95 protein-coding genes, 2 tRNA genes and 1 pseudogene are annotated in these 115,343 nt (G+C 50.8%); 49 read left to right on the top strand and 49 right to left on the bottom strand.

Annotated elements, in window-relative coordinates; genetic code table 11:
* Positions 1–102: 102 nt before the first annotated feature.
* A complete protein-coding gene (ansA, locus tag A9165_RS02365) occupies positions 103–1,116 on the bottom strand; it encodes an asparaginase (RefSeq protein ID WP_065954780.1) in 1,014 nt (337 codons plus the stop codon).
* A 60-nt stretch (positions 1,117–1,176) separates the two neighbouring features.
* Positions 1,177–3,057, bottom strand: a complete 1,881-nt coding sequence (sppA, locus tag A9165_RS02360; RefSeq protein WP_008608446.1) for a signal peptide peptidase SppA — start codon at positions 3,055–3,057, stop codon at positions 1,177–1,179.
* A 134-nt stretch (positions 3,058–3,191) separates the two neighbouring features.
* Between sppA and A9165_RS02355 the strand changes: the two genes are divergently transcribed.
* The 4 genes from A9165_RS02355 to A9165_RS02340 all read left to right on the top strand — a co-directional run bounded on the left by A9165_RS02355 (position 3,192) and on the right by A9165_RS02340 (position 8,955).
* Positions 3,192–5,237: an NADPH-dependent 2,4-dienoyl-CoA reductase gene (locus tag A9165_RS02355; RefSeq protein WP_304440041.1), complete on the top strand. Its 2,046-nt coding sequence runs from the start codon at positions 3,192–3,194 to the stop codon at positions 5,235–5,237.
* Positions 5,238–5,592: 355 nt separating this feature from the next.
* Positions 5,593–6,840 carry a glucose-1-phosphate adenylyltransferase gene (gene glgC / locus A9165_RS02350; protein WP_065954779.1) on the top strand — a complete coding sequence of 416 codons (1,248 nt, stop codon included), beginning with the start codon at positions 5,593–5,595 and terminating at the stop codon, positions 6,838–6,840.
* Positions 6,841–6,869: 29 nt separating this feature from the next.
* Positions 6,870–8,300, top strand: coding sequence for a glycogen synthase (locus A9165_RS02345; protein ID WP_065954778.1), 1,431 nt, complete (start codon positions 6,870–6,872; stop codon positions 8,298–8,300).
* Positions 8,301–8,397: 97 nt separating this feature from the next.
* Complete coding sequence (locus A9165_RS02340; RefSeq protein WP_008949274.1) at positions 8,398–8,955, top strand: NAD(P)H nitroreductase; 558 nt, start codon at positions 8,398–8,400, stop codon at positions 8,953–8,955.
* Between the two features lie 158 nt (positions 8,956–9,113).
* Here the strand turns inward: A9165_RS02340 and asnS are convergent, their stop codons facing one another.
* The 4 genes from asnS to bioA all read right to left on the bottom strand — a co-directional run bounded on the left by asnS (position 9,114) and on the right by bioA (position 13,369).
* Entirely contained in the window at positions 9,114–10,514 is a 1,401-nt protein-coding gene (gene asnS, locus A9165_RS02335) for an asparagine--tRNA ligase (RefSeq protein ID WP_065954777.1), read from the bottom strand.
* A 149-nt stretch (positions 10,515–10,663) separates the two neighbouring features.
* Positions 10,664–11,164 (bottom strand): hypothetical protein, encoded by a 501-nt coding sequence (locus A9165_RS02330; RefSeq protein WP_065954776.1) that lies wholly within the window; start codon positions 11,162–11,164, stop codon positions 10,664–10,666.
* On the bottom strand, positions 11,164–12,027 hold the full coding sequence (locus tag A9165_RS02325; protein ID WP_065954775.1) for an MBL fold metallo-hydrolase: 864 nt from the start codon (positions 12,025–12,027) through the stop codon (positions 11,164–11,166). Before A9165_RS02325 ends, A9165_RS02330 begins: the two co-directional genes overlap by 1 nt.
* A 67-nt stretch (positions 12,028–12,094) precedes the next feature.
* A complete protein-coding gene (gene bioA / locus A9165_RS02320; RefSeq protein ID WP_065954774.1) occupies positions 12,095–13,369 on the bottom strand; it encodes an adenosylmethionine--8-amino-7-oxononanoate transaminase in 1,275 nt (424 codons plus the stop codon).
* Between the two features lie 117 nt (positions 13,370–13,486).
* Here bioA and bioB point away from each other — a divergent pair, with 117 nt between their 5' ends.
* From bioB to htpX, 5 genes are all read left to right on the top strand, one after another.
* On the top strand, positions 13,487–14,545 hold the full coding sequence (bioB, locus tag A9165_RS02315) for a biotin synthase BioB (protein ID WP_065954773.1): 1,059 nt from the start codon (positions 13,487–13,489) through the stop codon (positions 14,543–14,545).
* A gap of 5 nt (positions 14,546–14,550) precedes the next feature.
* Positions 14,551–15,756 carry an 8-amino-7-oxononanoate synthase gene (locus A9165_RS02310; protein ID WP_008608460.1) on the top strand — a complete coding sequence of 402 codons (1,206 nt, stop codon included), beginning with the start codon at positions 14,551–14,553 and terminating at the stop codon, positions 15,754–15,756.
* Positions 15,756–16,556, top strand: a complete 801-nt coding sequence (locus A9165_RS02305) for a methyltransferase domain-containing protein (RefSeq protein WP_065954772.1) — start codon at positions 15,756–15,758, stop codon at positions 16,554–16,556. Before A9165_RS02310 ends, A9165_RS02305 begins: the two co-directional genes overlap by 1 nt.
* 2 nt (positions 16,557–16,558) lie before the next feature.
* Positions 16,559–17,251: a dethiobiotin synthase gene (gene bioD, locus A9165_RS02300; protein ID WP_065954771.1), complete on the top strand. Its 693-nt coding sequence runs from the start codon at positions 16,559–16,561 to the stop codon at positions 17,249–17,251.
* Between the two features lie 137 nt (positions 17,252–17,388).
* A complete protein-coding gene (htpX, locus tag A9165_RS02295) occupies positions 17,389–18,249 on the top strand; it encodes a protease HtpX (RefSeq protein WP_008608463.1) in 861 nt (286 codons plus the stop codon).
* Between the two features lie 84 nt (positions 18,250–18,333).
* Here the strand turns inward: htpX and A9165_RS02290 are convergent, their stop codons facing one another.
* Positions 18,334–18,672, bottom strand: coding sequence for a zinc ribbon domain-containing protein YjdM (locus A9165_RS02290; RefSeq protein ID WP_008608465.1), 339 nt, complete (start codon positions 18,670–18,672; stop codon positions 18,334–18,336).
* 204 nt (positions 18,673–18,876) lie between these two features.
* Here A9165_RS02290 and A9165_RS02285 point away from each other — a divergent pair, with 204 nt between their 5' ends.
* The 3 genes from A9165_RS02285 (at position 18,877) to A9165_RS02275 (ending at position 23,752) form a co-directional block, all read left to right on the top strand.
* On the top strand, positions 18,877–20,007 hold the full coding sequence (locus A9165_RS02285) for an alanine--glyoxylate aminotransferase family protein (protein WP_065954785.1): 1,131 nt from the start codon (positions 18,877–18,879) through the stop codon (positions 20,005–20,007).
* A gap of 155 nt (positions 20,008–20,162) precedes the next feature.
* Positions 20,163–23,447, top strand: a complete 3,285-nt coding sequence (locus A9165_RS02280) for a S41 family peptidase (RefSeq protein ID WP_065954770.1) — start codon at positions 20,163–20,165, stop codon at positions 23,445–23,447.
* A 62-nt stretch (positions 23,448–23,509) separates the two neighbouring features.
* The gene (locus A9165_RS02275; protein ID WP_008608470.1) at positions 23,510–23,752 is read left to right on the top strand and encodes a TIGR02647 family protein; all 243 of its coding nucleotides are present in this window, start codon (positions 23,510–23,512) and stop codon (positions 23,750–23,752) included.
* Positions 23,753–23,770: 18 nt separating this feature from the next.
* Here A9165_RS02275 and A9165_RS02270 read toward each other — a convergent pair whose 3' ends face one another.
* From A9165_RS02270 to A9165_RS02255, 4 genes are read right to left on the bottom strand one after another with little or no spacing between them, the layout of a single operon-like run.
* Positions 23,771–25,735, bottom strand: a complete 1,965-nt coding sequence (locus A9165_RS02270; protein WP_065954769.1) for a DUF3488 and transglutaminase-like domain-containing protein — start codon at positions 25,733–25,735, stop codon at positions 23,771–23,773.
* Entirely contained in the window at positions 25,729–26,664 is a 936-nt protein-coding gene (locus tag A9165_RS02265; RefSeq protein WP_065954768.1) for a DUF58 domain-containing protein, read from the bottom strand. The genes A9165_RS02270 and A9165_RS02265 overlap by 7 nt, the downstream gene beginning before the upstream one ends.
* 16 nt (positions 26,665–26,680) lie before the next feature.
* Complete coding sequence (locus A9165_RS02260; protein WP_008608474.1) at positions 26,681–27,589, bottom strand: MoxR family ATPase; 909 nt, start codon at positions 27,587–27,589, stop codon at positions 26,681–26,683.
* Between the two features lie 48 nt (positions 27,590–27,637).
* Entirely contained in the window at positions 27,638–28,273 is a 636-nt protein-coding gene (locus A9165_RS02255) for a response regulator transcription factor (RefSeq protein WP_065954767.1), read from the bottom strand.
* 68 nt (positions 28,274–28,341) lie between these two features.
* Here A9165_RS02255 and A9165_RS02250 point away from each other — a divergent pair, with 68 nt between their 5' ends.
* Positions 28,342–28,833, top strand: a complete 492-nt coding sequence (locus tag A9165_RS02250; protein WP_065954766.1) for a low molecular weight protein-tyrosine-phosphatase — start codon at positions 28,342–28,344, stop codon at positions 28,831–28,833.
* A gap of 99 nt (positions 28,834–28,932) precedes the next feature.
* Entirely contained in the window at positions 28,933–30,282 is a 1,350-nt protein-coding gene (locus tag A9165_RS02245) for a class II 3-deoxy-7-phosphoheptulonate synthase (RefSeq protein WP_008608477.1), read from the top strand.
* Positions 30,283–30,346: 64 nt separating this feature from the next.
* On the opposite strand, the gene A9165_RS02240 is transcribed toward A9165_RS02245, so the two are convergent.
* The gene (locus tag A9165_RS02240; protein WP_065954765.1) at positions 30,347–31,156 is read right to left on the bottom strand and encodes a pyruvate, water dikinase regulatory protein; all 810 of its coding nucleotides are present in this window, start codon (positions 31,154–31,156) and stop codon (positions 30,347–30,349) included.
* 133 nt (positions 31,157–31,289) lie between these two features.
* Here A9165_RS02240 and ppsA point away from each other — a divergent pair, with 133 nt between their 5' ends.
* The 3 genes from ppsA to A9165_RS02225 all read left to right on the top strand — a co-directional run bounded on the left by ppsA (position 31,290) and on the right by A9165_RS02225 (position 36,232).
* The gene (gene ppsA / locus A9165_RS02235; protein WP_065954784.1) at positions 31,290–33,671 is read left to right on the top strand and encodes a phosphoenolpyruvate synthase; all 2,382 of its coding nucleotides are present in this window, start codon (positions 31,290–31,292) and stop codon (positions 33,669–33,671) included.
* Positions 33,672–33,848: 177 nt separating this feature from the next.
* The gene (locus A9165_RS02230; protein ID WP_065954764.1) at positions 33,849–35,360 is read left to right on the top strand and encodes a sodium:alanine symporter family protein; all 1,512 of its coding nucleotides are present in this window, start codon (positions 33,849–33,851) and stop codon (positions 35,358–35,360) included.
* Between the two features lie 161 nt (positions 35,361–35,521).
* On the top strand, positions 35,522–36,232 hold the full coding sequence (locus A9165_RS02225) for a glutathione S-transferase family protein (protein WP_255365622.1): 711 nt from the start codon (positions 35,522–35,524) through the stop codon (positions 36,230–36,232).
* On the opposite strand, the gene A9165_RS02220 is transcribed toward A9165_RS02225, so the two are convergent.
* Positions 36,216–38,060 (bottom strand): ABC transporter ATP-binding protein, encoded by a 1,845-nt coding sequence (locus A9165_RS02220; RefSeq protein ID WP_065954763.1) that lies wholly within the window; start codon positions 38,058–38,060, stop codon positions 36,216–36,218. The two genes, A9165_RS02225 and A9165_RS02220, sit on opposite strands and share 17 nt — an antisense overlap.
* 262 nt (positions 38,061–38,322) lie before the next feature.
* Between A9165_RS02220 and ribA the strand changes: the two genes are divergently transcribed.
* Together ribA and A9165_RS02210 are read left to right on the top strand one after the other, a co-directional pair.
* On the top strand, positions 38,323–38,904 hold the full coding sequence (ribA, locus tag A9165_RS02215) for a GTP cyclohydrolase II (protein WP_065954762.1): 582 nt from the start codon (positions 38,323–38,325) through the stop codon (positions 38,902–38,904).
* 83 nt (positions 38,905–38,987) lie between these two features.
* Positions 38,988–42,029 carry an FAD-binding and (Fe-S)-binding domain-containing protein gene (locus A9165_RS02210; RefSeq protein WP_065954761.1) on the top strand — a complete coding sequence of 1,014 codons (3,042 nt, stop codon included), beginning with the start codon at positions 38,988–38,990 and terminating at the stop codon, positions 42,027–42,029.
* Between the two features lie 58 nt (positions 42,030–42,087).
* On the opposite strand, the gene A9165_RS02205 is transcribed toward A9165_RS02210, so the two are convergent.
* Positions 42,088–44,652: a TonB-dependent siderophore receptor gene (locus tag A9165_RS02205; RefSeq protein ID WP_065954760.1), complete on the bottom strand. Its 2,565-nt coding sequence runs from the start codon at positions 44,650–44,652 to the stop codon at positions 42,088–42,090.
* Positions 44,653–44,818: 166 nt separating this feature from the next.
* Between A9165_RS02205 and A9165_RS02200 the strand changes: the two genes are divergently transcribed.
* The 5 genes from A9165_RS02200 (at position 44,819) to A9165_RS02180 (ending at position 49,280) form a co-directional block, all read left to right on the top strand.
* A complete protein-coding gene (locus A9165_RS02200; protein WP_255365621.1) occupies positions 44,819–45,403 on the top strand; it encodes a GNAT family N-acetyltransferase in 585 nt (194 codons plus the stop codon).
* Positions 45,403–46,746, top strand: a complete 1,344-nt coding sequence (locus A9165_RS02195) for an FAD-binding oxidoreductase (protein ID WP_065954759.1) — start codon at positions 45,403–45,405, stop codon at positions 46,744–46,746. The genes A9165_RS02200 and A9165_RS02195 overlap by 1 nt, the downstream gene beginning before the upstream one ends.
* 42 nt (positions 46,747–46,788) lie before the next feature.
* Positions 46,789–47,430 carry a LysE family translocator gene (locus A9165_RS02190; protein WP_065954758.1) on the top strand — a complete coding sequence of 214 codons (642 nt, stop codon included), beginning with the start codon at positions 46,789–46,791 and terminating at the stop codon, positions 47,428–47,430.
* Between the two features lie 125 nt (positions 47,431–47,555).
* A complete protein-coding gene (locus A9165_RS02185; RefSeq protein WP_065954757.1) occupies positions 47,556–48,473 on the top strand; it encodes a rhodanese-related sulfurtransferase in 918 nt (305 codons plus the stop codon).
* Between the two features lie 237 nt (positions 48,474–48,710).
* Positions 48,711–49,280, top strand: coding sequence for a YceI family protein (locus A9165_RS02180; protein WP_008949242.1), 570 nt, complete (start codon positions 48,711–48,713; stop codon positions 49,278–49,280).
* Positions 49,281–49,336: 56 nt separating this feature from the next.
* Here A9165_RS02180 and A9165_RS02175 read toward each other — a convergent pair whose 3' ends face one another.
* From A9165_RS02175 to ubiG, 5 genes are all read right to left on the bottom strand, one after another.
* Entirely contained in the window at positions 49,337–50,311 is a 975-nt protein-coding gene (locus tag A9165_RS02175) for a tetratricopeptide repeat protein (protein WP_255365620.1), read from the bottom strand.
* A gap of 65 nt (positions 50,312–50,376) precedes the next feature.
* Positions 50,377–50,634 (bottom strand): class I ribonucleotide reductase maintenance protein YfaE, encoded by a 258-nt coding sequence (gene yfaE, locus A9165_RS02170; RefSeq protein WP_065954756.1) that lies wholly within the window; start codon positions 50,632–50,634, stop codon positions 50,377–50,379.
* Between the two features lie 5 nt (positions 50,635–50,639).
* Entirely contained in the window at positions 50,640–51,770 is a 1,131-nt protein-coding gene (gene nrdB, locus A9165_RS02165) for a class Ia ribonucleoside-diphosphate reductase subunit beta (protein WP_065954755.1), read from the bottom strand.
* Between the two features lie 69 nt (positions 51,771–51,839).
* A complete protein-coding gene (gene nrdA / locus A9165_RS02160) occupies positions 51,840–54,125 on the bottom strand; it encodes a class 1a ribonucleoside-diphosphate reductase subunit alpha (RefSeq protein ID WP_065954754.1) in 2,286 nt (761 codons plus the stop codon).
* A gap of 352 nt (positions 54,126–54,477) precedes the next feature.
* Positions 54,478–55,206, bottom strand: a complete 729-nt coding sequence (gene ubiG / locus A9165_RS02155; protein WP_065954781.1) for a bifunctional 2-polyprenyl-6-hydroxyphenol methylase/3-demethylubiquinol 3-O-methyltransferase UbiG — start codon at positions 55,204–55,206, stop codon at positions 54,478–54,480.
* 188 nt (positions 55,207–55,394) lie between these two features.
* On the opposite strand from ubiG, the gene gyrA reads away from it, so the two are divergent.
* From gyrA to A9165_RS02100, 11 genes and pseudogenes are all read left to right on the top strand, one after another.
* The gene (gyrA, locus tag A9165_RS02150) at positions 55,395–58,025 is read left to right on the top strand and encodes a DNA topoisomerase (ATP-hydrolyzing) subunit A (RefSeq protein WP_065954753.1); all 2,631 of its coding nucleotides are present in this window, start codon (positions 55,395–55,397) and stop codon (positions 58,023–58,025) included.
* A 105-nt stretch (positions 58,026–58,130) separates the two neighbouring features.
* The gene (gene serC / locus A9165_RS02145; RefSeq protein ID WP_065954752.1) at positions 58,131–59,213 is read left to right on the top strand and encodes a 3-phosphoserine/phosphohydroxythreonine transaminase; all 1,083 of its coding nucleotides are present in this window, start codon (positions 58,131–58,133) and stop codon (positions 59,211–59,213) included.
* On the top strand, positions 59,210–60,490 hold the full coding sequence (gene aroA, locus A9165_RS02140) for a 3-phosphoshikimate 1-carboxyvinyltransferase (RefSeq protein WP_065954751.1): 1,281 nt from the start codon (positions 59,210–59,212) through the stop codon (positions 60,488–60,490). Before serC ends, aroA begins: the two co-directional genes overlap by 4 nt.
* 143 nt (positions 60,491–60,633) lie before the next feature.
* Positions 60,634–61,326 carry a (d)CMP kinase gene (cmk, locus tag A9165_RS02135; RefSeq protein WP_065954750.1) on the top strand — a complete coding sequence of 231 codons (693 nt, stop codon included), beginning with the start codon at positions 60,634–60,636 and terminating at the stop codon, positions 61,324–61,326.
* Positions 61,327–61,436: 110 nt separating this feature from the next.
* The gene (rpsA, locus tag A9165_RS02130) at positions 61,437–63,116 is read left to right on the top strand and encodes a 30S ribosomal protein S1 (RefSeq protein ID WP_008949235.1); all 1,680 of its coding nucleotides are present in this window, start codon (positions 61,437–61,439) and stop codon (positions 63,114–63,116) included.
* Between the two features lie 41 nt (positions 63,117–63,157).
* A pseudogene (gene ihfB / locus A9165_RS02125) lies at positions 63,158–63,466 on the top strand (integration host factor subunit beta); the annotation flags it as partial.
* A 38-nt stretch (positions 63,467–63,504) separates the two neighbouring features.
* A complete protein-coding gene (locus A9165_RS02120; protein WP_083216210.1) occupies positions 63,505–63,750 on the top strand; it encodes a DUF1049 domain-containing protein in 246 nt (81 codons plus the stop codon).
* A 5-nt stretch (positions 63,751–63,755) separates the two neighbouring features.
* Positions 63,756–64,889, top strand: coding sequence for a tetratricopeptide repeat protein (locus A9165_RS02115; RefSeq protein ID WP_008949233.1), 1,134 nt, complete (start codon positions 63,756–63,758; stop codon positions 64,887–64,889).
* A 21-nt stretch (positions 64,890–64,910) separates the two neighbouring features.
* Positions 64,911–65,609: an orotidine-5'-phosphate decarboxylase gene (gene pyrF / locus A9165_RS02110; protein ID WP_065954749.1), complete on the top strand. Its 699-nt coding sequence runs from the start codon at positions 64,911–64,913 to the stop codon at positions 65,607–65,609.
* A gap of 145 nt (positions 65,610–65,754) precedes the next feature.
* The gene (locus tag A9165_RS02105; protein ID WP_065954748.1) at positions 65,755–67,479 is read left to right on the top strand and encodes a potassium/proton antiporter; all 1,725 of its coding nucleotides are present in this window, start codon (positions 65,755–65,757) and stop codon (positions 67,477–67,479) included.
* A 74-nt stretch (positions 67,480–67,553) separates the two neighbouring features.
* Positions 67,554–67,835, top strand: coding sequence for an HNH endonuclease (locus A9165_RS02100; RefSeq protein WP_065954747.1), 282 nt, complete (start codon positions 67,554–67,556; stop codon positions 67,833–67,835).
* A 26-nt stretch (positions 67,836–67,861) separates the two neighbouring features.
* On the opposite strand, the gene A9165_RS16745 is transcribed toward A9165_RS02100, so the two are convergent.
* Complete coding sequence (locus A9165_RS16745; protein WP_138984171.1) at positions 67,862–68,359, bottom strand: hypothetical protein; 498 nt, start codon at positions 68,357–68,359, stop codon at positions 67,862–67,864.
* 333 nt (positions 68,360–68,692) lie between these two features.
* On the opposite strand from A9165_RS16745, the gene A9165_RS02095 reads away from it, so the two are divergent.
* Complete coding sequence (locus A9165_RS02095) at positions 68,693–69,406, top strand: SGNH/GDSL hydrolase family protein (RefSeq protein WP_255365619.1); 714 nt, start codon at positions 68,693–68,695, stop codon at positions 69,404–69,406.
* 16 nt (positions 69,407–69,422) lie between these two features.
* Positions 69,423–70,022, top strand: a complete 600-nt coding sequence (locus A9165_RS02090) for a DUF938 domain-containing protein (protein WP_008608527.1) — start codon at positions 69,423–69,425, stop codon at positions 70,020–70,022.
* A 35-nt stretch (positions 70,023–70,057) separates the two neighbouring features.
* Here the strand turns inward: A9165_RS02090 and A9165_RS02085 are convergent, their stop codons facing one another.
* The 3 genes from A9165_RS02085 to A9165_RS02075 are packed head-to-tail and all read right to left on the bottom strand — an operon-like array spanning position 70,058 to position 73,458.
* On the bottom strand, positions 70,058–71,218 hold the full coding sequence (locus tag A9165_RS02085) for a GNAT family N-acetyltransferase (protein WP_008608528.1): 1,161 nt from the start codon (positions 71,216–71,218) through the stop codon (positions 70,058–70,060).
* An 8-nt stretch (positions 71,219–71,226) separates the two neighbouring features.
* Positions 71,227–72,312, bottom strand: a complete 1,086-nt coding sequence (locus tag A9165_RS02080) for an AI-2E family transporter (protein WP_008949216.1) — start codon at positions 72,310–72,312, stop codon at positions 71,227–71,229.
* A gap of 60 nt (positions 72,313–72,372) precedes the next feature.
* Positions 72,373–73,458, bottom strand: a complete 1,086-nt coding sequence (locus A9165_RS02075; protein ID WP_008608530.1) for a phospholipase A — start codon at positions 73,456–73,458, stop codon at positions 72,373–72,375.
* A gap of 150 nt (positions 73,459–73,608) precedes the next feature.
* On the opposite strand from A9165_RS02075, the gene yghU reads away from it, so the two are divergent.
* A complete protein-coding gene (gene yghU, locus A9165_RS02070) occupies positions 73,609–74,445 on the top strand; it encodes a glutathione-dependent disulfide-bond oxidoreductase (RefSeq protein ID WP_008608531.1) in 837 nt (278 codons plus the stop codon).
* A gap of 34 nt (positions 74,446–74,479) precedes the next feature.
* Here the strand turns inward: yghU and A9165_RS02065 are convergent, their stop codons facing one another.
* Both A9165_RS02065 and A9165_RS02060 read right to left on the bottom strand, forming a co-directional pair.
* Complete coding sequence (locus A9165_RS02065) at positions 74,480–75,139, bottom strand: tellurite resistance TerB family protein (RefSeq protein WP_008608533.1); 660 nt, start codon at positions 75,137–75,139, stop codon at positions 74,480–74,482.
* Between the two features lie 66 nt (positions 75,140–75,205).
* Complete coding sequence (locus tag A9165_RS02060) at positions 75,206–76,183, bottom strand: endonuclease (RefSeq protein ID WP_039925312.1); 978 nt, start codon at positions 76,181–76,183, stop codon at positions 75,206–75,208.
* A 235-nt stretch (positions 76,184–76,418) separates the two neighbouring features.
* On the opposite strand from A9165_RS02060, the gene A9165_RS02050 reads away from it, so the two are divergent.
* Positions 76,419–79,403 (top strand): ligand-binding sensor domain-containing diguanylate cyclase, encoded by a 2,985-nt coding sequence (locus tag A9165_RS02050; RefSeq protein WP_237709271.1) that lies wholly within the window; start codon positions 76,419–76,421, stop codon positions 79,401–79,403.
* Here A9165_RS02050 and A9165_RS02045 read toward each other — a convergent pair.
* Positions 79,385–79,822 carry an OsmC family protein gene (locus tag A9165_RS02045; protein WP_008949212.1) on the bottom strand — a complete coding sequence of 146 codons (438 nt, stop codon included), beginning with the start codon at positions 79,820–79,822 and terminating at the stop codon, positions 79,385–79,387. The genes A9165_RS02050 and A9165_RS02045 overlap by 19 nt on opposite strands.
* 244 nt (positions 79,823–80,066) lie before the next feature.
* Between A9165_RS02045 and A9165_RS02040 the strand changes: the two genes are divergently transcribed.
* Both A9165_RS02040 and A9165_RS02035 read left to right on the top strand, forming a co-directional pair.
* Entirely contained in the window at positions 80,067–80,273 is a 207-nt protein-coding gene (locus A9165_RS02040) for a hypothetical protein (protein ID WP_008608539.1), read from the top strand.
* Complete coding sequence (locus tag A9165_RS02035; RefSeq protein WP_008949211.1) at positions 80,270–80,527, top strand: cell division protein ZapA; 258 nt, start codon at positions 80,270–80,272, stop codon at positions 80,525–80,527. Before A9165_RS02040 ends, A9165_RS02035 begins: the two co-directional genes overlap by 4 nt.
* A gap of 21 nt (positions 80,528–80,548) precedes the next feature.
* Here the strand turns inward: A9165_RS02035 and A9165_RS02030 are convergent, their stop codons facing one another.
* From A9165_RS02030 to zwf, 10 genes are all read right to left on the bottom strand, one after another.
* On the bottom strand, positions 80,549–82,246 hold the full coding sequence (locus tag A9165_RS02030; RefSeq protein ID WP_008949210.1) for an NAD-dependent malic enzyme: 1,698 nt from the start codon (positions 82,244–82,246) through the stop codon (positions 80,549–80,551).
* A gap of 54 nt (positions 82,247–82,300) precedes the next feature.
* Positions 82,301–83,146, bottom strand: a complete 846-nt coding sequence (locus tag A9165_RS02025; protein WP_008608542.1) for an HDOD domain-containing protein — start codon at positions 83,144–83,146, stop codon at positions 82,301–82,303.
* 233 nt (positions 83,147–83,379) lie between these two features.
* On the bottom strand, positions 83,380–84,825 hold the full coding sequence (nhaD, locus tag A9165_RS02020) for a sodium:proton antiporter NhaD (RefSeq protein WP_008949209.1): 1,446 nt from the start codon (positions 84,823–84,825) through the stop codon (positions 83,380–83,382).
* A gap of 223 nt (positions 84,826–85,048) precedes the next feature.
* Positions 85,049–85,516 carry a Dps family protein gene (locus A9165_RS02015; RefSeq protein WP_008608545.1) on the bottom strand — a complete coding sequence of 156 codons (468 nt, stop codon included), beginning with the start codon at positions 85,514–85,516 and terminating at the stop codon, positions 85,049–85,051.
* A 177-nt stretch (positions 85,517–85,693) separates the two neighbouring features.
* Positions 85,694–87,292 carry an ABC-F family ATPase gene (locus tag A9165_RS02010; RefSeq protein WP_008949208.1) on the bottom strand — a complete coding sequence of 533 codons (1,599 nt, stop codon included), beginning with the start codon at positions 87,290–87,292 and terminating at the stop codon, positions 85,694–85,696.
* A gap of 131 nt (positions 87,293–87,423) precedes the next feature.
* Positions 87,424–88,068, bottom strand: a complete 645-nt coding sequence (locus A9165_RS02005; protein WP_065954746.1) for a bifunctional 4-hydroxy-2-oxoglutarate aldolase/2-dehydro-3-deoxy-phosphogluconate aldolase — start codon at positions 88,066–88,068, stop codon at positions 87,424–87,426.
* 3 nt (positions 88,069–88,071) lie between these two features.
* Positions 88,072–89,040 carry a glucokinase gene (locus tag A9165_RS02000; RefSeq protein WP_065954745.1) on the bottom strand — a complete coding sequence of 323 codons (969 nt, stop codon included), beginning with the start codon at positions 89,038–89,040 and terminating at the stop codon, positions 88,072–88,074.
* Positions 89,033–90,865, bottom strand: a complete 1,833-nt coding sequence (gene edd, locus A9165_RS01995) for a phosphogluconate dehydratase (RefSeq protein ID WP_065954744.1) — start codon at positions 90,863–90,865, stop codon at positions 89,033–89,035. The genes A9165_RS02000 and edd overlap by 8 nt, the downstream gene beginning before the upstream one ends.
* 9 nt (positions 90,866–90,874) lie before the next feature.
* A complete protein-coding gene (gene pgl, locus A9165_RS01990; protein ID WP_008949204.1) occupies positions 90,875–91,573 on the bottom strand; it encodes a 6-phosphogluconolactonase in 699 nt (232 codons plus the stop codon).
* Positions 91,566–93,035 carry a glucose-6-phosphate dehydrogenase gene (gene zwf / locus A9165_RS01985; RefSeq protein WP_008949203.1) on the bottom strand — a complete coding sequence of 490 codons (1,470 nt, stop codon included), beginning with the start codon at positions 93,033–93,035 and terminating at the stop codon, positions 91,566–91,568. Before zwf ends, pgl begins: the two co-directional genes overlap by 8 nt.
* A gap of 302 nt (positions 93,036–93,337) precedes the next feature.
* On the opposite strand from zwf, the gene A9165_RS01980 reads away from it, so the two are divergent.
* Both A9165_RS01980 and pyk read left to right on the top strand, forming a co-directional pair.
* Positions 93,338–94,195: a MurR/RpiR family transcriptional regulator gene (locus tag A9165_RS01980; protein WP_008949202.1), complete on the top strand. Its 858-nt coding sequence runs from the start codon at positions 93,338–93,340 to the stop codon at positions 94,193–94,195.
* A 129-nt stretch (positions 94,196–94,324) separates the two neighbouring features.
* A complete protein-coding gene (pyk, locus tag A9165_RS01975; protein WP_008949201.1) occupies positions 94,325–95,761 on the top strand; it encodes a pyruvate kinase in 1,437 nt (478 codons plus the stop codon).
* A gap of 62 nt (positions 95,762–95,823) precedes the next feature.
* On the opposite strand, the gene A9165_RS01970 is transcribed toward pyk, so the two are convergent.
* Positions 95,824–96,795, bottom strand: a complete 972-nt coding sequence (locus A9165_RS01970) for a DMT family transporter (protein ID WP_008608555.1) — start codon at positions 96,793–96,795, stop codon at positions 95,824–95,826.
* A 157-nt stretch (positions 96,796–96,952) separates the two neighbouring features.
* On the opposite strand from A9165_RS01970, the gene A9165_RS01965 reads away from it, so the two are divergent.
* The gene (locus A9165_RS01965; protein ID WP_065954743.1) at positions 96,953–97,948 is read left to right on the top strand and encodes an ATP-dependent 6-phosphofructokinase; all 996 of its coding nucleotides are present in this window, start codon (positions 96,953–96,955) and stop codon (positions 97,946–97,948) included.
* 61 nt (positions 97,949–98,009) lie between these two features.
* Here A9165_RS01965 and A9165_RS01960 read toward each other — a convergent pair whose 3' ends face one another.
* From A9165_RS01960 to A9165_RS01945, 4 genes are all read right to left on the bottom strand, one after another.
* Complete coding sequence (locus A9165_RS01960; protein WP_008608557.1) at positions 98,010–98,828, bottom strand: LytTR family DNA-binding domain-containing protein; 819 nt, start codon at positions 98,826–98,828, stop codon at positions 98,010–98,012.
* Positions 98,821–99,909: a sensor histidine kinase gene (locus A9165_RS01955; protein ID WP_008608559.1), complete on the bottom strand. Its 1,089-nt coding sequence runs from the start codon at positions 99,907–99,909 to the stop codon at positions 98,821–98,823. Before A9165_RS01955 ends, A9165_RS01960 begins: the two co-directional genes overlap by 8 nt.
* 135 nt (positions 99,910–100,044) lie before the next feature.
* Positions 100,045–100,512, bottom strand: a complete 468-nt coding sequence (locus A9165_RS01950) for a DUF962 domain-containing protein (RefSeq protein WP_008608561.1) — start codon at positions 100,510–100,512, stop codon at positions 100,045–100,047.
* An 87-nt stretch (positions 100,513–100,599) separates the two neighbouring features.
* On the bottom strand, positions 100,600–100,998 hold the full coding sequence (locus A9165_RS01945; protein ID WP_008949198.1) for an acyl-CoA thioesterase: 399 nt from the start codon (positions 100,996–100,998) through the stop codon (positions 100,600–100,602).
* Positions 100,999–101,195: 197 nt separating this feature from the next.
* On the opposite strand from A9165_RS01945, the gene A9165_RS01940 reads away from it, so the two are divergent.
* Positions 101,196–102,968 carry a M61 family metallopeptidase gene (locus A9165_RS01940; protein ID WP_065954742.1) on the top strand — a complete coding sequence of 591 codons (1,773 nt, stop codon included), beginning with the start codon at positions 101,196–101,198 and terminating at the stop codon, positions 102,966–102,968.
* Positions 102,969–103,080: 112 nt separating this feature from the next.
* On the opposite strand, the gene A9165_RS01935 is transcribed toward A9165_RS01940, so the two are convergent.
* The 3 genes from A9165_RS01935 to A9165_RS01925 form a co-directional block, all read right to left on the bottom strand.
* Positions 103,081–103,926 (bottom strand): M23 family metallopeptidase, encoded by an 846-nt coding sequence (locus A9165_RS01935; protein ID WP_065954741.1) that lies wholly within the window; start codon positions 103,924–103,926, stop codon positions 103,081–103,083.
* Positions 103,886–104,746, bottom strand: coding sequence for a 6-carboxytetrahydropterin synthase (locus tag A9165_RS01930; RefSeq protein WP_065954740.1), 861 nt, complete (start codon positions 104,744–104,746; stop codon positions 103,886–103,888). Before A9165_RS01930 ends, A9165_RS01935 begins: the two co-directional genes overlap by 41 nt.
* Positions 104,747–104,838: 92 nt before the next feature.
* Positions 104,839–105,096 (bottom strand): hypothetical protein, encoded by a 258-nt coding sequence (locus A9165_RS01925; RefSeq protein ID WP_065954739.1) that lies wholly within the window; start codon positions 105,094–105,096, stop codon positions 104,839–104,841.
* Positions 105,097–105,295: 199 nt separating this feature from the next.
* On the opposite strand from A9165_RS01925, the gene fabA reads away from it, so the two are divergent.
* A complete protein-coding gene (gene fabA, locus A9165_RS01920; RefSeq protein ID WP_065954738.1) occupies positions 105,296–105,808 on the top strand; it encodes a 3-hydroxyacyl-[acyl-carrier-protein] dehydratase FabA in 513 nt (170 codons plus the stop codon).
* 64 nt (positions 105,809–105,872) lie between these two features.
* Here the strand turns inward: fabA and rmf are convergent, their stop codons facing one another.
* From rmf to rlmKL, 5 genes are all read right to left on the bottom strand, one after another.
* Positions 105,873–106,055, bottom strand: a complete 183-nt coding sequence (rmf, locus tag A9165_RS01915; RefSeq protein ID WP_008949194.1) for a ribosome modulation factor — start codon at positions 106,053–106,055, stop codon at positions 105,873–105,875.
* A gap of 264 nt (positions 106,056–106,319) precedes the next feature.
* Entirely contained in the window at positions 106,320–108,140 is a 1,821-nt protein-coding gene (locus A9165_RS01910) for a DUF3466 family protein (protein ID WP_065954737.1), read from the bottom strand.
* 18 nt (positions 108,141–108,158) lie between these two features.
* Entirely contained in the window at positions 108,159–110,072 is a 1,914-nt protein-coding gene (locus A9165_RS01905; protein WP_065954736.1) for an ATP-binding cassette domain-containing protein, read from the bottom strand.
* A gap of 16 nt (positions 110,073–110,088) precedes the next feature.
* Positions 110,089–110,352, bottom strand: coding sequence for a glutaredoxin family protein (locus A9165_RS01900; protein ID WP_065954735.1), 264 nt, complete (start codon positions 110,350–110,352; stop codon positions 110,089–110,091).
* Positions 110,349–112,466 (bottom strand): bifunctional 23S rRNA (guanine(2069)-N(7))-methyltransferase RlmK/23S rRNA (guanine(2445)-N(2))-methyltransferase RlmL, encoded by a 2,118-nt coding sequence (rlmKL, locus tag A9165_RS01895; RefSeq protein ID WP_065954734.1) that lies wholly within the window; start codon positions 112,464–112,466, stop codon positions 110,349–110,351. The genes A9165_RS01900 and rlmKL overlap by 4 nt, the downstream gene beginning before the upstream one ends.
* A 235-nt stretch (positions 112,467–112,701) precedes the next feature.
* Between rlmKL and A9165_RS01890 the strand changes: the two genes are divergently transcribed.
* The 3 genes from A9165_RS01890 to A9165_RS01880 all read left to right on the top strand — a co-directional run bounded on the left by A9165_RS01890 (position 112,702) and on the right by A9165_RS01880 (position 115,267).
* Positions 112,702–112,778: transfer RNA gene (locus A9165_RS01890), tRNA-Met, on the top strand.
* Positions 112,779–112,929: 151 nt separating this feature from the next.
* Positions 112,930–113,006, top strand: a tRNA-Met gene (locus A9165_RS01885).
* A gap of 434 nt (positions 113,007–113,440) precedes the next feature.
* Positions 113,441–115,267: an N-6 DNA methylase gene (locus A9165_RS01880; RefSeq protein ID WP_065954733.1), complete on the top strand. Its 1,827-nt coding sequence runs from the start codon at positions 113,441–113,443 to the stop codon at positions 115,265–115,267.
* Positions 115,268–115,343 lie beyond the last annotated feature (76 nt).

Below are 115,343 nucleotides of genomic sequence, written 5' to 3'. Positions count from 1 at the left end.
TGTAGCGTTAAGGTAGTTGCTTAGTTTGCTATCGCAGAACCGACTCCGGTACGGCAAGCATACCGGAGTCATGGCGCGGGGAAGCTATGGCAGTTTTTACGCTTACAGGGTTAATTCACCGCGCAGATCTTGCTGCATCTGAGTGCGGATCTGCTCCGGGCTGAGTGGTTTGCTTAGCAGGTAATGCAGCTTGGTCAGGCTGGCTTCCAGCGTCATATCAAAACCGCTGATGACGCCAACGCGGTGCAGGGCGTTGCCGGTGGCGTAGCCATCCATATTCACCTTACCTTTAAAGCATTGAGTGCAGTTAACTAACACCTGACCGCGTGCGGTGGCATCTTCCAGTACCTGTAATAACTCCGGGCGCTGTGGCGCATTACCGACCCCAAAAGATTTAATAATCAGCGCCCGTACCGGGGCGGCCAGCATATTACTGATCACATCAGTAGTAATGCCCGGATAAAGCGTGACGACGCTGATCGGTTGTGGCGTAATATCGGCGACTTGCAGTGGCAATGGCTGATTTGGGTTACTCAGTTTACCGGCCTGTAATTTGATATGGATACCGGCTTCCAGCAGCGGTGGAAAGTTAGGTGAGGCAAAGGCATTAAAGCCATCAGCATCGGCTTTGGTGGCGCGATTGCCGCGGAATAACTGGTTGTTAAAGAACAAGGCGACTTCTGCAATCGGATAATTCGCTGCCAGGTAAAGCGCATTTAGCAGATTAACCTGGCCGTCCGAACGTAACTGCGCCAGTGGAATTTGTGAGCCGGTAATAATTACCGGTTTTTGCAGATTTTCCAGCATAAAAGACAGCGCTGAGGCGGTATAAGCCATGGTATCGGTGCCATGCAGTACCACAAAGCCATCATACTGTTGGTAGTTCGACTGGATATCCTTGGCGATCGCCAGCCAGTGGGCGGGCGTCATATCGGACGAGTCAATCACCGGGTGATACTCATGAATGTCAAACTCCGGCATTTCCGGCCGGTAAAACTCCGGCATCCGTTTTACCGTGTCGGTTAAAAAGCCCGGAACCGGAATAAAGCCACGGGTGGATTGCTGCATACCGATGGTACCGCCGGTATAAGCGACATAGATACGTTTTCTCTGCATGTGAACCTTAAAAAAATGCCCGGTCATTGCCGGGCATTGTAATCGTTATTGGCGGGGCTGTCAGTGGATCTGGCAGCTCAGGCAGTAGGAGTAGATACCATTAGGGTCATTAAACTGGTTCATTAACAGGAAGTCCTGTTGTACCTGCTGGCTTAACTGACGCAGGGCACGGTTTTGCATCGACTGGCCGAAGCTCGGTACCCAACCTTTGGCCTGGGCAGCACCAAACATATCAACAAAGAATTGCTCTGCCGGGCTTAACTCCTGTTGGATCACTTTGACATCGTAGTTATCCAGGCCAGCCATTTCCGCAGCACGGGCAATAGCATCGTCGAAGGTACCCAGTTTATCCACCAGGCCAAACTCCTGCGCCATCCGGCCGGTCCAGACGCGGCCTTGGGCAACCTTATCTACCGCTTCCACGCTCATATTGCGGTTTTTACCCACCATGGTCAGGAATTCGGTATAACCGCGCTCGATCAGCAGCTGCATTAAATCTTTCATTGGGTCATTTAACCCTTTAAACAGCGGAACACCGGCCGATAGGCCTGCCAGCTCAGTGGTACCTACGCCATCCACGTTTAAGCCCAGAGTTTGCATCGCATTTTCCAGCGTGTGCATTAAACCGAAGATACCAATAGAGCCGGTGATCGTAGTCGGGGCAGCCCAAATTTCATTGGCTGGGGCGGCAATCCAGTAACCACCTGAGGCAGCAACTGCGCCCATAGATGCTATAACTGGTTTGCCAGCTTCACGCAGCAGGGTAATTTCCTGACCAATCACTTCTGACGCGAAGGCGCTGCCGCCGCCGCTGTCAATGCGCAGTACTACGGCTTTTACTTTATCGTCATGACGGGCACGACGTAACAGCGCCGCAGTAGAGTCACCACCGATGGTGCCGGCTTTAGCGGTACCATCGATAATCATACCGCGGGCCACGACAACGGCGACTTTTTCGGTCATCGGATTATCAAACTGCTTGGCCGGTAACACCAGCTTGCTGTAATCATCGAAGGTCACATGGTTGTAGGTATTTTTGTCGTTCTTACCGACAACGGCAATTAAGCTGCGACGGAACTCTTCGCGGGTTTGGATACTATCAACCAGCTTGTTTTCCAGCGCGTACTTGCTTAAATCGCCCTCGGCGGCAGCCACCTTGGCATACAGACCGGCAAAGGTTTCGTCAAAGTTATCCAGTGCAAAGCCACGACGGCCGGCAACCTGTTCTTTATATTCCTGCCACAGCGCATTTAACCAGGCGATATTGGCTTCTTTGGCTTCAGCAGACATATCATCGCGGGTGTAGGGCTCTACCGCAGATTTATAGGTACCCACGCGGAACACATGGGTGCTGACCTTCAGTTTTTCCAGTGCGCTCTTGTAGAACATCGGATAGCTGCCGTAACCTTCCAGGATCACAGCACCCATTGGCTCCAGGCTGATTTGATCAGCATAGCTGGCCAGAAAATACTGGTTTTGGGCAAAGAAGGCGCCGTAGGCGAATACTTTTTTACCGCCTTGCTTGAAATTCTCAATCGCGCTGCCAACGGCCAGCATCTTGTCCAGTGAAGCACGACCTAAGCCGGATAAATCCAGCACCATGGCCTGAATGCGGTTATCTTTAGCGGCATGATTAATTACCGCAACCAGATCGCTAACCAGGATCTCCGGCGTTTCTTCCTGGCCACCCAGGCTCTGATTCATAATGGCGGCGATAGGATCAACAAAGCGTTTTTCTTCAACCAGATCGCCTCTCAGATTCAGGTAAAGGGCAGAGGTTTTCGCCACTTTGACTTTGTCGCCGCCACCGAAGATGGCGCTGCCAATTAAGATCACAAATAAAATAAAGATGATATTAAGCACGGTGGAGCGAAAGCCCTTATAGACGGCCCAGATCGCGCCAAAGAAGCGCCGGATGATGCCTTTCTTTTTTTCTGCCATGAGATATTCCTGTGTCTCGAACGATTTTTTGCATTAAGTATGCTAACTGCTTTTGCTGCAAAGTCGAAACCGAATTTGTAAGAAAATGTATATCGCTTGCGAAACGGCGCCAAACTCGCTAGAGTCTGGCATTTATGACAGGTACGACCAGAGAGGTTTATGTGGCTTATCAACAATTATTACAACCGCTCGATCTCGGTTTCACAACATTACGCAACAGAGTGATTATGGGGTCGATGCATACCGGCCTGGAAGAAGAGAAAAATGGTTTTAGTAAACTGGCGGCCTTTTATGCTGAACGCGCGAAAGGCGGTGTCGGGTTAATTATTACCGGCGGTATCAGCCCGAATTTTCGCGGCAATCTGGTACCTTTTGGCTGTCAGTTGAGCTTCTGGTGGCAGGTTGGCAAGCATAAGCAGGTCACTGAAGCTGTACATCAGCACGGCGCCAAGATCTGCCTGCAACTGTTACATGCTGGTCGCTATGGTTATCATCCGTTTAACGTCGCCCCCAGCAAAATTAAATCACCCATTACCCCGTTTAAGCCATCAGAGCTGTCTGGCCGTCAGGTGCGTGCCACCATTAAAGACTTTGCCAATGCCGCCAAACTGGCGAAAAAAGCCGGTTACGATGGTGTGGAAATTATGGGCTCGGAAGGCTACCTGATTAATCAGTTTATTTGTCAGCGCACTAACCAGCGTACCGATGAATGGGGCGGAAGCTTTGATAACCGCAGCCGTTTTGCGCTGGAAACGGTGCGGGCGGTGCGTGAAGCCTGTGGTAAGGACTTTATTATTATTTACCGGCTGTCTATGCTCGATTTGGTAGAAGACGGTAATACCTTTGATGAAGTCGTCGCTTTGGGTAAGGGCGTTGCCAAGGCAGGGGCGACGATGATTAATACCGGCATTGGCTGGCATGAGGCACGGATCCCGACCATTACCACCCGGGTACCGCGGGCTGCCTTTAGCTGGATCACGGAACGGGTGCGCAAAGAGCTGTCCGTGCCGGTGATTGCCACTAACCGCATTAACGATCCACAGGTAGCGGAAGATATTCTGGCTAACGGCCAGGCCGATCTGGTGTGTATGGCGCGACCTTTCCTGGCTGACGCCGACTTTGTGAATAAAGCGGCTGCTGATGAGGCTGATCTGATTAATACCTGTATTGCCTGTAATCAGGCCTGCCTGGATCATATCTTCCAGCAAAAGCGTGCCAGTTGTTTAGTAAATCCGCGCGCCTGTTACGAGACTGAGCTGAATTTTACCCCGGCTACAACCCGTAAAAAGCTGGCGGTAGTGGGTGCCGGCCCGGCTGGCCTGGCCTTTAGTGTTTATGCTGCGCAGCGTGGCCATGAGGTGCACTTATTTGATAAATCGCACCAAATCGGCGGCCAGTTTAACTACGCCAAACAAATTCCGGGCAAAGAAGAGTTCCATGAAACCCTGCGTTATTACGGCCGGATGCTAGAGCTGCATGCCATTAAGCTGCATTTAAATGCCGAGCAAAGCGTGGAGTCGTTAAGCGCTGGTGGCTTTGATGAGATTATTCTGGCCACCGGGATAGTGCCGCGTGATATTGGTTTGCCGGGGCAGGACCATCCGAAAGTACTGAGTTATCTGGATGTGCTGCGCGACCATAAAGCCGTGGGTAAGCATGTGGCTATTATTGGCGCCGGTGGCATTGGCTTTGATGTATCGGAATATCTGACCGAAGAGCATTCACTGACGTTGCAACCGGATGCCTGGTTAAAAGACTGGGGCGTTGATAAGGCCTATCAGGCGCGTGGTGCCTTGCTAAAAGCCGAGCCGGCTGAGCCTGCCAAGCGCAAGATCTATTTGTTGCAGCGCAAGAATACCAAGGTTGGCTCTGGCCTGGGTAAAACCTCGGGCTGGGCACACCGGGCCTCGTTGCAGAAAAAAGGCGTGGAAATGCTGGCCGGCGTAAATTATCTGAAAGTAGATGATGCCGGGCTTTGGATCAGCATTAATAACGAAGAGCGCTGCCTGGCGGTGGATAATGTGGTGATCTGTGCCGGTCAGGAGCCGCTGCGGGCGCTGCAACAAGGTTTAATTGAGCGGGGGCAGAAAGTGCATTTAATAGGCGGTGCGGATGTTGCTGCCGAGCTTGATGCCAAGCGCGCCATTCGTCAGGGCGCGGAGCTGGCGGCACAAATCTAGTCGTTTTTGCCTGGCTCTGGCCGGGTTCCCGACCTTTGATCGACCGGTTGCACCAAAAAAGTGCGACCGGTCATCTCTTTGTCATCTTTTTGTCCTTTACTTGCCCTATTTTTACGCAGTATTAGCTGCTATCTTTATTAGTAGTTTCATTAACACTAATAAAATGCAAAGCCGCCAAGCAGTAGTCAGATATTGGTATTGCTATTGCATAGCAGGTGAAGGCCAAGCAGTGCAGTGAAAAGCCTGCAGCAATCGCCTGAACCCCGCACAACCAAGACCAACCCCGGGGATAACACAGTATCAATTTCATTATATGGAACCACTGTGCCAGGCACAGTGCTAAAGGGGAGAAACTATGTCAGGTGTATTAACGATGATTCTGGCGGGTGGTGAAGGTACCCGTTTGGCGCCTTTAACCGGCGTGCGGGCGAAACCAGCGGTGCCGTTCGGTGGTAACTACCGGATCATTGACTTTGTCTTAAACAACTTTGTGAACTCAGACTTGCTGCAAATTTTTGTGATTACGCAGTTTAAATCGCACTCTCTAATGAAACACCTAAGCCGCGCCTGGCGGGTCGGCGGCATTACCAACCGTTTTATTGATCCTATCCCAGCCCAGATGCAAACCGGTAAGCACTGGTATTTGGGCACGGCTGATGCCATCTATCAAAACCTGCATTTAATTGAAGGCTTGGATCCGGAGCATATCTGTGTTTTTGGTGGCGACCATATTTATAAGATGGATGTGCGGCAAATGCTGGACTTTCATCGCAAAAAGCAGGCTAAGTTGACGGTGGCTGCCATTCCGGTACCGGTGTCGCAGGCGCATGAGTTTGGCATTATTGAAGTCGATGCCGACGGCCGGATGATCGGTTTTCAGGAAAAACCGAAACAGGATCCGAAAACCATCCCCGGCCGGCCCGATATGGTGTTGGCCTCGATGGGTAACTATATTTTTGAAGCCAAATGTCTGGTTAAGGTGTTAAACGACGATGCCGCTAATCCAGACTCCAAACATGATTTTGGCCATAATATTATTCCGGGCCTGGTGCCGGGCGGTGAAGTCTTTGTCTATGATTTCTCGACCAACAAAATCCGTGGTGAATCGGAGAGCAGTTCCGGTTACTGGCGTGATGTTGGTACGCTGGACTCTTATTATGAAGCCAATATGGATCTGATTTCTATTGATCCGCCGTTTGATGTATACAACCGTTACTGGCCACTGCGTAGCTATACGCCACCGATGCCGCCGGCGAAATTTGTGCATGATCAGGCGAACCGTACCGGGCAGGCGATTAGCTCAATGGTCGCAGCGGGTTGTATTGTCAGCGGCTCTATCGTTTATCAGTCGATACTGGGTTACAACGTGCATGTACATAGCCATAGCTATATCGAAAAATGCGTACTGATGGGCAATAACGATATCGGCCGTGGCTGCCGTATTCGCCGTGCCATCATCGACAAAGATGTTAAGATAGCACCCGGCACTGTGATTGGTGAGGATATTGAAGCGGATCGCAAGCGGTTTCATATCTCGCCAGGTGGTGTGGTGGTGATCCCGAAAGGGGCCAAAGTGGGTTTTGATGATGACAGTGGCAGCTAAGGCTGCCCGCTAAAAAAAGGATCTGCCTGGTGCGAGTTCTGTTGTTATGTAGTGAATATGAAGGGCTGATCAAAACCGGTGGGCTGGCAGATGCCTGTCGCGGCATAGCGCAAGGGCTGGTTGATGCTGGCCATCAGGTCACCGTTTTATTGCCGCAATATACCAATCTGTACAGCCGGCCAACCGGGGAGTGGCACTCGGTTTATTTTCATTTAGGCGGCCGGCCACTGGGCTGCGCGGTACGGCAGTTGGCGCAAACCAGTCAGGGGGGGGTGGATATCCGCTTACTGGAGCATCATGATTTTTTTCATCGTGAGCGGCCCTATGATGATGGTGATCAGGGTTATGCCGACAATCCGCTGCGCTTTGGTTTTTTCTGCAAAGCGGCGCTGGAATGGTGCCGGCTGTATTTACCGGATGTCGATCTGATCCATGGCCATGACTGGCAAACCGCAGTGACAGCGGCCTATTTAAAACAGCATTATGCGCAGGACCCGGTACTTGGCAGGGTCCCCTTTGTGTTTACTATCCATAATGGCGCCTATCAGTTAACGGCCGGCGCAGAGTGGTTTGGTAAGCTGGAACTGGCGCAGCAGCAGGATCACTTTCTGAATATGCTGGAGCAGGGCATTCGCTATGCGGCCAAAGTGAATACCGTCAGCCAGGGCTATCGTGACGAGTTGTTATCGGAGCCAGCGGCCAATGGTTTGGCCCGCTTATATCAACAACGGCAAGCTGATTTTGTCGGTATTCTGAATGGCTGCGATTATCAGCAGTGGGATCCGGCCACCGATTTAACCTTGATTAAAAATTTCGATAGCACCGATCTAAGTGGCAAAGCAGCCTGTAAACAACAGCTAAAAGCCCGGTTTCATTTACCGGCGGCGGACGTGCCGTTAATGGTGGCGGTAAGCCGGATCACCGGTCAGAAAGGCTATGACTATCTGATCCCGGCACTGCGCCAGTTTTTGGCGCTAAGTAAGGTGCAGGTGTTTATTGTTGGCAGTGGCGAGCAACATTATTGCCGGCAACTTTACCAATTACAGGAAGATTTTCCGGCGCAGTTCCGTTTTTTTGAGGGCTTTGATGAGACCCTGGCACACCAGACTGAAGCGGCCGGTGACTTCTTTTTAATGCCGTCGTTATTCGAACCCTGTGGCTTAAATCAGCTGTACAGTCTGAAATATGGCGCTGTGCCTTTGGTGCGGTTAACCGGGGGGTTGCAAGATACCGTTGTCCCATGGCCAGACCAGGCCGCAACGGGCATTGGTTTTAGTGATGTCAGTATCGCCGCTTTATTGTCGGCGTTACAGCAAGCCGAGCAACTTTATCTGCAACAGCCAGCCTATCGGGCGGTGCAATTACGCGGTATGCAGCAGAACTTTAGCTGGCAAAGCTCGGTGCAAAGTTATATTCAGCTTTACCAACAGGCGTTGACTGAGCAGTTTTCGCGGAGTTAATCGCCACTTGCGCAGCTTGCTGCAAAATTGCCGTGAGTCAGACGGTTTTTTTTGATAGCCTGCGCAGCAACAGCTCTCGCTATTTACAGGTAAGTTTATGGATGCATTAACTCTTCTGACCAGCCGTTATTCTTCGCCGCGCCTAACCGAGCCGGCTCCCTCAGCTGAGGCTATGGCACTGATTAAACGTGCCGCGGTGCAGGTGCCGGATCATGGCGCCTTACGTCCGTGGCGTTTTGTGGTAGTGCAGGGTAAAGCAGCGCTAACCCGGCTGGGTGATGTCTTTGCCGAAGCCGCCATTGAAGAAGATCCAACCTTGTCACTGGAGCTGCAGGAGCGCGCCCGGCAATTGCCATTGCGGGCACCGATGGTTATCGTCTGTATCGCCAAAGTTACCGAGCATGCCAAGGTGCCGGCAGCCGAGCAGGTGCAATCAACCGCCTGTGCGGTGATGGCAATGCAGCAAATGGCCTTTGCCTTAGGTTATGGTGGCATTTGGCGCACCGGCGCTTACACTCAGTATGATTATGTTAAGCAGGCGTTTGAGCTGGCAGCGGATGATGAAATTGTTGGCTTTTTATATCTCGGCACGCCAAATGGCGGTGCGCCTAATCGTACGCCGCTGGATGCAGACGCTTTCTTTAGCGAGTTTTAGTCGCTGGCATGCGTAGTGGGACAATCCGGTCCAACGGTTTATTCCTCACCAAAAAAGAACCCGCAATTGTTGCGGGTTCTTTTTTGCAAGTACCGGGCTTTCCCCGGCACTGTTGATTTCCCGGCAATGCTGATGCCGAAGCCTTGCCCAGTCAGTGTTTAGAACTCTGCATTACCCGGTGTCCGTGGGAACGCAATTACATCGCGCACGTTACCGACACCGGTTACATAAGATACTAAACGCTCAAAACCCAAGCCAAAACCGGCATGCGGTACAGTACCGTAGCGGCGTAAATCGCGATACCAGCCGTAATCTTCTTTGTTCAGGCCCATCTCATCCATACGCTTATCCAGCATTTCGAGGCGCTCTTCACGCTGACTACCGCCGATAATCTCGCCGATACCCGGTGCCAGGACGTCCATCGCGGCCACGGTTTTACCGTCTTCATTTAAGCGCATATAGAAGGCTTTAATGTCTTTCGGGTAGTTTTGCATAATGATAGGAGCACCAATATGCTCTTCGGCCAGATAGCGCTCGTGTTCAGACTGCAGATCGACACCCCATTCCACCGGGTACTCGAATTTCTTACCGCAGTTTTTCAGAATTTCGATGGCATCGGTGTAGTCCATCCGCACAAAGCTAGAGTTCACCACCTTTTCCAACCGGTTAATTGCATCGGCGTCAATCCGCTCGGCAAAGAAGGCTAAATCATCGGCGCGCTCGGTCAGTACCGCTTTAAACACGTATTTCAGCATATCTTCGGCCAGCTGGGCGATATCTTTTAGCTCAGCAAAGGCGACTTCCGGTTCAATCATCCAGAATTCAGCCAGATGGCGGCTGGTGTTAGAGTTCTCGGCACGGAAGGTTGGGCCAAAGGTATAGATCTTAGACAGCGCACAGGCATAGGCTTCGCCATTCAGCTGACCTGATACCGTTAAGAAGGTCTCTTTACCAAAGAAGTCCTGGCTAAAATCGATTTTACCCTGGTCGTTACGTGGCAGGTTGTGAATATCCAGCGTACTGACGCGGAACATCTCACCGGCACCTTCGGTATCAGAGCCGGTAATAATTGGCGTACTGATCCAGTAATAACCCTGCTCATGAAAAAAGCGGTGAATGGCCTGTGCCAGACAATGCCGCACCCGGGTGACGGCGCCCATAATATTGGTACGTGGCCGCAGGTGTGCCTGCTCGCGCAAATATTCCATGCTGTGGCGTTTGGGGGCCATAGGGTAAGTATCCGGGTTCTCTACCCAGCCTAATACCTCAACAACATCGGCCTGAATTTCATACGCCTGGCCCTGACCTTCAGAGCGGGCGATAACACCTGAAACCGCCACAGAGCACGAGGTGGTCAGACGCTTTACTTCTGTTTCGTAATTGGCCAGATTGGCAGGAACCACGGCCTGTACCGCATCAAAACAGCTGCCGTCATGCACGGCTAAAAAGGAAATACCGGCTTTTGAATCGCGGCGGGTGCGGATCCAGCCTTTTACCGTGATCTTTTCGCCAACCGCATAGCGACCGGCCAGAACATCTTTAATAACAGCATGCGTCATGCAAACAACTCCAAAGGGACAAGCAGGGGCGGCATCAGCTCTAGCGCCCGGATTGAATTAAAGCAGTAATGATACTTGGCGCAAGGCTGAATACAAGCAAAAAGTTGCGCCAGCAGAAAAGAGTTGGCTTGCCGGAAGAAAGTTGCGTACTAGGGTGCTGCGACCTGACGGACCTGCACCTTTTTCAAATTAGGTAAATAAATAAGCTGCTGACCATCGGCACTTAGGATCACCTCAGCTGTACCCCGAAAGTGCCGGCTTTCGAGTCGATCCGCATCCAGCACCCAAAGCCGGATATTATTTTCCAGCAGCAGTTGCTTGCCATCCTGCTGACTGGCTATCAATTGCAGCTTATAACCTTGTTGCGCCGGCAGCTGACCATCCTGATAACTCAGGTCAAACTGAAAGCCGCCACTTAATGCCTGTACGTTGCCAGTACGTAAGTTACGGCCGCTAATAAGAATAGCGCTACCACGGGCTAAAGCCCGCGGTGCCGTTAAACGCCAGAGACTGCCATCTGTCAGCGCCAGTTGGTTCGCGCTGCTGCCATTTATTTGCGACAACAGATACTGCACTGGCTCACCCGGGGTTTGTGACAAGATAGCGGCGCTGAAAAACAGTGCGCCAAGCAGGCTCAGGCGTTTTAGCATCAGGGTACCGCCTGATACAGGGTTTTGATCCAGCGCTCTTCGGTAATAAAGTTCCAGTGCCAGGCTTTGAACTCGTCGCCAAGGCCCTTGGCAATCAGTTCGGCTTCAGAGACGCCTTGCTGTTTGGCGGCAGTCACCAGCGTCAGCGTTTGCTCCATCATAGCCAGTTCTCGCTGTAAGCCGGCTTTATTAGTCAGCTCACCATGGCCCGGAATCACCTGCGTTTGGTCATCAATTTGGCTAATCACATAGCGGGTATTTTCAATATATTGCTGCACATTACCGCCGTTATTGGTGTCGACGAACGGAAAGCGGCCCTGGAACATTAAATCGCCCATATGCACAATGTTTTGTTTCGGGAACCAAATCAGTAAATCACCATCAGTATGGCTGGCCGGCATCGGCTCCAGTACCATTTCAACGCCATGATGATTAATGGTAGTTTTCTCGATGATGGTGGTTTTTGGTAGGCCCGCACGGTCGAAATTGTTATCAGCGCTAAGGCGGGTTTTGACATTGGCATGGGCGATAATATTGGCATTGGCGGCCAGTGCCGCATTACCACCAACATGATCGCCATGCATATGGGTATTAATCAGCGTAGTGAGCTCAGCCGGGCTTAAGGTTTTTAACGTAGCGCGAATTTTATCCGCCAGCTCGGCATACTGACTGTCAATCAATAGTACGCCGTCGCTGGTTGCGACTGCGGCCATATTACCGCCAGCGCCGGTCAGCATATAAACGCTGTCTTTCAGCGGGGTAGCATTAACCTGCACATCGGCAAAGCGGTTGGCCAACGCCACGCTGCTACACAGTAACAGCGCGGCGCCGGTTAAGAGGCTAAGAGGTTTGGTTATTTTCATTATGGGCTCCAATAATTTATTGTGATTAGGCACAAAAACTACGGCCTGTTGCGTTATCCGGTTTACTCTAGCACGACGAGGCGACCTCGTACATCGACCAACAGAGACGGCTTAGCTGTGCACTGCTAATGGTAAAGGGCGGCATAATATAGATCAGGTTATTAAAGGGCCGGATCCAGACGCCGCGCTCGACAAACCCGGCCTGTAATTTCGCCACATCCACTTTTTGCCGCATTTCCAGCACGCCAATGGCGCCCAGTACCCGCACTTGTTTGACTGCCGCAAGCTTAGCACAGGGGGCTAACTCCGCGCTAAGCTGTTGTTCAATCGCCGCCACTTGCTGTTGCCAATGCCCCTCGGCAATGATGCGGATACTCTCCAGTGCTACCGCACAGGCCAGCGGATTGGCCATAAAAGTCGGGCCATGCATTAAACCGCCGGCTGCACTTAAACTAATACCGCGGGCAATTTCATCGCTGCACAGCGTGGCGGCCAGCGTCAGATAGCCACCACTTAACGCCTTGCCCAGACACAGGATATCCGGATTGATTGCCGCATGCTCACAGGCAAATAGCTTACCGCTGCGGCCAAAGCCGGTAGCAATTTCATCGGCAATCAGCAGCACCTGATACTGGTCACAGAGCTCACGTACACCACGTAAATAATCCGGATGATAAAAGCGCATACCACCATAGCCCTGAACGATCGGCTCCAGAATGATGGCGGCGATGTCATTGGCAGACTGGCGCAGCAGATCACGTAGTGGCGTCAGATCGTTAGCGTCAAAGGGGCCGGCAAAAGCACTCTGTGGTGCCGGCAGGAAATCATGCTGTGGCAGTAACTGGCTAAACATACTATGCATACTGTCATGCGGGTCGCAGACCGCCATCGCCGCAAAGGTATCCCCATGGTAGCCTTTGCGTAGACTCACCAGCCGGTTTTTTTGGGTTTTCCCCACGCCTTGCCAGTATTGCAGCGCCATTTTTAGCGCCACTTCTACCGCAATAGAGCCGCTGTCGGCCAGGAAAACCTTGCTGAGATTGGCCGGAACCATCTTAAGCAGCTGCTGACAGAGTGCCACCGCCGGTTGATGGGTAATGCCGCCAAACATTACGTGCGCCATCTGGCTAAGTTGGCTGCTGATGGCCTGATTCAGCCGTGGGTGATTATAACCATGCACGGCTGACCACCAGGAGGCGGTGCCGTCAATCAGTTTACGGCCGTCTTCCAACTCCAGTTCGCAGCCATCGGCCCGCACTATCGGATAAACCGGTAGTGGCGATAACATCGACGTATAGGGGTGCCAGATATGCAGGCGATCAAAATCCAGATTTATGCTCATAAAATAATCAATAGTAAACTTTGATGGCAGGTCTGCGTTGACAAGCCAGGGTTGGTCGCTAGACTAGCGGAAAAACCATTGCGGCTCAATGCTGCTACGCTGATAACAGGGATCCCCATGCAGGCCACATCTTTTTTTCAGGTTACTCCCCGCCATAACTGGACTTTAGCCGAGGTTAACGCGCTGTTCGCCTTACCCTTTAACGATCTATTGTTTCAGGCACAGTCGGTGCACCGGGCACATTTTAATGCCAATGAGGTGCAGGTTAGCACCTTACTGTCGATTAAAACCGGTGCCTGTGCCGAAGATTGTAAGTATTGCCCGCAAAGTGGCCATTACAATACCGGCCTTGAGCGTGAGCGGCTGCTAGAGGTAGAAAAGGTGCTGCGCCAGGCTGCGGCCGCGAAAGACAAGGGCGCCAGCCGCTTTTGTATGGGCGCCGCCTGGAGTAACCCTAAGCAGCGCGATATGCCGTATTTAATTGAAATGGTGCGTGGTGTAAAAGCCATGGGCCTGGAAACCTGTATGACTCTGGGTAAGCTGGAGCCGGAGCAGGCGCATTCACTGGCCGCAGCAGGCCTGGATTACTACAACCACAACCTGGATACTTCGCCGGAGTTTTATGGTGAGATTATCACCACCCGCAGTTATCAGGATCGACTGGATACGCTGAGCCATGTGCGCGATGCCGGCATGAAAGTCTGTTGTGGTGGCATTGTCGGTATGGGCGAAAGTGCTAATGACCGCTCGGCGTTACTAATGCAAATTGCTAATTTGCCGCTGCATCCGGAGAGTGTGCCAATTAATATGCTGGTCAAGGTAGAAGGCACACCACTGGAGAATGTCGCCGATCTGGACGGTTTTGAATTTATCCGTACCATTGCCGTCGCCCGTATTATGTTGCCACAAAGCCATGTTCGCTTATCTGCTGGCCGTAGCCGGATGAATGAACAGATGCAGGCGCTATGCTTTTTCGCCGGTGCCAACTCCATTTTCTACGGTGACAAACTGCTGACCACCGAAAACCCGGCGGCGGATGCGGATATGCAATTATTTGCCAAGCTCGGCATAGTGCCGGAAAAGCGCCAGGATGTGTCGGATGAAGCCCATGCGCTGGCACTGGCCGATGCCATTAAAGAGCAGCAAAATCCGCCGCTATATCATGCTGCAGGCTAAGCGCCATGCAGCTTGCCGCCATGCAACAGGCACTTGCCGAGCGCGAGGCTAAGGCGCTCAGGCGTAGCACCAGGGCACTTGGCGCCGTCTCTGGCCGGTTATTGCATGTCAATGGCCGGCAGTATCTGAATTTTTCCGGTAATGACTATCTGGGGTTGGCCAGCGAGCCCAAAGTCCAGCAAGCGCTGTGTGATGCGGTCAGCCAATATGGGGTGGGCAGTACCGGCTCACCGCTGGTAACGGGTTTTCATGCCGCGCATCAGGCGTTAAGTACCGAGCTTTGTGATTGGCTTGGTGTCGAGCGGGTCTTGCTGTTTAGCTCGGGCTTTGCCGCTAACCAAAGTATGCTGGAGTGTCTGGCCAGTGCCGATGATCAGCTGCTGCTCGATAAGCTCTGCCATGCCTCCCTGATTAGCGCTGCGCAGCAGCATCCTTCGCAGGCCAAGCAGCCACTGCGGCGTTTTGCGCATAATAAGTTGGCTTCCTTAGAAAAGCTGTTACAAAAAACCGTCAGCGCCAGACATCAGTTGGTGGTGACTGAAGGTGTCTTTAGTATGGATGGTGATAGTCCGGATTTGCCGGCTATGCTGAAGCTGTGTCAGCAGCATCAGGCCGCGCTGCTACTGGATGATGCGCATGGTATAGGCGTACTGGGGCCTGAGGGGCGAGGTACCGCGGCGGCTCAGGGGGTGGCAAACAGCGAGCTGTTCTGCACCATGGCCAATTTTGGCAAAGCCCTGGGCGCCAGCGGTGCTTTTCTGGCAGCGAACAGCACCGTTATCGAGTATCTGGAACAGTTTGCCAAACATTATATTTACAGCACAGCGCTGCCACCGGCACTTTGCGCGGCGGTGCACTGTGCCATCCGCTTAGTTCGCACTGAGCAGTGGCGACGTGACCTGCTACAGGACAATATCCGCTTGTTCCGACAACTGGCAGCAGAGGCCGGTTTACCGCTGCTGCATGCAGAAGAGGCGACGACAAGCTGGCTGGATCGCAGCCAGCACAGTGCCATTCAGCTGCTGCTATTAGGCGAAGCCAGTCGTGCTTTGGCACTGAGCCAGGCCTTGCAACAACAGGGGATTTGGCTAACCGCGATCCGGCCACCGACGGTACCACCTAATAGCGCCAGGTTACGCATAACGCTGAGCGCCAGTCATCAGCCGGACGATATCCGGTTTTTAATCAATACCTTAAGGCAGTACTTTTAATGCAGGCTGTAATACAAGCTTCTCAGGGCGCCATCGCCGCCTGTTTTGGTAAAGCCGCGGCCAGTTATCAGCACGCGGCCCGCTTACAGCGCCAGGTCGCCTATCAGGCGTTGGCCGGTTTAACGGCTGCCGGTTCGCTTACAGGCACAACACTGGGCAACACGCTCGATTTGGGCTGCGGCCCGGGTTGGCTGCATCCGGAGTTAGCACCACATACCGAAACGCTGACTGCGCTGGATTTTAGTCCCGGCATGCTGGCTGCGGCCAAGGCACAGGGGCAGGCGGCGCATTATCTGTTAGCCGATGCGGCGGCGATCCCACTGGCTGATGCCAGTATCAATACCGTATTTTCCAGTTTAATGCTGCAGTGGTGCCCTGAGCCAGCTCAGGTTCTGCGCGAAATTAGCCGGGTACTGACGCCAGGGGGCCGGGCTGTGGTCACGACCTTAGTTGCCGGCACCCTTAGCGAGTTGCAGACCGCCTTCGCCGCCGTGGATCAACACCAGCATGTGCAACATTTTTTACCCCTCAATGCACTCAGCGCCGCCGCAGAGGCCTCAGGCGCAAGCTGGCAAGTGCATAGCTATCAGCTTGACCTTAGCTACCCGGATATCTTTGCGCTGGCAAAAGAGTTAAAACAATTGGGCGCCAGTTATATTGCCAATCGTGGGCGGCAGGGGTTAACCGGCAAGGGTTACTGGCAACAGGTTGCGGCGGCCTATCCGAATGCCAGTGCTTCAGGTTTAACGGCCAGCTATCAGGTTGCGGTGTTACAGCTTAGCAAGCCATGCAGGGATTAATGATGAACCAACACTGTTTTTTTGTTACCGGCACTGATACCGATGCCGGTAAGACCTATGTCAGTGCCTTGTTGTTACAAGGCTATGCCGCTTTGGGCATTACTGCGCTGGGCGCGAAACCGCTGGCAGCGGGTGCAGAGCAGGCGGCGGATGGCAGCCTGCAAAATAGTGACGCGTTACTGTTGCAGCAGCATTCTGGTATCGCGTTACCTTATGCGCAGCATAATCCGGTGTGTTTAGCTGAACCGGCCGCACCGCATCTGGTGGCCGCGGCGGCCGGTATCAGGCTGGATGAGCCACAACTGACTGCACATTTGCAGCAGTTACAGCAAACTCAGGCGCAGCGCATTTTAATCGAGGGCGCTGGCGGTTGGTTATTACCCTTATCGGATAAGCGTTATCTGGCGGATTGGGTGCTGGAACAGCAATTGCCGGTGGTGTTAGTGGTAGGCATTAAGCTGGGCTGTTTAAATCATGCCATGCTCACTGTGCGGGAATTAGAGCGCAGTGGCGCCAAAATCCTTGGTTGGGTCGCCAATATTATCAGCCCGGATATGCTGTATCTGGCACAAAATATTGCGGACTTAACGCAGCGTATTCAGGCGCCCTTGCTGGCTACTGTGCCTTATGCCGCTGTCGCTAAGCCGGAAATCGCGCTTCAGTTAGCGGCAGCCTTAGAACAACATCTGACTTAGGCCGTTGTGAGTGCTTATATTTACTTACACGTTTTACCTGACTTTTCATATTTTTTGCCGTAAAACGGCAACCAGAAATTGAATTCATGGTCTATGCCCATATATACAGGTGCAGTAAATCTTAAGAGGGTGTATCGATGAAACGGGTGTTGTTATTTCTGGCAACTAACTTAGCGGTGATTTTAGTTCTGAGCATTGTATTAAATATCGTGTTCAGCTTTCTGGGAATAGACCATAGCAGTATCGGCGGCTTACTGGTGTTTGCCGCGATTTTTGGCTTTGGTGGCTCCTTTATCTCGTTACTGATGTCTAAGTGGATGGCTAAGCGCTCTACCGGCGCTGTGGTGATCACTCAGCCGCGTAATGCTACTGAGCACTGGCTGATGAATACCGTGGCCAAGCAAGCGAAAGCGGCAGGCATTGGTATGCCGGAAGTGGCGGTCTATGACTCGCCAGAAATGAATGCCTTTGCTACCGGGGCTAACCGTAATAATGCGCTGGTCGCCGTATCTACCGGTTTGCTGCGCAATATGAGCGAAGATGAAGTCGAAGCGGTGTTGGCACATGAGGTGTCTCACATCGCCAATGGCGATATGGTGACGCTAACGCTGATCCAGGGCGTGGTGAATACCTTTGTGATTTTCTTAGCGCGTTTAATTGCCGGTGTGATTCGTAACAACAACCAGCAAATGGGCCAGCTGGCGTATTTTGCCATCGTTATCGTACTGGAAATGGTATTTGGTATTCTGGCCAGCATCATTGTGATGTGGTTCTCGCGGCAGCGAGAATACCGGGCTGATGCCGGTGCCGCCCGTTTAGCCGGTGCCGGTAAGATGATTAAAGCGCTGGAGCGGTTAAAGTATAACCATGAAAGCCGCCTGGAAGGCAGTATGATGGCCTTTGGTATTTCCGGTAAGAAAGCCAAATCAGAACTGTTCTTAAGCCATCCACCGCTGGAAAAACGCATTGCTGCGTTGCAAAACAGCCGGCAGTTTTAAGCCTTAACTTAAGTCTGCAATTAAGCCTTAACCGACAGCACCCCGCACTAGCGGGGTGTCTGCTATCTGGTGCGCTACCGCCAGTTAAACCTTACGTACAAACTCCGATTTCAGGCTCATGGCGCCAAAGCCATCAATTTTACAGTCGATATCATGATCGCCTGACACCAGCCGGATATTCTTCACCTTAGTGCCAATTTTCACTACTGCTGAAGAGCCCTTCACTTTTAGATCTTTAATTACGGTAACGGTATCGCCGTCCTGCAGCAGGTTGCCGGCGCTATCGCGGATTTGCAGTCCTTGCTCAGGGGTTGCGTTGTCAGTCGCAGACCATTGATGGCCGCAGGCCGGGCAAAGCAGCAACTCGCCATCCTGATAGGTGTATTCAGCCTGACAACTGGGACAGGCGGGTAGGGTTTGCATAGGGTACTCCCACTGACGAAACCGGCGATTATAGCCGACAACAGCACGGCTGTCGTGCCGCTATTTCGCCGCTTTATCTTCGTTATTCAGCTAAATGCCGCGCCTGCACCGTCTTTGGCCGGATAATTTGCTATGCTGCCAGTTCGCTTTTTTGCCTTGCACGCTGCAGGCTATGTTAAGGAGAGCTTATTTATGACCCTGGCGCTGATCCCCGCACCTATTATCGCGGCTTTTAATCCACCGCGGCGTATTTTAATGGGCCCCGGGCCTTCTGATGTATATCCGACGGTGCTGGCCGCACAAAGTAAACCCACTGTCGGCCATTTGGATCCGCTGTTTGTCGGCATGATGGATGAACTGAAGCAACTGCTGCAATATGCGTTTCAAACCCGCAACGAGATGACGCTGGCCATCTCCGCACCGGGCTCAGCCGGGATGGAAGCCTGTTTTGTCAACCTGGTGGAACCTGGTGAGAAAGTGATCGTTTGTCGTAACGGCGTGTTTGGCGAACGGATGCGGCAGAATGTCGAACGTTGCGGCGGTATTGCCGTGACGGTCGATCATAGCTGGGGCGAACCGGTGGATCCGGCTAAGGTGGAACAAGCGCTGCAGCAGCACCCGGATGCGCGCTTTCTGGCCTTTGTGCATGCGGAAACCTCAACCGGGGCGCTATCAGATGCCAAAACGCTCTGTGCGTTGGCCAGGCAGTATGATTGTCTGAGTATTGTGGATGCCGTCACCTCACTTGGTGGTGTCGAGCTGCGCGTAGATGACTGGGGCATTGATGCCATTTATTCCGGCAGTCAGAAATGTTTGTCTTGCGTACCGGGTTTATCACCGGTGTCTTTCTCGCCGGCTTCGGTGGCAAAAATCAAGGCACGCAAGACGCCGGTGCAAAGCTGGTTCCTCGATCAAAGCCTGGTGATGTCCTATTGGAGCGGCGGTGCTAAACGGGCGTATCACCATACGGCACCGGTTAATACGCTGTACGCGCTGCATGAGTCGCTACGCTTACTGGCGGCAGAGGGCTTGGAGCAAGCCTGGGCCAGACATCAGGCGATGCATCAGCAATTAAAGCAGGGCTTACACCAGCTTGGTATCGACTTCGTGGTGGCTGAACCATACCGCTTGCCGCAATTAAATGCCATTTATATCCCGGCCGGCGTGGATGATGCCGCTGTGCGTAGCCGTTTGCTAAACGACTATAACCTGGAGATTGGCGCCGGCCTTGGCGATCTGGCCGGTAAAGCCTGGCGCATTGGCCTGATGGGCTTTGGCGCCCGGCGCGAGAACGTGGCGCTGTGTTTACAGGCACTGGGGGAAGTTCTGCGTTAGTTCGGGTTGATGGTTAGCAACAAGCCAGCGTTTCAGTGCTGGCTTTTTTTATCGTTTTTTCCGGTCATTTGAGCGGCTGTGACTACCCGTGGTAGCGGCATTCTGTTAGTTTCTGGCTATTAGAATAACAATATAACAGCAATGAGGTATTCACCATGGCTATTGGCCGCCGTTTCCCGCTAACCCTACTTTCTCTGTGTTTTGCTAGCTGCTTTAACCCAGCATTGGCCAGCACAGCAAGCGAAGGCTACTATCGTTTTCCGGCTTTGCAGCAACAACAACTGGTGTTTACCGCTGAAGGTGATATCTGGAAGGGCAGCCTTGGCCAGCAACAGGCACAGCGCCTGACAACTCATCCGGCACTGGAGCGCGATCCCTTGCTCGCCGCTGATGGTCAGACGCTGTATTTTGTCGCCAATTACGAGGGTACGGACGAGGTTTATCAGCTGGCACTGAGCGGTGGCCCGGCCGAACGCCTGACCTTTGAAAACAGCCGGGTGCGTCTGTTACAAAGCCTGAGCGATGGCCGGTTGTTATATGCTACCGATAACGCCAGCGGCCCGGCGAATTTCTGGCAACTGACCTTACTCGATCCGAAAACCGGCCTCAGTACCATACTGCCGCTGGCCGATGCCAATAGCGGTCAGCTAGATGAGAGCAGTAATACGCTGTTTTTTACCCGTTTTGGCCTGCATTTGACCGGGGATAATGCCAAAGTTTATCGCGGCGGCGCCATGGGCGAGCTGTGGCGCTGGACTTTAGGCTCAAGCGTAGAAGCCGAGCGTTTATTACCGGAACACGCTGGCTCTATTAGCCAGCCACAGGTGGCTAATGGCCGGGTTTACTTTGTCAGTGATGCCGATGGCAATAGTAATATCTGGTCAGTCACCTTAGCTGGTCAGGATCTGCAACAGCATACGCAACAGCAAGACTGGCGTATTGGCCGCTTATCGGTCAGTGAAGGTAAGGCGGTGTATCAATTGGGTGCCGACCTGGTGCAGCTGGATTTAGCCAGTGGTCAAAGCCAGACGCTGCCATTACAACTGGCGTCGGATCGGCTGCAACAACGCGAGCGCTGGCTGGATAAGCCGCTGAGTTACCTCACTGACGTCACAGCTAATGCGAATACCAAACAAGCGGCCTTAACGGTACGAAGCCAGATTATCCTGGTCGGCCAGGACAACAGACGCACAGTTCAGATCGCAACACCAGAAGGCAGTCGCTCCCGGCAAGCCTTGCTGAGTCATGATGGTAACTGGGTGTACGCTATTAACGATGCCAGTGGCGAAAACGAGATCTGGCGCTTTGCTGCCGATGGTGCTAACCGTGCTGAGCAATTAACCAAAGACGGGTCAACCTTCCGTTGGGGCTTACAGCTGTCACCGGATGGCCGCTATCTGGCGCACGATGATAAAAACGGCGATCTCTGGTTACTCGATCTGCAAACTGGCAGTAATCGCAAAATTTATCAGCAAGGCTGGGGACATTCACCCTACGCCGATGTGATCTGGTCAGCAGATAGCCAGCTTCTGGCCTTTACGCTGAATCATCAGCAGCGACCGCGCAGTCAGGTGGTACTGTACAGTCTGGCTGAGCAGCGCAGCGAAGTCCTGACCAGCGATAAATATGAATCCTATGCCCCGGCCTTTAGCCCGGATGGCCTCTGGTTGTACTTTCTTTCTGATCGTCAGTTCCGCGCCACCCCTTCCAGCCCCTGGGGCGACCGTAACCTGGGGCCGATGTTTGATAAAAGAGCAGAAATCTTTGCCCTTAGCCTGAAAGCCGAGGCCTGTTTCCCCTTTGCGCCGGCGCAAGAGCTGGTTAACTGCGATAACAAGGCTGCTACCGAGGCGATGCAGGGCCGTCGCGCGCAGCGTATTGACTGGCAAGGCCTAGCCAGCCGTTTGTGGCAGGTGCCTGTCAGCGCCGGTAACTACCGGCAATTAAGTCTGAATAATGAACGGCTTTATTTGCTAAGCCGCGGGCAGGGCGAGCAGGCGTCAGAATTACTGACCGTTAATATTGCCCAGCGTGCGGTGAAAACCAGCAGCGTTAGCAAAGGCGTGGCGCGTTATCAGTTAAGTGCCGATGGCAAAACCCTGTTTATTCAAAAAGCGGCTCAGGATAACAGTGGCGAGCTGTTACTGGTGCCGGCCAGCGATAAGTTACCGGCGGATCTGAGCACGGCCCGGTTAAATACCGCAGCACTGCGCCTCGCGGTGGTGCCGCAAACCGAGTGGCGGCAGATGTTTAATGACGCCTGGCTGATGCACCGCGATTTTCTGTTTGATAAAAATATGCGGGGGCTGGATTGGCAAGCGACCCGCAGCAAGTATTTACCGCTCTTACAGCGCGTCACGGACCGGCACGAACTGGACGATCTGTTATCGCAAATGATGGGCGAGCTAAACGCTCTGCATTCGCAGGTGCGCGGAGGGGAATATCGTGACGATCCCACAGCGCCCGGTGCGGCAAGTCTGGGTGCGCGTTTAAACAATCAGCCGGGCGGGGTGCAGGTCGCGCATATTTATCAGACCGATCCGGAACTGCCGGCTCAGGCTTCACCGCTGGCAAGACCAGGGGTTAATATTCAGGCCGGTGATGTGATTATCGCGGTGAATGGTCAGCGCATCAGCAATCTGGCGGAATTGACCACAGCACTGCGCAATCAGGCGGGGCGTCAGGTGTTGCTGGAGCTAAAGCGCGGTAATACCGCACTGAAGCGTATTGTCGAACCTGTGCCGGCGGCGCAGGAATCGATGTTGCGTTATCAGGACTGGGTACAGCGCAATTTGCAGCAGGTTACTGAGGTATCAAGCGGGCGCTTTGGCTATTTGCATCTGAATGCGATGGGGCCGGCAGATATTGCCAATTTTGCCCGTGAGTTTTATGCCCATTTCCAGAAAGAGGGCCTGATTATCGATGTGCGGCGCAACCGTGGCGGCAATATTGACAGCTGGATTATTGAGAAGCTGTTACGCCGGGCCTGGTCGTTCTGGCAACCAACCCATGGCGCACCCTATACCAATATGCAGCAAGCCTTCCGCGGCCATTTAGTGGTGCTGGCTGACCCCTTGACTTACTCTGATGGCGAAACCTTCTCCGCTGGCGTGCGGGCGCTGGGCCTGGGCCCGGTGATAGGGCAACGTACCGCCGGTGCCGGTGTCTGGTTATCCGGTCGTAACTTACTGGCCGACCGTGGTGTGGCGCGGGTAGCGGAAACGCCGCAGTTTGCCATGGATGGCCGCTATATCATCGAAGGTTATGGCGTAGAACCGGATATTGAGGTGGTGAATTTGCCTTATGCCAGCTTTAACGGCCAGGATGCCCAGTTGCAGGCGGCACTTAACTATTTAACCACACAGTTAAGCCGCCAGCCGGTACAACCGCTTCGGGCGGCACCGCTGACACCGGCGATAGCTGAGGATATTAAACGCTGATTAAGCTTGCTTTTTTGCTGCCCCGGCGTATCTTGAATAAAAAAGGCAGAGAAGGAGTGACTATGCCATTTAGTGCTGAGCTGATAGAAGAGTTACGGGTGCTGGCGTTGTTTAATCTGGATAGCATCAATTCCGGGATCAAAGCGCACAAGGTCGCGCAACCTGAAGTGTTGGCGGCTATTAGCCGCCTGTATGCCAAAGGCTTGATCAGCCAACCGGACGGCGGCTATCTGACTGATCTGGGAATCCACTGTGCGGAGCAATTGCAAAGCACTTTGCGCATTTTGGGTGCACATCAGAGTTAAGTGCTGTTGTACGGCATATTACGGGCGCTTTAGCGCCCGTAATTGTTTACGCTCACGCTTGATAAGCTGCTGCAACGGGTAAGCCGCCTGCTGATTACCGGCAAAGATCAGCTGTTCATAGTGCTGGCGCAGCTGCTGCAGTAGCTCAGCCTGACCCGGATTGGCTGTTGCCAGCCGGTTTAGCCAATGACTCAGTGGTTCAGCACTTTGCCCGGGTGGCGGCAACACGGACAATACCTGACGTCGCCAGTGGTCCGGCGCCTGTTGCTGTCGCAGCCGCTGCTGGCGGTAGCGTACCAGCGTATAAGCCATCAGCAGTGACAGCACTCCGAGTGAGATAGCGACAAGCAGTGGCCAATAGTGCAATAACGCGGCGAGTTGCTGCCACAGCACCGATTGCTGGTTTTGATCAAAGCCTAACACCCACACCGCCCACAGATAATCCAGATGTGACCACTGTAATGCCAGTTGTTGCAGCCAACCTGGTTGCCAGCCACTGAGTAACGTGCGCTCCGGTTCACTTAGCGCCTGCGCCAGCCCCTGTAAAATCCGCTCAGGTGCAATGGCCGCAGTGGGGTCAAACAAATGCCAGTAGCCATCCTGCAAATACTCAACCCAGGCATGGGCGTCACGCTGGCGCACAATTAAATACTGCTGACTAGCTTGCCAGTCGCCGCCCTGATAGCCGCCAACCACCCGTGCCGGTACGCCGGCAGCTCTAAGTAACATCGCGCTGGCTGAGGCATAGTGGCTACAAAAACCGCTGCGGGTTTGAAACAGAAACTGATCAATGGCATCGGCCCCTAGCATTGGGGGCTCCAGCGTGTAGTAAAAGGCTTGTTCACGAAATAGCGTGGCCAGGGCCGCACTCAGCTGATGGCCATCACTACCATATTGTTGTTGCAGCTGCATGGCCAATTGCTGGCTGCGAGGATTACTGTTGCCGGCTTGTTGCAAGTTAAGCTGCCGCTCAGCGTTTGCCACCAGTGGTAACGGGCTTAACAGGCTGCTGACCTGATAACTAAGACGCTGACTGATCAGTTGCGTACTTTGCAATAGCGCTGCCGGACGCGGCTGCAGGTTTTCGCTCCAGCTCAACGGCAGGCCGAGGCTAAACACATCGCGCTGAAAACTGCTCTCTGCCAGTACCTGATAGTCGAGCCGGTTTTGGCTATCAGTGCTTGCCGGGGTGGCCAACGCCGTGAGCTGCTGCTGTCGCCGGTCAAAACGGCTATGCTCCTGCCAGCGGCGGCCATCAAAGTGTTCATAGACTTTAGCACGCCAGTACCAAAGTTCGCGGGCTGGCGGCGGCCCGTTAAAACTGACCCGAAAAGCCAGGGCATCATTTTGTACCAGCCGTTCAATACTGCCGGGATCCAGTTCACTGCCAAGGCCGGTACTGGCTTGTTGCTGATTCGGCATTTGCCACAGCGGCGGTAAGCGCGGGAACAACAGGAAAAGCCCGAGCCAGATCGGCAACGCCAGTGCCACGGTTTTTAATAACGGCTTAAGTTTAAGTTGACTACTGTTCGGGGCAAATAACTGAAAATGCAGCGTTAAGTTCAGTGCTAACAAACCAAAAATTAGCAGTGCCATTAGCATTTGCTGATAAAAAATAAAACCGCAACTGAGCGCAAAATACTGCACCCACAGCAGTTGTATCGCATCACGGCGTAATTTCAGGCTAAAGCTGCGTCCTACCGCAGAGAGCAGCAGAATATGAAACATCAGATTCATCGCACCGATACTGCGCGCCTGCCAGAATAGCAGCAGTAACAGCGGTGCGAGCAGCCAGTTGATCTGGCGTGGACTTAGGGGTTCAGCCTGCTGAATGAGCCGCAGCAGCAACCAGCCAAATAATAACAGGAATAACGCGCTGCTCCAGAGAGTAAAGGCATCCTGAAACAGCAGCAAGATACTAAATTGCAGCGCCACAGCCAGCTGCTGCCAGCGCCGGCTAAGTTGCAGCTCCTGGGCTAACATAACGCCAACTCCTGTAAGCAGCGTTGCAAATGTTGCGTGCCCTGGCCCAGGGCCAAGGTTTTGCCCGGTAACAATAAACCATAACGTGAACCGGCACCTTCCAGCTGTTGTAAACGGTAACAGGCGTGCTGCAGAGCCAGCTCCAGCGCCGCGCCACTGGCGTTCGGCACCTTAACCCACTGCTCATTTACGGTATTGCCGTCCTGTTGCTGGCGGACTATTGGCTGTTGCGGGTTGGTCGCCAGTTTTTTCCACAGTATGCGCCGGGGTTGGTCACCCGCCTGATACGGTTTTAACCATTCGCTGCCTTCCAGCGGTTGCGTCTGCCCCTGATTATCCGGATCCTCGTCGAGGTTTTGCTGGCCGGTCGGCGCCAGCGCTGCCGGATAGACCCAAAGCTGCGCACTGAGCGCCGGATAACTCCAGCAATTGAACAGTCCGAACGGGAACTGGCTACTGAGTTTAAGCCGTGGTAATTCATAACAGCCACGGCTAAGCAGCGGTAACTGCAATGCGAACGCCAATTGACCGGAAATGACTGGCACCAATTGTTGCAGCCGTTGCCCCTGTAAACCCAGTTGCAGCATCTGACAATTTGCGCTGTTAAGCTGTAGCGGTAAGGCCGCAGGCTGATTAGCGAAGGTTTCGGCATCGGCAACCACGCTAAGTTTAAGCCGGTACAGGTTATAAAACGCCAGTAACATCGTCAGTAACAATAAACTCAGCAGCATAAAGCTGCTTAGCAGGATCAGATTGTTTTGATAATTGGTGCCCAGTAAATACAGCAGCAGCACCAACAGCGCAAACCAGAGCCCGAGGCGGCTTGGTAAAATATAGATCCGCTTTTGCGTCAGGCAGACGCTGGGTTGCGCCGGTTGGCTACGCGCCAGATAAGCCTGAAACTTTTGCTGCCATAGCCGCTTTAGCATAAATAACAAAGCCTGCTTAAACCGGGCAGGGTGTTTGTTCCAGCAGCTGCTGGCTAAGTGGCGACAGACCTGCCACGCTTTGTGGGTTTAAGCGGTGCTCGGCTAAGTACGGAAAGACGTTTTGTACATCTTCGGCGGTGGCATAATCCCGACCTTGTAAAAAGGCCAGAGCCTTTACCGCCCGTACCAAGCCTTTGCCGGCGCGTGGCGATAATGGCAGCATACCGCTTTGGCCGCGACTGGCCCGGATCAACGCCAGCAGATAGTCCAGCAACGGCTCACTGAGCTTCACCTGTTGTAACTGTTGCTGCATCGCGATCAGTTGCTCCGGTAACAGCGCGCGGCTGATAAAGCTCAGGCGAGAACCCTTGCTGTCGTCACGGAGAAGCTGCTTTTCTGCGGCCGCATCAGGAAACCCCAGCGATAAGCGGAATAAAAACCGGTCCAGCTGCGACTCCGGCAAGGCATTAGTACCGGAGTGAAAATGCGGATTCTGGGTGGCTATTACAAAGAACGGCTCTGGCAGAGGCCTGCTATCGCCGTCAATGGAGACCTGACGCTCTTCCATGGCTTCGAGCAGGGCGCTCTGGGTTTTTGGGCTGGCGCGGTTAATTTCATCGGCCAGCAACACCTGACTAAACACCGGGCCTGGCTGAAAATAAAATTGCGCTGACCGGGCATCGTAAATATTCATTCCCAACAGATCAGCGGGCAGCAGGTCGTTGGTAAATTGCACCCGCTTGTAGCTTAAGCCGAGCGCATTGGCCAAGGCATGCGCCAGCGTGGTTTTGCCCATGCCGGGTAAATCCTCCAGTAGCAGGTGGCCTTGCGCCAGTACTGAAGTTAACGCCAGACGGATCTGCAGGCTTTTACCCAGAATCACCTGATTCAGTTGTTGTTCGATATGATGTAGCTCGGCTAACACCCTGACTCCTTAAAAATTGCTACGGTCAGGGCTGTTACTCCTGAACCCTTAGGTTGATGCTTCCTGTAGCCACCGTACCAGTTCAGTCCGATTCCGGCTATGGGTTTTTTTAAAGATGGCAGATACATGGACCTTTACGGTATTGGCACTGATTTGGAGCTGTTCGGCAATTTCTTTATTCCGGGCGCCTTCGGCGATCAGCATGCTAATGCGTTGCTCCTGATCGGTGAGTAACGACGGCAGTTTAATCCGTTTATTATTCTGTTCACGCAGCTGGAACAGCGCATCCAGCGCATCAGACATCACCTTGCGGCCGTAATAAAGCTGACCAGAAATCAGGGTTTGCAAGGCAATTTTGATAATGTCGGGTTTTTCATCGTTGTAGATCACGCCCCGTAAACCGGCGAACAAAGCGCGGTTTGGATCAATCAACTGGCGCTCGGCCTGAAATAAAAACAATGGCACCTGCCGGCTGACACTGAGTAATTTAGCGGAAAAGCCTTTTTTGACCGAGGTTTCACTGCTGAATTGGTATCCGGCCAGAATACCTTTATACTGGCGCTGCGCTGTAAAGGCGGCGAGGGTGGTTTGCTCGACATCAATGCCAGCGGCACGAGCATGGCGACACGTACTAAGTTGTTCAGTTTCATCAGTGAGTAATATCAGGCGTGAAAACCTTTCCATAACAGCTACCCTTATCGCGAATACTCTAACTATATAACGTCAGACCACAATTTGAAAAGCAAAGACGCATGAAGAGAATACTTTTTGTTTGTTTAGGTAACATTTGCCGCTCACCAACGGCACATGCGGTGCTGCGACAGTTAGCGGTGCAGCGGGGGCTGGAGTTAGAAGTCGAGTCTGCCGGTACCAGCGCCAGCCACAAGGGGGAGCCACCTGACCCGCGCTCAGTGCGGGTTGGTTCGGCGGCCGGCTATGATTTTTCAGCGCTGCGCTCCAGGCCAGTGCAGGATGGCGACTTTGCCTATTACGACTTGATTCTGGCGATGGATAAGCAAAACCTGCGGGAGTTAGCGAGCCGTTGCCCAGAATCTTATCAGCATAAACTGCGCTTAATGCTGAGCTTTCACCCTGAATATCCGCGCTATCAGGAAGTACCTGATCCTTATTATGGCGGCAGTAAAGGTTTCGAGCTGGTGTTACGGTTATTGGAAGAAAGCTGTCAGCAGCTGCTGCAACAATTACCGGTCTTAGCTGAGCCAGAGGGTCAATCAGCGCGATAGCAGGCACTTTGCTGCGAAAAAGTGTCAGCTCAGGATTGAATTTACGTCCAGAAGTCTATAAGTTTAGCGGGTGTGTAACTAACTTACAGGAATAGCATCGTGACCACCTGGACGCCACATAGCTGGCGCAACCTGCCGATCCAGCAGCAACCGCAGTATCGGGATCAGCAACTGTTAACCCAAACAGAACAACAACTGCACAAATACCCACCTTTGGTTTTTGCTCAGGAAACCCGGGATTTGTTTAGTCAGCTCGGCCAGGTGGCCGAGGGGAATGGGTTTTTACTACAGGGTGGTGATTGCGCTGAAAGTTTTAACGATTTTAATGCGCCGAAGATCCGCGATACCTTTAAAGTATTAATGCAAATGGCGGTAGTGCTGACCTTTGCCGGTGGTTTACCGGTGGTGAAGGTGGCACGGATGGCCGGGCAATACGCCAAGCCACGCTCCAGCGATCTGGAAACCATTAATGGTGTCAGTTTGCCGAGCTATCGCGGTGATATCGTCAATAGCTTCGAATTTACCGCTGAAGCGCGGGAGCCGGATCCGGCACGGTTGATCACCGCTTATCATCACTCTGCGGCAACGCTAAATTTACTGCGTGCCTTTGCGCAGGGTGGTCTGGCTGATTTGCACCAGGTCGCGCGCTGGAATATGGGCTTTGTTGAGAGCAATCCGCTAAAAGAGCGTTATATGAGTGTGGCAAACCGCATTCAGGAAGCGCTGCGCTTTATGGAGATTTGTGGGATCACGGCACAAAACTCGCCGTCGATCCGCGAAACCCAGCTGTTTACCTCGCATGAAGCCCTGTTGCTGAATTACGAAGAAGCCTTGACCCGGCGGGATACCTTAACCGGCAAATGGTATGACTGTTCGGCACATATGGTATGGATTGGTGAGCGTACCCGGCAACTGGATCATGCGCATCTTGAGTTCTTCCGCGGCATCCATAACCCGGTCGGGGTGAAAGTGGGGCCAGGCATGCAGGAGGATGATTTAATTCGTCTGATTGATGCGCTAAATCCGGATAACACCGCGGGCCGTTTGACCCTGATCACCCGTATGGGCGCCGATAAACTGGCAGATAAACTGCCGGCACTGGTTCGCCGCGTGAAGCAGGAAGGCCGTAAAGTGGTCTGGAGCTCAGATCCGATGCACGGTAATACCGTGAAAGCCAGCAATGATTATAAAACGCGGGATTTTGAAGCCATTTTGCGGGAAATCCGCAATTTCTTTGCCGTACATAAGGCTGAGGGTACCCATGCCGGCGGTATTCACCTGGAGATGACCGGTGAGCATGTTACCGAGTGTACCGGTGGCGCCTATGGTCTGAGTGAAAGCGATTTATCCAGCCGTTACTTCACCCAGTGCGATCCGCGCTTAAATGCTGATCAGGTACTGGAACTGGCGTTTTTAATTGCTGATACGTTAAGCGCCGCCCGTAAATAAGCTCAAGCCCTGACTGTTTCTTTGGTCAGGGCTTTTTCTCTGTCCTGCTGCTACCCCAAGCGTACTAATACTTCTGCCGTTTTAAGCCAGTCATAGCGATAATTTTCGCCGAAATTTCTTCTATCGATAACTGGGTTGAGTTTAAAAACGGGATCTGCTCGCGCTGATATAGGCGTTCCACCTCTTTTAGCTCCAATGTGCACTGTCGTACCGAAGCATAACGGCTGTTGGGCCGGCGCTGTTCGCGAATTTGGCTTAAGCGTTCCGGACTAATGGTCAGGCCAAAGAGTTTAGCTTTATGTTGTTTTAGCTCGGGCGGTAACCGCAGAGCCTCCATATCTTCTTCGACAAAGGGGTAGTTCGCCGCTTTGATGCCGTATTGCAGCGCCAGATAGAGACTGGTCGGGGTTTTGCCGGAGCGGCTGACGCCAATCAGAATAATATCGGCCTGACTAAAATTCTTCATGTTGGCGCCGTCGTCATTGGCCAGCGCAAAATTGACCGCGTCAATCCGAAAATCGTAGGTTTTCTCATGCATGCTGTGGGTGCGGTGGGTTTTCGGCACCGGTGCCAGTTGCAGCTCCTGTTGCAGCGGCGCGACAAAGGCATTTAAAAAGTCATAACAGATGCCGTTACTTTGGCTGATCTGTAGCCTGAGTTGCTCGTCAACGAAGGTATGAAACACCAGCGGCTTTAAACCTGTAGTTTTATAACAGTCATTAATGCGTTGGACCACCTGCTGTGCCATGGTGAGTGTTTCGACAAAGGGTATGGTAACGTGCTCGAATTGCGCAGGAAACATCGTCAATAGTGCATGACCAAAGACTTCTGCGGTAATGGCAGTACCATCGGAAATATAAAAAGCAGTGCGCACGTCAGCTCCATTTCTTGTAAAAAAACTACATGAAAATTAAAGATTTTCTTACTTGCAGCCAAAGTGTAAAATCGCTGCGATTGTAACCCTTGCTGTAAGCTTACCTGCTTGGCAACAAAAATTGGAGAGAAAGGTGCAAGAATTCGTCATTTGGTATCAGGACCTGGGAATGCATGATGTAGACCGGGTCGGCGGCAAAAATGCTTCTTTGGGCGAAATGATCAGTAATCTGGCCTCGGCCGGGGTGCAGGTGCCGGGCGGTTTTGCCACCACGGCCTATGCCTTTAATCAGTTTTTAGAGCAAAGCGGCGTCAATGAGCGTATTTATAAACTGCTGGATACGCTGGATGTTGGTGATATTCAGGCGCTGTCAGAAGCCGGCAAGCAGATCCGGCAATGGGTTATCGATACGCCGTTTCAGCCTGAGCTGGAACAGGCGATCCGCGCAGCCTACCAGCAATTACACCCGGACAGCAGCCAGGATGTCTCTTTTGCCGTGCGCTCTTCTGCCACAGCTGAAGATATGCCGGATGCCTCCTTTGCCGGCCAGCAGGAAACCTTTTTAAATGTCCGTGGCTATGATGCGGTGATTACTGCGATTAAACACGTGTTTGCGTCGCTGTTTAATGACCGTGCTATTTCTTACCGGGTGCATCAGGGCTATGACCACCGCGGTGTGGCCCTGTCTGCCGGGGTGCAGCGGATGGTGCGCTCAGATCTGGCCTCATCCGGTGTTATGTTCAGTATTGATACTGAATCCGGTTTTGAAGATGTGGTCTTTATTACCTCGTCTTATGGCCTGGGTGAAATGGTGGTGCAGGGCGCGGTGAATCCGGATGAGTTCTATGTGCACAAACCCACGCTGGCAGCCGGCCGGCCGGCGGTGGTAAAGCGTAACCTGGGTAGTAAGCTGCTGCAGATGGTTTACTCCAGCGAACAGGGGCATGGCAAGCAGGTAAAAATTATTGATGTTGAGCAAAGCGCCAGACGCCAGTTCTCACTAACCGACAACGAAGTCGAGCAACTGGCGGCGCAAGCGGTGATTATTGCCAAACATTACGGTCGGCCGATGGATATCGAATGGGCCAAAGACGGCGTAGATGGCAAGCTCTATATTGTACAGGCACGGCCGGAAACGGTAAAAAGCCGCGAAGATAGCAACAGTATTGAACGTTACCAGTTACAGGCGAAAAGCGCGGTACTGGTTGAGGGCCGGGCCATCGGGCAACGGATTGGTCGCGGTACTGCCAAAGTGCTAACTGATATTTCACAGATGGACCAAATTCAGCCGGGCGATGTGCTGGTTACTGATATGACTGATCCGGATTGGGAACCGATTATGAAGCGCGCCTCGGCTATCGTCACTAATCGTGGCGGTCGTACTTGTCATGCTGCCATTATTGCCCGCGAGCTGGGGATCCCGGCTGTCGTTGGCTGCGGTGATGCAACGGCGAAAATTCAGGCCGGGACTGAAGTTACCGTGTCGTGTGCCGAAGGCGATACCGGCTTTGTTTATCAGGGCCTGCTGGACTTTAATGTGGTAACCAGCCAGGTTGATCAGATGCCAAAACTGGATCTGAAAGTGATGATGAACGTCGGTAATCCGGAACGCGCCTTTGCTTTCTCGCGTTTACCGCATGCCGGTATTGGTCTGGCCCGGTTAGAGTTTATTATTAACCGGATGATCGGCGTACATCCCAAGGCGCTGTTAAATTACGCCGGTCAAAGTGCCGAGTTAAAAGCAACCATCGATGAAATGACGGCCGGTTATGCCGATCCGGTGGAATTTTATATCGCCAAGCTGACCGAGGGTATTGCTACGCTGGCCTGTGCCTTTGCACCGGAAAAAGTCATAGTACGGATGTCAGACTTTAAATCCAACGAATACGCTAACCTGATCGGTGGTCAGCAGTATGAGCCGCACGAAGAAAACCCGATGATTGGTTTCCGTGGTGCCTCGCGTTATCTGTCAGAGGATTTCCGCGATTGCTTCGCGTTAGAAGTTGAGGCATTAAAGCGGGTTCGTCACCAGATGGGTTTTAGTAACGTCGAAATTATGATCCCCTTTGTGCGCACCCTGGAAGAAGCCGCCGGAGTGATCGACTTGCTGGCCGCACATGGTTTAAAACGCGGCGAGCATGGCCTGCGGGTTATTATGATGTGTGAGCTGCCGTCTAATGCTTTGCTGGCTGAAGAATTCCTCGAATATTTCGATGGCTTCTCGATTGGCTCTAACGATCTGACGCAGCTGACGCTGGGACTGGATCGCGATAGCGGTTTGATTGCGCATTTGTTTGACGAACGTAATCCGGCTATTAAAAAGCTGCTGGCAATGGCAATTCAGACCTGTAAAGCCAAAGGTAAGTATATCGGCATCTGTGGTCAGGGACCTTCGGATCATGAAGACTTTGCTGCCTGGCTGATGGAGCAGGGCATTGAAAGTGTGTCGTTAAATCCGGACACTGTGGTCGATACCTGGCTGTATCTTGCTGAAAAATATGGCAAGCCTCTATAACAAACGTTAAAGACTATCGGTGTTAAAATCCCGCCTTTTGGCGGGATTTCTTTTATGTCAGCATAGCCATAGCGCCGCGCTTATGGCAAATTAAGGGTGTTAGCCTGCCAGGGCGGCACAGAGCTGGGCGCAGATGGCTTTAGCTCGACAACAATAACAACAATTCAGGGGAACGTAATGCAACAATTGGTGAATACCATTAACGGCATAATCTGGAGTGAGGCACTGATTTATCTGTGTCTGGGTGCCGGTTTATTTTACTCCATCATGACCCGCTTTGCGCAGGTGCGGCATTTTAAAGAAATGTGCAAGCTGCTGTTTAACAACACGAGTTCAGATAAAGGCATTTCATCGTTTCAAGCCCTGGCAGTATCGCTATCCGGCCGGGTCGGTGTCGGTAATATTGCCGGTGTTGCTGCCGCCATCGGTTTCGGTGGTCCGGGCGCCGTATTCTGGATGTGGGTGGTGGCCTTTTTAGGCGCCAGTACCGCTTATGCCGAATCAACACTGGGTCAGGTATACAAAGTTGAAGAAAATGGTCAGTACCGTGGCGGTCCGGCTTATTATTTCGAGCGTTGCCTGGGCTGGCGCTGGCTGGCAGTGTTATTCGCTGTCTCAGCGATTATCGGCTGTGGTATTTTCTTACCTGGCGTGCAGGCGAATGCGGTCGGCAATGCGGTAACTCAGGTCTTTGGTGACGGCAATATGGTAACCACCAGTTTTGGCGAAGTCGGTACCAACAAACTGGCGGCGTTGGCACTGATCTTAATTGTGCTGGCCTTTATTATCTTTGGTGGTATTAAGCGCATCGCTAACTTTACTCAGATTGTTGTCCCTTTTATGGCGCTGGGCTATATCGTAATGGCGCTGATTATCGTGTTCTTAAACTTAGATAAAGTACCGGGTGTGTTTGGCCTGATTTTATCAGATGCGTTCACTGCACAAGCCGGTTTTGGCGCGGCCATTGGCTGGGGTGTAAAGCGCGGTATTTACTCCAATGAAGCTGGCCAGGGTACAGGGCCACATGCTGCCGCAGCAGCAGAAGTGGATCACCCGGCGCAGCAGGGGTTAGTGCAGGCGTTCTCGGTGTATGTTGATACGCTCTTTGTTTGTACCGCTACGGCGCTGATGATCCTGATCACCCAGCAATATAATGTGGTGGGTGAATTACCAGCCGGAGAGTTTATCGTACAGAATGTGGCCGCGGATACCGTCATTGGCTCTGCCGCCTTTACCCAGATGGCGCTGAACTCAGTATTTGGTAACTTCGGTCAAATCTTTGTTGGTCTGGCACTGTTTTTCTTCGCCTTTACCACTATCCTGGCCTATTACTACATTACCGAAACCAATGTCGCTTACCTAAACCGTCTGTTTAATAACAAGCTACCATTGATCGTGTTTAAAATTGTGCTGATGGCGATGGTGGCGTACGGCACTGTCAATGCAGCGGGTTATGTCTGGGATATCGGTGATATTGGCGTAGGCTTAATGGCCTGGATCAACGTGCTGGGTATTCTGGTGATTTTCTTCCTGCATAAGCCTGCCATTCTGTGTCTGAAGGACTATGAAGAACAGAAGAAAGCCGGCGGCCCAATTAGCTTTGACCCGGTTAAACTGGGCATTAAAAATGCGACCTTTTGGGAGCAGCGCTTAGCCAAATCTCAGGCGGAGCAAAAAGGCAGCGACTAAGCTTAGCAGCAAAGCTGAATCGCGATAATGTTTGATATATATCAGCCCCGGCCCTTGCCGGGGCTGTTTTTTCGGCTAAGCTGACAACTTACAGAAACACATCATACCAGTTAAGCCCCAAAGCATTGAGGGGTAAACCTAAACAAGTGACGGAGTCTGTTATGCGGGAACTCTATATCGCCAATAAAAACTATTCTTCCTGGTCATTAAGGCCCTGGCTGTTGATGAAACAGTTGGATATCGCCTTTACCGAGCAACTGGTTCCCTTTACCGAACAAGATAGCTTTGCTAAATTCCGTAGTTTCTCACCCAGTGGCAAGGTACCCTGTCTGGTGCAGCACAATACGGTGATCTGGGATTCGCTGGCGATTGCCGAGTATCTGTATGAGCATTATCCGACGGTGTGGCCAGCGGATCGCCGGGTAAGGGCCTGGGCGCGCTGCGCAGCGGCAGAAATTCATGCTAATTTTAATGCGTTACGCAGTATTTGCAGCATGAACTGCGGCCTGCGCATTCAGCTACATGAACATAGTGCGCCGCTATTACGGGATCTGGCCCGGCTGGATGAGCTGGTTACTGAAGGGTTGCATAAATTTGGCGGCCCCTATCTGGCCGGCGCACAGTTCACTGCGGCAGATGCCTTTTATGCGCCTGTTGCCTTTCGTCTGCAAAGCTATGGCCTGAGTTTAAGCCAAGAGGTCAATGCCTATTTTGCCCGCTTGCTGCAATTGCCGGCAATGCAGGACTGGTATCAGCAAGCATTGGCTGAGCCCTGGCTGGACAAGGCACATGATGCCCTGATCCCACAGAGGTCGGCACTATCACTGCCGACCTGCGTACCGGGGTACAGGCGGTTTAATCCAGACCGATAAAACCGCCGGTTTGATGCGCCCAAAGCTGGGCGTAAATACCGCCGGCGGCAACCAGTTCGGCATGCGTACCTTGCTCAACGATCTTACCCTGGTCCAGCACTATTAAGCGATCCATCTGGGCAATAGTCGACAGCCGGTGTGCAATAGCAATTACCGTTTTATTGGTCATCAGTTTATTCAGGCTGGCCTGGATCGCAGCCTCGACTTCAGAGTCCAGCGCAGACGTCGCTTCATCCAGGATCAGGATAGGGGCGTTTTTCAGCAGCACCCGGGCAATGGCAATACGCTGCCGCTGGCCGCCAGAGAGCTTAACGCCGCGTTCACCCACCTGGGCGTCCAGTCCGCTATTGCCTTTAGGATCGGTTAGCTCATCAATAAACAGTGAGGCTTCCGCTTGCTCTGCAGCTGTCAGCAGTTCCTGCTCACTGGCATCCGGCTTACCATAGCTGATGTTGTCACGTACCGAGCGATGCAACAAAGAGGTGTCCTGCGTGACCATCGCGATTTGCCGGCGCAGACTTTCCTGACTGACCTGACTGATATCCTGGCCATCAATCAGGATCTGACCGCTTTGGACATCATAAAAACGTAGTAACAGGTTAACCAGCGTCGATTTCCCGGCGCCGGAGCGGCCAACCAGACCAATTTTCTCACCCGGTTTAATCGTCAGGTTCAAGCCATCGATCACCGGCGATTTTGCGGTGTTCAGGGCCTTGCCGTAGTTAAAGCTGACGGCAGCAAAGCGGATCTCGCCCTGACTGACTACCAGCTCACTGGCATTGGGCTTATCCAGCACGCTGGCCGGTTGCGACAGGGTAGTGATGCCATCGGCGACAGTACCGATATTTTCAAACAGGCTACTGACTTCCCACATAATCCACTGTGCCATGCCGTTTAACCGAAGTGCCAGACTAACAGCAATGGCAATGGCGCCAACGGTGATGGCGCTGCCAGCCCATAAGTACAGCGCCAGGGCTGCGACGGCAAACACCAGCAGATAGTTCAGGCTTTGTACCGACACGCTTAAGCCGGTAGCCAGCCGCATTTGCCGGTATACCGGTTTTAAAAATACCTCCATACTCTCGCGGGCATAGTCTTCTTCGCGCCGGGTATGCGAGAACAGCTTAATCGTATTGATATTGGTGTAGCTATCGACTATGCGGCCGGTCATTTCTGAGCGCGCATCAGCCTGTTCCGTTGATACCCGCTTTAAACGCGGTACAAAATACAGTTGTAAACCAATATAAAAAACTAGCCAGATCAGCATCGGGATCATCAGGCGCCAATCGGCATCGGCAACAAAAAACAGCATTGCAGAGAAATACACCAGTACATACACCAGCACATCCAGCAGCTTCATTACGGTTTCGCGCACCGCCAGCGACGTTTGCATGACTTTGGTTGCAATACGGCCGGCAAAGTCATTTTGATAAAAACCGATACTTTGTCTTAGCAGATAACGGTGAGCCAGCCAGCGGATAGACATTGGATAGTTCCCGAGCAGGGTTTGATGCACCAGAGCGGAATGAAACAGTGTTAACAGCGGCAGTAATACCAGCGTAACTAACGCCATCCAAATCAGGTTAGCTCGCTCTTCACTAAAGAATGTTTCGGGTTCTTTCGCTACCAGCCAATCGACCAACTGGCCCATAAAGCTAAATAACGACACTTCGAGGATCGCTAACAGTGCCGAACTTATCGACATCACCAGCAGCGGTAGCTCCATACCTTTGGTATAGTGGCGGCAAAAGGCCAGCAGGCCCTGTGGCGGTTGCGTGGGTTGTTGTTCTGGAAAGGGGCGCGTTAAGCGTTCAAAAAAACCTAGCATGCGAATTAATCCGATAGAGAAAAGCGGGATAGCTAAAAACGAAATAGCCAAACATAAAACAACAAAGTGCCACCAGCGGCACCTTGCTGATTGTAACCGATCCGACGGGCAAAAGTCTTAACCGTTATTGTTGGCAATGTGATACTATCACAATTATTGCGAGGGAGCTTTTTTAGCTGAGCGTTGCCGCTAAGACTTGATTCCTGGACTGGGGATCCCAATTTCCGCTAATGTGTTGTCAGCGTTTTATTTGAGAATTTAAATGAGTATTAAACTGGTTACTTCCACCCTGTTACCGACGCCTTTTGCCGAGTTTCGTTTACACGGCTTTGAAGCGGCAAATGGTAAAGAACATGTCGCGCTGACCCTCGGTGATATTAGCAGCGATGAGCCGGTATTAGCGCGCGTGCACTCTGAATGTTTAACCGGTGATGCGCTCTTTAGCTTGCGCTGTGATTGTGGCCCGCAACTGGAAGCCGCCATGCGGAAAATTGCCGAAACCGGTCGCGGCGTGATTTTATATCTGCGCCAGGAAGGTCGGGGTATTGGTCTGATCAATAAAATCCGCGCCTATGCTGAACAGGACAAGGGGCTGGATACGGTCGAAGCCAATGAGATTCTGGGTTTTTTACCAGACCAACGCGAGTATGGTATTGCCGCCGACATGTTTGCCCAACTGGGTGTAAAACAAATCCGCTTACTGACCAATAACCCCCGCAAGTTAAAAGCACTGCAGGATGCCGGCGTCAATGTGCTGGAGCGGGTACAGCACCGGGTAAAAACGACAGCGCATTCACATCGCTATCTGGCGACCAAAGCGGCAAAACTCGGCCATATGGATTAAGCAGGAATAAAGCTCTAAGCCCACTTTGGCATAACCTGACGCAGTGCTATACTGCGGCCAGTTTAAGCTGAAGTGGCAGAATTATGATTGCGAAGCTGAATCCTGAGCTGGCATTGGACGCCAGCGTGGTTGCCTTTACCAAAGCCCTGCAACATGCCGGCTTTACCGGCGATATCGAAACCAGCTATGGCAGCAGGCTGGCCGTGGCTACCGATAACAGTGTTTATCAAGCCTTGCCACAAGCCGTGTTACTGCCGCGCAGCACCGATGACTTAGTGATCATGACGTCACTGGCGCAAACCTCCAGCTTTAGCCATCTAAAATTCAGCCCACGTGGCGGCGGCACCGGCACTAACGGTCAGGCGCTGACCGAGCATATCGTGGTCGATTTATCACGCCATATGCGGCAAATTCTGGAGCTGAATGTCGAAGAGCGCTGGGTACGGGTGCAGGCCGGGGTGATTAAAGATCAGCTGAATGCCTTTTTAAAGCCTTATGGCTTTTTCTTTGCCCCCGATCTGTCCACGTCCAACCGCGCCACTATCGGCGGCATGATTAATACCGATGCCTCAGGTCAGGGCTCGCTGGTCTATGGTAAAACCAGTGACCATGTGTTGGCCCTGAAAACGGTGCTGATTGACGGTAATGTCCTGAATACCCGTAAGATGCCGCTGTTTGAAGCTGAGCACCGAGCCGAGCAACCCAATAGCATCGGACGCATCTACCGCCAGGTACTGGACAGCTGCCGTAATAAAAGGGCGCTGATCTTAGATAAATTTCCACGTCTGAACCGTTTTTTAACCGGTTATGATTTAGAGCATGTGTTTAACGCCGATCTGACCGAGTTCGATCTGTCACGGATTATTACCGGCTCTGAAGGCTCGCTCGGTTTTGTTACCGAGGCCAAGCTAAATATCACGCCGATCGCGAAGTACAAGTGTCTGGTCAATATTAAATACGACAGCTTTGAAAGTGCGCTACGTAACTCGCCTTTCCTGGTCGCAGCGGCAGCCACTTCGGTGGAAACCGTCGACAGTAAGGTGCTGAACCTGGCACGTAGCGATATCGTCTGGCATCAGGTCAAAGATCTGATTACTGATGTGCCCGGCAAGGAGATGCAAGGCCTGAATATTGTCGAGTATAACACTGAGTCTGAGCAGGAAATTCACGACAAAATTTCCGCTTTGACTGCGCGTTTGGACGAGGCTATCGAACAGCAGCAAGGCGGTATCATTGGCTATCAGCTGACCTATGATGCAGCAGCAATTAATGCGATCTACACCATGCGTAAAAAGGCGGTGGGGCTGCTGGGCAATACCGCCGGCAATCATAAACCGGTGGCTTTTGCCGAAGATACCGCGGTGCCGCCGGAAAATCTGGCTGATTTTATCCTCGAGTTTCGTGCGCTGTTAGATGCGCATGGGTTGCACTATGGCATGTTTGGTCATGTTGATGCTGGGGTGCTGCATGTGCGGCCAGCGCTGGATTTGTATGATCCAGAGCAAGAACGTTTGCTGCGGACTATTTCCGATCAGGTGGTCGCGTTAACCGCCAAATATGGCGGTTTGATGTGGGGCGAGCACGGTAAGGGCTATCGCAGTGAATACGGCCCGGCGTTTTTCGGTGAGGAACTCTTTACTGAGCTTAGGAAAATCAAAGCGGCTTTTGACCCGCGCAACCGTGTCAATCCGGGAAAAATCTGTACGCCTTACCAAAGCGCTGATGCGCTGGTCAGTGTTGACGGTCAAAAGCGTGCCTGGTTTGACCGGCAAATTCCGGTTGCGGTGCGTGAGAGCTTTGACAGCAGTCTGAACTGCAATGGCAATGGCCTGTGCTTTAACTATGAAGAAAGCTCGCCGATGTGTCCGTCCAGTAAGATCACTAAAGATCGGCGCCATAGCCCGAAAGGCCGCGCCGGTTTAATGCGTGAGTGGCTGCGCTTACAACAGCAGGCGGGCGAAGATATTCTGCAAACGGAACAGCGCTTGTTAAGTGAAGGCCAGAGCATCAGCAGTATCTGGCAGAAAATAAAGAATACGCTGGCCAAACGCCAGGGCGAGGCGGACTTTTCGCATGAGGTGATGGAGGCAATGGAGGGCTGTCTGGCCTGTAAAGCCTGTGCCGGCCAGTGTCCGATCAAGGTTGATGTGCCAAGCTTCCGCGCCCGTTTCCTGCAGCTTTATCACAGTCGCTATTTACGGCCGGCAAAAGACTATGTGGTTGCCAATATTGAGCGTACCGCGCCCTTACTGGCCAAAGCCCCTAAGCTGGTGAATTTTTTCCTCGGGCAGCGCTGGCTGCAAAAAGGCCTGGAGCATGGCGTTGGCTATGTCGATACGCCACTGTTATCGGTACCCACGCTGGCGCAGCGGTTGGAGGGACGTTACAGCTTTTCGTTTGATAAACTAAACACCTTAACGGCTGAGGAGCGGCAACGCACGGTACTGCTGGTGCAGGATCCTTTTACCAGTTTTTACGAAGCGGAACTGGTGGCAGACGCGCTACAGTTACTGGAAAAACTGGGTTATCAGCCGCTGTTATTGCCATTTTTGCCAAACGGTAAGCCGGAGCACGTCAAAGGCTTTTTAAAGCAATTTGCGGCGACCGCTGCCACGGCGGCAGCCTTTTTTAACCAGCTAAATCAGTATCAGCTGCCATTGTTAGGTCTGGATGCGTCATTGGTGCTGGTCTATCGCGACGAGTATGTGAAAGCGCTTGGCACAGAGTGGGGGGATTTCCAGGTCTTACTATTGCAGGAATGGTTAGTACAGCAAAGCTTGCCCAAGGTGGCGCAGGCACAGCAATTCTCGTTACTGGCGCATTGCACTGAGAAAACCGCCTTACCTGCCAGTGAAAAGCATTGGCAGCAGATCTTTGCCCAGATGGGGCTGGAATTAAAGCCTGTTAGCGTTGGCTGCTGTGGTATGGCTGGTACCTATGGCCATGAAAAGCAGCAACTTGAAAACAGCAAAGCGCTGTTTGAACTCAGTTGGCGCGCGCCGGTAACCCAGCTCGGTAATGAGCAGATCCTGGTGACCGGTTTCTCCTGTCGCAGCCAGGTAAAACGGCTAGTCGGTGATAAGCCGCGCCATCCGCTGCAGGCGCTGTTGCGAGCCTTGGTGTAGCGAGTATCGCTAAAAAAACACCCGGCAGTTGCCGGGTGTTTTGCTGCTGTGAGCCAGCTTAGAAGCGATAAACGCCTTTCAGGTAGTAATAACCGCCGTTAATACCCATTGGCGAAGTTTCAAAGTACTTGGCACCCAGAATGTCACTCATCCACTGCGGTAAACGTTCTGGTTTGGTATCAAACAGGTTTTGTGCACCGACGGCAACGGTGAAGCTATCATTCCAGTGATAGGCCAGCTCGACATCAAAGGTCACTTTGGATGAGCCCTTACCGGTTAAGTCTGGATCATCAGCATGCACACCCTGGAAACTGCCGTAGTAGTTAGAGCGCACAAACATGTCGATATCCTGCCACTGCTGATTCCAGGTCAGGGTTGCCCGGTGATCCGGTAAATCCTTCTCCAAGCGTGACACTTTGAAATCACCGGTAACCTCAGTAAAGCGTTTAACCTCGGTATCGGTCCAGTTATAGGCCAGACTAAAGGTACTACGGCCATTCAGAATACTGGTGCTGTAGTTGGCAACCAGATCTAAACCTGTAGTCACGGTGTCAAAGTCGTTGGTCAGGAACGTCACCTTCGACAGTGATTCCACACCACGTACTCCAGCCGCGCGCAACACGTCACGGTCAGTTTGGCTAACATCAAACTCAGTAGACTGGCTGATCCGATCATCGACTTCAATCCGGAACCAGTCAGCGGTAAAGAAGAAACCACTGCCACTGTATACCAGACCCAGGGTATAGCTGCGCGATTCTTCCGGTGTCAGCTCTTTACCACCTTTTAACAGCGATACCGGATGCGTAGGAGGCAGCAGGGCAACATCTTGCAGCTCACCTTCAAAGATTGCGGTACGAACGTTACGCACGTTAGCCTGACCAACAGTTGGTGCCCGGAAGCCAGTGCTGTGCGAGCCGCGCAATGCCCAGTCATCATTTAAGCGATACTGGCCGGTGATCTTGTAGTTAGTGGTAGTGCCAAAACTATCGTAATCTTCAAAACGCAGCGCGGCGGCCATCAACAGGTTGTCCGTAAACTCGGCTTCGACATCAACATAGGCCGCATAGTTACGACGAGTGTTCACGTCGGCATCGTCTGGTTGAAAGCCCGGGAAACCGTTAGAGCCGTTGGTTAATTGGCTGACATAAGGGCCGATTTCCCAAGAGGCGACTTCGCCGGCAACAATTTCAAAGGTCTCTTCAGTCCACTGTAAACCACCGGCTACCGCGACATCATTATGTAAGCCCATATTGACGTACTTAATAAAGTCGGCAGTAAAGTTCTTCTCTAACTGAATATATTTACCCGCTTCAAAGTCTGTTGGCGTATTTGGCCCCAAGGAAGCATTAACGGTATTGATAATATTGAAAGCGGATTCGTTACGACCGACTGAGGCCGAAAAGTCATAGAACACGCCCTGTGCAAAACCGGATTTAAATTCGCCCTTAGTCCCTGCGGTTAGCGAGGTATCGGTAATATTACCGCCAAAATTCGGGGTAAAGCCGCCTGGGAACATTGAGAAGAAGGTAAAGCAGTTTGCCGGTAGCGCATTGACCCGGGCGGTAATTTCATTGTGGTTCAGTTTGCGTGTGCCATCAAATAGCGAGACATTGCTACAATTACCTGCGCCGGTAGTATCAATCACTTCCAGTGTTTGACCACCGTCATTTGAGAATACGCCACCGCGGGTGTGCGGATTACGGTAATAGAAACCACCGGTCACATCACGCTCAGAGTAGTTACCAAAGATATAGGCTTCACGATCATTACCCAGATCCAGGCCGGCGTTGGCAAACAGCGTAATATCATCTTTGATCTTCGGCGAGCCCCAAACCTGGGTAATAGGGGCAATAAAGGGGTTGCCCTGAGCTGCCAGCGCGGCGGCATCAGCACGCTGGACGCTTCTACTGGTAGGGTCAACGTTCTTGTACTGCATACTGACGTTAAAGAAACCATTATCGGTCAGTGGCATGCCTACGTTGGCTGCGATTTCCGTCGAGGTACCATCGCCGGCAAAAAACTCACCTTGCTTTACCTCAATAGAACCGCCATCAGCGTTATCTTTTAGTACAAAGTTAATCACACCTGCGATTGCATCGGAGCCGTACTGGGCAGCGGCACCGTCTCGCAGCACTTCGACTTGTTTTAAGGCAATACCCGGGATCACCGAAATATCCGGCCCCTGAGCGCCATCATTCAGGCCGCCGCCTAAAAAGGTGATAACCGAAGCCCGGTGGCGACGTTTGCCATTTAATAACACCAAGGTACTGTCTGATGATAGTCCGCGCAGGTTGACCGGGCGGATCAGGGTGGCTGCATCACTGATCGGTGTGGTTTGCACGTTTAACGAAGGAATAGTGGTGGTCAGCATATTCAGCATATCGCTGCTACCACTTTTCATCAGTTCATCACCGCCGATAATATCAACCGGTACCGGTGAATCGGCAATCGATCGCGGTGCAGCGCGGGTACCGACCACGGCAATTTTTTCGACTTTTTGTTCTTCAGCTGCTGCTTCCTGAGCCAGAGCACTGGTAGAGTAGAGTCCCAATGCCAGCCCGGAGGCTAACGCGTATTTTACTGCCCGGCAGACCGGGCTATATTGGTTAGCTTTATTGGTCATGATTAGTTCCTGGATAATTGACAAAAGTTGCGGACGCTACGCTGTTATTTTTAATGGCGTCTTTTTAAACATATTTTAATATTGTGCCGCTGTCTATCTTATTTAAGCTGCATTTTGGCGCAACTGCAGGATTTTTAAACAGCAAAACCTTAAAGAGGAACAGCCTTTGCATACATTCAAGACTGTAGGTAAAGCGGAAATCCGGATTATACCCTTAACTGACATCGCAGCTCAGTCAGTGGTCGAGCTCGCAACCTTGGTGCATGGTCCGGGCTATTTGGATAGCGCTACGCTGAGGGAGTGGCAGAGTCTGGGGCAAAGCGCCGGCGTTAATGCCAACTTTATTGCGCTTGCTGACGAGCAGCTAGTCGGATACCGGCTCAGTTTTAGCGCCGGTAACTGGCGACAAGATGAGTGGTGTTCGCCAGCTCTGTGGCCGGTAGACGCCACAAAGCTGGCTTATTTTAAATCTGTGGCAGTACATCCGGCTTGGCAGGGGCTGGGTATTGGTCAACAGTTGTTGCAGCAGGCAATTGCTGCACTCAAACAGCAGGATGCGAAAGCCGGCCTGGCGCATTTATGGCGCGAAAGCCCGCATAACAGTGCCGTACGCTATTTTAGTAAAGCCGGTGGACGCTTATTAAAAGTCCACCCTAACCGCTGGCAGCATCTGTCCGCAGCAGGTTATCTTTGCCCGCGTTGTGGTGCGCTCTGTTACTGCAGTGCGGCCGAGATGGTACTGGAGTTTTAATGCCCGCTTTTTACGATCCTTATATCGCAACGTCTTTAGATAGCGGTAACCACTATGTCGATTCTTACTGGACCGCAGATACTTCGCTAGCAAGTCAGCCTCAGGCCTCAGCACTGCCAAAGCAGGCTGAGATCGTGGTGGTAGGAGCCGGTTATACCGGCCTTAGCTGTGCTTACGAGCTGAGTCAACGCTATCAGCGGCAGGTGGTGTTGCTGGAGGCGAATCAACCAGGTTGGGGCTGCAGCAGCCGTAACGCCGGTTTTGTACTGCGCGGTACCGGTCGATTGGGCCTCAGCCAGCTTAATGCCCGGTTTGGCTTGGAGCAGGCCCGGCTATTTCACCAGGAATATGGCTTAGCCTTGCAGCGGTTAAAAGACTTGGTCGTTGCCGGTAATATCGATTGTCAGGCGCAAACACCGGGGTATCTGAAAATTGCCCATACCGTGAAACAGGCGCAGTTACTGCAGCAACAAGCTGAGCGCTTACAGCGGGATTTTGCTTATGGGGTCAGTTTTCTGGATCAATCAGCTCTGCAAGCTTGTATTAATAGTCCGGGCGCCTTTGGCGCCTTACGACTACCGGATTGTTATGGTATTAATCCGTTTTTATTGCTGCAGGGGCTGGCAGGTTTAGCTGAGCGCAGCGGGGTAAAGTTATTTGCTAATACCTCACTGCAGGCGATTAACCACACTGGTGCTGGCTATCAACTGACTACCAGTGCCGGTTCACTGCACTGTGACAAATTGGTGCTGGCCACTAATGCCTATACACCTAAACATATTCTGCCTGAGCTTAACCGGGGCTGCCTGCCGGTGCTAAGTAGCATAATTGTGACCCGGCCCCTGACTGCCTCAGAGCTTTCGGCCTGTGGCCTGACGCCCGGCTTTATGGCGATGGATACCCGGGCCCTAAAATATTACTACCGGCTATTACCGGATAATAGAATCTTATTTGGTGGTCGCAGTGCGATCAGTGGCGCTGATTTGGCCAAGCCGCATTATCCGGCGCAGTTACGCCAAGCACTGTGGCAAACATTGCCGGCGCTGCAAGGTATCGATTATCAGTATCACTGGGCGGGTTGGGTTGGCGTCTCTTACGACGATCTGCCGCGTATTGCTCAAACTTCCGAGGGAATTTATTATGCTGCCGGCTATTGTGGCAGTGGCGTATCTTATAGCTTACTGGCCGGACAACGCCTGGCCGAAAAGCTGATGGGCGAAACCTTACCGCCATTGCCGCTGTATCAAAGCCCGCTGCAGCCCTTTCCGTTTACCCGCGGCCGCCGGTTGGCACAATATGCCTATTATCAGTGGGCCCAGTTTGCTGACCGCTTTTTAAGTTAGGCGTCACAAAGCTAGAACTTATAAAAATAAGGATTAAGCAGTATGCCAGCATTTTGGCCAGAGTTTTTGTTAATTGCCACCGCACATTTATTAGCGGTAGCCAGTCCAGGACCCGATTTTGCGATTATCCTGCGTTATGCCGTGCGCTACGGCCGGCAAACCGCCATTTGGGCTAGTCTGGGTATTGGTACCGCTATCCTGTTGCATATTACCTATTCGCTGGTTGGTATTGGCTTATTGATAAAAACCACACCCTGGTTATTTCAGGCGCTAACGGTGGTGGCAGCCGGTTACCTGATTTATCTGGGGCAGGGCGCGATTCGGGCCCGGCCGCCGGTTGGCATAGCAGGTGAAGAAGAGGCGATGCCTGATGTGCCGGCCCGGCGCGCCGCGTTTTTAGCCGGCTTTATTACCAATGGTTTGAATGTTAAAGCAACCTTATTCTTTTTGTCGCTGTTCGCGGTCGTCATTTCAGCCAGCACGCCGCTCAGTTATAAAGTGATCTATGGCCTCTATATGGCCGTTGCTACCGCGCTCTGGTTCTGTTTGTTATCCGTTTTGCTAACCCGACCAGCGGTGCGGCGCTTGTTGCTGGCGAAAGGTTATTGGTTTGATCGGTTAATGGGTATCGTACTGTTACTGCTGGCTGGCCATTTATTACTCAGTACCTTTTTACCGGCTTAACAAGCTGGCAGCACGAAAACAGCGGTTGGACAGCAGGCCGGATGTCGTTATAATGCGCGCCGCCCTTGTGGCGCTAACCATTAATTGCACTGGATTTGCGATCCAGCCTGGCAAGAGGATAAAAGATGTTTGTTGTAGCTGCCTTATATAAGTTTGTTGATTTACCGGATTATGAAGCTCTGCGCGAGCCGTTGTATAACCATATGGTGATGCATAAGGTGAAAGGCACCTTGCTGTTAGCCGCGGAAGGGATTAATGGCACTATTTCTGGCCCGCGCGAAGGGGTTGATGCGGTAAAAGCCTGGCTTGAGGCCGATGGGCGCTTTGTGGGGATGAGTTACAAAGAATCTTTCGCCGCGGAGCAGGCGTTTTATCGCACCAAGGTTAAACTGAAACGAGAAATCGTGACTATGGGTGTCGAAGGCCTGGATCCAAAGCATATCGTTGGCACCTATGTTAAAGGTGAAGAGTGGAATAAGCTGATTAGCGATCCTGACACTATTCTGATCGACACCCGTAACGACTATGAAGTGGCGATCGGCACTTTCGAGGGCGCGATTAACCCCAACACCACCAGTTTTCGAGAGTTCCCACAGTGGGCCGCCGAGAATCTGGATAAAACCAAACATAAAAAAGTGGCGATGTTCTGTACCGGTGGTATCCGCTGCGAAAAATCGACTGCCTTTTTAAAAACCCAGGGCTTTGAAGAGGTGTACCATCTGGATGGCGGTATCCTGAAGTATCTGGAAGAGATGCCGGAAGAAAACAGCAAATGGCATGGCGAATGCTTTGTGTTTGACCAGCGCGTGGCGGTAAAGCATGGATTGGAGCAGGGCAGTTATGACCAGTGCTATGCCTGCCGGATGCCGTTATCGGCTGCCGATCTGGCGTCTGAGCACTATGTCAAAGGCTTAAGCTGCCCGCATTGTCACGACAAAACCACGGACGAGCAAAAAGCAGCCTTCGCCGAGCGGCAAAAGCAGGTACAACTGGCGCAAGCGCGCGGCGAAAAACATATTCGCGACGGCAAATTCGAATCCTAAGCGAAACAGCCGTTATCCACAGCACTCCGGTACCAGTCTGAACTTATCCACAGCACTCCGGTACCGGTCTGACCAGCTTGTTAGCGCTAAAGCAACATCTTCTCGCCAATGCTGCTGCATAAAGCTGCAATAAATCTAATTAATCGAACATTACCTGCGTTTTAATGCAATTTTCTTTCGGGTTCTTTCAGGTAAGCTGGATAGCGTTTCGTAATGACTATCTCCCGGAGGAGCCTGATGAAAAAATTACTGTTAGCATCATCTTTAGCTGCATTAATGGCATTGCCGGCACAAGCCGCTGACTATGTGATTGACACTGAAGGCGCTCATGCCTTTATCCAGTTTAAAATTAGCCACTTAGGTTATAGCTGGCTATATGGCCGCTTTAATGACTTTAGCGGCGACTTTAGCTATGACAGCAATAATCTGGCCGCATCGAAAATCAATGTCACTATCGATACCACCAGTATTGATTCAAACCATACTGAGCGCGATCAACATTTACGCAGCGCTGATTTTCTAAACGTTGAAAAATTCCCGCAGTCCAGCTTTGTTAGCACCAAGGTCGTTCCCACCACCGGTGATAACTTTGAGCTGCATGGCAAGTTCACGTTAAATGGTGTAACCAAAGATATCGTGATTGCTGCCGAGAAAATTGGTGAAGGTCAGGATCCCTGGGGCGGTTATCGGGCAGGTTTTGCCGGCACCACCGCCTTTGCATTAAAAGACTTCGGCATCAACTATGACTTGGGCCCGGCCGCGGCAACTGTCTATCTGGAGCTGAGTGTCGAAGGGATCCGCAAGTAAGATGCTCAATTGCCGCAGTTTTGGCTGCGGCACGCCCTGCGGCCTATTTCTGAGGATTAACGCTGTTCCAGCTGCGCGGCTAACTGCGCTCTGGCTTCGATAAAGTCGGCTTCATCCAGCACCACCCTGGCAATTTGCTGATACAGCGCTCTGGCACGCACAATATCACCCTGAGCGAGGTATAACTGCGCTAAACGTAATCGGGCGCGCGGCAGACGGGGTTGCTGGCTATTATCATAGAATGACAGATAGCTTTCCAGCGCATGGATCCCCTCCAGCTGGTAGCGCTCGGTAAACACGGCCAGCCGCCCCAACTGGAAATGTACATTCTGCTGGCTTACCGGATCGCTAAGCAATGGCAACAGCTGTAAATAGGTTTGTTGTGCTACCAGAAAGGCGCTTTGCTGGGTTAAGACGGCACCTTTGCGTAGCAAGAGTTCAGTGTTATCCGGTGTCTGCAGTAACTGGGCATCAAGCAGCGCTTGCGCATCACTCAACCGGCCCTCAGCCACAGCAATACCAGCCCGGGCAAGGGTGCCCTGCACCGGATTTTTCGCAAATAACTGCTCGGCAAGTTCAGCTGCTAAAGGCTTGCTACCACCGGCAGTGGCAGGAGCGACCTGATAAAAGTTAATCAGCGCTTGCTGTGCCAGATAGTTTTCCGGATCCAGGCTGATGGCTTTTTGCAGCAGCTCAAGACCATCGGTTGCTCTTTTACGGGCGTTAAAGATATTGCCACTATTCGCCAACGCGATTTTGTTCAGTGCCGCCTGCGTCAGCAGGGCGCTGTGCTCTGGAAATTCTTCAATCAATTGATTTAACAGCGTATTGGCTTCTTCGCGGAACTGTTGCTGGATCAGCGAGCGTACCATCAGCAGCATCAGCTGCGGATCGCGCCGGGCAGCCGGATCTTGCTCCATACGTTGTAATAACTCGGTATAACGCGCCTGAGCAAATAAAGACTGATAATCGCTGTTGGCGAGTGCCGGCAGCGGTAGCGTTAACATCAACGACAGAACAAGAGCTTTCATCAACAACCGTCTAAAGCAGCCAAAATCCGGCGCTAATTTTGCTTTAACTTAAGCAAAAATACCATTTATTTCGGAATTTCCAGCTCGATATCGGTCTGTGGAATACTGCAACATGGCAAGAATTCGCCACGGCGGACAAAGGCCAGCGGCTCTTGCAGGTAGCTAACTTGTCCGCTTAACAGTTTACAGCGACAGGCGCCGCAAAAACCCTCGCGGCACTGGTAGTTAACGGCCTGCTGTTGTTGCTCCAGAAACTGTAGCAGGTTAGGCGAGGAGCCATCGAAGTTGACGACGACCTCGCCATTAATGCGGACCTGCGGCATCGGCGTTACAGATCAAAATCACCAAAGTCGGCGGTATCGACTTCGTTATCAATCTGACCTACCAAATAGGAGCTGATCTCCGATTCCTGCGGTGCCACTTGCACATTGTCAGATACCAGCCAGGTATTGATCCACGGAATGGGGTTTTGGGTGGTAGCAAAGCGTGGCTTTAAGCCGACAGCCTGCATTCGACTATTGGTAATAAACTCGACATACTGACACAGAATATCTTTGTTCAAGCCAATCATCGAACCATCTTTAAACAGATAGGCTGCCCAGTCCTTTTCCTGCTCCGCCGCGCGCATAAAGATGGCGTAAGATTCCTCTTCGCACTCTTTGGCAATCTGCGCCATTTCCGGATCATCATCACCGCTGGCCAGAATATTCAGCATATGCTGAGTGCCGGTGAGGTGCAGCGCTTCATCGCGGGCAATCAGCCGGATAATTTTGGCATTCCCTTCCATCAGCTCTCGTTCGGCAAAAGCAAAACTGCAGGCAAAGCTGACATAAAAGCGGATCGCTTCTAACACGTTTACCGACATCAAGCACAGGTAAAGCCGCTTTTTCAGATCACGCAAGGTGATCTGCTCAGTGTTGCCGTTAATTTGGTGAGTGCCTTCACCACAGCGCTGATACAGATTAATGCCATCAATCAGATCGTCATAGTAACGGGTCACATCAACTGCCCGCTCTAAAATCCGCTCGTTCAGCATAATATCGTCGAAGATCTTATGCGGCTCGGCACTGATATTACGAATAATATGGGTATAGCTGCGGCTGTGAATGGTTTCACTAAAGGCCCAGGTTTCAATCCAGGTTTCCAGCTCCGGAATAGACACTATTGGCAACAGTGCGACGTTAGGCGAGCGGCCCTGTACCGAGTCCAGCAGCGTCTGGTATTTCAGATTGCTGATAAAGATATGTTTTTCATGCTCAGGTAATTGCTGGAAATCAATCCGATCTTTACTGACGTCAATTTCTTCCGGCCGCCAGAAAAAGCTCAGCTGCTTTTCGATCAGCTTTTCAAAAATCGGATACTTTTGCTGGTCATAACGGGAAACGTTTACGGCATTACCAAAGAACATCGGTTCCTTGAGCTGGTCATTGATATTGCGGTTAAAGGTGGTGTACGCCATGCTGATTTTAATCCTGAGAATCTGACAAAAACTTACTAAAAAAGAGCGGCCGGGCCGCTCTTCACTGCATTAGATCTTACAGGCGCCACCGGCGCAGCCGTCGTCTTCTGCTGCGGGCTTGATATCATCCTGGATATCTGAAGCACCATCACGGGTGTTGTGATAATACATTGTCTTCACACCCAGCTTATAAGCGGTAAGCAGATCTTTCAGCAGGATCTTCATCGGTACTTTACCGCCTTCGAACTTGGCCGGATCATAGTTGGTGTTAGCCGAAATGGTCTGGTCGATAAATTTCTGCATAATGGCCACCAGCGTCAGATAACCATCATTGGATGGAATATCCCACAGCAGCTCGTACTGATCTTTTAAGCGCTCATACTCTGGCACAACCTGCTTTAAGATACCGTCTTTACTGGCCTTGACGCTGATATGGCCACGCGGCGGCTCGATACCATTAGTCGCATTCGAGATCTGCGATGAGGTCTCAGATGGCATCAGGGCCGACAACGTTGAGTTACGCAGGCCATACTGCTGAATATCTTTACGCAGCTGCTCCCAATCCAGTTGTAAGGCTTCAGCACAAACCTTATCCAGATCCTTTTTATAGGTATCAATCGGCAGAATACCCTGCGCATAAGTGGTCTCGTTAAACTTCGGACAAGGGCCTTGCTCCTGCGCCAGTTTCACCGAGGCTTTGAGCAGATAATACTGCATTGCTTCGAAGGTGCGGTGGGTCAGGGCATTGGCCGAGCCGTCCGAGTATTTCACGCCATTTTTCGCCAGGTAGTAGGCATAGTTAATGACACCAATGCCCAGGGTACGGCGCGCCATGGAGCCGGATTGTGCGGCCGGAATAGGGTAGTCCTGATAATCCAGCAGACTATCCAGTGCCCGCACCGCTAAATCCGCCAGCGGTTCAAACTCGTCCAGCTGTTCAATGGCGCCGAGGTTAAAGGCTGACAGTGTACAGAGCGCGATCTCACCGTTTGGATCGTTAACATGCTCCAGCGGCTTGGTCGGCAGCGCAATTTCCAGACACAGGTTGCTTTGCCGTACCGGTGCCAGCGCCGGGTTAAACGGGCTGTGCGTATTGCAGTGATCGACGTTTTGCAGGTAAATGCGGCCGGTACTGGCGCGCTCCTGCATAAATAAGGTAAAGAGTTCGACTGCCTTAATGCGCTTTTTACGGATCTTGCTGTCAGCTTCATACTTAACATATAAGGCTTCAAACTTTTCCTGATCTTCAAAGAAAGCATCATACAGCCCCGGCACATCAGACGGGCTGAATAAGGTGATATAGTCATCTTTAATCAGGCGCTGATACATCAGGCGGTTAAACTGCACGCCATAGTCCAGATGCCGTACCCGGTTCTCTTCGACACCACGGTTATTTTTCAGTACCAGCAGCGATTCCACTTCCAGATGCCATAAGGGGTAGAACAGGGTGGCGGCACCACCACGCACACCGCCTTGCGAGCAGCTTTTTACTGCGGTCTGGAAATGCTTATAAAACGGGATACAACCAGTATGGAAGGCTTCGCCATTACGGATTGGGCTACCCAGAGCACGAATACGGCCAGCGTTAATACCAATACCGGCGCGCTGCGAGACGTATTTTACAATGGCACTGGAGGTGGCATTGATAGAATCCAGGCTATCACCGCACTCAATCAGTACGCAGGAGCTGAACTGACGGGTCGGGGTACGCACGCCCGACATAATAGGTGTCGGCAGTGAAATCTTAAACAGCGACGTCGCATCATAGAAGCGGCGTACATAGTCCAACCGCGTGCCCTTCGGGTAATTGGCAAATAAACAGGCGGCAACCAGCATATAGAGGAACTGGGCGCTTTCATAAATCTCACCGGTTACCCGGTTTTGTACCAGATATTTACCTTCAAGCTGTTTGACCGCAGCATAACTGAAATTCAGATCGCGGCTATGGTCGATATAGCTATTCAGAATATCCAGCTCTTCGCGGCTGTAGTCGGTCAGGATATGCATATCGTAGCGCTTGGCTTCGACCATCTTCACAACCTGATCGTACAGGTGGGGTGGTTCGAATTGACCATAGGCTTTTTTGCGTAAATGGAATACTGCCAGCCGGGCCGCCATATACTGGTAATCCGGGGTCTCTTTTGAGATCAGGTCGGCAGCGGCCTTGATAATGGTTTCATGAATATCGGACGACTTGATGCCATCGTAGAACTGAATATGGGATTTCAGTTCCACCTGCGACACCGACACGTTTTTTAACCCCTCGGCCGCCCAGTCAATGACGCGGTGAATTTTATCTAAATCCAGAGGTTCGCGCCGACCATCGCGCTTAGTCACAAAAAGAGTTTGAGTCATCGCTGAAGTATTCCATTTCTTTTAATAATAAATGAATCGGGTTTAGCGCACGGCTATCAATACACCCGGGTTGCTGACGATTTACACAACATATGGGTGTATTTCAAAAGACGATCACAAGATAGTGTGTATTGTTGGAATTTGCAAGCGAGGAAAAAGCGGCTTTTTTGTGCAGTTTTTTTGCCGGTTAGCAGCCACTAACCTTGAGCTCAGTGTGCCCGGATGCACCGGTCAGAGGCAAGCTTTTTTATAGATTTTTTTGCTTGGATTTATTTGTTCTATAAAGCGTCATTTTTAGTTTAAGCGGTTATTTAGCAGCCAGGGCGTATTACGGCACCCAGCTGCTTAACCATCAGACTGGTTTACGCGCCACCACAAAGTAGTTTACGTCCAAACCGGCACCAAGCTTAAAGCTGTTATTGAGCGGGTTAAAATGCAGGCCAGTGGCATCCACTAATTCCAAACCGGCGTCTTCGATATAGCGCATCAGTACTGAGGGGCGGATAAACTTATCAAACTGATGGGTACCGCGCGGCACCAGCTTTAACAGATACTCAGCGCCGACTATGGCAAACAGGTACGCCTTGGCGGTTTTGTTAATGGTCGAGAACACCAGAGTAGCACCGGGTGCGGCCAGTTCGGCGCAGGCGCGCACCACCGATGCCGGATCCGGCACATGTTCCAGCATTTCCATACAGGTCACCAGTTCAAATTCGCCGGCGTGGCGCTGCGCAAAATCTTCCGCAGTGCTTTGCTGATAATCAATATTCGCTCCGGCTTCCAAGGCATGCAGGCGGGCGACATTGAGGCCATCCGGCGCCATATCAATACCAGTTACCTTTGCGCCGGCGCGCGCCATACTCTCGGCCAGGATGCCACCGCCACAGCCGACGTCGAGAGTGTTGCGGCCAAACAGACCACCGAGTTGATCACTGATATAACCTAAGCGGGTCGGATTTAATAAATGTAGTGGTTTAAACTCACCTTCCGGATCCCACCAACGGGCAGCAATCTCATTAAACTTACTGATTTCATTCTGATCGACGTTACTGTTTTTATCGAAGTTATCGGGGCTGTTCATAGTCACTACCTGATTGTTTTCGCGCATTATAAAGCCTTAGCCGGTGCTGGCAACGGCGGCAATTCGAGCAGGCGGTGCAAACAGGCATGGCAAGGTAATATTTCTGTGATAGAATCCGGCGTTGTCTCGCGCTAAACAAAGGCAAGAAAAGCGAGTTATCTATCTGATTTAAGGGAAAATAACGTTTTATGACAGATCTGGCCAGAGAAATAGTTCCAATAAATATCGAAGAGGAATTAAAAAATTCCTACCTCGATTATGCCATGAGCGTAATCGTTGGCCGGGCCTTACCCGATGTCAGGGATGGTCTGAAGCCAGTGCACCGCCGCGTGTTGTTTGCCATGAAGGAACTGGGTAACGACTGGAACAAGGCCTACAAAAAATCCGCCCGTGTCGTCGGTGACGTTATCGGTAAATACCACCCTCATGGTGACAGTGCGGTATACGATACTATCGTGCGGATGGCTCAGCCATTTTCGCTGCGGTATATGCTGGTGGACGGTCAGGGTAACTTTGGTTCGATTGACGGCGACTCTGCCGCTGCCATGCGTTACACCGAAGTCAGAATGGCCCGCATTGCCCATGAGCTGTTAGCCGATCTGGACAAAGAAACCGTTGATTTTGTGCCCAACTATGACGGCACAGAGCAAATTCCTGCTGTATTACCGACCAAGGTACCGAACCTGCTGATTAACGGCTCATCCGGTATTGCCGTAGGTATGGCGACGAATATTCCGCCGCATAACCTGAATGAAATTATTGATGGTTGTCTGGCGTTAATTGCCAATCCGGATATCGAACTGCATGAACTGATGCAACATATTCCGGGCCCGGATTTCCCGACTGCAGCCATTATCAATGGTCGTAAGGGTATTGAAGAAGCCTACCGCACCGGCCGTGGCAAGGTGTATATCCGCGCCAAAACCACGTTGGAAACCGACGAAAAAACCGGTCGCGAAGCCATTATCGTTAATGAAATTCCGTACCAGGTAAATAAAGCGCGGCTGATTGAAAAAATTGCCGAGCTGGTAAAAGAAAAACGCATTGAAGGTATCTCAGCGTTACGTGATGAGTCTGATAAAGACGGCATGCGGATTGTAATTGAGCTAAAACGCGGCGAATCCTCAGACGTGATGCTGAACCAGTTATATGCCAATACCCAGATGCAAACGGTATTTGGTATCAATATGGTGGCGCTGGCCGATGGTCAGCCGAAGCTGCTCGGCCTGAAAGCGATGCTGGAATACTTTATTCTGCATCGGCGCGAAGTGGTGACCCGCCGTACGGTATTTGACCTGCGTAAAGCCCGCGAACGCGCCCATATCTTAGAGGGTTTAGCTGTTGCGCTGGCCAATATCGATGCCATTATCGAACTAATTAAAACCTCAGCCAGCCCGGCAGACGCCAAAGCCGGCTTAGTTGAGCGCGGCTGGGAGCTGGGTGGCGTCAGCGCCATGCTGGAACGTGCCGGTCAGGACGCAGCGCGTCCGGAATGGCTGGAAGCACATTTTGGCATTCGCGACGGCCAGTACTTCCTGACGGAACAACAAGCCCAGGCCATCCTCGACTTACGTCTGCACAAATTAACTGGCCTCGAACATGAAAAGATCCTGGCCGAGTATAAAGAGCTGCTGGACCTGATTGCTGAGTTGCTGCACATCCTGTCAAGCCCGGAGCGGCTAATGGAAGTGATCTGCGAAGAGCTGGCTGCGGCCAAAGCCCAATACGGCGATGCCCGGCGCACCGAAATCCAGGACAATATGCTGGATATCAACTTAGAAGATTTGATAACCGAAGAAGATGTGGTGGTAACCTTATCGCACCTGGGTTATGCCAAATATCAGCCGCTGTCTGATTATGAAGCGCAGCGCCGTGGTGGCCGTGGTAAAGCCGCGACTACCGTAAAAGATGAAGATTTCGTCGATAAGCTGCTGGTTGCCAGCACCCACGATACCATTCTGTGTTTCTCGAACCGCGGCCGTTTATACTGGCTGAAGGTGTATCAGTTACCGCTGGCCAGCCGCACCGCACGTGGCAAACCTATCGTCAATATTCTGCCATTGGAAGAGGGCGAGCGCATTAACGCCATCCTGCCGGTACGCGAATATGAGGAAGGTAAGTACGTCTTTATGGCCACCGCCAACGGTACCGTGAAGAAAACCGCCTTGACCGAATACTCGCGGCCTCGCAGCAACGGTATTATTGCGGTGAATCTGAATGAAGGCGATAAGCTTATTGACGTTGGTATTACCGATGGCAGCAATGAGATTATGTTGTTCTCGGATGATGGCAAGGTTGTTCGCTTTGCCGAAGACGAAGTACGGCCAATGGGTCGTGGCGCCACCGGTGTACGCGGTATCCGCTTACGCGAGGGCGGCAGCGTGGTGTCACTGATTATTCCTCAGGGCGAAGGCGCTATTCTGACTGTAACCGAAAACGGCTATGGGAAACGTACTGCGCTGACCGAATATCCGACCAAGAGCCGCGCTACCCAGGGTGTGGTCTCGATCAAGGTTTCTGAGCGTAACGGCCTGGTGGTCGGTGCGGTGCAGGTCGCAGAAAGTGACGAGATCATGATGATTTCAGACAAAGGTACGCTAGTACGCACCCGGGTACGTGAAGTATCAGAAGTGGGTCGCAACACCCAGGGCGTGATCCTGATCCGTACCCAGGAAGGCGAAAAAGTCTCGGGTGTGGAGCGAATTGCTGAAATTCAGGAAGAGCAGGTCACAGCGCTGGCTGATGCCGAAGCTGTAGTCCGTACGCCGGAGGTGCAGGACAGCCAACTGGCGCAGGATGACGCCGGCGAAGAAGAATAATACTGTTTAGAAAACGGGCGCTTTGGCGCTCGTTTTCTTTTAGGCAGAACAAGAAAGAACAACTAAGGCCAGTTTTAAATTACGCAACGAAAGTGAGAGCTAACCATGACAACCTATAATTTTTGCGCTGGCCCGGCGATGCTGCCTGTTGAAGTAATGGCGCAAGCCCAGCAGGAATTTGTGAACTGGCAAGGCCAGGGCTGCTCGGTAATGGAGCTGAGCCATCGCAGTAAGCCTTTTATTAAAGTCGCCGCTGAAGCGGAACAAGACCTGCGCGATTTACTGGCGATCCCCGCCAACTACAAGGTCTTGTTTATGCACGGTGGTGGCCGTGGCCAGTTTTCTGCCGTGCCGCTTAATTTGTTAAAGAGCGGTCAAAGTGCCGACTATTTTGTCTCGGGTGCCTGGTCATCCGCAGCGGTCGAAGAAGGGACTAAGTTTGGTCAAGTTAGAGCGCAGGATATCCGCGTTAAGAACGCCGATGGCAACCGCAGTTTGCTAAGCCCAGCAGATTGGCAGATTAACTCAGGTGCGGCCTATGCGCACTTTTGCCCGAACGAAACCGTCGATGGCCTCGAGTTTTCGACCTTACCGCAAACCACAGTGCCGTTAGTTGCAGATCTGTCATCGACCATTTTATCGCGGCCACTGGATGTCAGCCGCTACGGCGTGATTTATGCCGGCGCGCAAAAGAATATCGGCCCCTCAGGCCTGACCGTTGCCATAGTACGCGAAGATTTGTTGCCTGCACCCAACAGCGCCATTCCGGCGGTGCTGGATTACCGCCTCGCCGCTGAAAATGACAGCATGTTTAACACGCCACCGACCTATGCCTGGTATCTGGCTGGTTTAGTGTTTAAATGGTTAAAAGCTCAGGGCGGTGTGGCAGCCATGGCTAAGTTAAATCAGCAAAAAGCCCAGACGCTGTATCAGTTTATCGATCAAAGTGATTTTTACCGCAACGACGTTGATACGACATATCGTTCCTGGATGAATGTGCCGTTTTTCCTGGCCGATGAACGCTTAAACGATTTGTTCGTAACCGAAGCCGAGCAACATGGTTTGCTGGCGTTAAAGGGGCACCGCATGGTCGGCGGTATGCGCGCCAGTATTTATAATGCGATGCCGTTGGTGGGCGTACAAACGCTGGTCAGTTTTATGCAGGAGTTTGAGAGGGTGCACGGATGAAAACCCTAACCCTGCAACCTATCGCCAAAGTGGCCGGTGAAGTGCATTTACCCGGTTCGAAAAGTATTTCTAACCGGGTTCTGCTGTTAGCGGCACTGGCCGAAGGCACGACCCGCATCACCAACTTGCTCGACAGCGATGATGTTAAGCATATGCTGAACGCCTTAACGACGCTCGGCGTCAGTTATAAGTTATCAGCTTGTCGTACCGAATGCGAAGTACATGGTCTGGGTGGTTTGTTTCATCATCCGCATGCGCTGACGTTATTTTTAGGTAACGCCGGCACCGCGATGCGACCGTTAACCGCGGCCCTGGCTGCGTCTAATGTTGATGTGACGCTAACTGGCGAGCCACGGATGTATGAGCGGCCGATCGGCCATCTGGTCGACGCACTGCGCCAACTTGACGCCGATATTCAGTATCTGGAGCAGGATGGTTTTCCGCCACTGCGGATCAAAGGCAAACCCCTTAGCGCCGGTACGATGCGGATTAATGGCAGTATCTCCAGCCAGTTTTTAACGGCTGTGCTGATGGTAGCACCACTGCTGAACAGCGATAGCGAGATCCTGATTGACGGTGAGCTGGTCTCTAAACCCTATATTGATATCACGCTGGCATTGATGGCACGCTTTGGCGTCACGGTTGAAAATCAGCAATATCAGCGTTTCCTGGTAACGGGTAACCAGCGTTACCGCTCTCCGGGCTACTGGCTGGTTGAGGGAGATGCGTCATCGGCGTCTTACTTTTTGGCCGCCGCAGCGATTAAAGGCGGTACCATTAAAGTCACCGGCATTGGTAAAGAAGCGGTGCAGGGCGATATTCACTTTGCCGATGCGCTGGAAGCTATGGGCGCCACAGTGGAATGGGCCAGTGACTATATCGCCGTTACCCGTAACCAGCTAACTGGTATTGACCGTGATTATAACGCCATTCCGGATGCTGCGATGACCATTGCCACCACGGCGCTGTTTGCCAAAGGGCCGACGGTGATCCGCAATGTTTATAACTGGCGGGTTAAAGAAACCGATCGGCTGGCAGCGATGGCAACAGAGCTAAGAAAAGTTGGTGCCGAGGTAGAAGAAGGCGAAGATTATCTGAGAATCACGCCACCGGCACAGCTAAAGCATGCCAGCATTGCCACCTATAATGACCATCGGATGGCGATGTGCTTCTCTCTGGTCGCGTTAAGCGATACACCGGTGACCATTGAAGATCCGGATTGTACCGCTAAAACTTTCCCGCAATACTTTGAGGTATTCCGGCGCCTGAGCCAGTAAAACCGGCTCTCTCAGTCAAAACGCGTAACCAAGCCGGCTACGCGTTTTCTTTTGTCCATGGCAGTTAAACACAGCTTTTGTCATAAAAAGCTGTATAATGTGCGCCGTTTTCAATAGCTATTAATCTGTTTTCTGGGGGTAGGATGCCACTTAATGCACCTGTTATTACTATCGATGGCCCTGGTGGCGCGGGTAAAGGTACGATCAGCCGTTTAGTTGCGCAGCTACTGGGATGGCAGTTACTTGACAGCGGCGCCATATACCGGGTGTTAGCACTGGCGGCGATGCATCATCAGATTGATGCCGTTGACGAAGCTGCGTTGCAACCGCTGGCCGCGCACCTGGACGTGCAGTTTGCCAGTGACGAAGCCGGTAATACCCTGGTGATCCTGGAAGGTGAAAATGTTAGCCACAGTATCCGTACGCAGGAAGTGGCTGAAATGGCATCAAAAATTGCGTCCTTACCCACAGTGCGTGAAGCACTGCTGCGTCGCCAGCGCGCCTTTGCCGAACAACCGGGTTTAGTCGCCGATGGCCGTGATATGGGTACAGTCGTATTCCCACAGGCTGAAGTTAAAATCTTTTTAACCGCCACCGCGCAAGAGCGCGCCAACCGGCGCTTTTTAGAGTTGAAACAAAAGGGTTTTGATGTTAATATCGGCGACCTTTTAAGCGAAATCCAGGCCCGAGACGATCGGGATACCAATCGCGCGACGGCACCGCTAAAACCGGCTGCGGACGCCTATATGCTGGATTCGACCGGTAAAACCATTGAACAAGTGCTGCAAGAGGTGCTGCAGGTGGTGCAAGGCAAATTGCCTGTGCACAACCGGTGAACCAGGCCGAAGCTGCATGTTGGACAGCCAGTAACACGGATGCTTACTGGTAAATTTAGCAACCCCATAACACAAGATGTGAAGTGGAGCACTTAACCGAAAAAGTGACTATGACTGAAAATTTTGCTTTATTATTTGAGGAAAGCCTCAAAGCCATCGAAACCCGCCCAGGTGCCATCGTTAAAGGTACTGTTGTTGCTGTTCTGAAAGACGTCGTTATGGTTGACGCCGGTCTGAAATCAGAAGCAGCCATTCCGGTTGAGCAGTTCAAATCTCTGAGCGGCGAAATCGAAGTGAACGTGGGTGACATCATCGACGTAGCCTTAGACGCTATCGAAGATGGTTTCGGTGAAACCTTACTGTCTCGCGAGAAAGCTAAGCGTCATGAAGCCTGGGTTCGCCTGGAAAAAGCTTGTGAAGACAAAGAAACTGTTATCGGTGTTATCACTGGTAAAGTTAAAGGTGGCTTCACGGTTGAAGTTGACGGCATCCGCGCTTTTCTGCCTGGTTCATTAGTAGACGTACGTCCGGTACGTGATACAGCACACTTAGAGCACAAAGAGCTGGAATTCAAAGTTATCAAGCTGGATCAGAAGCGTAACAACGTGGTGGTATCACGTCGTGCCGTGATCGAATCTGAGAGCAGCCAGGAACGTGACCAGCTGTTAGAAAACTTAGAAGAAGGCATGGAAGTTAAGGGTATCGTTAAGAACCTGACTGACTACGGTGCTTTCGTAGACTTAGGCGGCGTAGACGGCTTACTGCATATCACTGATATGGCGTGGAAGCGCGTTAAGCACCCAAGCGAAATCGTTAACGTTGGCGACGAAATTCCAGTTAAAGTACTGAAGTTCGACCGTGATAAGCAACGCGTATCTTTAGGCCTGAAGCAAATGGGCGAAGATCCGTGGGCAGCTATCGCTTCACGTTACCCAGAAGGCGCGAAAATTTCTGGTCGCGTCACTAACCTGACTGATTACGGCTGCTTCGTAGAAATCGAAGAAGGCGTAGAAGGCTTAGTACACGTATCTGAAATGGACTGGACCAACAAGAACATCCACCCATCTAAGGTTGTTAACCTGGGTGATGCAGTGGAAGTTATGGTTCTGGAAATCGACGAAGAACGTCGTCGTATTTCTTTAGGTCTGAAACAGTGTAAAGCTAACCCATGGGAAGAGTTCGCTAAGGGCTTCAACAAGGGCGATCGCGTAAGCGGTAAGATCAAGTCTATCACTGACTTCGGTATCTTCATCGGTCTGGACGGCGGCATCGACGGTCTGGTTCACTTATCTGACATCAGCTGGAACTCTACCGGCGAAGATGCAGTTCGTGAATTCAAGAAAGGCGACGAAGTACACGCTGTTGTACTGCAAGTTGACCCAGAGCGTGAGCGTATCTCTTTAGGTATCAAACAACTGGACGAAGATCCGTTCAATGATTACCTTGCTGACAACAAAAAAGGTGCTATCGTTAAAGGTGAAGTTTCAGCCGTTGACGCTAAAGGCGCTACTGTGATGTTAGAAGGTGGTGTTGAAGGTTACGTTCGCGTGTCTGATATTTCACGTGATCGCGTTGAAGACGCTACTACAGCGCTGAAAGTTGGCGAAGCCATTGAAGCCCGTCTGATGGGCGTGGATCGTAAGAACCGCGTAATCAGCCTGTCTATCAAAGCCAAGTTTGAAGCTGAAGAAAAAGAAGCTATGGATAACATCAACAGCAAGCAACAAGATGCTGACTTTGGTGTAAACGCTATGGCTGAAGCATTTAAAGCTGCTCAAAAGCAGGACTAAAATGCCAGTGAAGCAGGGGGCCTAAGCCTCCTGCTTTCTCTACACGCAGGTATGCCGGAGGGTCTATGACCAAATCTGAATTAATTGAAAAGCTTGCCACCAGTTTCCCCCATATTCAGGTCAAAGATGTTGAAGCGTCTGTAAAAGAAATTCTGGAGCAGATGGCACAATCGCTTGCTTCCAGCGAACGTATTGAAATTCGTGGTTTTGGTAGCTTTTCGCTGCATTATCGCGCCCCCCGTGTTGGCCGTAATCCAAAAACCGGCGACAAGGTTGAGTTAGATGGCAAATACGTGCCACACTTCAAGCCCGGTAAAGAACTGCGGGATCGGGTAAAAGATAACACCTGATAGTTATTGCTTGTTATCGGCAAACTTAACGGAGCTGAGTGTTGCGTAGACTGGTTTTTATTTTTTTCACGCTGCTGGTAATCTTGCTGGGTTTTTTACTCGGCTCCACTAATCAACAACTCACTGAGCTGAATTTACTGGTCGTCAGACTGGAATTGCGTGTCGTCGATATCGCCGTGATTTTTTTAGTCACCGGCTTACTGCTGGGCCTGGTATTCAGTTTGCTCTTCTCGCTACAACGTAAAACCCGGGGTTGGTTTAGTAAAACCGCTGATAAAGCCTGACCGCTATGCCTGAACTGCTATTTCTGTTACTTCCTGTTGCCGCTGCTTACGGTTGGTTTATGGGACGAAATAGCCTGAAAACCAAAGAGCTTAAGGGCAGGGCTGACGTTACCCGCAATCTGTCATCTGGTTTGAACTTTCTGCTCACCGATCAGGAAGATAAGGCCATAGAGCAACTGCTGGAACTGCTGGATATTGAAGCCGCTACTATTGATACCTATCTGGCACTGGCAAACCTGTTCCGGCGCAAAGGCGATTGGGACAAGGCAATAAAAATTCATGAAAAGCTGCACCAGCTAAAACTGCCAAAAAACAAAGCACAGCAGATCCAGTTTGAACTGGCAAAAGACTACTTTTCAGCCGGTTTGTTTGACCGCGCCGAATACCTGCTGTTACCACTCACCGACAATGAGCTACTGCGCGAAGCTGTGCTGAAACAGCTATTCAGTATCTTCCTGGCCACCCATGAGCCACAAAAAGCCGTAGCATTGCAACCGGCGGTTGAGAAAACCCAATCGCGTAGTTTGCGCATTATGTTGGCAAATATGCAAATTCAGCATCTGGAAAAAAGCCAACAGCTGGATCTGAACCGGCTGCAGCAACTGGCAGAGCATTTTCCACAAGCGATCCGGCCTCGCGTTGCGCTGGCCCGTCAGGCATTGGCTGAACAGCAGCCGGCAGTGGCGAAAGCGGCAATACTGAGTGTGTTAAAGCAGCGCGTACAATGGGCAGCAGAGCTGCTGCCATTATTGCAGCAATGTCAGTTGGACGCGACCGAATGGCAACAGTTACTTAGCCCGCTGGCGGACAAGCATAATATCAGTGCCTGTTTGTTACTGACAGATCATCTGGCTGAACATCAGTCTGCCGCCGCCGCAGAGCAATATTTATTACCTAAACTGCGGCAACAGCCGAATATCCGCTTATTCCAGAAATTATTGCAGCTGCGTCAGCAGCAATCGGCGCTGGCTGCCGAGGCACTGATCTCGGTGGAAGAGCTGGTAAACGCCTATCTCGACTCCAAAGCCCTGTATAGTTGCCGCAATTGTGGCTTTAAAACCCGTCAACCTTATTGGTTATGTCCGTCCTGTCAGCAGTGGGAGACTGTAGAACCCATTGCCGGGATCGATGGCCGTTAATTTTTAGCTAAAGGATACCTCATGTCTTGTCGTTCGCCTGTGATTGTTGCGCTGGATTTCGAACAGCAGCAGCAAGCGCTTAATCTGGTTAGCCAGTTAGATCCCAGCCTGTGCCGGTTAAAAGTGGGCAAGGAGATGTTTACCCATTTCGGACCTGACTTTGTTAAAGCCCTGCAACAGCGAGGCTTTGAGGTTTTCCTGGATCTGAAATTTCATGATATTCCGAATACGGTAGCCAAAGCGGTGGCGGCAGCGGCCGAGCTTGGCGTTTGGATGGTAAACGTCCACGCCAGTGGTGGTAGCCGCATGATGCAGGCAGCCAAAGAAGCGCTACTGCCTTTTGGCGCTCAGGCCCCCAAACTGATCGCCGTGACTGTGCTAACCAGTATGGAGCAATCGGATCTCACTGAGCTCGGCATAATGCTAACGCCGGCACAGCAGGTACAAAAACTGGCGGTATTAACTGCTGCAGCGGGCCTGGATGGCGTGGTGTGCTCTGCGCAGGAAGCGACTTTGTTAAAACAGCAATTTGGTCAGCAATTTCAACTGGTCACCCCGGGGATCCGCCCGGCAAACAGTGCTGCAGACGATCAACGCCGGGTGATGACACCCAAGGCAGCACAACTTGCCGGCGTCGATTATATGGTCATTGGCCGGCCAATCACGAAAGCCGCGGATCCACTTGGCGCCTTAAAGGCAATTGTTGACGAACTTGCCTGATTTTTAAGCTAAAAACTAGCAATTTACGTTAAAGGCTGGTAAAAGCCCCGCCCAATCCGCTATTCTCGGTACAGCGGCACCGGATCCTGGTGCACTCCATACTGCCAGTTACCGCTGGCAGTATGCTGTTAGCGGAGCAACCTAAATGGATGGAATTAACCTGGCCATACTGGCCGGCGCCTTATTGTTCTTTATCAGTATTATCGCCACGCTGATTTCGGCGCGGCTCGGTGCACCTATGCTATTGGTGTTCCTGCTGATTGGAATGGTCGCCGGTGAGGATGGAATAGGGGGCATCCAGTTCGCTAACCCTCAGATTGCCTTTTTGATCGGCTCCATCGCGCTGGTGATTATTCTGTTCGACGGCGGTATGCGGACGCACCCGGAGCGGTTTCGGGTTGCCTTGGCGCCGGCGTCAATGTTAGCAACGCTGGGAGTGGTGATTACCTGCGGCACTGTCGGGGTAGCTGCTGCCTATTTACTGGGGCTGGGTTGGATTGAAGGCTTGTTGCTTGGCGCCATCCTCAGCTCCACTGATGCCGCGGCGGTATTTTCGATTTTCCAGTCGCAGCGACTGAAAATTAAAGAGCGGGTGGCGTCGACACTGGAGATCGAATCCGGTAGTAACGATCCGATGGCGGTTATTCTGACCCTGACACTGGTCTCACTGCTGGCCCAGGATAAGGCGCTGGATGCTTTTGTCCTGGTGACCTTTTTACAGCAAGCCGTAGTCGGCGCGGCTATGGGTTATGGTGCGGGCAGGGTGTTCGTATTCTTGTGCCGTAAACTGCCGCTAAGCTTTGCATTCTTTCCACTACTGGCAGTGGCCAGCAGTATTATGATTTACGCACTAACAAACTCCTTTGGTGGCAGCGGTTTTCTGGCTGTTTACCTGATGGGGTATATCGTGGGTAACGCCCGTTTACCTCAGATCATCCATATTTTGCGGATGCACGACGGTCTTGCCTGGATCAGCCAGATCAGTATGTTCTTAATGTTAGGTCTGTTGGTTTCACCCGGTAACCTGATGGACCATCTATGGCAGGCATTATTACTGGCCGGGGTGCTGATCTTTATCGCCAGGCCACTGGCTGTATTTATCTGTTTGATCCCGTTTAAATTCCCGATGCGCGATCAACTCTTTATCAGCTGGGTTGGCTTAAGAGGCGCGGTGCCTATTATTCTGGCGCTGTTTCCATGGCTGGCCGGTGTGCCAAATGAGCATCTGTATTTTGACGTCGCCTTTGTGGTGGTTATTGTCTCGCTGGTGTTACAGGGCTGGAGCTTGATCCCGGTAGCCCGTTGGTTAAAACTGGAAGTTCCGGCAGAGCTTGAGCCTGACCAGGCCATGCCACTGGATGCGGTGCCATCAAAAGATGTGATGGAAGTACTGGCCTATAAAGTGACATCACGTTCACCGGTGCTAACGATGCGCTGGCAACAACTCGGCGTACAGCTGCCGGTGCAGTATCTGGGGCTAATAAGGGATGGTGATTGGTTACAAGCCAGTGAAGATCCTGCTATCGCTGCCGGTGATACCATTATGGTGTTATCGCATTTGAAGCATGTGAAAAAGCTAAGCGAAATCCTCGCCAGTGATGCTGAAAAGAGCGTGTTGGATAACAGTAACTTCTTCGGTGATTTCTTACTCAATGGCGCAGTTAGCCTGAGTGATTTGGATGCATTCTATACCATTAATATGGCTGAGTTAAATCGGGAGCAGACGCTGTCTGCCTATATTAGCGAACGTTTCCATCGCCGGGTGGTAATCGGTGATCAGGTGAAGCTGGATCAATTACTTTTAACGGTACGTGAAATAAATGAGCAAGGTGACATTACCCAGGTTGGTATTAAACCGCTGCAAGATTAAGTTTTGAGCTAAAGTGCAAACTACAGCGTATAGCTGCATGTAAGCAGTAACATAAAACATGAGCGGATGCGGCTATGCCAACCACTGCGGTTCAACACTGCATGCTGTGCCAACGGCAAGTTGAATTGACCTTTCATCATCTTATTCCAAAAAAAATGCATCGCCGGGCGTTTTTTGAAAAGCATTATGACAAAGCTCAGCTTCAAGCCGGCATTATGCTTTGTAAACTGTGTCATAAGACTATCCATCGGTTTTACGACGAAATGACCCTGGCTAAAGAATACAACAGCCTGGCATTGCTGCTGACGAGCGAGAAAGTCCAACAGCATATCGAATGGGCTAAAAAGCAACGCTAGGCGGTACCTACATGGCACACAACCATCTATGGGTTTTGCTTAGACCATTGGCGCTCAAACTCGCGACGTTGGTCGGCTTTATCCTCTGCGCAGAATACAAAATCCTCTGGTGCAGTATCTCTGCTGCGGCAACGAGCGGGGATCTTGTAAAAAGCATCCCAGGCAGCACTTTTTTCAGGTGAGAAAACGTGGTTTCTAGCACTGAAGTTTGCCCTGGGTGAGCGTGTAACAGAAGACGTTGTAGCGGAATAGCTCGTAGTTTGCTCAGAGCGCACCGGTGTTTGTATTGAACTTAACCGACGTTCCTGGACTGGTTTCTTACAATGGGTTGATATGAGCATAAATAGCTCACGATCGCGTTTGTTCAAATAATTGCGTTCAGAAACACCATAACCACTGTTAAAACGCTTTCTAATGGTTTCACGCTCTGCATTGAGGGAATCACATCGGCGTTGGCTGTATTGGTCGTTGGCCAGTGCCGCAAGAGGAAAAATTAATAACGCTGCAGTAAGTATCCGCTTCATTCAACATCCTGTCATAGAGGGTTACATATTTTATTACTTAACCTTAAGCGAAAATGATGCCGGAGAAAAGACTAATAGTTATTGCGGTTAGTCTGCTAAAGTGATTAAGCTCATGGGATGAGGTACTAGCGCCCAAAGGGTTGGTGGGACCAGTTATGTTAGTTTTTAAAGCTGTTTTTGCCTAAGTTGCAATAGCCCATAATGTATATTATGTTAAATGTATTAAATGCTGGAAATGTCTAAGCAACTGTATTTGATAGATTTAGTGTTATAATCCTAACTTCGGATTTATAGCGAGTTTTGAGAACAGCTTATATGCAGGTATTTTGGTACTTGGTCACTGCTCTACTTTGGCCATTATTACTTTGGCAAGGCAAGCGCCTGCGCAAGCTGGCTGTGCGGTTACCGGAAGCCACTGGTGACAGAGCTGGCAGTATTGCTGCAAGCAATGCTGCACAACAATCTGTATTAAGAGTTTTGATTTGCGGTGACTCGGCGGCAGCCGGTGCCGGTATCGCTTCGCAGCAACAAGCGCTGGCGGGCTATCTTACCCGGGCGTTAGCGGTTGCAAACTCAGTAGAATGGCAATTAGTCGCGCAAAGCGGTCTTTGTTGTAACGGGCTGGTTAAGTTACTACAAGGTCTGCCAGAGCAACGCTTTGATCAGATCTATGTTTCGATTGGCGTGAATAATGTCTCTGCTCTGACCGGAAATCGCCAGTACCGCGAGCAGTGTCGGGAATTACTCACATTGCTTAGCACACGATTTCAGTCGCCGAAGATTATTATCAGCGCCATACCACCGATGCAGCAGTTTACCGCATTACCCTGGCCGTTAAATCAGTGGCTTGGGTTGAAGGCGCGACTATTAAACAAGGTTTTAACGCAAGAGCTAGCCCATTGGCCCAATGCAGTAATGGTTGATGCTAAGCTGCCGTTAAGCCCGGAGCTGCTGGCAGCAGACGGCTTTCATCCTTCAGCAAAAGGTGCGGCGCTTTGGGCGCAATTACTACTGGAAACCGCTGCTACAGACTGTGAGCAAACCTAAGATAAGTGTGATAACGATGAATGATAGCGATCTACCCTACTCGCAAGCCTGTGAAAATAATAAGTCCCCTATTCTGTCGGTATTAAATCAGGCTTTTGCCAATTGCCAGCAGGTACTGGAAATCGGCAGTGGTACTGGCCAGCATGCGGTTTACTTCGCCAGTCAGCTAGCTCACCTTAGCTGGCAAAGCAGCGATCAGCACTGCAATTTACCGGCACTGGCTGAACGGATCCGCCGTGCGGCGCTAGCCAATTTACCGCCACCATTGGCACTGGATATCAGCGATGACAGCACGCCCGAGCAGCGATTTGATGGTATTTTTACTGCCAATACCTTGCATATTATCAGTTGGCCACTGGTTAAGCGCCTGTTTAGGCGCTTAGATGAATTTGCCGCACAAGAAGCAACGCTATGTATCTATGGGCCTTTTAACTATCAAGGCGAATTCACCAGCGCCAGTAACCAGGCTTTTGATGCCAGCTTAAAAAGTCGGGATCCGGCGATGGGTATTCGCCATAGCGAAGACATTCTGCAACTGGCGGCGGCAGAAGGTTTTTTGCTACAGCAGGATATCGCGATGCCGGCAAATAACCGGCTACTCTGGTTTAAACGCTAGCCGCTGCTTCAATACCCATTTATTCAACCGGAGCTTTATTTAACCAGAGCTTTGTAGGGCAAGGCCGCTGCTGCAGCTTGAAGATAGTGCTGCAAATGCTGATGCTCTTGTTTGAAATAGCCCTGGATCGCAGCTGATAACGGCGTATCAGCAAAACGGTAGGCACCATAGCGTAATACCGGCGCAAAACCGCGTTTAAGCTTATGTTCACCTTGAGCACCGGCATCAAAAAACGATAATCCCTGCTTGATGCAATACTCAATACCCTGATAGTAACAAAGCTCAAAATGCAAATAGTCATTGTGTTCCAACGCGCCCCAGTAACGGCCATAGAGCGCATCCTTACCCCGAAAACAGAGTGCGGCAGCAACGATCTGCTGTGGTTGTTGCGAGTCAAAAGCCGCAAATACTACGATCTGTGTCGCCATTGTTTTCGCCATTAGTTGAAAGCTTTGTGGCGTGATATACCCGTGATGGCCGGAACGTTTAAGGTAAGTGGCCTGATAACAACGGATCAATTGTCGCCAGTGGTTATCGGTAAGCTGCTCACCGGTCAGAGTTTGCAAGCTAAGTCCGGTACAGGCGGCGCGCTCCTTAGCAATTTGTTTGCGCTTGCGCGAGTTCAGCCTAGCCAGAAAGTCGTTAAAATCTTTGTAATGCTGATTTTGCCAGAGAAATTGCACATCATATCTAAGCCATAGCCCCTGCTCCGCTAAGGACGTAGCTAGCTCAGCCTCTGGGTAGAGCCACTGTGCACTATATAGTTTACCTTGGTTTAGCTCAGCTTTTAGAAACTGACAAACCACGTGTAGCACCGCATGTTGATCAGTGCCTTGCCGCATGCCAAGCCTTGGCCCTGTCACCGGCGTAAACGGCAGCGCCGCTACCCATTTTGGATAATACGCTAACGGCAATTGCTGATAGGCCTGTGCAATTTGCCAATCAAACAGATACTCGCCATAAGAGTGAGTTTTTAAGTAGCCAGGTACTAAGGCAACCAACTGCTCGCCTTGCCAAACGGCAAGATGCTGGCTGTGCCAACCGCTATTACCATCAACACTGCCACCTTGTTCCAGCGCCGCTAAAAAAGCCTGGCGACTAAAAGGGTGAGCGTTATCAAATAATGCCTGCCAGTCGGGTTTGGCAATATCGTTAACCGAGTGCAGCCAGCCCGGTTTTAAACCATCATCTGTCATACTCAGACTTAACTTTTATCCTGCTGCGCCAGAAAGTCTTTAAACTCGATGGTATAAAGCCGCAGTAATACCAGCGTTAGCGCAAAAATAATCGGGCCGTAAATTACGCCAATTAAACCAAATAATTGGATACCACCGAGCAGGGCCAGAAAAATCAGTAAGGTGCTCATATTAGAGCTACCCTGCATCAGAATAGGTCTGAGGACATTATCTATCGAGCCCACCACTAACACGCCCCAGCCAGCCAGAAAGAGTCCCCAGCCCCAATCACCGGTAAAGAATAAATATAAACTGGCCGGCAGCCAGATCAGCGCTGTGCCTACCGCCGGGATAAAGGAGGCAAAGGCCATCATCGTGCCCCAGAATAATCCCGGAAAACCGACTATGGCCATGGCAATACCGCCAGCAAGCCCCTGCGCAATAGCAGTCAGCACTGAGCCGAGTACTGCTGAGCGTGCTACCAACTTGGCTTCGCTTAGTAAGGCATCTTTTTGCGAGCGGGATAACGGAATGTAATGCTGAATAGCGGCCACAATTTTATCGTGATCGCGTAATAAGAAATACAGCACAAACAACATCAAGACAAAGCTGAATAACAGACCGGTCAGATCGCCAAGCATCTTGGTACTCAGGTTTAACAACTCTTTACTAAAGCCGGCAGCAAATTCGCTCAGACGTTCAATAATCTGCCGTGGTGTTAAGAGATCGCCGGGGAGCTTATCAGCCGCCAGTGCCTGTAATTGTTGCAGATAAGGATGCTGCAGTAATTGCTCAGCCCCGCCCTGACCCAGCCAAAGATAGATTTGTTTGGTAACCAGCAACCCTTGTTGCACCAGAGCGGCAAACACCAGGCTGGCGGGTACCAGGATCACCAGCACCAACAGCAAACAGGACAAGGTTGCCGCCAGGTTGGGTTTAGTTGGCATTTTGCTACCTATCCAATGGTGTACCGGATAACACAGCAATGATAAGACAAAGGCCAGCACAATAGCGCCTAAGTAAGGTGCCACCAGCAGATAGCTGCCATACAAAGCCAATAGCAGCGCCAGGATCAGTAAATAATGGCGGGATTCGATGGTAAATTTCGCAGGCATGGTAAATCCTTTACAAACAGCACTGGCCGTGTATGTCGGCACTTCATCGTCGTTTGACAGTTAAAAGTTAAATAACATCACGCCCAAGCCTATACTATTTTGCCGGTGATTGTAATCCAGCAAGGTCTCGGCGTAACCGGAAAATAGCTGTAAATGCAGCCGTAAACCATCGGGTTGTTGCTTATTGATTGGATAGGTCAAATCCAGCTGCCAGGAGCCCTTGGAAAAATCCTGCCAGTTCATTCTGCGCGTTAATGAAGCGGTGGCACTGCCCGGTAGCCAGTTCAGTTGTAGCTCGGTACTGCCCAGGAAGTTTGTCAGATCCGGGTTATCGTCTTCCGACAATGATTCAGCAACCCGTTTATTAAACTTCAGCAGAAGTCCAACCTGCTCGCGCTCGAACGCTGCCGCGGTATAAAAGCGGTTCCAGCTGCGCGATAACGGCTCGCTCTGACCATTAGATTGGTGCACAAAACCAAATTGCAGCATCTGTAACCGCCAGCCAAAGGGCAAAGCGCCTAAGTACTCAGCCGTCGGGATAACATAAACCACCTCCGGCTGATAATCAGTACTACGAAAAGGTGCGGAGTCTTCTGAGTTCCACAGCTGCCACATCGAGGTCTGGGTATAGGCAAACCAGAGATCGGCATTGGGCAATAGCCAGTCTTCAAGAATTTTCGCCCGAAGTGATACCTGCAGCTTGGTTTCAATATCTTTATAGTTTTCCTGCAGCTCGGCACCGCTGCGGGTTGGACTTGCCGGTTGGCGGTTTACACCGCTACTGTAATGCACCGGCAAAATAAAGTTAGGTTGATAGGTACGCACCCGAAAGGTGCCGCGTTTATCCTGTTCGGTAAGTTCCCACAAGCTTTGTAGGATGGTAGCAACTGGAATTACCGGCGCAGCTGTGACTGGCTCGGCGTCCGTCGTATCGGGCTGTTCTGCTACAGTTTGGGCAACCGCCGTTACTGGCTGTCGCTCAGCCAGTAAACGCTGCTTTTGCATGGCTTTGACTATATCGTCATAACAACTGAGTCGCTGCTGATCGGCAAGGGCTAAACATTGTTCCAGACGTTGCTCCGCCTCAGCGCCCAGTGCCGGGTTAACAATACCCAAGGCGACGGCCAAAGCAATTAATCTCTGCATAAATTACTCCCTGTAGCGATCTCAAACTAACTTAGTGTACGGGATAAAAATGACAAATAGCTGAACTGAAGTGTAAAAAATGTCTTAATGGCCTTGTAGTTTATCAATATCGGCCCGATTTAGAATAAATACAGATCACAGGAGCATAGGATGACAACCTCATATACCCCACCCGCAGTCTGGCAATGGCAGTCTGAAAATGGCGGCGCCTTTGCCAGTATCAACCGCCCGGTTTCCGGCGCTACTCACCAGCAGCCTTTACCCGTTGGCGAACATCCGCTGCAACTTTATTCACTGGCGACGCCCAATGGCATAAAAGTCACAATCTTACTGGAAGAGTTATTAGCTGCCGGTCATGCGGCTGAATATGATGCCTGGCTTATCAGCATCAAAGACGGTGCGCAATTTGGCAGTGGCTTTGTCGAACTGAATCCTAACTCGAAAATTCCGGCATTATTTGACCGTGACCGCGGCATCCGGGTATTTGAATCTGGCTCAATTTTGTTGTATCTGGCAGAAAAATTTCAGGCCTTTTTACCCACTGAGCCTGGCGCCCGAACTGAAGTGATGAACTGGTTATTCTGGCAAATGGGTAGCGCCCCCTTTGTTGGCGGCGGCTTTGGTCATTTTTACGCCTATGCGCCGGAAAAATACGAATACCCGATCAACCGCTATGCTATGGAAACCAAACGTCAGTTGGATGTGCTGGATAAGCAGCTGGCGCGCCAGCCCTTTGTTGCTGGTAACGAATACAGCATTGCCGATATGGCAATCTGGCCCTGGTATGGCGGCCTGGTATTGGGCCGGCTTTACGATGCAGCTGAATTTTTGGATGTCGGCAGCTACCAGCATGTGTTGCGCTGGGCACAACAACTGGACGCACGTCCGGCGGTAAAACGCGGCTATCTGGTAAACCGTAACTTTGGTGATACACCAGGTCTGGCTGAACGCCACAGCACGGCTGATTTTGCGCCCTTCGGTTTGTAAAAGTAGGCGCCGGCAGTGGCGCCTACTTTTTCGTTTATCCGGCTACCAATTGGCCCGCAGCCTTAACTTGCTGCCGCAGCTCCAGCTGCAAGCTTTCCGGTAACTTTAGCTGTCTGGCCAACTCGGTCAGATAGCTACGCTCCATAAAGCTCTCTTCATCGATCACCAGCAAGGTCGCCATATACATCTCGGCAGCCAGTTGTTCTGAGGTAGCTAATCTTGCCACCGCGGCCGGATCCAGTGGTTTTTTCAGTTCAGCATCAACAAATTGCCGGATCCCGGCATCCGTGGTCAGTCTGCTGATTTCCTGCTCAATCAGCTGTAGCTCACGCTCATCAATATGACCATCCGCTTTTGCAGCAGCAATCAAGCAGACCAGAATGGCACGGCAACCGCTTTCAGTATGCAGCTCGGCCGCTGTGCTGCTTGCTGGCTGATTTCCCTGTTGCTGCTGCCAGTTACCATAGGCCTTGTAAGCCAGTACACCAAGCGCGGCCAGGCCACCGTAGGTTAGCACCTTGCCTCCGAGTTGCCGGCCCTTTTTACTTCCCAGCAAATACCCTAGTGCGCCGCCGGCTACGGCAGCACCGGCCCGACCTTTTAATAAGTCATTGATGCTACCACCGGTGCCCGGTGCACCAGTCAGCCCTGTACCATTACTCAGTAATTTGTTAAGAAAATCTTTATTTAGCATAGCCGGCTCCTTAGTTAAGATTTTGCTTAGAGCTTACGGCGGTAAATTAATTCCTTGGTCTGTTTTTTATATTGCCGGACAATTCGCCGCCACCCGATAGCCCTGTTGCTCGGCTTCAGATATGGTTTGGAAAATCACCCGGTTTGCTGGCGCCATACTTTGATAATTGGGGCAATCCGGCCGGTGATAGATTTTGGAGTTGCGGTTAGCATGGATTGGACCTGTCACTTTGCTGCTGCTTTCCACTTTGGCAACCTGCGTGTCGTTGCGGTTGTCCCAACCGGCAGCGGTTAAGCCAATGCCGCTGGTAGCAAAGCCTAGCTGCCAGCTTTTTTCACCGGTTACAAAAGGATTATTACGCCCGGTCTGCATAGCTGTGCGCTGGTGGATCTGCCGCTCTTTCTCTGAAACCGGATCCTGACTGTGCCAAGCCAGAAACATTTGCTGATCCTGGCGGCTTAATTTCAGGTTGTAGCGATCGGCCATATAAAACGCCACCCGCGCAATATCGCCGCGGATATCTGCCTTGGGCTGAACCTTACGCTGTTTGGTATCAATCCGGATATCACAGCGGCCAAACTGACCGCTGAATTCTTGCCCAACCATACCAAAGGGCAGATCGGCCCGCAGACCATTGATCTGTCCTACGGCATAGGTCAGATTAAACAGATCAGCTTCAATCAGGTTAAATAACGGATCCTGTTGCTGGCAGTTCTTACGGCCGCCGTTTTGCCAGCATTTTAATTGCTTCCCCACCCAGGAGATCGGAATAATATGCTCCACTTCTGAACGAGCCGCTCTGGCCAGCGTTGCCTCACTAGGGGTACCCCGGGGCGCATAGACTTCGAAGCCACAGCTTTGATGATCAACCCGACCACCACTGCGTCCAACCCAACTGATCGCACAATCGCAATAAAAGGTACGTTCATGGCCCTGATAAATTTGCTTGAGGGTAACTTTGGCCTGTTCAAAATTGCCTGGATTGGCAAATACCGGACTGCTAATGCTAAGCAGCAGAATAACGAGCAAAACGTATCTGATCACAACAACTACCGCGCCGGCCGTGGACGCTCTGATGACTGCAAGTCAAAACCGGCCTGTTCTGACTTTGATCCTGTTGCGAACCCAATTTGTCCGCCAACCCTGATCTTAACAGTAAACACCTTGCAGATTAAAGCTTGCGATCTGCTTAACCTGACGCCAGACCAAGGTCAGATTGTGCTTTTTTATTAAAACAGGTATAACTTGAATACGCTCAAATAATATTAGTCCGGGTCTGATGTCAAAGTTGTTGCAACCCTTGCTACTTCTACTGGCGATATGCTGTTTCAGTGCTGTTGCAGACATAGACTATGTGTTTAGCCCACCTACCGATAAGCTGACCGCCCGACAGTCTTCGGTTTATCACATCACTCAGGACCAGCATGGCTTTATGTGGCTGGCAACGGACAGCGACGGACTGTTACGGTTTGATGGCAGCGAAAGCGTTAATTGGCTAAGTGTCGCAGAAAGTGGTTTACGGCGGCAAAATGTCAATAAATTTGTATTAGAGAATAATGGCGCTATCTGGATGGCCAGTTGGGGTCATGGTTTAACCTATCTCGCTGCTGCAAACGATGTTCAGTACAATTTCCGGGCCGATAGTGGCGATCCTGACGCGCTGGCATCTGATCGGGTACAAACCTTATTTCTGGATAGCAAGCAACGTTTATGGATTGGTACTGTCGCGGGGGTTAACTATATTGATTTAGCTAACCCCAGGGAGATCAAGCGTTATGCGGCGCCGGAGCTCGAACATCCATTGCATAAGAACCGGATCTGGTGGATCACTGAATCGGCTGAAGGTCTTTGGTTTGCCACCGCTGACGGCATAGTGCTGCTTAATACAGAGCAGCAGGTAAAACGCTATCTGTTGCCGCAACCGGAAAAAAATATCCTTGAACGAGCGCGTGAAGTACGCGCTATTCAGCATTTTAGCTCGGGTATCTGGGCCAGTTCGGCCACGGGGGTTTATCAGTATCATTCCGGCTGTGACTGTTTTGCCCGTCTGGAAATGCCGGCGCAAGTCGCCTCTCCCCGAGTAAATGTACTTTATCAAAGTCCGGATAATTATTTATGGGTCGGCAGCACCGAAGGATTATTTTTATATGATACCGAGGCTAAGCAGTGGATTAAAAATCGTCAGGGCTTTAATTATCTGCCGGATGTCGATGTCCGAACCCTCTATGAAAACGCCGACAGCCAACTCTGGGTAGGTAGCCGGGATCAGGGACTCTTTATCGGTAATCCGCAACAACGGGCTTTTCAACCCTTGAGTAGTCAACTACCGAGCCCCCTGCAACAGGCGGCAAGTCGTTTGATTAGTGCCCTGTATCAGGACCAGCAACGTAATATCTGGATAGCCGCACACGGTGCCTTAATCTGGCTGGAGCATGCCAGCAACCAGTGGCATCAGGTTCTGTATCGCCAACAACATAATATTCGCAAAATTTATCAATTTGCTTCGCAGCCTGACGGCTCGCTCTGGCTGGCGACAGACAGTGGCTTATATCAAATGCAGGATGGCCGGCTTAGACCAGAGCTGACGCCTTTTGAGCTGGCAGGTATTCCTCCGGGCGCTATTACTGCCTTTCATATCTCTACTGACGGCGATTTTTATCTGGGGGTTTGGCAGCGGGGTCTACTTCGCTGGCAACCGCAAACGCAGCAGGCGACTATTAGCCTGACTAACCTGGCGACAAACAGCGGCGACCAGATTTATCAGATCGTCACTGATCAAAGCGGCAATCTATATGCAGCAACCCGTTACTCCGGATTGTATAAAAGACCTGTCGGGCAAAGCTGGCACCAGGTAGAAACCGGTGTCGCCAATCTGGTTGAAGGATTTAATTGTGTATTACCTGTCGCTGAAACAATAGTTTGGCTTTGCTCCGAATATGGGCTGTGGCGCCTTGATCTACAAAGCGGCAGCAGTTCACAATTTTTAACCGAGCAAGGACTGCCAAGTGTCTTTATTACCGGCGCCTTCCTCGATCAGCAACAACGGTTATGGGCTTTGACTAATCATGGTCCTGCCCGCTTTAATGAGCACAGCCAACGTTTTACCAGTTATAGTCTGAATGATGGCCTACCCGATCTGACGATGCAGCGTAATGCCCATCTATTGTTACCCGACGGCAGCTTTTTGCTGGGTACCGCTATGGGGGTCGCCAATAGCAAATTTGATATAGAGGCCGAGTATATGCCTGTGCCCAGAGTCGCGCTGAGCCAGGTTGAAATCGATGGCAGAGATCAGACCCGGCATTATCCTGTTAATCAGACGCAAATTGCGTTACCGGCTAACTTTCGGGAATTGGTGATCGGTGTCTCAGTTCTGGACTACCGTGAACCAGACAAAAACACTATCCGATACCGTCTGCTAGGGTTTTCATCGAACTGGAGTAGCGCAACCCGTAACCGCGAATTACGTTATTTAGGCTTAGCTCCCGGCAATTACCTGTTAGAAGTGATTGGCCAGAATAGTCAGGGTATCCAATCCGCAGAGCCATTGCGAATCCAAATTCAGGTCGCTGCACCCTGGTGGTATTCACCTTACTTATGGATTGTCTCTGCTGTCGTTTTCCTAACTACCTTGTTATTAAGTGTCTATCTGCGAGAGCTTAATTTAAGAAGACGCAACGCACGTCTGGCCGGCCTGGTTAGTGCCAGAACGCAGGAGCTTGAATTGTTAGCACAACAACTGCAAAACAAAGCTGATCATGATGAGCTAACGGGGTTATTAAATCGCGCCGGTTTTACGGAACACTTTCAACGTTTACGTTTACAGTTACAACGCAGTCAGCAATCTCTTAGCCTGGTGTTAATTGATCTGGATTATTTCAAGAGCATTAATGACCAGTTTGGTCACGCCGCAGGTGATGCCGCCCTGCAGCATTTCGCTGCTAAGCTAAGTACAAGGGCGAGAGGCAGCGATCTGACTGGGCGCTGGGGAGGCGAAGAATTTATTCTGGCTCTGGCGGACTGTACAGCAAGTGATGCCAAAGTATTTTGTGAGGCCTTACTACGAGAGATGCAGCAGGAGCCCTGCTCATACCAGGGCGCCATATTAAAGCTGAGCGCGACTTTCGGCATAGCGCAGCTACCCGTCAGTTGCAGTTCGCTCGAACAGTGGGTAAAACTTGCCGACGACGCCCTCTATCAGGGCAAGCATCGTGGTCGCGCTCAGGCCGTTATCGCAAAGCCGACTCAGCTGCTCACCAATTGATGCGCGACCTGAGTCCCCGTTAGCAGGTTATCATGCAGCGGGCAGCGGGCGCATACTTCATCAAGAAAGCGTTGCTTCTGCTCCACCGACAGATCGGCGTCAATCTCAGCCAGGATCCGGATCTGCTGAAAGCCTGCCCGCTCGGTCGTCGCCTTGCCCATCAGCGCATCTGGGTCATAATCCCCCTCGACGGTGATCCGCATCCCGTGTAGTGCGATTTTCTGTTGAAAGGCGGCAATCCGGCCAATAGTGGCAATACAGCCGCCAACGGCAAAAAGTAACATCTGCAAGGGCGTCGGCCCCAACCCAGTCCCTTTTGCTGTAACAGGCTGATCAATCATCAGCTGGTGCTCACCGATCCGGGCCGCTACGGCAAAGCCATCCTGCATGACACTTTCAACACTAACAGTTTTAAGCATATTAAACCCCTTTAATTTATTCTGCGCTAATATAAAGCCAATTCTCAAGTAAAATGCTGTTCCAGATCAAAACTATGGCTGGTCTGCAATTTGGCTGCATTGCCCCTTGGAGTCGGATTTAACATTGAAAGTTAGATGATTTGAGTATAAATCCGGCGATCAGTAGTGGATGTTCCGTTAAAACTGGTATTCCGTTGCGGCTTTTATTAGTGTAGCGCCTTTTCTTCAAGGGCCGGAAATCGATATGAGCACTGTCACATTATTTGACCAGCTGCAAGATGCAGTAAAAGAACTTATCAGTAAGAATATCAAATTACAACAACAGTTAAATAACTTACAAGAACAGCACGAGCTGTTACAACTGGAGATGATGGAGAAAGACGACAGTCAGGCAAAGCTCGCTCAGCAAATGACGCAATTGTTAACTGAGCTTACTCAACAACCTCAATGAGTGTTCGACCTTATAGTATTACCATCGCCGGGCGACACTACCGTTTTAAGGCTGAGTCGGATTTAGAGTTAGTATTGCAGCAGGTTGCCAGCGAATTAGAACAGCGGATAACCTTACAGGCTACACAGCAACCGCTGGCCAGTCGTGACCAATTACTTATGCTGACAGCGGTAAATGTATTGGCTGAAATGAAACAACAACAAGCCACGTTGGCCAATTTACTCAAAGCAATCCAAACAAGCACCCAGGGCTAAGCCCTGGGAGTAAAATTACTATTAACTGCTGACGCGGCGGTAATTACGGTACTCCGGTCGCCAGAAATTATCTTCAATTTTTTGTTGCAGCGCATTGTCGTCCAGCTCCAGCGCCAGGCCCTGCTGCATCGCGACCTTAGCGACAGCAAAGGCAATCCTTTTACTTAACGCAGCGAGCTCAGTAAAAGGCGGTAACAAGCCCCCTGTTCCGGTGTTAGCCAGAGGCGAATTCGCTGCCAGGGTTTCACTGGCAGCACGCAACATCTCGTCTGAAATCAGTCTGGCGTTTGCGGCTATTACCCCCAAACCGATACCCGGGAAAATATAGCTGTTGTTACACTGGGTGATCAGAAATTCACGCCCCTGATAATGAACGGGCTTAAAGGGGCTACCGGTCGCAACAATCACGTCTCCCTCTGTCCACTCAATCACCTGCTCTGGTGTTGCCTCTACCTGCCGTGACGGATTACTTAATGGAAAAATAATCGGCAAGGCACAGCCCTTTTTCATCGCGCGGATAATCTGCTCAGTAAATAATCCAGCCTGACCAGATACCCCTATTAACACGGTAGGCTGAGCACAATGCATTACGTCTAACAGGCTTGGATAGTCACCGCTAAAGCTCCAGCTGGCAATTTGCGCACTGCTTTGCACTAGAGCTTGCTGGAAGTCACGTAAATCCGGCATGGTATCGGTAAGCAGTCCGAAGCGGTCAACCATATACACCTGACTACGCGCCTGAGCTTCAGCTAAACCTTCTGCCACCATCTGGCTAATAATCGCCTCGGCGATACCGCAGCCTGCAGAGCCAGCGCCGACGAATACCACTTTTTGCTGATGTAATGGCACACCTTTGCTACGGCAAGCCGCAAGCAAGGTCCCTACCGTTACTGCAGCAGTACCCTGAATATCATCATTAAAACAGCGCACGCTGTCACGATAGCGCTGCAGAATCGGCATCGCATTGGGCTGGGCAAAATCTTCGAACTGAATAATGGCTTCCGGCCAACGCCGTTTTACCGCCTGAATAAAGAGGTCAATAAACTCATTATATTCCTCCTGCCCAACCCGCGGTTGCCGTAGGCCCATATACATAGGATCTTTAAGTAATTTTTCGTTGTTAGTACCAACGTCTAACATCACGGGTAAGGTATAGGCCGGGCTGATACCGCCACAAGCGGTATAGAGCGACAGTTTGCCAATAGAAATACCCATACCGCCTATGCCCTGGTCACCCAGGCCCAGCACCCGTTCACCATCTGTTACCACTATGACTTTGACTTTGCTTTTCGTTGCATTACGCAGCACGTCATCCAGATTATAGCGGTCTTCATAGCTAATAAAGAGCCCACGGGCACTGCGATAAATATCGGAGAACTGTTCACAGGCGTCACCGACCGTCGGCGTATAGATAATGGGCAACATTTCTTCCAAATGTTGCTGCACCAACCGATAAAACAGCGTTTCGTTATTATCCTGAATAGCGCGCAAATAAATATGCTTATTAATCGGATCTTCAAAGCTCCGATATTGTTGATAACAGCGGCTCACCTGCTCTTCGATGGTTTCATAACGGGGCGGTAGTAAACCTGTCAGGTTAAAGGCGGCACGCTCCTGTGCTGAGAAAGCACTTCCTTTGTTCAATAGTGGCGTTTCAAGTAAGGCCGAACCTGCATAGCCAGTATACAGAGGTCTTTTCGACAAATTGCTTGTAGACATGATGTGATCCGAATAACCAAAAGAAAGCCGGCACAACCGGCTATAAAGACGACATTAATAGATAGTACTTATCCGGGGGTTAAGAACGGATAATACAAATAACCCTTCAGTATTGCAGAAGTCGATGGCTTTAAGTAAATCTGCTTGAGTTAACTGCAGTGTTTCTAATAAGAAAGGATCAACCAGCGTTTTGATGCTATACAATTCTGGATGCTGATTGGCCAGTGCCAATCTCACTGCTAAATAAACAATGAGATCCTCCGGACTTCTTGCCTCGTATTGACTGTTGTGCTGCAATGCAACGGGATCTGCAATCGCATCAGGCAGCTGCCAAAGATGCAACAACTCTGCACCACAACTTGCGTAAGTAAAACCTAATTTGCGTTGTTGCAACTGCCAGGGCTTTATCTCAGAACTGTATTGCTGACACTCAGTTGCTATCTCAGCATTTTGCTGAGCCACTACCAACTCGCCAATGTTATGTAATAAGCCAGATACATAGGTGCGATCGGCGGATTTAAGGCTGATATGGGTAGCAAGGTATTTTGCAATTAAGGCAGCATTGACACTTTGCTCCCAAAAGCGCTCTAAATCGATAGCGGTGCAATTTATTTGGCTACAGGCGGAGCTGATACCAATACTCAGGATCAAATTATAAACCTGAGTTTTTCCAAGAACTAGCAGAGCCTTACTGACAGAATCTACCTGATAGGGTAAACGATAAATTGCTGAATTAGCCAGCTTTAATAACTTTGATGTCAACACCGGGTCTAATAAGATAACTTCAGCGATATCATCCAAACTCGCCGTATCGGATTCCATCAACTCCCGCACCCGGAAATAACTGTCAGGTAAAGAAAATAGCTCTACTACATTCTGCGCATATTGTAACGCATTCATCTTAGCTTCTCCGGTTGTCACAACCTACCGACTGAGTAAAACAGCGCCTGATGTAAAATGACCACGCTGCTACGAACACCTTTTTACTAAGTGTCGCTGTTGTGATGGATTTTACAAGGTTTTCCGGAAAAATCTTAGTAGTTTTTTCGCCAGCCGCACTGGATAGACCCCGTTATAAAAAACGCAGCCACCAGAGACTGCGTTTTTCGGATCAAGCCAGCGACTGAATAGCGTCAGCCGTATACGTCAAACAAGCTGGCGTTTAGCCACAGATGTGCGAAAATCGAGGCGATGTAACCCAGCGCAATTACCGGAGCCCATTTCAAATGGCCAGCAAAGGTGTACATGCCTCTGGCCTGGCCCATTAATGCCACCCCGGCAGCAGAGCCAACCGACAGCAGGCTTCCGCCAACGCCTGCGGTAAGTGTAATCAGCAGCCACTGGCCATGTGACATATCTGGCTGCATCGTCAACACCGCAAACATCACCGGAATATTATCAATTACGGCGGAGATCACCCCTAAGGCAACGTTGGCATTAGTTGGGCCCCATTGGCTATATAGCAGGTCGGACATCACGGCCAGATAGCCCAGAAAGCCCAGGCCGCCAACACACATCACTACACCATAGAAAAACAGTAAGGTATCCCATTCAGCGCGTTGCACCTTACTGAATACATCAAAGGGCACCACACCACCTAAGCGCCGTAAACGTTCCATATCCCCCGCCCGCTCTGCCATAGCGCGTTTACGGGCCAGCGAACCCGGTAACGTCATACGCAGGAAATAACCAAAGAACTGCAAATAGCCCAGGCCCATCATCATACCCAGTACCGGTGGCAGATGCAGGAAGGTATGACAGGCAACAGCTGTGGCAATAGTAAATAAAAACAGGCAGACAATACGGATTGCGCCACGTTTTAACTCCACATCTTCTTCAATGGCATTAGGCTTACGTTTTTCAATAAAGAAACTCATAATCGCCGCCGGGATCAGGAAATTGACCATTGACGGGATAAAGAGCACGAAAAACTCCTGAAATTTCACCATCCCCGCCTGCCAGACCATTAGCGTCGTAATATCGCCAAAGGGGCTAAAGGCACCACCGGCATTGGCTGCGACCACGATATTAATACAGCAGAGGTTAATAAAGCGTTTGTCTCCTTCGGCTACCTTCATTACCACTGCGCACATCAACAAAGCGGTGGTCAGGTTATCGGCTACTGGCGAGATAAAGAAGGATAAAAAGCCGGTGATCCAGAACAGGTTCTGATAGCTAAAGCCCTTGCGAATCATCCAGGCTCGCAGCGCATCAAATAGCCGGCGCTCTTCCATGGCATTGATATAGGTCATCGCGACCAGCAGGAATAACATTAACTCGGCGAACTCGAGCAAGTTATGTCTGAAAGCATCTTCGGCCACGTTTGGCATGCCATTTTGCACATAGACCCAACCAATCAGGATCCAAATCAGACCTGCTGCAACCAGCACCGGTTTTGATTTGCGCATATGCAATTTTTCTTCGCCCATCACCAGCGCATAAGCCAGCACAAAAATGGCGATACAAATAAAACCGATAGTTGAAGACGTCAGGGATAGCTCACCAGCTGCCGCTGCCAAGGCGGCGGGGCTGGCCAGCAACAGCGCGGCACAGCAGGACAAAACACTTAACGTTCGCATGATTAAACCTGTTACTTTTTTGCACAAATTTAGTTGAGGGTAAGTTGCCCGTAGGCTGGGCGGCCGGATGGTAACACATCCGGGCGCTAAGAATGTCAGATGAATGGCAAAAATACCACGATAAAATGCAGAATTAGACCAAAGTGGTACAGAGTTGCTTAAAAAGAAAACAGGGAGTCAAGGCTCCCTGTTTTATCTGGATAGGATAACGTTAATATTGTGCTTAAGCGATTAGACTACGCAGCATCCAGGCATTTTTCTCGTGCACTGTCATGCGCTGAGTTAACAGATCCAGGGTTACCTCATCTGAGGCACCATCGGCGACCGGCACTATAGAGCGAGCCGTTTTGGCAATGGCTTCCTGACCTTTTACCAGATCTTTAATCATCTCTTCTGCGGCTGGAATACCATCCGCTTCTTTCAGATTGGTCAGCTTGGCGTACTCTTTATAAGAGCCTGGTGCAAATTCGCCCAGCGCACGGATACGCTCGGCGATTTCATCAACGGCCAACGCCAGCTCATTGTACTGGGTTTCGAATAGGGTGTGCAGCGTCTGAAACATCGGGCCGGTCACGTTCCAGTGGTAATTATGGGTTTTCAGGTACAACGTATAGGTATCCGCCAACAATACAGACAAACCGTGGGCAATGGCTTTACGTTGCTCTTCATCAATACCGATATTAATCTTCATTCGACACTCCCGTTATTTGTTCAGGTATAAAAAGCAATAGCTAAAAAATAGCATAGCTACCTGAATTTCTGAATTAAGTTTTATTTACGTTTATTGATCTGGGGCCTGAAAATAAAAAAAACAACCCCTAAGTCTGGCTTAGGGGTTGTCTGGTAACGGGAAGTCAGCTAATTGATATTAGGCTTGTAAGGCCAGTTGCCTTGCCAGGTATTCGTCATAGCTACCGACGAAATCACGCACTTCCTGATCAGTGATTTCAATAATCCGGCTGGCCAGCGAAGACACAAATTCGCGGTCATGGCTGACAAATAGTAAAGTGCCCTTGTAATTTTCCAGTGCCAGGTTCAGGGATTCAATCGATTCCATATCCAGGTGGTTGGTCGGTTCATCCATAATCAGAATATTTGGCCGCTGTAACATCAGCTTACCGAATAACATCCGGCCCTGCTCACCACCCGATAACACCTTCACGGATTTTTTAATCTCATCCTGAGAGAATAATAAGCGGCCTAAAATGCCACGGATTGCCTGCTCATCATCAGATGGCTGTTTCCACTGGCTCATCCAGTCAAATAAGGTCATATCTTCAGCAAAATCATGCGCATGATCCTGCGCATAGTAGCCAATATTCACGTTTTCTGACCATTTTACGGTGCCGCTTTCTGGTGTTAGATCGCCAACCAGGCATTTTAACAGCGTCGATTTACCAATACCGTTGGTACCGAGGATCGCCACTTTTTCACCCACCTCCACCGTCAGTTTCAGGTTTTTAAACAGCTTGTGTTCAGTAAAGCCTTTGGTTAGCCCTTCGACTTCTAATGCCAGACGATACAGGCCTTTTTGCTGCTCAAAGCGGATAAAGGGGTTAACCCGGCTGGACGCTTTTACTTCCTCTAGCTTAATCTTATCAATCTGTTTAGCGCGGCTGGTGGCCTGACGGGCCTTAGAGGCATTGGCTGAGAAACGGCTAACGAAAGTCTGCAACTCAGCGATCTGCGCTTTTTTCTTGGCATTATCGGCCAATAAACGCTCCCGCGCCTGTGTCGCCGCTGTCATATACTCATCGTAGTTACCCGGGTAAACCCGCAACTCACCAAAGTCCAGATCAGCCATATGAGTACAAACACTGTTTAGAAAGTGCCGGTCGTGCGAAATAATCACCATGGTCGAGTTACGCTCGGCCAATACGTTTTCCAGCCAGCGAATGGTATTGATGTCCAGGTTGTTGGTCGGTTCGTCCAGCAACATAATATCCGGATCAGCAAACAGCACCTGGGCCAATAGTACCCGCAGCTTAAAACCCGGTGCGACAGCTGACATCGGGCCGTAATGCAGTTCGATCGGAATACCGACACCCAGTAACAGCTCGCCGGCACGTGATTCGGCGGAATAGCCATCCATCTCACCGAAGGCAACTTCTAAGTCTGCAACGCGCATGCCGTCTTCTTCTGACATCTCCGGATCCGCATAGATCCGATCCCGCTCGGCTTTCACCGCCCACAGTTCAGCGTGTCCCATAATCACGGTATCAATCACTGAGTACTGTTCAAAGGCGAACTGATCCTGATGCAGTTTGGCAACACGGTAATTCGGCTCAACAAAGACATTACCAGCAGTAGGCTCCAGCTCACCGCTCAGAATTTTCATAAAGGTTGACTTACCGCAGCCATTGGCGCCAATTAAGCCATAACGGTTACCGTCACCAAACTTAATGGAGATATTTTCAAACAGCGGCTTAGCGCCAAACTGCATGGTTACATTATTGGTAGAAATCACTGCGGGAACCTATTGTTGCTGCCGGAAAAAAGGGGCGTATCATACGCTGTTATGCGGAAAAACTCAAAGTTAGTGCGTTAACAAAACGCAACGGGCCAGAATAGGCCCGTTGCTGGTTAAACTGTATTAAGTTACAGCGCTTCAGCGACGGCCTTGGCGGTCAGCTCAGTGACCTTTGCCCAGTCTTTAGCGGCTACCGCGCTGTCAGGTACGATCCAGGAGCCGCCAACACAACTGACATTTGGCAGTGCCAGATACTCACGGAAGTTCTGCTCGTTAATGCCACCCGTTGGGCAAAACCGGATGTCAGCGAAAGGACCGTGAATCGATTTTAACGTTTTTACGCCACCGGCGGCTTCCGCCGGGAAGAATTTAAAATGGGTATAACCCAAACCTGTGCCTTCCATCAGCTCAGAGATACTGGCGATACCGGGGATCAGCGGAATACTGGCCTCTTTGCCGGCTTGCAGTAATTCGCGGGTTAAGCCCGGACTGATCGCAAACTTGGCGCCGGCAGCTGCGACTTGTGCCAGTTGTTCCGGATTAGTCACGGTACCAGCGCCAACTACTGCATCTGGTACCTGCTCGGCTAAAAGCTTAATGGCTTCCAGCGCTACTGGCGTGCGCAATGTCACTTCTAATACTTTGATGCCACCCGCTAGTAAAGCTTTCGCCATTGGTACGGCGTCGGCTAAATCTTTAATCACAATAACCGGTACCACCGGGCCCATTGCAAACAACACTGACGGTTGTAACTGCCAATTCGTAAATGCCATAACTTAACCTGCCAATGTTTGTTTTAAATAGACGGCTGCGCCCAGTAAGCCTGGCTGCTCAGCGGTGACGATAAAGGTTGGGATCTGCTGATTAAAGGCGGCAAAGCGACCTTTAGCTTCAAAGCGGGCGCGAAACTCACTGCTACCGAGCAACGGCAGTAACTTGGGTACTATGCCACCCGCGACATAAACTCCACCGAAGGTGCTGAGTGTCAGCGCCAAATCGCCGGCTACCGCGCCTAAACTGGCGTAAAACTGCGCTACTGCATCTTTCGCAAGTTGCGATTGGCCAGATAATGCCTGCTGACCAATCTCACCGGCAGTAAGAGGTGCTACCTCGAGTTTCTGAAAAACCGCCAGTGCCTGATAAATGGCTTCAAGTCCGGGACCTGATAGCAGTCGCTCTGGCGATACATGCCCATACTGTGCCGCAAGTTGGCGCTGAATAAACCATTCCTGCTCAGTTTGCGCTGCCCAGTCCACATGACCGCCCTCACCTGGCAAAGGTAAAAACTTACCGTCGACCGGGAGTAAATGCGCGACGCCTAAACCGGTGCCGGCACCTAACACTGCCATGGGTTTGTTGGCCTGTGCCTGACCGCCGCCAATCTGGATTTTCTGATCTTCTGCCAGCGCCGGTAAACACATCGCTACTGCAGTGAAGTCGTTCATCACCAATAAGGTGTTTAACTGCAGCTCAGCTTGCATGGCTTTGATCGAAAATTGCCAATGGAAATTGGTCATTTTCACGTTATCGCCGTTCACCGGACAGGCAATAGCAATGGCGACATCTTTAACCGCTGTTAAGCCCAGTTGCTGCTGATAATGTTGTAACGCCGCTGCCAGGGTTGGGAAATCAGCGCACGGATAAACCGCCACTTGATCCAGCGCCAGCGTATCCAGTGCCACCCGGCTAAAGCGGGCATTAGTGCCGCCAATATCAGCGACGATCGCAAATTGGCGCTCAGCCATGCAGATGCTCCTCCGTGACAAATAAGCTGCAAGCGCCCTGCTCAGCTCCGGTTAACTGCAGACGCATGGCACCAAACATCTCGCGCCCCATACCGTATAGGTTATGGCTCAGATCCGCTGTGGCCGGGGTACGGGCCGCAAATTCAGCAGCATCAACCAACACTTCCAGTTTGCCGGTTTCGCCATCGACCAGCAGCAAATCACCGGTTTGAATCCGGGCAATATTGCCACCATCCAATGCCTCGGGTGTGACATGGATAGCGGCCGGGACCTTACCTGAGGCCCCCGACATCCGGCCATCCGTAACCAGAGCCACTTTAAACCCTTTATCCTGTAACACACCAAGTGGTGGCGTTAACTTATGCAGTTCGGGCATACCGCAGGCTTTGGGGCCCTGGAATCGCACCACCACCACGCAATCCTTATTCAGCTCACCGGCTTTAAACGCGGCTTCTAATTCATGCTGGCTATGAAAGACCACAGCTGGCGCTTTAACCACTTCGGTGCCCGGCCGTAGTGCAGAGGTTTTCAATACCGCGCGGCCGATGTTACCAGATAACACCTGTAAACCACCGGTAGCTTTAAAGGGCTTGTCTACCGTAGTTAAGACGTCCGGATCCTGTGACTGCAGCGGTGCATCCACCCAGCGCAACTCACCATTTTCCAGCAGCGGCTGCTGGGTATAACGGCGTAAACCAAAACCGGCTACGGTCTGTACATCTTCATGTAACAGGCCTGCGTCTAATAAAGTCCGGATCAGGAAAGGCACGCCACCGGCATGTTGAAAGTGATTAATATCGGCCTGACCGTTCGGGTAAATTTTTGCCAGTAGCGGTGTAGCTTGTGATAACTCTGCAAAATCATCCCAATTAACAATAAAGCCAGCCGCACGGGCCACAGCAATTAAATGCATGGTATGGTTGGTTGAACCACCGGTTGCTAATAAACCCACTATGCCATTGACCACGACCTTGGCATCGACCAATTTACCAATTGGCAGATAGTCAGTACCCAGATCGGTCAGACGGGTCACCTGACGCGCGGCGGCGCGGGTGAGCTCATCACGCAGCGGCGTGTAGGGGTTGATAAAAGACGAGCCAGGTAAATGCAGACCCATCACCTCAACCACTAACTGATTAGAGTTGGCCGTACCATAGAAAGTACAGGTACCGGCAGCATGATAGGATTTTGCTTCTGCTTCCAGCAGCTCTTCTTTACCGACCTTGCCTTCGGCAAACAGTTGGCGAACCCGAGCTTTTTCTTTGTTCGGAATACCGGACGGCATGGGGCCGGCGGGTACAAACACAAAAGGCAAATGACCAAAACTGAGCGCAGCTAACAATAAACCCGGCACTATCTTGTCACAGATCCCAAGCATTAGGCCGCCATCAAACATATTGTGGGATAAGCCAATAGCTGCCGCCATCGCGATATTGTCGCGGCTGATTAAGCTCAGCTCCATCCCCGGCTGGCCCTGGGTCACGCCATCACACATGGCGGCAACACCGCCGGCAAACTGTGCCACGCTACCGACTTCGGCAACTGCTTGTTTAATGATTTCCGGGTAGAATTGGTAAGGCTGATGCGCTGACAGCATATCGTTGTAGGACGAGATAATAGCGATATTGGCTTTGGTCAGACTACGCAGGTCGCTTTTTTCGGAGGCATTACAGGCGGCAAAGCCATGCGCCAGGTTACCACAACTCAGGGCGCCACGGTGTGGGCCTTTACGGCGGGCTTCTTCCAGCCGCTCCAGATAAATAGCCCGGCTTTTGCTGCTGCGGGCGATAATGCGGTCAGTGACGCGCTGAATAACTGGGTTCATTATTTACCTCTAACTTGGCGAGTACAGCACTGCCATTGGCACCGCTGTTTGATGTAAAAAGGCACGGATTGGCATCGCGAACTCATCCGTTGCTCCCTGCGCTTGCTCCAGCACCGTCAGCTTGCTACTGCCAACCAAATGTAAAAACAACTGTCGGCTTTGTAGTAAGCGCGCTTTACTCAGGGTGATGCGCTGATAAGGTGCGGTGGTTGGGCTGGTGGCCAGCACCGCCGGGGCATCATCCGCCATGCCGGCTTTAAGTTCGGCACAACAGGGAAACAAGGATGCAGTATGACCATCTTCACCCATCCCCAGGATCACCGCATCAAAGGTTGGTAAACCGGCCAGGCGTGCACTAATTTCGCTTACCGCCGCGTATGCATCTGCCGCCGGGGCGTATAAACTGATAAAACGCGCGCTTGCAGCATAGTTTTGCATTAAGGTACTGCGCACCAGCCGTTCATTACTATGCTCGGCATCCGGTGGCAGGTAGCGGTCATCGGCCAGTAAAATGGTAACCTTATCCCAGGCCAGTGGTGTACTGGCCAGTTTGGCAAACAACGCCTGCGGTGTACGGCCGCCCGATACCACCAGGTAGGCAGCACCACGTTCAGTAATGGCCTGTTCCAGAATCGTCACCAGTTGGCTGGCAAAGGCGGCATTTAAGGCATCAGTATTAGCAAACTGCTGTAATTGCATATTATTCATCCCAGTTGCGTTCATCACGCGCCATCATCGAAATGGCCGCGACCGGACCCCAGCTGCCAGCCTGATAACTTTTTGGCGGTTCATTACTGGCTTTCCAGGCTTGCATTATGCCATCGACCCACTTCCAGGCTTGTTCAACCTCATCACGGCGGACGAACAAATACTGATTGCCCAGCATCGCTTCTAGCAATAAACGCTCATAGGCATCGGCAATACGCTGAGATTCGAAAGTTTCATCAAAACTCAGGTCCAGCTTACTTTGCTGCAGGCGCATATGCTCGCCCAAACCCGGGATCTTATTCATCATCTGAATTTCGACCCCCTCATCCGGCTGCAAGCGAATAATCAGTTTATTAGCCGGTAAATCACGGTAAGTCTCGCGGAAAATATTGTGTGGTTGGGGCTTAAAGCAAATCACCACTTCACTGTGCTTTTTCGGCATCCGTTTACCGGTACGCAGGTAAAACGGCACCCCGGCCCAGCGCCAGTTATCGATATCGACTTTTATCGCAACAAAGGTTTCGGTTTTACTGTTGGGCCGGGCACCCTCTTCTTCCAGATAGCCCGGTACCGCTTGTCCGGCAACAAAGCCTGCACTGTACTGACCACGCACCGTTTTTTCCTGCACATTAGTCTGATCGATTTTGCGCAGTGCCTTTAACACTTTTAGCTTCTCATCACGGATACTGTCAGCGTCCAACCGTGCCGGCGGCTCCATAGCAATTAACGACAGCACCTGAAGTAAGTGGTTTTGCACCATATCGCGCATCTGGCCGGCATCATCATAATAGCTCCAGCGGCCTTCTACCCCGACCTCTTCGGCAACAGTGATCTGCACATGATCAATGGCATTATGATCCCAGTTCGACGCAAAAATGGCATTCGCAAAGCGCAGCGCCAACAGGTTCAGGACAGTCTCTTTACCCAAGTAATGGTCAATGCGGTAGATTTGCGATTCTTTAAAGTATTCAGCAACCTGATCGTTAATCACTTTTGATGATGCCAGATCATGGCCAATCGGTTTTTCCAGCACCACCCGTGATGGTTCAGCGGCTAAACCAGCAGCCGCCAGGCCCCGGCACAGATCACCGAATAATGAAGGTGGCGTCGCGAAATAGCTGACCGTAATGCGTTTGCTGGGGTCGGTAACGGCAGTTAACTTTTGATAATCGTTAATATTGGTCATGTCCAGCTGCACATAATGCAGCTTGGCCGCTAAAGCTTGCCATACTGCCTCATCCAGCGTCTCCTTCTTCAGAAAACGCACCAGGTTGGTTTTAACCAGCTCAATGTAGCCGTCACGGTCCAGGTCATCCCGCGCTACACCGATAATATGTGACTGCTCGCACAGCAAGCCGGCTTTTTCTAATTGGTATAAGGCAGGCAGTAACTTACGGCGGGCCAGATCGCCCTTGGTACCGAATAACACTAAATCACAAGCCTGGTTTGGAGTGGTTGTCATAACTCGCCTTTAAAGAAGATGTAATTTTACAACACTTAGCCCAGTCTAGCGGACTAAAATGCCGTTGTAAACGCCAAATAATGTAATTAAATTACAAAACGGCTAGCCTGATGCTATATTGGATTATTATAGTGTACCCTTGATCGTATTTCGGATAAATTGTGGTAAATTTAATACCGTTTTGTCAGCCTGATTGAAAGCAAACAGCATAGCCAACAGGGCGTTGTAGTCAAAACACCGATAAAAACGCACTATAGCATAGCCCTCGTACCCCGGGGCAGGACAAGCGCAGGTAATCGCTAATGAATGTACTGGAAAAAATCGTAAGCAGTGTCAACAACTTTAGCAAATCAGAACGCAAAGTTGCCGATGTCATTCTGGCTAATCCCCAGACGACCATCCACAGCAGCATTGCTGCCCTGGCCAAGATGGCCGACGTAAGCGAACCCACTGTTAACCGTTTCTGTCGTCGCCTCGATACCAAGGGTTTTCCGGATTTTAAATTGCACCTGGCGCAAAGCCTGGCTAACGGCACGCCCTATGTTAACCGTCATGTTGAAGAAGAAGATGGCCCTGAGGCTTATACCGCCAAGATCTTTGAATCGACAATGGCGGCGCTGGATACGGCGCGGCAACGCGTCGATATCAGCGCCATTAATAAAGCGGTTGATGTGCTGACACAGGCGAAAAAAATCTCCTTCTTTGGTTTAGGTGCTTCAGCCTCAGTGGCGCATGATGCGCAAAACAAATTCTTCCGTTTTAATGTCCCGGTAGTCTGTTTTGACGATATCGTGATGCAACGCATGTCGGCGATTAACAGTACCGAAGGGGATGTCGTAGTGTGTATCAGCCATACCGGCCGCACTAAGAACCTGTGTGAAATTGCCGCCATTGCTAAGGAAAATGACGCCACCGTAATCGGCATTACCGCTTATGACAGCCCGTTGGCGCGGGAGTGTTCACTGGTGCTATCGCTGGATGTGCCGGAAGACACCGATCTCTATATGCCGATGGCGTCTCGGGTTGCCCAACTGGTACTGATTGATATTCTGGCGACCGGTTTTACCCTGAGACGCGGCAGTAAATTCCGCGAAAACCTGAAAAAGGTGAAAGACAGCCTGCGCGGTTCACGCTTTGATAAAAAGGATATGTCACTCTGATTTCCGGGGCTTAGGCCCCAATCACATTTAGCTTTGTAATTTTTATTCAGTTTTTAGCTATATTCTGTAATAAAATTACATTAGACTACAGGCACGCTTGATCAAGCGCCTAATCAGCAGGAGTTTCCGATGCCAAGAAGAACAAAGATTGTTGCCACCCTGGGGCCAGCAACCAATAGCCAAGCGACTATAGAGAAATTAATCCAAGCCGGCGCCACAGTGTTCCGGCTTAATTTTTCCCACGGCTCAGCCGAAGACCACAAAGCCCGGGCGCAGATGGTGCGCGCCGCCGCAGAAAAAGTCGGTGCCCATGTTGCCATTCTGGGTGATCTGCAAGGTCCGAAAATCCGGGTTTCAACCTTTAAAAACAATGCGGTGATGTTGGAAGAAGGTCAGGACTTTGTACTCGATGCCAGTCTGCCAAAAGGCGAAGGTGACGAGACCCAGGTGGGTATCGACTACAAAGAGCTGCCGCAGGATGTCAAAGCCGGCGATCTGTTATTACTTGACGATGGCCGTATTCAATTGCAGGTTACGGCAGTTCAGGGCGAGCGCGTTACGACGACCGTCGTCGTTGGTGGCAAGCTAAGTAATAACAAAGGTATTAACCGCCAGGGTGGCGGTTTAACTGCGCCAGCCCTCACCGATAAAGATAAGCGCGATATTATTACTGCTGCCGAAATTGATGTCGATTACCTAGCGGTATCGTTCCCTCGCTGTGGCGACGACCTGCGTTATGCCCGTGAGTTGGCGGTTGCGGCAGGCTCTGAAGCGCGCATTATGGCTAAAGTCGAACGGGCCGAAGCCGTTGCGGATGACGCCACCCTGGATGATATTATCAAGGCCTCTGATGCCGTGATGGTAGCCCGGGGCGATCTGGGTGTTGAAATTGGTGATGCTGAACTGGTTGGCCAGCAAAAGCGCATTATCGCCCGCTCACGGCAGTTAAACCGCATCGTGATCACGGCAACCCAGATGATGGAAAGCATGATTGAAAGTCCGATGCCAACCCGTGCTGAAGTGATGGACGTTGCGAACGCAGTACTGGACGGCACCGACGGCGTGATGTTATCGGCCGAAACTGCTGCCGGTAAGTACCCGATCGAAACCGTCAAAGCTATGGTGCGCGTTTGTAACGGTGCGGAAAAACATCCGTCAGTGCAAAGCTCAAAACACCGGATGAACCTGACGTTCTCTGAGGTTAGCGAAACCATCGCCTTATCCGCGATGTATGCAGCAAACCATCTGGAAGGCATTAAGGCTATTATTACCCTGACTGAGTCAGGCTATACCGCTAAATTGATGTCGCGGATTACCTCACCACAACCGATTTATGCCCTATCCCGCCATACCCGCACTCTGAATAAAATGGCGATGTACCGCGGCGTTTATCCGGCATTCTTTGACAGTACTGAAGTCTCTGCGGCAGAGATGGCGGATAAAGCAATTGACGTGATCCGTGATAAAGCCGGGCTGAAAAGTGGTGATCTGGTGATTATGACTCACGGTGATGTAATGGAGACGGTAGGCGCATCCAATACCTGTAGAATTGTTACCGTAAAATAACGATCTCATTCTGAAAAAAATGGCCCTGATTAGGGCCATTTTTCGTTTACCCGCAGTGCACGTTACAACACATCTCGCTGTAGTTTTCGAACCTTACGCGCCGCCCGGTATTGCACAAACTGCGGTGCCAGTGCGGTAAGTGCCGAGCCGGCCACTACCAGACAGGCTCCTACTAACGACCAGCCATTCAGTTCTTGCGCCCGCACCAGCTCCGGCCAGATCCAAGCCAATAACTTAGCACTGCCAATGGTAATTAATGGCGTTATCGCCAGCACGGCACTTACTTTTGAGGCTTCCCAGTGATGCAGCGCTTCGGCAAAGGCACCATATGCCACCACGGTATTTAAACAGCAGAATAACAATAAACCCCACTGCAAGGTGCTAAAGGTCGCTAATGGCTGAAGATCAGACACCGGTATAAAAGCCAGCGCACCGGCAAAATAAATCAGATACATAATCTGCTTTGAGCTGTAATTTACCAGTAACTGTTTCTGAGCCAGCGCGTAGGCCGCCCAGGTAACGGCAGCTGCGATCACCAATAATACGCCGAGCGTTTCAGAGCTGGCCTGAGCAATCAACGTCAGCAGACGCTCGTTAAAAAACATCAGTAAACCAGTAACCAAGGTCCAGGCACCAATTTTCTGCCACAACAATAAGCGTTCTTTAAAAATCCAGATCCCACCTAACATCATTAAGAACGGCGCCAGCTGGATCACGGTTTGCGCCGTTTCCGCGCTTAATCTATCCAAACCGGTTAAATACAAAATATAGTTAAGCAGCAAACCGACAATCGAAATCGCCAGCAACACCGCTAATTTGGGGCGTTTTAACAGAACAAGCGTCGGCAGCTTACCCCTAAAGCCCAGCCAGACGCCAACGATAACGGCGGCAGCGAGAAAGCGAATCGCAGTGATGGTATTAGCAGTCACTACCTCAAGTAAAATTTTTAAGGCAATGGGTAACACGCCCCAAAGCACAGCAGTGGTAAGCGCAAGCAAAAAGCCTAACAGCGTTTTTCCGGTAATTTGATGCATCAGCGGGATCCTAAAAGCGACTGCACGGACGGCAGTGTTGCTATTGTCGCGCAAACGAACGTACCTGTCCTGTGCTTTTCGTATTCTTGCGACAAATCAAGGTAATCTGCCGACTAACGCTTATACTGATCTCAAATCATCATTAAGGAGCATGCAAATGAATAGGATCAAACGTTTGGCGGTGCTGACTTCAGGTGGCGATGCGCCAGGCATGAACGCCGCCATCCGTGCGATTCAACTGACGGCTGCCGCCTGCAATGTTGAAGTGATTGGCTTTAAACATGGCTATAACGGTTTGTTCGAGCAGGAATATAAGACGCTGCTTGGCCATCATGTACAAAATATTATTCAGCGCGGCGGCACCATTTTAAAAAGTGCCCGCTGCCCTGCACTGCAAACGCCGGATGGCCCGGCACAGGCGGCCGCGACCTTGCATCAATTGGATATTGATGCGCTGATCGTGATTGGTGGTGACGGCAGCTTTCGCGGTGCGCTGAAAATTGCCAAACACTATCAGGGGCAAATTATTGGCGTACCCGGCACCATCGATAACGATGTTGATGGTACCGACAACACCATTGGTTATGCCACCGCTATTGATACGGCGCTGGATGCCATTGATAAAATTCGTGACACCGCCGATGCTTTTGAACGGATTTTTTTGGTTGAGCTAATGGGACGCCATAGTGGCTATATTACGCTGTCAGCCGGGATTGCCGCTGGCGCTGAACAGATTATCTGTCCGGAGTTTGGCAGTCTGAGTCCGGATGATCTGCGTTCAGTGATCACGCCTATTCAACACGCACAACTGCTACTGGGTAAAAGTAGTTATATTATTGTGGTTGCCGAAAATAGCTATCCGGGCGGTACCACCGCCCTGGCTGAAGCCCTCAGTCGCGCCATTGGCATTGAATGTCGCGCCTGTATCTTAGGTCATATTCAGCGTGGTGGCAGCCCGGTAGGTGCCGATCGGATCCTAGGCACAAAATTGGGCGCTTTTGCCGTTGAGCAACTGTTACAAGGGGCACATTTGCAAATGGCTGGCGAAATTAATGGTGAAGCGGTGCTGTATCCGCTTTCGAAAACCGGCGAACGCCAAAAAGCTATCGATCCTTTCCTGGTTCGCTGGCAGCAACAAGTTGGCAGTTACTGATAATAAAAAGGTGCACTCTGCTGCACCTTTTTATTGCGATTTAAAACGAAAGTAGCAGGCTTTAATGACTAAACACCTGCTTTACGCGATCCTTATAACTACGGCTGACCTTGACTGCCTGGCCATTGGTTAGCACCAGTTGATGCTCCCCATTAGTCAGCATCTGCAGCTTGGCGATGGTATTGACGTTGACAATCGCAGAGCGATGTACCCGCACAAATAACCGCGGATCCAGCTCACTTTCCAGCTCTTTCATGGTGCGACGCAAAATATGGGTTTGACCATCCCGGGTATGGATACACATATAGTCACCAGCGGCATCAACCCAATCAATATCCTGTACCTGTACCCGCGTAATTTCACCGCTGTCTTTAATGCTAATAGCTTCCGGGTAACGGTCATTCACCACTGGCTCGGCTTTATCCAGACGTTCCAGTATATGGTCTGGCTGGTCGCCGGTCAGGCGTGCTACCGCAGCCGCCAGCTGATCGGTACGCTTTTGACTATCAGCAGCATTATGGAAGGTTAATACTTTTTCTACCGCAGCTTTAAGGCGCTCCGGCTCTACCGGTTTTAAGACATAATCAACAGCCTGTACCTCAAAAGCATTAAACGCATAGTGGTCATAGGCCGTAACAAACACAATATAAGGCAGCCGCGTATTCTGCTGCTGCAAGGCTTTTAAAACCGCAAAACCATCCATGCCGGGCATTTCGACATCTAAAAACACCAAATCCGGTGCTGCCGTGCTGATAGCAGCGATGGCATCCGGGCCATTAGCACATTCAGCAACCACCTGCAGCTCAGGAAAAGCCGCCAGGCGTACTAACATGCCTTTGCGGGCCAGAGGTTCATCGTCTACTACTATGACTTTAAGCATTGTCCGTTTCCGTTTGTTCTAGTTGTAATGGAATTCTGATATTCACTTTTACGCCACGTGGCTGATTTTGGGTTAGTACCAGGGCAAAATCATTGTCATACAGCGCGGCCAGTCGTTCACGGGTGTTCACCAGGCCAACACCGCTGCCATTATCCGCTGTTTTATCGGCCACAACAATGTCTGGTAACCCCGGGCCATTGTCTGCGACTTCTAACAGCAGGTCGTGACCGAATTTACGGGCGGTGATCACGATCTCGCCGCCATTAACCTCGCGTGCCACTGCATATTTGATCGCGTTTTCAATCAGCGGCTGCAGGATCAAACTGGGCACCAGCGCCTTCTCAGTACCAGGCTCAATATCAATACCGATCGACAGGCGCTCAGAAAAACGCACTTTCTCTATTTCCAGATACAGCCTGGCAGCATAGATTTCCTGCTCCAGCGGTACCTTGTTAATGGGATCTTTGTATAAAGAATAGCGTAAAAAATCACTTAACCGACTGACCATTTTATTGGCAGTGTCGTTATCGTTGATCAGCACCAGGGTAGAAATAGCATTTAGGGTATTAAACAAAAAGTGCGGATTGAGCTGATAACGCAGCATTTTTAGCTGCGCTTCATGCGCTTTGTTCATCGCAGTCAGCGATTTTTGTTTTTCTGCCTGCAGAGTCTGGTAATACTTGATGCCAAAATACAAACCACTCCAGCTTAGCATTACATAAAACGCCGCCGGCGTATCTTTGATATATAACAGCCAGTCACTGGGCCGGTAACCGTGGCGGTAAATTTCCCAATAGTTAAAATTGCGGATCACTGTCCAGAACATGGCAATCAGCAAGGCGACCACTAACACGGTCAGGATCATCTTCCATGGGTGCCAGGCCCAGATTGAACGATACAGATAGCGCAGCGGTATCGTCAGCAGCCAGCCAACGTAGGCATCTAAACTGATGACAATCAAATAAGCATCGCGGGTATCCAGCACCAGTGAGCTCAGGTAATTTACAATCGCGAAACCCAACCAGCCCAGGGTGTGTAGGATCCAAAACTGGCGGTTGCGGTCTTCAAACAGCTTATTCAAATTCGATGCCGGAAATTACAGAATAATACGATTATTATACGGTGACTTAGCCACAATGCCGCTACCACCTGCCGTGTTTCGACAGACATTAATCGCAAGCAGGCGGTCGCTTACGATTAACATCTGCTAAGCAGTCTAATAGCGAATGCGTAAGCGTTTTAAAATAAAGCCCAGCAACCAGGCCGGGCCAATCAATAAAAACGCCAGGTCCTGAAAAAACGATGGCTTTTTGCCCTCAATCTTATGGCCGATAAACTGCAGGATCCACATCAGCACAAACACCAGCAGCGATAATTGCCAGATCTCCAGCACACTCTGCTGCTCCAGCGCTCGCAATAAGGTCACCGCTGCTGCAGTAAAGATGGTCATGCCAAGACCAATACTAAAAGACAACAAAAAGTAAAACAGCAGTGCGGGCAGAATCAGCAGTAATGCCCAGTTGATGCCCTGCTCGGCAAAACCAGCAAAGGGCATCGGAATTTGCCACAGCAGCCCCAGCACCGTGATGTAAATAATGGGCACCGCAAACCAGTGGATCAGTTTATTGACGGGATTTTGATGGCTGACAGCGTATTCACTAAACCATTGCTCGGCTGTTTTCATGACGACCTCTTTTAACGGGGCTTATTTTGAACGAACATAACAAGGTCGGGCCAGTAACACAAGTAGCCCGACACTGCCAGCGGCAAACTAGCCCAGTACTGGTGTCGGTTTACGCTCGTCATCCAGCGCCACAAAGGTAAAGCTACCTGAAATAGCTTTATGCTGATTATCGTCGTACATATGCTCAACAAAGATATCGACCTGAACCTTGATACTGGTGCGGCCTACATGCGCCACCCGAGCTACCAACTCCAGAATAGTCCCGGCCGGGATCGATTCTTTAAAGTCGACCCGATCTGAACATACCGTTACTAATGGCTTGCGACAGAAGCGCGTGGCGGCGATAAAGGCGGCTTCATCCATCCAGGCTAAGGCTTCGCCACCAAACAAGGTGTTATGGTGGTTGGTGCGGCCCGGGAACACCGTTTTAGTAACACGCGTAACCGCGTACTCGATTCTTTTTTGGATAAGCGCTTCATTTGCCATAACAAAACCTAATGGTAATATAAAGCTGCTATTATACGTGAAGCGATGATGGCGTGTGGCAATGTCGCTACCGTTTTTGCTGCTTTAAACAGCAGTCGCAGCTGTTAAAGTCAGTGCCTGAACTATGCAACTAAAATACGCACCTAAAACCGGTAACTAAAAACACATCAGGTTGCAACAATCTCAACAGAGGAAATATGGACCGCGTTCACTATCGAATCGAACTTAGCGATATCAGCGCACATCAGCTGAGTATCCAGCTGACCTTTATGCCAAGCAGCACCTCGCATGAACTGAGTTTGCCCGCCTGGATCCCCGGCAGCTATATGATCCGCAATTTTGCCCGCCACATTATGCAGATCAGTGCCAGTGATGCCGACGGCGCCTTGGATTTAACACAGTTGGATAAGCAGCGCTGGCAGCTTAGCTGTCGTAATCAGGCGGTTACCGTCAGCTATCTGATCTACGCCAATGATATGTCGGTGCGTGCTGCTTACCTCGACGATGAAGTTGCTATTCTGAATCCTGCTTGTTTATGTCTGGCCGTTAGCGATCAGACTAGCTTGCCACAGCAGCTGGAGCTGATCCGCCCGCGGTTTCGCGTAACCGAAAACTGGCGCGTCGCGACCGCGTTACCACGCAGCAGCGGTACTGCCATGCTGGATTTTGGTCTGTATCAGGCTGCGAACTACTGCCAGCTGATTGATAGCCCACTGCTGTTGGGGCACTTTACGTTGCAGCAATTTGCCGTAGACGGTGTGCCGCACTATCTGGTGGTCAGCGGTCAAAATCATTACGACAGCGCGCGTTTACTGGCAGACACCGAGCAAATCTGTCTGGCCCAGCGCGCGGTATTTGGCGGTTTACCGGACGATCTCAGTCATTACTGGTTTTTACTCTGGATCACCGAAAACGGCTACGGCGGCCTGGAACATCAGGACAGCACCTTACTGCTATGCAGTCGCCATGACCTGCCAGCGCCGCAACTTAAAGCGCCGGATGAAGCCTATCAAACCCTGCTGGGATTAATCAGCCATGAGTACTTTCATACCTGGTGGGTAAAACGGTTAAAGCCGGCACCTTTTCATGCTTATCAGTTAGCGCAGGAACAATACACACCGCAGTTGTGGCTGTATGAAGGCTTTACCTCGTATTTTGATGATCTTGCGCTGGTTAAAAGTGGCCGGATCAGCCAAAGCGCTTATCTGACCGCGCTGGAGCAGCTGGTTACACGGGTTACGCGAAACCCATCCGATAGCCGGCAAAGCTTAGCCGACAGCAGTTTTAACGCCTGGACCAAGTATTATCTGCAGGATGAAAATGCCCCTAACAGTATCGTCAGCTATTATGCTAAGGGGGCCCTGGTGGCGCTGGCCGTTGAGGCCGAGCTACAAGCAGCCGGCACAAACCTCAGTACTTTTTGCCGAGATTTCTATCAGCAATATCTGGCAACCGGCACCGCCGATCAGAGTTTCTGTCAGGCATTAGCTGCACAGGGTTTCACTGCACTGGCCAATCAGGTTACAGAATGGGTTAACCGCGCCCAGTCATTACCGCTGGCAGAGAGCTTTGCCAAGCTCGGCCTGACGCTAAGCTGGCGTAGCCCACAGCATTTTGACGATACCCATGGCAATAATGAACAAGCGGCACCGGCCAGCCTGGGGTGTAGCCTGAAACCGCAAAATGGCGGCTTAACGGTACAACAGCTCTATCTGGACTCTGCAGCCCATCAGGCCGGTTTGATGGCCGGCGACCAGTTGCTGGCACTGGCTGGCTATAAGGTGACGGAAAAAAGCCTGCCGCAACTGTTAAAGCGGCTGCCTTATGGTTCAGTACAGCCGTTAACGATTTTCCGTAAAGATCGCCTGCTCACCTTATCTTTAACGCTACAGGCAGCGAAGGCGCAGGTCGCGATGCTCAGCGTTGCAGATCAGAGCACGGTTGCATCCTGGTTAGCACAAGCTACCTAGCCGAAATCTGGTGAGCGACAAATAAAAAAGCGCCGCTAGCCGCCGGCGCTTTTTTATATTCATCTAAAACCGGCTGCCATGTAGATGCTGCAGACAGTTTTCCGAAAGAGCACTAGTTAAGCGGGATCCGCTTTGGTGCGGCTGGCGCAAACTCAGGTAATAATAACTGCGGATCCAGTCGCTCCTGGAACCAGTTTATCCGCCAATCCAGATGCGGCCCGGTTACCCGACCGGTGGCCCCCACTTCGGCAATTTGCATACCGGCCGTTACCGTATCGCCGACCGCGACATTAAAACGGTGCAAATGCATAAAGGTTGAGGTTACCCCCATGCCATGATCCACGATCAGGGTTAAACCGGAAAAATACAGATCTTCAGCCAGCAGTACCTTGCCATCCCAGGGAGCCAGTACCGGCGCCCCGACGGGTGCCGCGATGTCCAGGCCAAAATGAGGATTACGCGGCTGACCATTAAAAATGCGCTGGCTGCCATAGACGCCGCTGATCCGCCCTGCCGCAGGTTTTAACGGTGTGCCCAAAAATAGCGTTTTCGCGCTAAAGGTTTGCCGTACTTCTCTGACCCGCCGATTATCCCTTGCGATACGGGCTGTAACCTCTTTTGGTGGCTCAACATATTTTTGTTCGACGCCACTAATGCGTTGAATATCATACTGACGGCCACTGAACGTCAGCGGGATCTGCTGCCTTTTCCCCTGATGTTCTACCGTTAACTGGTGCTTAAGTGCGGCATCGCGACCAATGCCAAACACAAAATGCCCCTGTTCACTGACTGCCAGGGGCTGGTCGTTAAACCACACTTTAGCACCTGCCGGCACAGTGGCGCGGATCAGGCTACCCTGGGTTAACTGCCCATCTAAAACCAGTTCTTTGGCACTGCTACTTGCCAGTGCAGCCCAATTAAGGGCGCACAGCAATAGCGCCTTTGCCCACACCTTCATAAGCTACCACCTTATACGAATGAGTACTGTGCTGCGCCTTTAACGTATCAGCAATAAAGTCGGCCAGACATTCTACCGTGGTATCGCATGGCACAATTTCACAATGGCTTTGCGGGATACAGAGTTCAAACCAGCCCTGCGACGCCTGATAGCGGAAACTGTAGTCCTGCGCGCCGGGGGTAAGATGTACCAACTGCTCTGCTGCGACCAGATCGCTTTCGGTACCCAGGTAAATATCCTTCCAGCGCTCCGCCCAACATTTATTGAGTTTAGGCGCCAGCATATTGTTTTCATAAATCTGAATAGTTGAGCGGTGACCATGGGCAATACGCTGACAGTTACCATCATGCTTTTTCAGGCCATGACTGTAGTGATAATAAAAACCACTGATATTTTCCGGGCGCAGTGTCAAAGTTAGCTGCGCAACATTGGCTGGTAGTAACGGCTTAATTTTACGCTGTAAAAATGCCGTTACCGTCGCTTCGTTGATCTCAGTGCCAGGGATCACGGCAAAGGCCTGCTCTGGACAGGCTAACTGCAGCAAACCGCGCTCACTCTGATAGCGCAGCAACGTCAGCTCGCCGGCGGTGTCCAGCTGCAGCGCCGGGCACTCTGCCGCCACCGCTAATTTATGGTCAACCAGGCTATCGATCGCCTGCTTAATCACCTTTTTCACCTTGCCAAAATCAAACACCATAGCGGTATCGTCCAGCGCGCCTTGCAATTCGACATCGACGATATAACTCTCACCCAGCATGCCGCGCTGACGGTGCAAATAAGAGAAGTCGATAACGGTAAGATCGCGGACAAATAAAATCATGCTGAATTCCTGGCTTGGCTAGTCACTGATCCGCGCTAGGGCGCGATCAAAATACGGCGGCCATTATAGCGCGAAGCAGTAGCGTGCAGCTATTAACGTTTATGCTCATTTAGCCAGCTATTCAAAATGCCAATTTGCCCCAGCTTATGCGCGGCATACATTAAACGAATCGCATTGCTGAGCAAGGTACTGTCGTTCCACTGGGTTTTTTCAGCAATCTCCTGATAACACTGCAATGCCTCCGGCGTTAAATAACCGCGCAGCTCTTTTTTACCACAATCCTTTTGCCGCTCCCGATAGCGCCGCTGTTTTTCGGCATTGCTTAGCGCCCTGGCCTTTTCATCACTCATTACACCCTCAACTTATCCACAGCACTCCGGTACCGGTGCGACCTCATACCAGATAGGGATGTCAGTTTAACTATACGAAAATTCGTTGCCAACTTAGCCAGTTATCTGCGATAAAAATAGCAAAGTTGTACAAATCGGACTTGTCTGGCGTACAGCTGTTCGCTAAGCTGACGCAGCATTTTTATTGGACTAAACATACATGACTAAGAATAGCTTTACAAAAGAAGATTTAATCGCCTGTGCCAATGGTGAACTCTTTGGCCCGGGCAACAGCCAACTGCCGTCAGACAATATGCTGATGATGGATCGGATTGTCCATATTTCAGAAGAAGGCGGTTTATATGGCAAGGGTCAGATTATCGCTGAACTGGATATCAATCCGGACCTTTGGTTCTTTGCCTGCCATTTTAAAGGCGACCCGGTTATGCCTGGTTGCTTAGGCTTAGATGCAATGTGGCAGCTGGTGGGCTTCTTCTTAGGCTGGTCAGGTGGTCCGGGTAAAGGCCGCGCGCTTGGCGTGGGTGAAGTGAAGTTTACCGGTCAGATTCTGCCAACGGCGAAAAAAGTCACTTACACCATCAATATGAAACGGGTGATTAAACGTAAGTTGTTTATGGGTATTGCTGATGGTGTGGTGAGTGTCGATGGTCGTGAAATCTATGCCGCAACCGATCTGAAAGTGGGTTTATTCCAGGATACCTCAAGCTTCTAAACGCTTGCCCTTTTAAACCAGAAAGCCCCGCTAGTTAACGGGGCTTTTGCGTTACAGGCCGTAATCAGGCACCTTTGTTAAATAATCCGACATTCCTGTCTGCCATCGCTTCCCGCCAACCTCCTAGCCATTCTGAGCGGGCATCTAAACTCTGATAAGGGCAAATTTCTTTTGAGCGGCCGGTAACACCAGCACGGTAACCTTGAGCATGAGCACGTTCCAGACGATCACGTTTTTGTCTTTTCATACGGCAGTCTTCCTCAACTTTTTGTGTTTTGAACGGTAACAAAGTTGCGTCTAACACAACAATGTTACAGTTTATAGATAGCCAATATGACCGGAAGGTTCAAACCAAAATTGAGTAATATAATGCTTGACTTCTGCTAAGCACATGAGATGTCGACACAAAAGCCTGGAAAGCTTTTTAGACCAAAATCATCTAAAGAATTTTTTTTGATTACAAAAAACCCCGGCACCTTGCGGTAACCGGGGTTTGCCAAGACATGAAAAATTAGAACCGACGGCGGCGCAGCAACGGCACGGCTGCCAGTAACACTAACCAGAATGCCGACAAACTGCCGCTTTTACGCTGATACTGGTTGTCATCGGCATTGCAATTTGCTGGCTGGCCATTTGGGATTGGACGCAATTTAACTGCAGTGGCTTGCTCTTCGGTAATGACCTGGCCATTTTCCCCAACCTGCTGTTGACCATTTACATCTAAACGCGGCCGACGAACCAAAGCGGTAGCCAGAATTTCGCCATTATCATTGATCGCTGTGGCATCAACTAAGGTATAGGGCGCATCACAACCCACCAGATCATTCAGATCCCGGAAACTACCATCCCGGTTATCATACATAAAACCGTGGAAACGACGGCTGATAGTACCGCCAATGACAACTTCAGCTCGACCAACAATCTGTCCATTGCTATTGATTGCCCGAGGTTCAGTTGACGAGCTGTTGAAGAATCCCTCTACAAACTTAACTTCACGGCTATTGATATTATAAGTAAACAGTTTGGAACGAATCGCACTGTTGATATTCTTTAAACCATAACCGGTAACTAAACCCTGGTTGTTAATATCAACAGCAACACTTGCCAGCCATTCCTGCGGATCGATAAAACCGGTTACTTCGCCCTGACGATAAATTGTGGCATGAGGGGCGTTGTATACGCGGCGAAATTCGCGGCCAATATTGTCAAAAAAACGAATAATCCGGCTGGAGTCAGAATATAGCGAATGACCAACAACAATCCCCTCGTCGTTAATGGCGTTAGCCCGACTGTAGTAAATAGGAACCGGATATTCCTCAGAGGTTGGCGCTAACTGGCCAGTACCTTTCTCGCCTAAAAAGCCAAAGGTTTGGGTTAAACTGGCACTACCATCACCGTTTAATTGCCATAATGCAGCTCGCTCCTGGTAACCTGCCGGCAGGCTATCGATTGTTTCATAAGCACGAACCTGTGCTAACAAGCCGCCTAAATCTACGGCACGACTGGCCATCGATAAATTCAGACAAAATTGCAACGGCTGTGAACGACCGGTACAAATACCATTAATTACGTTTTTAACTTCGTCAGTTACGCCGCTGGAGGTAAAGCCAACGACCTGGCCATTGTTATTAATGTCCTGCGCCGCAGACATCCCGCCACCCAACTCGGTAAAAGCGGGCGGTAGCAAAATACTTTGATTACCGTCTACCACATACCCCAACATATAACCAGGCTCTGGTACCCAGGCCAGGTAAGGCTGCGGAATCACCGGGATTTCTGGCTCTGGTGTATCCTCAGGCACTGGCTCTGGTAATGGTTCAAAACGCACTTTGACAGCCGGAGCCGTCGCTACGACAGCTAGCTGCCCAGTGTTGTTGCTGGTATAGGCAAATTCGGTATTGGTTCTGGTCTGGTTGATATCCCGTACCGGGACACCGGTGACCACGCCGTTTTGTGGCTGATTAAAAATGCGGGTAATGCCAATAGGCTGATTACGAACCGAAGGGCTGTTGTTCTGCGTCGCCAATAGCAGATTAAGCAGAATATTCTTAACTGTCGCATCGATAATACCGTTTTTAGCGTCAGCCAGTTGCTCCTCGGTAAGCAAAGCTTTCAGCGCTTCGCTTTCAAAATCGATGGTTTCCAGATCTAAGGTTATATCCAGAAAAGTGCTGCCATTGGTCACAACGGCGCCCTGTGCGGTTGCAGCAGCACCGCTGGTGGCACGGACTTTATTATTGGTATCTAATTCAACAATCTGATACACCGCGGCTTGCGCCGAGAACATGGTCAGCAACGGCAATACTGCTAAGCTGATCGGTGATAATTTCATTAACGGGCCCCTAAAAATTTACGATATTGCGGCTTCTAATTCTTCCCAGCGCTGATACGCCTGCGCCAGCTTCGACTCGGTTTCTTGGATTAGGTTCAACCTTTGCTGGGTGTAGTCTGCGCTGTTCTTAAAAAAGTCGGCATCATTCACTTCAGTCTGTAAGGCGCTAAGCTGCTGATCCAGGCTTTCAATCAGCGCCGGCAGCTGCTCTAATTCACGTTTCTCTTTGTATGATAACTTCTTAGCGCTGTTAACAGAAGCCTGCGCCGGTTTTTCCTGCGCATTAGTTTTAACTTCGGCTACCGGCTCGGCTTTTTTGACAGTGAGATCAGCGCCCTGCTTCGCCTGCCAATCCAGCACATCGTCATAACCGCCGGCAATTTCAATAATCCGGCCCTGGCCAGCAAACAGCAGTGAGCTGGTCACGGTGTTATTGACAAACTCCCGATCATGGCTGACCAGCAAGACGGTGCCCTGATACTGCTCCAGAATATCTTCTAACAGCTCCAGGGTTTCCACATCCAGATCGTTGGTCGGTTCGTCGAGGATCAGCAGGTTGCTGGGTTTAGCAAATAGCTTGGCCAGTAACAAGCGGTTTTTCTCACCACCGGATAAGGCGCGCACCGGCGTACGGGCGCGCAGCGGCGGAAATAAAAAGTCTTGCAAGTAACTTAAAACATGCCGGCTTTGACCATTTAAGTTAATCTCCTGCTTACCGTCGGCGACGTTATCCTGCACCGTCGCATCCAAATCAAGCGCCATCCGGTGCTGATCAAAGTACGCGACTTCCAGATTAGTGCCACGCTTGATCTCGCCACTGTCCTGCTGATAGTCGCCTAATAACAGCTTAATCAGCGTGGACTTACCGACACCGTTGGGGCCCACTAAGGCCACGCGATCACCACGCATCACCAGTAAGTCGAGATCACGAATAACCGGCACACCATTAAAGGCGTGGCTTAGCTGTTTGGTTTCAAACACCAGCTTGCCGGAACGCGCCGCTTGTTCGATCGCAAAATCGACCTTACCTAACTGCTCAACCCGCGCCGCACGTTCACGGCGCAGCGCTTTTAACGCTCTTACCCGGCCTTCGTTACGGGTGCGGCGGGCTTTAATGCCTTGCCGGATCCAGACTTCTTCTTCGGCCAGCTTTTTATCAAACAGCGCATTAGCTTGCTGCTCGTCTTCAATCATTTTTTGTTTGCGATCCAGATATTCCTGATAGTTCCCCGGATGCGATGTCAATAAGCCACGGTCAAGATCGATAATCCGGGTGGCTAAAGCACGGATAAAGGCGCGGTCGTGCGAGATAAAGATAATGGCGCCGGCAAAGCTCTTTAAAAAGCCCTCCAGCCATTGAATTGCAGCCACATCCAAGTGGTTGGTCGGCTCGTCCAGTAGCAGAATATCGGGTTTGGCAATTAACGCCCGTGCCAGCGCGGCTTTGCGTAACCAGCCGCCAGATAAGGTGGCTAAACTGGCATTACCGTCCATATCAAACTGCTGACACAGCATGTCAACCCGCGCTTCTAAGCCCCAGCCATCGCGGGCGTCGAGCTCACTTTGCAAGCGCTCAAATAACCGGTACTCAGCATCGCCGGCACCGTCCAGGTTCTCAGATAAGGTATAAAACTGCTGCAGTTTTTCGGCTAAATCACCGGCACCTTCACGGATAAAGTCGGCAATTTTGACGTCCATTTTGGCTGGCGGGTCTTGCTCTAAGCGGCTTAGCACCACGCCGTTAGTCATCACAATTTGACCATCATCCAAATTTTGCTGACCGGTCAGCAATTTTAAAAAGGTCGACTTGCCGGCGCCATTACGGCCAACCAGACACACCCGCTCACCGGTAAATAAACTAAAATCCACCTTATCCAGTACCGGGTGGGTACCAAAGGCCAGGCAAGCCTGCTGAAAACGTAATAACTCCACGTTACCCTATCCTGCTTTAATCGGTTGTTGTCAGATCCAAAGCGGCTAGCCAGCTGGCTAACGCACTGTGATCAAAAGGCCAATACAATAATTGTTCCTGCCCCTGGGCATCACTGGCTGCCAGTACCGGAATATGTACCCGAAAACGGGCAAATAACACCTCATCATCGACGATATCCTGTACCTGCAGTTTATCGGCCAGGCCAGCTTGCTGCACCAGGGCTTCGGCCTGTTCGCACAGATGGCAGCCCCAGGTGCTGTATAGGGTTAAATCACTCATGGCCGGGTTAGCTCAAAACAGACATGAATATGCGGGTTGCGCTTAAAATCTTCCGGTAAGGTCGCGGCCGAAATATCTTTCACCTGCCAGCCGGCTTCCTCAAGCGCCGCGTAATCGAGCTTAAAGCGCCGCTTATTGTTGGAGAAAATTACCTTAGCGCCCGGTGCCATCTTGCTAATCAACATATTCAGTAATTTGACATGATCGCGCTGTACATCCCAGCTATCTTCCATCCGTTTCGAGTTAGAAAAGGTTGGCGGATCGACAAAGATCAAATCAAATAAATTCCGGCTGCGAGCGAGCCACTGTAAGCAATCCGCCTGTTCAAACTGGTATTGTTTACCATTAAGACCGTTCAACATAAAGTTGCGTTTAGCCCAATCCAGATAGGTGTTGGACATATCAACGGTCGTGACACTGCTCGCACCGCCAATAGCCGCATGCACCGAGGCACTGCCGGTGTAGGCAAACAGGTTTAATACCCGCTTACCCTGCGCTTGTTGCTGCAGCATACGGCGGGTAATACGGTGATCTAAAAATAACCCGGTATCCAGATAATCGCGCAGGTTGACCCAGAACTTAGCGCCATACTCTGACACTTCTTTATACTGGCCGGCTTTAGCCAGTGCCTGATACTGGTTAGTGCCCTTTTGCTTTTCCCGCACCTTCAGGATCATCTTATCCGGGCTAATTCCCAGCACTGTTGGTACCTGATTGACCACATCGAATAAGCGCTTCTGGGCAATTTGCTCATCGACAGTGCCGGGCGCGGCATATTCATGCACGACCACTTCGCCGTCATACCAATCTACCGCAACGTTATATTCCGGAATATCCGCATCATACAAGCGATAGCAGCTTAAGCCTTCGCGTTTGGCCCATTTTTGAATCGCTTTTACGTTTTTCGCCAGCCGGTTACCAAAGGCGCTGCTTTCACTAAAAAACAACGCTGGTGCGCTGGAGCTAACCTGCACCTGCTTTTCTGTGAGGTCAAACAGCGTGAATTCACAGTCCAGCGGGCCGTTACTAAATTTGTAGCTCTTGGCTTTAGATAAGCGCAGTGCACGCAGTAAGTCGCTGTTCGAGGTAATAATTGCCAGGCGCCAGCCCTGATAGTGGGCTTTTAGCACCAGCGAGAAATTACTGTAAAGCGGGATCAGTGCCGGCAGGTCGCCCAAGCGCTCGCCATAAGGCGGGTTAGTCACTATCACACCCGGAGTATCCGTCACGGCGCCTTTTAACGCAGTGGCATCGGCATAATCAAATTTGATCAAATTAGCCACGCCGGCACGCGCCGCATTTTGCCGGGCTTTACTCAGGCTGCGTTCGTCAGTATCAGTGCCCCAAAACTGGATAGTGTCGCCCGCGGGCAAGGCCTGCGCTTTAGCATCGGCTTTTAATTGCTGCCATACCGCGGCCCGAAAACCCGGTGCCCGCTCAAAAGCAAAGCTTTCCCGTGCCAGTCCCGGCGCCTGCTTCAAGCTGATTTGCGCCGCTTCAATTAAAATAGTGCCGCTACCGCAGAACGGATCGTACAAAGGGGTACCGACAGTCCAGCCAGAGCGCTTTAATAAAGCTGCCGCCAGATGCTCTTTTAACGGTGCCTCGCCCTGCCCGGTACGGTAACCGCGCTGATGTAACGACGGGCCGGAGAAATCCAGCAGGAAATGAAAATGCTGTTTATCCAAACGGACCTGAAACCGCACATCGGGGTTTAAGCGGTCCACATCCGGCCGATCGCCGGTTTCTTCGCGAAACTGATCGACAATGGCGTCTTTTAAGCGCATGCCGCCATATTGGGTATTATCAATTTTGGGATGCTTGCCAACACAGTCGACGGCTAAGGTTTGCCGCACCGACATTAACTGGCCCCAGTCGATATTACTTGCGATCTGATACAGATCCGACTCGGCAGTAACCGGCTCCGACTGAATTAAGCGCAGGATCCTTGTTGCCAGGCGTGACCATAAACATAGGGTGTAGGCCGTTTTAATATCGGCCTTAAAGCGCACTACGCCCATGGAGACCTTTAACACTTCACCCTGATAACTGCGGATCTCATCCGCTAACAGCTCTTCCACGCCCTTAGACGTTAAAGCCCAAAATTCCAGCATTGCAGCAAACCTTAAAATAAAATGGCCGCTAGTATAGCAGAATCGACAAGCCCGGCGCCGCACTTTCTCAGAGTTGCGGCCAAGGTTATTTCATCGCAGCTTGTTAAGCATTTAGGGAGCAATAAGAGCAACAAACCCGCGCTTTGCTTAGCAAATAGGCAACCGAACCAAATAAGCGAAATTAACGCTTGCGTATGTAAAGCGAAAGCTCTAAGATGCGCCCCGCAATGACGGACGCGGGATGGAGCAGCCTGGTAGCTCGTCGGGCTCATAACCCGAAGGTCGTCGGTTCAAATCCGGCTCCCGCAACCAAATTGATTGTGACAAGTGATTATAGAAAGTCGCCCTCGGGCTCCTCTTTATAACCACGGGGCGAAGGTCTAAATCCGGCTCCCGCAACCAAATCCACACCGAACATTGCAGACAACTTATTACAACTACTGCTCAGTTGTAATAACACGGACGCGGGATGGAGCAGCCTGGTAGCTCGTCGGGCTCATAACCCGAAGGTCGTCGGTTCAAATCCGGCTCCCGCAACCAACTCAAAGGCCAGCAATTAGCTGGTTTTTTTGTATCTGGAATTGGTATAAATGAGGAATATTTTGTTCCCAAATTCCGTATACCGCAACAAATCTATGACAACTTCGATTACCACCCACCGAGTTAATTTTCCAAAATCCTTGTACCTAAAGAAGCTCATAAACGACCTATAGTAATTTAACTCTGCACGAACGCTCGTCCCAAAAAACTATGACAAAAACCGCTGTTAATTCATCTTAATCCTGTTTAAATGCATCGGCTTATCCTAGTAAAAATAAGATCGTATCGAAGCTCAAAAAAAGCGAATAAAAGCTAATCGCTTTACCTTCCGAACTTCCCCAAAAGGAAAACATCGAAATCTAGAAATATTTCCTTGACATTGAGATGAATTATTTCATAATTAAGGCCTTTTAGAGAGATTAACGGTACTTCTAATGACTGACACCAGAAAACTAGCCGCACTTTATAAAGAAGCTCATAACATCATGCGAAATGTAGACGGACTTCAACCGCAGGAGGCATTTGACGAGTTACTAAAGTATTTATTTTTTAAACAAAATCATGAGCTTGAATTTTCATTTGAAAAATCAATATCTCCTGAAATGGTGAGAAAGATGTTTGCACAGTATTTAGGAAAAGCGAATTCTTGGTCTTCAGAGATCTGGCGGGAAAAGAAGTTCTACCTAAGCGATGAATGCCTAACTGATATCCATAACCTATTATTTCAGGTTAATTTTTCACAGATAGGATATGACGTTAGAAGTCATGCTTTGAAGCAATTCCTAACACCCGAGATTCGTAGAGGTCTTGGTATTTTCTTGACACCAGATGAAGTTGTTACCTCAATAGTTAAGTTCGCCTCACCAAAGTCAGAAGATGCCATTCTTGATCCAGCTTGCGGATCTGGAACATTTCTTATTGAGCATCTTAAGCAATCATATAGCACTAATGTTTGCACTGTTTACGGTATTGATAAAAGTCCAAGAATGCTACTTTTGGCAGATTTAAATATTGGCCACTACCCTGGAGTGGAATTTAAAAAGAAACTAATTGACTCACTAAAAGAAAATCCATTTAAAAAGGATTTTGACTTTATATTTACAAACCCACCTTTCGGTGTATCAGTGGATTCTCGTGATTATGATTTCAGTGAGTTTCTTACATGCAAAGATAAGTATGGATATAATTTAAAAAAGCAAAGCAGTGAAATTGTCTTTATTGAAAAATGTTTTCAATATCTAAAACCAGGTGGAACACTAGCAATTGTAATACCTAAGAGCATTGCAACTAACGGTACCTTATCTCACGCTCGTCATCAACTGAGTAGTTACGGTTATATTTATGGAATAATGAGCCTACCCCCTGAAACTTTTTCCAGCACAGGAACACAGACAACCACTGTTGTCTTATTTGCAAAAAAATACATTAATGAGAATGAAAAAAATTCAGAAGGAAAGCTTGCACTAGCGAATATTAAAAATGTTGGTTTTGATTCAACAGGCAGATCAAAAGATGGAAGTCAATTAGACGATTTTCCTAATTTCATGAAGATTGCTTTAGATAAAGGTAAGGACTACGAATTCGTTTCTATAATTGATATTCCTAGAAAGTCAGATAGCTTTTCAATGCTAGAAAACATTTTCATAACAAAAAGTAGACAAATTGGAAGACAGTTATCTGAACTTTGTGAATTTATAGGAACAGGGAAAACTCCAGCCAGGAGCGAATATGCTGAACAAGGTAACTTTCTTATCAAGGTAGGAAACCTGTCAGGAACAGGTATTAACTGGGAAGCTAGAGATAGAAACTACATAAATAACGAAGAAATTAAAAAAAGATTGAAATCAAAGAAACCGCTCATACTTCAATATGGAGACATATTACTAACATCATCAGCACATAGCCCTGTTTATATCGCAAAAAAGTCAGATATTTTCACTGGCGCTCCTGACTTTGTTGAGTCGAAAAACATATCATTTGTTGGAGAAATAATGCTCATAAGGGTTGACAATAAATTAATATCTCCTTTTTTACTACTTGCATATCTAAGGTCAGAAGAAGTAGTTTCTCAAATTCAAAATATGGTTAGAGGGCAGACTGCACACCTACACGCATCAGATTTGAGTCAATTAATTGTCCCAGATGAAGTGTTTCTTGAGAACAGCAAGTTCAAAAAAGTTGAAAAGCTTTTGGAAAGGCAAGCGGAGCTAAGTAGAGAAATGAATTTTTTGGTGTCTGAGCAATCAAGAATACTCAATTAAAATATTATATAAGGAGAGGAGACTCTCCTTTTTTCTTTTGGGTTGGGCCTCAACCCAGGGCGAGATCGCGAACGTT

Origin of the sequence: Alishewanella sp. HH-ZS, assembly GCF_001704375.1 — a bacterium.
In the GTDB taxonomy this organism is placed as follows: domain Bacteria; phylum Pseudomonadota; class Gammaproteobacteria; order Enterobacterales; family Alteromonadaceae; genus Alishewanella; species Alishewanella aestuarii.
The sequence above is the reverse complement of the archived record's forward strand: the minus strand, read 5'-3'. Positions and strand labels throughout refer to the sequence as shown.

Coding starts and splice junctions, on each gene's coding strand:
- ansA (WP_065954780.1), bottom strand. CDS start 1,116: ATGCAGAGAAAACGTATCTATGTCGCTTATACCGGCGGTACCATCGGT.
- sppA (WP_008608446.1), bottom strand. CDS start 3,057: ATGGCAGAAAAAAAGAAAGGCATCATCCGGCGCTTCTTTGGCGCGATC.
- A9165_RS02355 (WP_304440041.1), top strand. CDS start 3,192: ATGACAGGTACGACCAGAGAGGTTTATGTGGCTTATCAACAATTATTA.
- glgC (WP_065954779.1), top strand. CDS start 5,593: ATGTCAGGTGTATTAACGATGATTCTGGCGGGTGGTGAAGGTACCCGT.
- A9165_RS02340 (WP_008949274.1), top strand. CDS start 8,398: ATGGATGCATTAACTCTTCTGACCAGCCGTTATTCTTCGCCGCGCCTA.
- asnS (WP_065954777.1), bottom strand. CDS start 10,514: ATGACGCATGCTGTTATTAAAGATGTTCTGGCCGGTCGCTATGCGGTT.
- A9165_RS02330 (WP_065954776.1), bottom strand. CDS start 11,164: ATGCTAAAACGCCTGAGCCTGCTTGGCGCACTGTTTTTCAGCGCCGCT.
- A9165_RS02325 (WP_065954775.1), bottom strand. CDS start 12,027: ATGAAAATAACCAAACCTCTTAGCCTCTTAACCGGCGCCGCGCTGTTA.
- bioA (WP_065954774.1), bottom strand. CDS start 13,369: ATGAGCATAAATCTGGATTTTGATCGCCTGCATATCTGGCACCCCTAT.
- bioB (WP_065954773.1), top strand. CDS start 13,487: ATGCAGGCCACATCTTTTTTTCAGGTTACTCCCCGCCATAACTGGACT.
- A9165_RS02310 (WP_008608460.1), top strand. CDS start 14,551: ATGCAGCTTGCCGCCATGCAACAGGCACTTGCCGAGCGCGAGGCTAAG.
- A9165_RS02305 (WP_065954772.1), top strand. CDS start 15,756: ATGCAGGCTGTAATACAAGCTTCTCAGGGCGCCATCGCCGCCTGTTTT.
- bioD (WP_065954771.1), top strand. CDS start 16,559: ATGAACCAACACTGTTTTTTTGTTACCGGCACTGATACCGATGCCGGT.
- htpX (WP_008608463.1), top strand. CDS start 17,389: ATGAAACGGGTGTTGTTATTTCTGGCAACTAACTTAGCGGTGATTTTA.
- A9165_RS02290 (WP_008608465.1), bottom strand. CDS start 18,672: ATGCAAACCCTACCCGCCTGTCCCAGTTGTCAGGCTGAATACACCTAT.
- A9165_RS02280 (WP_065954770.1), top strand. CDS start 20,163: ATGGCTATTGGCCGCCGTTTCCCGCTAACCCTACTTTCTCTGTGTTTT.
- A9165_RS02275 (WP_008608470.1), top strand. CDS start 23,510: ATGCCATTTAGTGCTGAGCTGATAGAAGAGTTACGGGTGCTGGCGTTG.
- A9165_RS02270 (WP_065954769.1), bottom strand. CDS start 25,735: ATGTTAGCCCAGGAGCTGCAACTTAGCCGGCGCTGGCAGCAGCTGGCT.
- A9165_RS02265 (WP_065954768.1), bottom strand. CDS start 26,664: ATGCTAAAGCGGCTATGGCAGCAAAAGTTTCAGGCTTATCTGGCGCGT.
- A9165_RS02255 (WP_065954767.1), bottom strand. CDS start 28,273: ATGGAAAGGTTTTCACGCCTGATATTACTCACTGATGAAACTGAACAA.
- A9165_RS02250 (WP_065954766.1), top strand. CDS start 28,342: ATGAAGAGAATACTTTTTGTTTGTTTAGGTAACATTTGCCGCTCACCA.
- A9165_RS02230 (WP_065954764.1), top strand. CDS start 33,849: ATGCAACAATTGGTGAATACCATTAACGGCATAATCTGGAGTGAGGCA.
- A9165_RS02225 (WP_255365622.1), top strand. CDS start 35,522: ATGCGGGAACTCTATATCGCCAATAAAAACTATTCTTCCTGGTCATTA.
- A9165_RS02220 (WP_065954763.1), bottom strand. CDS start 38,060: ATGCTAGGTTTTTTTGAACGCTTAACGCGCCCCTTTCCAGAACAACAA.
- ribA (WP_065954762.1), top strand. CDS start 38,323: ATGAGTATTAAACTGGTTACTTCCACCCTGTTACCGACGCCTTTTGCC.
- A9165_RS02210 (WP_065954761.1), top strand. CDS start 38,988: ATGATTGCGAAGCTGAATCCTGAGCTGGCATTGGACGCCAGCGTGGTT.
- A9165_RS02205 (WP_065954760.1), bottom strand. CDS start 44,652: ATGACCAATAAAGCTAACCAATATAGCCCGGTCTGCCGGGCAGTAAAA.
- A9165_RS02195 (WP_065954759.1), top strand. CDS start 45,403: ATGCCCGCTTTTTACGATCCTTATATCGCAACGTCTTTAGATAGCGGT.
- A9165_RS02190 (WP_065954758.1), top strand. CDS start 46,789: ATGCCAGCATTTTGGCCAGAGTTTTTGTTAATTGCCACCGCACATTTA.
- A9165_RS02185 (WP_065954757.1), top strand. CDS start 47,556: ATGTTTGTTGTAGCTGCCTTATATAAGTTTGTTGATTTACCGGATTAT.
- A9165_RS02180 (WP_008949242.1), top strand. CDS start 48,711: ATGAAAAAATTACTGTTAGCATCATCTTTAGCTGCATTAATGGCATTG.
- A9165_RS02175 (WP_255365620.1), bottom strand. CDS start 50,311: ATGAAAGCTCTTGTTCTGTCGTTGATGTTAACGCTACCGCTGCCGGCA.
- yfaE (WP_065954756.1), bottom strand. CDS start 50,634: ATGCCGCAGGTCCGCATTAATGGCGAGGTCGTCGTCAACTTCGATGGC.
- nrdB (WP_065954755.1), bottom strand. CDS start 51,770: ATGGCGTACACCACCTTTAACCGCAATATCAATGACCAGCTCAAGGAA.
- nrdA (WP_065954754.1), bottom strand. CDS start 54,125: ATGACTCAAACTCTTTTTGTGACTAAGCGCGATGGTCGGCGCGAACCT.
- ubiG (WP_065954781.1), bottom strand. CDS start 55,206: ATGAACAGCCCCGATAACTTCGATAAAAACAGTAACGTCGATCAGAAT.
- gyrA (WP_065954753.1), top strand. CDS start 55,395: ATGACAGATCTGGCCAGAGAAATAGTTCCAATAAATATCGAAGAGGAA.
- serC (WP_065954752.1), top strand. CDS start 58,131: ATGACAACCTATAATTTTTGCGCTGGCCCGGCGATGCTGCCTGTTGAA.
- aroA (WP_065954751.1), top strand. CDS start 59,210: ATGAAAACCCTAACCCTGCAACCTATCGCCAAAGTGGCCGGTGAAGTG.
- cmk (WP_065954750.1), top strand. CDS start 60,634: ATGCCACTTAATGCACCTGTTATTACTATCGATGGCCCTGGTGGCGCG.
- rpsA (WP_008949235.1), top strand. CDS start 61,437: ATGACTGAAAATTTTGCTTTATTATTTGAGGAAAGCCTCAAAGCCATC.
- A9165_RS02115 (WP_008949233.1), top strand. CDS start 63,756: ATGCCTGAACTGCTATTTCTGTTACTTCCTGTTGCCGCTGCTTACGGT.
- pyrF (WP_065954749.1), top strand. CDS start 64,911: ATGTCTTGTCGTTCGCCTGTGATTGTTGCGCTGGATTTCGAACAGCAG.
- A9165_RS02105 (WP_065954748.1), top strand. CDS start 65,755: ATGGATGGAATTAACCTGGCCATACTGGCCGGCGCCTTATTGTTCTTT.
- A9165_RS02100 (WP_065954747.1), top strand. CDS start 67,554: ATGCCAACCACTGCGGTTCAACACTGCATGCTGTGCCAACGGCAAGTT.
- A9165_RS16745 (WP_138984171.1), bottom strand. CDS start 68,359: ATGAAGCGGATACTTACTGCAGCGTTATTAATTTTTCCTCTTGCGGCA.
- A9165_RS02090 (WP_008608527.1), top strand. CDS start 69,423: ATGAATGATAGCGATCTACCCTACTCGCAAGCCTGTGAAAATAATAAG.
- A9165_RS02085 (WP_008608528.1), bottom strand. CDS start 71,218: ATGACAGATGATGGTTTAAAACCGGGCTGGCTGCACTCGGTTAACGAT.
- A9165_RS02080 (WP_008949216.1), bottom strand. CDS start 72,312: ATGCCTGCGAAATTTACCATCGAATCCCGCCATTATTTACTGATCCTG.
- A9165_RS02075 (WP_008608530.1), bottom strand. CDS start 73,458: ATGCAGAGATTAATTGCTTTGGCCGTCGCCTTGGGTATTGTTAACCCG.
- yghU (WP_008608531.1), top strand. CDS start 73,609: ATGACAACCTCATATACCCCACCCGCAGTCTGGCAATGGCAGTCTGAA.
- A9165_RS02065 (WP_008608533.1), bottom strand. CDS start 75,139: ATGCTAAATAAAGATTTTCTTAACAAATTACTGAGTAATGGTACAGGG.
- A9165_RS02050 (WP_237709271.1), top strand. CDS start 76,419: ATGTCAAAGTTGTTGCAACCCTTGCTACTTCTACTGGCGATATGCTGT.
- A9165_RS02045 (WP_008949212.1), bottom strand. CDS start 79,822: ATGCTTAAAACTGTTAGTGTTGAAAGTGTCATGCAGGATGGCTTTGCC.
- A9165_RS02040 (WP_008608539.1), top strand. CDS start 80,067: ATGAGCACTGTCACATTATTTGACCAGCTGCAAGATGCAGTAAAAGAA.
- A9165_RS02035 (WP_008949211.1), top strand. CDS start 80,270: ATGAGTGTTCGACCTTATAGTATTACCATCGCCGGGCGACACTACCGT.
- A9165_RS02030 (WP_008949210.1), bottom strand. CDS start 82,246: ATGTCTACAAGCAATTTGTCGAAAAGACCTCTGTATACTGGCTATGCA.
- A9165_RS02025 (WP_008608542.1), bottom strand. CDS start 83,146: ATGAATGCGTTACAATATGCGCAGAATGTAGTAGAGCTATTTTCTTTA.
- nhaD (WP_008949209.1), bottom strand. CDS start 84,825: ATGCGAACGTTAAGTGTTTTGTCCTGCTGTGCCGCGCTGTTGCTGGCC.
- A9165_RS02015 (WP_008608545.1), bottom strand. CDS start 85,516: ATGAAGATTAATATCGGTATTGATGAAGAGCAACGTAAAGCCATTGCC.
- A9165_RS02005 (WP_065954746.1), bottom strand. CDS start 88,068: ATGGCATTTACGAATTGGCAGTTACAACCGTCAGTGTTGTTTGCAATG.
- A9165_RS02000 (WP_065954745.1), bottom strand. CDS start 89,040: ATGGCTGAGCGCCAATTTGCGATCGTCGCTGATATTGGCGGCACTAAT.
- edd (WP_065954744.1), bottom strand. CDS start 90,865: ATGAACCCAGTTATTCAGCGCGTCACTGACCGCATTATCGCCCGCAGC.
- pgl (WP_008949204.1), bottom strand. CDS start 91,573: ATGAATAATATGCAATTACAGCAGTTTGCTAATACTGATGCCTTAAAT.
- zwf (WP_008949203.1), bottom strand. CDS start 93,035: ATGACAACCACTCCAAACCAGGCTTGTGATTTAGTGTTATTCGGTACC.
- A9165_RS01980 (WP_008949202.1), top strand. CDS start 93,338: ATGAATGTACTGGAAAAAATCGTAAGCAGTGTCAACAACTTTAGCAAA.
- pyk (WP_008949201.1), top strand. CDS start 94,325: ATGCCAAGAAGAACAAAGATTGTTGCCACCCTGGGGCCAGCAACCAAT.
- A9165_RS01970 (WP_008608555.1), bottom strand. CDS start 96,795: ATGCATCAAATTACCGGAAAAACGCTGTTAGGCTTTTTGCTTGCGCTT.
- A9165_RS01965 (WP_065954743.1), top strand. CDS start 96,953: ATGAATAGGATCAAACGTTTGGCGGTGCTGACTTCAGGTGGCGATGCG.
- A9165_RS01960 (WP_008608557.1), bottom strand. CDS start 98,828: ATGCTTAAAGTCATAGTAGTAGACGATGAACCTCTGGCCCGCAAAGGC.
- A9165_RS01950 (WP_008608561.1), bottom strand. CDS start 100,512: ATGAAAACAGCCGAGCAATGGTTTAGTGAATACGCTGTCAGCCATCAA.
- A9165_RS01945 (WP_008949198.1), bottom strand. CDS start 100,998: ATGGCAAATGAAGCGCTTATCCAAAAAAGAATCGAGTACGCGGTTACG.
- A9165_RS01940 (WP_065954742.1), top strand. CDS start 101,196: ATGGACCGCGTTCACTATCGAATCGAACTTAGCGATATCAGCGCACAT.
- A9165_RS01935 (WP_065954741.1), bottom strand. CDS start 103,926: ATGAAGGTGTGGGCAAAGGCGCTATTGCTGTGCGCCCTTAATTGGGCT.
- A9165_RS01930 (WP_065954740.1), bottom strand. CDS start 104,746: ATGATTTTATTTGTCCGCGATCTTACCGTTATCGACTTCTCTTATTTG.
- A9165_RS01925 (WP_065954739.1), bottom strand. CDS start 105,096: ATGAGTGATGAAAAGGCCAGGGCGCTAAGCAATGCCGAAAAACAGCGG.
- fabA (WP_065954738.1), top strand. CDS start 105,296: ATGACTAAGAATAGCTTTACAAAAGAAGATTTAATCGCCTGTGCCAAT.
- rmf (WP_008949194.1), bottom strand. CDS start 106,055: ATGAAAAGACAAAAACGTGATCGTCTGGAACGTGCTCATGCTCAAGGT.
- A9165_RS01910 (WP_065954737.1), bottom strand. CDS start 108,140: ATGAAATTATCACCGATCAGCTTAGCAGTATTGCCGTTGCTGACCATG.
- A9165_RS01900 (WP_065954735.1), bottom strand. CDS start 110,352: ATGAGTGATTTAACCCTATACAGCACCTGGGGCTGCCATCTGTGCGAA.
- rlmKL (WP_065954734.1), bottom strand. CDS start 112,466: ATGCTGGAATTTTGGGCTTTAACGTCTAAGGGCGTGGAAGAGCTGTTA.
- A9165_RS01880 (WP_065954733.1), top strand. CDS start 113,441: ATGACTGACACCAGAAAACTAGCCGCACTTTATAAAGAAGCTCATAAC.